This window comes from Haloarchaeobius lipolyticus (assembly GCF_051208015.1).
GTDB lineage: Archaea > Halobacteriota > Halobacteria > Halobacteriales > Natrialbaceae > Haloarchaeobius.
The window spans coordinates 490673-575029 of sequence record NZ_JBPKGF010000004.1; the positions used below are offsets into that span (position 1 = coordinate 490673).

General features: G+C 65.1%; 83 protein-coding genes, 1 tRNA gene, 2 rRNA genes and 1 other RNA gene (1 of these 87 running past the window's edge). 50 read left to right on the top strand and 37 right to left on the bottom strand.

From position 1 onward, the window contains the following. A protein-coding gene (locus tag ACSC1Y_RS14830; protein WP_435335697.1) for a ring-cleaving dioxygenase crosses the window boundary here: on the bottom strand, window positions 1-350 show its beginning. Its footprint begins 598 nt before the window's first position; 350 of the gene's 948 nt are visible here — the first part of the coding sequence; it begins with the start codon at window positions 348-350; its stop codon lies off the left edge, out of view. 171 nt (window positions 351-521) lie between these two features. Here ACSC1Y_RS14830 and ACSC1Y_RS14835 point away from each other — a divergent pair, with 171 nt between their 5' ends. From ACSC1Y_RS14835 to ACSC1Y_RS14850, 4 genes are all read left to right on the top strand, one after another. Then, window positions 522-893: a winged helix-turn-helix transcriptional regulator gene (locus tag ACSC1Y_RS14835; RefSeq protein WP_435335698.1), complete on the top strand. Its 372-nt coding sequence runs from the start codon at window positions 522-524 to the stop codon at window positions 891-893. A 191-nt stretch (window positions 894-1084) separates the two neighbouring features. Beyond that, window positions 1085-1918, top strand: coding sequence for a M99 family carboxypeptidase catalytic domain-containing protein (locus ACSC1Y_RS14840; protein WP_435335699.1), 834 nt, complete (start codon window positions 1085-1087; stop codon window positions 1916-1918). Continuing rightward, window positions 1915-2190 carry a hypothetical protein gene (locus ACSC1Y_RS14845; protein ID WP_435335700.1) on the top strand — a complete coding sequence of 92 codons (276 nt, stop codon included), beginning with the start codon at window positions 1915-1917 and terminating at the stop codon, window positions 2188-2190. Before ACSC1Y_RS14840 ends, ACSC1Y_RS14845 begins: the two co-directional genes overlap by 4 nt. A gap of 184 nt (window positions 2191-2374) precedes the next feature. Next, window positions 2375-2755: a hypothetical protein gene (locus ACSC1Y_RS14850; RefSeq protein ID WP_435335701.1), complete on the top strand. Its 381-nt coding sequence runs from the start codon at window positions 2375-2377 to the stop codon at window positions 2753-2755. Window positions 2756-3303: 548 nt separating this feature from the next. Here ACSC1Y_RS14850 and ACSC1Y_RS14855 read toward each other — a convergent pair. Further along, window positions 3304-4467: an NAD(P)/FAD-dependent oxidoreductase gene (locus ACSC1Y_RS14855; protein WP_435335702.1), complete on the bottom strand. Its 1164-nt coding sequence runs from the start codon at window positions 4465-4467 to the stop codon at window positions 3304-3306. 136 nt (window positions 4468-4603) lie between these two features. Between ACSC1Y_RS14855 and ribH the strand changes: the two genes are divergently transcribed. Then, window positions 4604-5005: a 6,7-dimethyl-8-ribityllumazine synthase gene (gene ribH / locus ACSC1Y_RS14860; RefSeq protein ID WP_435335703.1), complete on the top strand. Its 402-nt coding sequence runs from the start codon at window positions 4604-4606 to the stop codon at window positions 5003-5005. Beyond that, window positions 5002-6153, top strand: coding sequence for a pyridoxal phosphate-dependent aminotransferase (locus ACSC1Y_RS14865; protein ID WP_435335704.1), 1152 nt, complete (start codon window positions 5002-5004; stop codon window positions 6151-6153). Before ribH ends, ACSC1Y_RS14865 begins: the two co-directional genes overlap by 4 nt. A 142-nt stretch (window positions 6154-6295) precedes the next feature. Here ACSC1Y_RS14865 and ACSC1Y_RS14870 read toward each other — a convergent pair whose 3' ends face one another. From ACSC1Y_RS14870 to ACSC1Y_RS14880, 3 genes are all read right to left on the bottom strand, one after another. Further along, entirely contained in the window at window positions 6296-7681 is a 1386-nt protein-coding gene (locus tag ACSC1Y_RS14870) for a two-component system sensor histidine kinase NtrB (RefSeq protein ID WP_435335705.1), read from the bottom strand. Between the two features lie 84 nt (window positions 7682-7765). Then, window positions 7766-8212 carry an FAD synthase family protein gene (locus ACSC1Y_RS14875; RefSeq protein ID WP_435335706.1) on the bottom strand — a complete coding sequence of 149 codons (447 nt, stop codon included), beginning with the start codon at window positions 8210-8212 and terminating at the stop codon, window positions 7766-7768. A gap of 1 nt (window position 8213) precedes the next feature. After that, window positions 8214-8711 (bottom strand): Mov34/MPN/PAD-1 family protein, encoded by a 498-nt coding sequence (locus tag ACSC1Y_RS14880; RefSeq protein WP_435335707.1) that lies wholly within the window; start codon window positions 8709-8711, stop codon window positions 8214-8216. Window positions 8712-8806: 95 nt separating this feature from the next. Here ACSC1Y_RS14880 and han point away from each other — a divergent pair, with 95 nt between their 5' ends. Continuing rightward, window positions 8807-10711, top strand: a complete 1905-nt coding sequence (han, locus tag ACSC1Y_RS14885; protein ID WP_435335708.1) for a Hef-associated nuclease — start codon at window positions 8807-8809, stop codon at window positions 10709-10711. 128 nt (window positions 10712-10839) lie between these two features. Here the strand turns inward: han and ACSC1Y_RS14890 are convergent, their stop codons facing one another. The 5 genes from ACSC1Y_RS14890 to ACSC1Y_RS14910 all read right to left on the bottom strand — a co-directional run bounded on the left by ACSC1Y_RS14890 (window position 10840) and on the right by ACSC1Y_RS14910 (window position 17026). Then, window positions 10840-11580 (bottom strand): GAF domain-containing protein, encoded by a 741-nt coding sequence (locus tag ACSC1Y_RS14890; RefSeq protein ID WP_435335709.1) that lies wholly within the window; start codon window positions 11578-11580, stop codon window positions 10840-10842. A gap of 95 nt (window positions 11581-11675) precedes the next feature. Beyond that, on the bottom strand, window positions 11676-13226 hold the full coding sequence (locus ACSC1Y_RS14895; RefSeq protein ID WP_435335710.1) for a sensor histidine kinase: 1551 nt from the start codon (window positions 13224-13226) through the stop codon (window positions 11676-11678). Between the two features lie 6 nt (window positions 13227-13232). Then, complete coding sequence (locus ACSC1Y_RS14900) at window positions 13233-14897, bottom strand: phospholipase D-like domain-containing protein (RefSeq protein WP_435335711.1); 1665 nt, start codon at window positions 14895-14897, stop codon at window positions 13233-13235. 93 nt (window positions 14898-14990) lie between these two features. Further along, window positions 14991-16253 (bottom strand): HEAT repeat domain-containing protein, encoded by a 1263-nt coding sequence (locus tag ACSC1Y_RS14905; protein ID WP_435335712.1) that lies wholly within the window; start codon window positions 16251-16253, stop codon window positions 14991-14993. A 53-nt stretch (window positions 16254-16306) separates the two neighbouring features. Further along, window positions 16307-17026 (bottom strand): protein sorting system archaetidylserine synthase, encoded by a 720-nt coding sequence (locus tag ACSC1Y_RS14910; RefSeq protein ID WP_435335713.1) that lies wholly within the window; start codon window positions 17024-17026, stop codon window positions 16307-16309. Window positions 17027-17247: 221 nt separating this feature from the next. Here ACSC1Y_RS14910 and ACSC1Y_RS14915 point away from each other — a divergent pair, with 221 nt between their 5' ends. Continuing rightward, window positions 17248-17682, top strand: coding sequence for a cupredoxin domain-containing protein (locus ACSC1Y_RS14915; protein WP_435335714.1), 435 nt, complete (start codon window positions 17248-17250; stop codon window positions 17680-17682). A gap of 33 nt (window positions 17683-17715) precedes the next feature. On the opposite strand, the gene ACSC1Y_RS14920 is transcribed toward ACSC1Y_RS14915, so the two are convergent. The 4 genes from ACSC1Y_RS14920 to ACSC1Y_RS14935 are packed head-to-tail and all read right to left on the bottom strand — an operon-like array spanning window position 17716 to window position 20271. Continuing rightward, window positions 17716-18402, bottom strand: a complete 687-nt coding sequence (locus tag ACSC1Y_RS14920) for a 30S ribosomal protein S3ae (protein ID WP_435335715.1) — start codon at window positions 18400-18402, stop codon at window positions 17716-17718. Next, window positions 18395-18637 carry a KEOPS complex subunit Pcc1 gene (locus tag ACSC1Y_RS14925; protein ID WP_435335716.1) on the bottom strand — a complete coding sequence of 81 codons (243 nt, stop codon included), beginning with the start codon at window positions 18635-18637 and terminating at the stop codon, window positions 18395-18397. The genes ACSC1Y_RS14920 and ACSC1Y_RS14925 overlap by 8 nt, the downstream gene beginning before the upstream one ends. Then, a complete protein-coding gene (locus tag ACSC1Y_RS14930) occupies window positions 18634-19794 on the bottom strand; it encodes an exonuclease RecJ (protein ID WP_435335717.1) in 1161 nt (386 codons plus the stop codon). The genes ACSC1Y_RS14925 and ACSC1Y_RS14930 overlap by 4 nt, the downstream gene beginning before the upstream one ends. A gap of 9 nt (window positions 19795-19803) precedes the next feature. Then, window positions 19804-20271: a 30S ribosomal protein S15 gene (locus tag ACSC1Y_RS14935; RefSeq protein WP_435335718.1), complete on the bottom strand. Its 468-nt coding sequence runs from the start codon at window positions 20269-20271 to the stop codon at window positions 19804-19806. 314 nt (window positions 20272-20585) lie between these two features. On the opposite strand from ACSC1Y_RS14935, the gene ACSC1Y_RS14940 reads away from it, so the two are divergent. Together ACSC1Y_RS14940 and ACSC1Y_RS14945 are read left to right on the top strand one after the other, a co-directional pair. Further along, window positions 20586-20657: transfer RNA gene (locus tag ACSC1Y_RS14940), tRNA-Ala, on the top strand. A gap of 204 nt (window positions 20658-20861) precedes the next feature. Further along, window positions 20862-21482 carry a hypothetical protein gene (locus ACSC1Y_RS14945; RefSeq protein WP_435335719.1) on the top strand — a complete coding sequence of 207 codons (621 nt, stop codon included), beginning with the start codon at window positions 20862-20864 and terminating at the stop codon, window positions 21480-21482. Window positions 21483-21541: 59 nt separating this feature from the next. On the opposite strand, the gene ACSC1Y_RS14950 is transcribed toward ACSC1Y_RS14945, so the two are convergent. After that, on the bottom strand, window positions 21542-22981 hold the full coding sequence (locus ACSC1Y_RS14950) for an RtcB family protein (protein ID WP_435335720.1): 1440 nt from the start codon (window positions 22979-22981) through the stop codon (window positions 21542-21544). Window positions 22982-23134: 153 nt separating this feature from the next. Between ACSC1Y_RS14950 and ACSC1Y_RS14955 the strand changes: the two genes are divergently transcribed. From ACSC1Y_RS14955 to ACSC1Y_RS14990, 8 genes are all read left to right on the top strand, one after another. Next, the gene (locus tag ACSC1Y_RS14955; protein WP_435335721.1) at window positions 23135-24892 is read left to right on the top strand and encodes an adenosylcobalamin-dependent ribonucleoside-diphosphate reductase; all 1758 of its coding nucleotides are present in this window, start codon (window positions 23135-23137) and stop codon (window positions 24890-24892) included. An 86-nt stretch (window positions 24893-24978) separates the two neighbouring features. After that, on the top strand, window positions 24979-25476 hold the full coding sequence (locus ACSC1Y_RS14960; protein WP_435335722.1) for an amphi-Trp domain-containing protein: 498 nt from the start codon (window positions 24979-24981) through the stop codon (window positions 25474-25476). A gap of 90 nt (window positions 25477-25566) precedes the next feature. Next, the gene (locus ACSC1Y_RS14965; protein WP_435335723.1) at window positions 25567-25800 is read left to right on the top strand and encodes a DUF7385 family protein; all 234 of its coding nucleotides are present in this window, start codon (window positions 25567-25569) and stop codon (window positions 25798-25800) included. 101 nt (window positions 25801-25901) lie between these two features. After that, entirely contained in the window at window positions 25902-27080 is a 1179-nt protein-coding gene (locus ACSC1Y_RS14970) for a M24 family metallopeptidase (RefSeq protein WP_435335724.1), read from the top strand. A 275-nt stretch (window positions 27081-27355) separates the two neighbouring features. Next, window positions 27356-28114, top strand: coding sequence for a prephenate dehydrogenase (locus tag ACSC1Y_RS14975; RefSeq protein WP_435335725.1), 759 nt, complete (start codon window positions 27356-27358; stop codon window positions 28112-28114). Beyond that, the gene (locus ACSC1Y_RS14980; protein ID WP_435335726.1) at window positions 28111-29532 is read left to right on the top strand and encodes a small ribosomal subunit Rsm22 family protein; all 1422 of its coding nucleotides are present in this window, start codon (window positions 28111-28113) and stop codon (window positions 29530-29532) included. The genes ACSC1Y_RS14975 and ACSC1Y_RS14980 overlap by 4 nt, the downstream gene beginning before the upstream one ends. Before the next feature lie 72 nt (window positions 29533-29604). Continuing rightward, window positions 29605-30402: a 5'/3'-nucleotidase SurE gene (gene surE, locus ACSC1Y_RS14985; RefSeq protein WP_435335727.1), complete on the top strand. Its 798-nt coding sequence runs from the start codon at window positions 29605-29607 to the stop codon at window positions 30400-30402. 43 nt (window positions 30403-30445) lie between these two features. Beyond that, window positions 30446-30676: a SelT/SelW/SelH family protein gene (locus tag ACSC1Y_RS14990; RefSeq protein WP_435335728.1), complete on the top strand. Its 231-nt coding sequence runs from the start codon at window positions 30446-30448 to the stop codon at window positions 30674-30676. 1 nt (window position 30677) lies between these two features. On the opposite strand, the gene ACSC1Y_RS14995 is transcribed toward ACSC1Y_RS14990, so the two are convergent. From ACSC1Y_RS14995 to ACSC1Y_RS15005, 3 genes are all read right to left on the bottom strand, one after another. Then, a complete protein-coding gene (locus ACSC1Y_RS14995) occupies window positions 30678-31589 on the bottom strand; it encodes a hypothetical protein (protein ID WP_435335729.1) in 912 nt (303 codons plus the stop codon). A gap of 47 nt (window positions 31590-31636) precedes the next feature. Then, entirely contained in the window at window positions 31637-34996 is a 3360-nt protein-coding gene (locus ACSC1Y_RS15000; protein ID WP_435335730.1) for a PKD domain-containing protein, read from the bottom strand. A gap of 203 nt (window positions 34997-35199) precedes the next feature. After that, window positions 35200-35964: a CehA/McbA family metallohydrolase gene (locus ACSC1Y_RS15005; protein ID WP_435335731.1), complete on the bottom strand. Its 765-nt coding sequence runs from the start codon at window positions 35962-35964 to the stop codon at window positions 35200-35202. Between the two features lie 132 nt (window positions 35965-36096). Here ACSC1Y_RS15005 and ACSC1Y_RS15010 point away from each other — a divergent pair, with 132 nt between their 5' ends. The 4 genes from ACSC1Y_RS15010 to aroC all read left to right on the top strand — a co-directional run bounded on the left by ACSC1Y_RS15010 (window position 36097) and on the right by aroC (window position 40342). Further along, window positions 36097-36288: a YegP family protein gene (locus tag ACSC1Y_RS15010; protein ID WP_435335732.1), complete on the top strand. Its 192-nt coding sequence runs from the start codon at window positions 36097-36099 to the stop codon at window positions 36286-36288. A gap of 83 nt (window positions 36289-36371) precedes the next feature. Next, window positions 36372-37652, top strand: a complete 1281-nt coding sequence (aroA, locus tag ACSC1Y_RS15015; RefSeq protein WP_435335733.1) for a 3-phosphoshikimate 1-carboxyvinyltransferase — start codon at window positions 36372-36374, stop codon at window positions 37650-37652. A gap of 56 nt (window positions 37653-37708) precedes the next feature. After that, window positions 37709-38941 carry an alkaline phosphatase family protein gene (locus ACSC1Y_RS15020; RefSeq protein ID WP_435335734.1) on the top strand — a complete coding sequence of 411 codons (1233 nt, stop codon included), beginning with the start codon at window positions 37709-37711 and terminating at the stop codon, window positions 38939-38941. Between the two features lie 255 nt (window positions 38942-39196). After that, complete coding sequence (gene aroC, locus ACSC1Y_RS15025) at window positions 39197-40342, top strand: chorismate synthase (RefSeq protein WP_435335735.1); 1146 nt, start codon at window positions 39197-39199, stop codon at window positions 40340-40342. Window positions 40343-40377: 35 nt separating this feature from the next. Here aroC and ACSC1Y_RS15030 read toward each other — a convergent pair whose 3' ends face one another. The 3 genes from ACSC1Y_RS15030 to ACSC1Y_RS15040 are packed head-to-tail and all read right to left on the bottom strand — an operon-like array spanning window position 40378 to window position 42186. Next, window positions 40378-40887, bottom strand: a complete 510-nt coding sequence (locus ACSC1Y_RS15030) for a PNPOx family protein (protein WP_435335736.1) — start codon at window positions 40885-40887, stop codon at window positions 40378-40380. Between the two features lie 33 nt (window positions 40888-40920). Beyond that, window positions 40921-41613 carry a hypothetical protein gene (locus ACSC1Y_RS15035; RefSeq protein WP_435335737.1) on the bottom strand — a complete coding sequence of 231 codons (693 nt, stop codon included), beginning with the start codon at window positions 41611-41613 and terminating at the stop codon, window positions 40921-40923. A gap of 30 nt (window positions 41614-41643) precedes the next feature. Next, complete coding sequence (locus ACSC1Y_RS15040) at window positions 41644-42186, bottom strand: hypothetical protein (RefSeq protein WP_435335738.1); 543 nt, start codon at window positions 42184-42186, stop codon at window positions 41644-41646. 300 nt (window positions 42187-42486) lie between these two features. On the opposite strand from ACSC1Y_RS15040, the gene ACSC1Y_RS15045 reads away from it, so the two are divergent. The 5 genes from ACSC1Y_RS15045 to ACSC1Y_RS15065 all read left to right on the top strand — a co-directional run bounded on the left by ACSC1Y_RS15045 (window position 42487) and on the right by ACSC1Y_RS15065 (window position 47108). Then, window positions 42487-44394: a 2-oxoacid:acceptor oxidoreductase subunit alpha gene (locus tag ACSC1Y_RS15045; RefSeq protein WP_435335739.1), complete on the top strand. Its 1908-nt coding sequence runs from the start codon at window positions 42487-42489 to the stop codon at window positions 44392-44394. A gap of 3 nt (window positions 44395-44397) precedes the next feature. Then, window positions 44398-45333 carry a thiamine pyrophosphate-dependent enzyme gene (locus ACSC1Y_RS15050; RefSeq protein WP_435335740.1) on the top strand — a complete coding sequence of 312 codons (936 nt, stop codon included), beginning with the start codon at window positions 44398-44400 and terminating at the stop codon, window positions 45331-45333. A gap of 128 nt (window positions 45334-45461) precedes the next feature. Next, window positions 45462-45890: an HTH-type transcriptional regulator LrpA1 gene (lrpA1, locus tag ACSC1Y_RS15055; RefSeq protein WP_435335741.1), complete on the top strand. Its 429-nt coding sequence runs from the start codon at window positions 45462-45464 to the stop codon at window positions 45888-45890. Between the two features lie 90 nt (window positions 45891-45980). Then, entirely contained in the window at window positions 45981-46463 is a 483-nt protein-coding gene (locus ACSC1Y_RS15060) for an SRPBCC family protein (protein WP_435335742.1), read from the top strand. Window positions 46464-46547: 84 nt separating this feature from the next. Next, on the top strand, window positions 46548-47108 hold the full coding sequence (locus ACSC1Y_RS15065; RefSeq protein WP_435335743.1) for an NAD(P)/FAD-dependent oxidoreductase: 561 nt from the start codon (window positions 46548-46550) through the stop codon (window positions 47106-47108). Between the two features lie 41 nt (window positions 47109-47149). Here the strand turns inward: ACSC1Y_RS15065 and ACSC1Y_RS15070 are convergent, their stop codons facing one another. Continuing rightward, window positions 47150-48007, bottom strand: a complete 858-nt coding sequence (locus ACSC1Y_RS15070; protein ID WP_435335744.1) for a DMT family transporter — start codon at window positions 48005-48007, stop codon at window positions 47150-47152. A 126-nt stretch (window positions 48008-48133) separates the two neighbouring features. On the opposite strand from ACSC1Y_RS15070, the gene ACSC1Y_RS15075 reads away from it, so the two are divergent. Continuing rightward, complete coding sequence (locus ACSC1Y_RS15075) at window positions 48134-49117, top strand: DMT family transporter (RefSeq protein ID WP_435335745.1); 984 nt, start codon at window positions 48134-48136, stop codon at window positions 49115-49117. On the opposite strand, the gene queC is transcribed toward ACSC1Y_RS15075, so the two are convergent. The 4 genes from queC to ACSC1Y_RS15095 form a co-directional block, all read right to left on the bottom strand. Next, a complete protein-coding gene (gene queC, locus ACSC1Y_RS15080) occupies window positions 49096-49854 on the bottom strand; it encodes a 7-cyano-7-deazaguanine synthase QueC (RefSeq protein WP_435335746.1) in 759 nt (252 codons plus the stop codon). The two genes, ACSC1Y_RS15075 and queC, sit on opposite strands and share 22 nt — an antisense overlap. Before the next feature lie 57 nt (window positions 49855-49911). Continuing rightward, the gene (locus ACSC1Y_RS15085; RefSeq protein WP_435335747.1) at window positions 49912-50697 is read right to left on the bottom strand and encodes a 7-carboxy-7-deazaguanine synthase QueE; all 786 of its coding nucleotides are present in this window, start codon (window positions 50695-50697) and stop codon (window positions 49912-49914) included. 1 nt (window position 50698) lies between these two features. Next, window positions 50699-51166 carry a 6-pyruvoyl trahydropterin synthase family protein gene (locus tag ACSC1Y_RS15090; RefSeq protein ID WP_435335748.1) on the bottom strand — a complete coding sequence of 156 codons (468 nt, stop codon included), beginning with the start codon at window positions 51164-51166 and terminating at the stop codon, window positions 50699-50701. A gap of 116 nt (window positions 51167-51282) precedes the next feature. After that, window positions 51283-51642, bottom strand: a complete 360-nt coding sequence (locus tag ACSC1Y_RS15095) for an ArsR/SmtB family transcription factor (RefSeq protein WP_435335749.1) — start codon at window positions 51640-51642, stop codon at window positions 51283-51285. Between the two features lie 108 nt (window positions 51643-51750). Here ACSC1Y_RS15095 and ACSC1Y_RS15100 point away from each other — a divergent pair, with 108 nt between their 5' ends. From ACSC1Y_RS15100 to ACSC1Y_RS15140, 9 genes are all read left to right on the top strand, one after another. Then, window positions 51751-52668: a prenyltransferase gene (locus ACSC1Y_RS15100; protein WP_435335750.1), complete on the top strand. Its 918-nt coding sequence runs from the start codon at window positions 51751-51753 to the stop codon at window positions 52666-52668. 125 nt (window positions 52669-52793) lie between these two features. After that, on the top strand, window positions 52794-53366 hold the full coding sequence (locus ACSC1Y_RS15105) for a chemotaxis protein CheW (RefSeq protein ID WP_435335751.1): 573 nt from the start codon (window positions 52794-52796) through the stop codon (window positions 53364-53366). Between the two features lie 127 nt (window positions 53367-53493). Continuing rightward, window positions 53494-53856: a chemotaxis protein CheY gene (cheY, locus tag ACSC1Y_RS15110; protein ID WP_435335752.1), complete on the top strand. Its 363-nt coding sequence runs from the start codon at window positions 53494-53496 to the stop codon at window positions 53854-53856. Further along, window positions 53853-54935, top strand: coding sequence for a chemotaxis-specific protein-glutamate methyltransferase CheB (gene cheB, locus ACSC1Y_RS15115; RefSeq protein WP_435335753.1), 1083 nt, complete (start codon window positions 53853-53855; stop codon window positions 54933-54935). Before cheY ends, cheB begins: the two co-directional genes overlap by 4 nt. Continuing rightward, a complete protein-coding gene (locus tag ACSC1Y_RS15120; protein ID WP_435335754.1) occupies window positions 54928-58668 on the top strand; it encodes an ATP-binding protein in 3741 nt (1246 codons plus the stop codon). The genes cheB and ACSC1Y_RS15120 overlap by 8 nt, the downstream gene beginning before the upstream one ends. A 25-nt stretch (window positions 58669-58693) precedes the next feature. Further along, on the top strand, window positions 58694-59299 hold the full coding sequence (locus tag ACSC1Y_RS15125) for a chemotaxis protein CheC (protein WP_435335755.1): 606 nt from the start codon (window positions 58694-58696) through the stop codon (window positions 59297-59299). Further along, window positions 59296-60540 (top strand): chemotaxis protein CheC, encoded by a 1245-nt coding sequence (locus ACSC1Y_RS15130; protein WP_435335756.1) that lies wholly within the window; start codon window positions 59296-59298, stop codon window positions 60538-60540. The genes ACSC1Y_RS15125 and ACSC1Y_RS15130 overlap by 4 nt, the downstream gene beginning before the upstream one ends. Beyond that, on the top strand, window positions 60537-61058 hold the full coding sequence (locus ACSC1Y_RS15135) for a chemotaxis protein CheD (protein WP_435335757.1): 522 nt from the start codon (window positions 60537-60539) through the stop codon (window positions 61056-61058). Before ACSC1Y_RS15130 ends, ACSC1Y_RS15135 begins: the two co-directional genes overlap by 4 nt. After that, window positions 61055-61873 (top strand): CheR family methyltransferase, encoded by an 819-nt coding sequence (locus ACSC1Y_RS15140; RefSeq protein ID WP_435335758.1) that lies wholly within the window; start codon window positions 61055-61057, stop codon window positions 61871-61873. Before ACSC1Y_RS15135 ends, ACSC1Y_RS15140 begins: the two co-directional genes overlap by 4 nt. A gap of 255 nt (window positions 61874-62128) precedes the next feature. Here ACSC1Y_RS15140 and ACSC1Y_RS15145 read toward each other — a convergent pair whose 3' ends face one another. Continuing rightward, complete coding sequence (locus ACSC1Y_RS15145) at window positions 62129-65743, bottom strand: methyl-accepting chemotaxis protein (RefSeq protein WP_435335759.1); 3615 nt, start codon at window positions 65741-65743, stop codon at window positions 62129-62131. Between the two features lie 261 nt (window positions 65744-66004). Between ACSC1Y_RS15145 and ACSC1Y_RS15150 the strand changes: the two genes are divergently transcribed. From ACSC1Y_RS15150 to ACSC1Y_RS15170, 5 genes are all read left to right on the top strand, one after another. Then, entirely contained in the window at window positions 66005-67192 is a 1188-nt protein-coding gene (locus tag ACSC1Y_RS15150; RefSeq protein ID WP_435335760.1) for a hypothetical protein, read from the top strand. Window positions 67193-67326: 134 nt separating this feature from the next. Then, entirely contained in the window at window positions 67327-68319 is a 993-nt protein-coding gene (locus ACSC1Y_RS15155; RefSeq protein WP_435335761.1) for a glutathione S-transferase family protein, read from the top strand. A 70-nt stretch (window positions 68320-68389) separates the two neighbouring features. Further along, window positions 68390-69268: a geranylgeranylglycerol-phosphate geranylgeranyltransferase gene (locus ACSC1Y_RS15160; RefSeq protein ID WP_435335762.1), complete on the top strand. Its 879-nt coding sequence runs from the start codon at window positions 68390-68392 to the stop codon at window positions 69266-69268. Between the two features lie 146 nt (window positions 69269-69414). Next, entirely contained in the window at window positions 69415-70038 is a 624-nt protein-coding gene (locus tag ACSC1Y_RS15165; RefSeq protein ID WP_435335763.1) for an RAD55 family ATPase, read from the top strand. A gap of 65 nt (window positions 70039-70103) precedes the next feature. Continuing rightward, window positions 70104-70511: a CoA-binding protein gene (locus tag ACSC1Y_RS15170; RefSeq protein WP_435335764.1), complete on the top strand. Its 408-nt coding sequence runs from the start codon at window positions 70104-70106 to the stop codon at window positions 70509-70511. 26 nt (window positions 70512-70537) lie between these two features. Here ACSC1Y_RS15170 and ACSC1Y_RS15175 read toward each other — a convergent pair whose 3' ends face one another. Both ACSC1Y_RS15175 and ACSC1Y_RS15180 read right to left on the bottom strand, forming a co-directional pair. Continuing rightward, window positions 70538-71518, bottom strand: a complete 981-nt coding sequence (locus ACSC1Y_RS15175) for a PLP-dependent cysteine synthase family protein (RefSeq protein WP_435335765.1) — start codon at window positions 71516-71518, stop codon at window positions 70538-70540. Window positions 71519-71554: 36 nt separating this feature from the next. Then, window positions 71555-71920 (bottom strand): DUF5798 family protein, encoded by a 366-nt coding sequence (locus tag ACSC1Y_RS15180; protein ID WP_435335766.1) that lies wholly within the window; start codon window positions 71918-71920, stop codon window positions 71555-71557. Between the two features lie 104 nt (window positions 71921-72024). Here ACSC1Y_RS15180 and ACSC1Y_RS15185 point away from each other — a divergent pair, with 104 nt between their 5' ends. The 3 genes from ACSC1Y_RS15185 to ACSC1Y_RS15195 all read left to right on the top strand — a co-directional run bounded on the left by ACSC1Y_RS15185 (window position 72025) and on the right by ACSC1Y_RS15195 (window position 74215). Beyond that, a complete protein-coding gene (locus ACSC1Y_RS15185) occupies window positions 72025-72450 on the top strand; it encodes a DUF7548 family protein (protein ID WP_435335767.1) in 426 nt (141 codons plus the stop codon). A gap of 103 nt (window positions 72451-72553) precedes the next feature. Next, window positions 72554-72865, top strand: an RNA gene (ffs, locus tag ACSC1Y_RS15190) — signal recognition particle sRNA. Between the two features lie 165 nt (window positions 72866-73030). After that, window positions 73031-74215, top strand: coding sequence for a DUF8058 family membrane protein (locus ACSC1Y_RS15195; RefSeq protein WP_435335768.1), 1185 nt, complete (start codon window positions 73031-73033; stop codon window positions 74213-74215). 27 nt (window positions 74216-74242) lie between these two features. On the opposite strand, the gene ACSC1Y_RS15200 is transcribed toward ACSC1Y_RS15195, so the two are convergent. The 3 genes from ACSC1Y_RS15200 to ACSC1Y_RS15210 all read right to left on the bottom strand — a co-directional run bounded on the left by ACSC1Y_RS15200 (window position 74243) and on the right by ACSC1Y_RS15210 (window position 75834). Further along, window positions 74243-75142, bottom strand: a complete 900-nt coding sequence (locus tag ACSC1Y_RS15200) for a mechanosensitive ion channel family protein (protein ID WP_435335769.1) — start codon at window positions 75140-75142, stop codon at window positions 74243-74245. Further along, window positions 75142-75387, bottom strand: coding sequence for a YhbY family RNA-binding protein (locus ACSC1Y_RS15205; protein WP_435335770.1), 246 nt, complete (start codon window positions 75385-75387; stop codon window positions 75142-75144). Before ACSC1Y_RS15205 ends, ACSC1Y_RS15200 begins: the two co-directional genes overlap by 1 nt. Before the next feature lie 171 nt (window positions 75388-75558). Further along, a complete protein-coding gene (locus ACSC1Y_RS15210; protein ID WP_435335771.1) occupies window positions 75559-75834 on the bottom strand; it encodes a ribonuclease P protein component 4 in 276 nt (91 codons plus the stop codon). A 118-nt stretch (window positions 75835-75952) separates the two neighbouring features. On the opposite strand from ACSC1Y_RS15210, the gene ACSC1Y_RS15215 reads away from it, so the two are divergent. Together ACSC1Y_RS15215 and ACSC1Y_RS15220 are read left to right on the top strand one after the other, a co-directional pair. Then, complete coding sequence (locus tag ACSC1Y_RS15215; protein WP_435335772.1) at window positions 75953-77017, top strand: glycosyltransferase family 4 protein; 1065 nt, start codon at window positions 75953-75955, stop codon at window positions 77015-77017. 87 nt (window positions 77018-77104) lie between these two features. Beyond that, a complete protein-coding gene (locus tag ACSC1Y_RS15220) occupies window positions 77105-78211 on the top strand; it encodes a glycosyltransferase (protein WP_435335773.1) in 1107 nt (368 codons plus the stop codon). 122 nt (window positions 78212-78333) lie between these two features. Here ACSC1Y_RS15220 and ACSC1Y_RS15225 read toward each other — a convergent pair whose 3' ends face one another. Next, window positions 78334-78714, bottom strand: a complete 381-nt coding sequence (locus tag ACSC1Y_RS15225) for a hypothetical protein (protein WP_435335774.1) — start codon at window positions 78712-78714, stop codon at window positions 78334-78336. 122 nt (window positions 78715-78836) lie between these two features. Here ACSC1Y_RS15225 and ACSC1Y_RS15230 point away from each other — a divergent pair, with 122 nt between their 5' ends. After that, entirely contained in the window at window positions 78837-79349 is a 513-nt protein-coding gene (locus ACSC1Y_RS15230; RefSeq protein WP_435335775.1) for a hypothetical protein, read from the top strand. On the opposite strand, the gene ACSC1Y_RS15235 is transcribed toward ACSC1Y_RS15230, so the two are convergent. Further along, window positions 79333-80100, bottom strand: a complete 768-nt coding sequence (locus ACSC1Y_RS15235) for a DUF2797 domain-containing protein (RefSeq protein WP_435335776.1) — start codon at window positions 80098-80100, stop codon at window positions 79333-79335. The genes ACSC1Y_RS15230 and ACSC1Y_RS15235 overlap by 17 nt on opposite strands. A gap of 161 nt (window positions 80101-80261) precedes the next feature. Here ACSC1Y_RS15235 and ACSC1Y_RS15240 point away from each other — a divergent pair, with 161 nt between their 5' ends. Continuing rightward, on the top strand, window positions 80262-82817 hold the full coding sequence (locus tag ACSC1Y_RS15240) for an efflux RND transporter permease subunit (RefSeq protein ID WP_435335777.1): 2556 nt from the start codon (window positions 80262-80264) through the stop codon (window positions 82815-82817). On the opposite strand, the gene ACSC1Y_RS15245 is transcribed toward ACSC1Y_RS15240, so the two are convergent. Beyond that, on the bottom strand, window positions 82807-83451 hold the full coding sequence (locus ACSC1Y_RS15245; RefSeq protein ID WP_435335778.1) for a DUF8102 family protein: 645 nt from the start codon (window positions 83449-83451) through the stop codon (window positions 82807-82809). The genes ACSC1Y_RS15240 and ACSC1Y_RS15245 overlap by 11 nt on opposite strands. Window positions 83452-83566: 115 nt before the next feature. On the opposite strand from ACSC1Y_RS15245, the gene ACSC1Y_RS15250 reads away from it, so the two are divergent. Then, on the top strand, window positions 83567-83902 hold the full coding sequence (locus ACSC1Y_RS15250; protein WP_435335779.1) for a BsuPI-related putative proteinase inhibitor: 336 nt from the start codon (window positions 83567-83569) through the stop codon (window positions 83900-83902). Window positions 83903-83987: 85 nt separating this feature from the next. Here ACSC1Y_RS15250 and rrf (ACSC1Y_RS15255) read toward each other — a convergent pair. Both rrf (ACSC1Y_RS15255) and rrf (ACSC1Y_RS15260) read right to left on the bottom strand, forming a co-directional pair. Next, a 5S ribosomal RNA gene (rrf, locus tag ACSC1Y_RS15255) occupies window positions 83988-84109 on the bottom strand. Between the two features lie 112 nt (window positions 84110-84221). Then, window positions 84222-84344, bottom strand: a 5S ribosomal RNA gene (rrf, locus tag ACSC1Y_RS15260). Window positions 84345-84357 lie beyond the last annotated feature (13 nt).

The window sequence follows — 84357 nt, forward strand, 5'->3', positions numbered from 1 at the left end:
AGCGGGAGGACGGTCTCGCCGAAGCGGTCCTCCGTGACGTTCGCGTCGACCCCGTACGAGTCGAGCCGGTCGACCCAGTAGTCGACTGACCCCGGCGGGATGGCGAAGGCGGTCGCCGTCGGCTGCCCCTTCCCCGGTCGCCCCCTGCGGGCGTTCTCGAAGGGGAAGAACGTCATCGCGGTCCCCGGCGTGCCCGTCTCGTCGCCGAAGTAGAGGTGGTACGTCGACGTGTCGTCGAAGTTCACGGTCCGCTTGACGAGCCGGAGTCCGAGGACCTCGGTGTAGAAGTCGACGGTCTCCTGTGGGTCGTCGGCCACGGCCGTGACGTGGTGGAGTCCGTTCGTCTGCATGGGTCTCTGGGTGATACTCCGGCCGCGACGGGGATACGTCTTCGCGGACGGGCACGTCACCAGGGGACGTGCGTGTCAGGTGGGTCGAGCTTCGAGCCCGAGAGGCAGATGCGGACCGGAACCAGGTTCGGATACGAACTGCTAAGAGACTGGCCAGTATAGACACTCGTCATGGCCGAACCCGACGAGAAGTACAGCGAATCCGCCTGCCACGTCATCGACTCCCTGGAACAGATCGGCTCCCAGTGGCGACTCATCGTCCTCCACGACCTGCAGGAGGGCGAGAAGCGGTTCAACGAGCTCAAGCGCTCGACCGATGCGAGTTCCCGGACCCTCTCGCGCGTCCTCGACGACCTGCAGGAGACCGGATTCGTCGACCGCCGGCTCGAGGAGGACGCACCGGTCGCGACCTATTACTCCCTTACGGAGAAGGGCTGTTCGCTGGCACCCGTCTTCGATGCGATCGACGAGTGGGCAGCGGAGTGGATCTCTGGAGAGGCTGACGAAGCGACCGACGAGGCCGTCGCCCGGGCGAGCGAGTGAGGCGACTGGGTACTCTCGACGGTCCTGGGTACTCTCGACGGTCTACCGAACCGGCACCGGCGTAGAAGCGATAGTACAGCACCCGGCGGTTGCACCACAGTTGCGGACCCTCTCAACGGCGCACTCGTACTACCCAGTCCCGGTCGTTACCCGGCACATAATCATGGCCGTCTGGCCCGTAGGGTCGGTCGATGAACAGACGGCGGTTTCTGCGACGGTCTGTAGCCGGTGTCGCCACAGCAGCCGTCGGCACCGGTCTACTCACGAGTCGTGATCGAACCGCGTCGGCCGCGGGACAGGACTCCGGACAGGACGACGGTTCGAACGACCGTTCCCGGGAGACGTTGCTCCCGGGGACGAAGTACGAGACGGAGGTGGTTACCATCGAGACCGGGGAGCCGGGGCCGACCGCGGTCGTCGTGGGCGGGTTACACGGGGACGAGCGGAGTGGCTTCCACGCCGCCGAGGCGGTTGCGACGTGGTCGTTCCGGTCGGGGACGGTAATCGTCTTGCCCCGGGCGAACGTCCCTGCCATCGAGGCCAACACGCGTGAGAACGACAGCGGCGACCTCAACCGTCAGTTCCCGCCCGGAAGCGAGCCCGAGACGAGGCTGGCACGAGCGATCTGGAAGCTCGTCGCGGACGCCGACCCCGACGTCGTGCTCGACCTGCACCGGTCCCTCGGAATCTACGGCGTCCACCGGGAGAACGTCGGGCAGGCGGTCTTCCCGACCGCCACTGGTGACGCGGTCGCGAACGCCGAGAAGACCACGGCGTACCTCAACGAGGAACACGTCCCGTGGTCGATGCCCCTCCACGACTTCTCCGCAGGCGGCGGGATGGGTGGAACCGCCCCGCTCCTCGCCCACAAAGTCGGAGCGGACCTCGATACTCCGGCCTACATCGTCGAGACGACCATCTTCCTCACGACGCTCCCGACGCGGGTCGACTGGACCACGGCGGCCGCGGAACACCTGCTCGCCCAGCACGGTGTCGAGCGACGCACGGGAGGTGGTGGAAGATGACCGGCGACCTCGACGTCCGCGGACTGTTCGCCGGACCAGTCGTCGTCGCGACCTTCGTCCTGCTCGTCGGACCGGTCGTCCTGCTCAACTACGGTTATCCGACCCCGCTGGCCCTCCCCGGCTACCTGATCTTGACCATCGGGAGCGCCATCGGCAACGCCATCGCACCCCAGTACGAACTCTGGGTGTACTGGATCCCGTTCGCGCTCGCCGCGTACGGTATCGCGGTGGTCGTCGGCGCGGCGATTCGGGGTGTGCGACGAGCGGTTTGAGGGACTCGACGGTGGGAGGTGCTCGACGGTGTGAGATTCGGAGGATTCGCGTGAGACACTCCGGGTCGCCCGAACGGAACGGAACACCGGACGCTCACGGTTTCGAAACTGTCGATATCGGCCCTTTCTACCTAGGTTGGGAAGTTACTGAAACCGGGGACGAACTCCCGGTGGGGAGATCACAATGCCCCGTGACCAACGCGGAGACACCCACGATGCTGGTGGACAGCCGGCTCGTGGCAACGACAGTCAGCCGCAGAACGGACAGCAACAGAACACCCAGCAGGCCTCCCAGAGCCAGCAGCCGAACCAGACCCAGCAGGGGCAGGGACGGCAGCGCCAGGGCAAGCGCCTGCGTGACTACATGGCGACGACGGCGGTCCGCTTCGGCGTCGCGATGATCGGCCTGGTACTGTTGCTGTTCGCGCTCGGCCAGGCCTTCGGAGCCGACTTGCTCGGAGCGTTCGCAGACGCGCTCTCGACGCAGACCGGCCAGTGGCTAGTAGTCGCGTTCTTCGCTCTGCTGCTCATCGGAGCGGCCGAGCGGGGCCTCGCGTACAGCTAGCGAAACAGTCCAGTCTTCGCTGTCACTTTTTAGCAGGCGTCGCCGCCAGAACGGTCGTCGTCCAGCACCGCGTTCGTCAGTCCTCGATCTGGACGGGACTATCGGTCGCCAGCCACGCATCGGTGCTGCCGACCTCCTTTATCTCCACCCACCCGTTGGTACAGTACACCAGCTTACATCTGGACGGTTTCTGCATTGTTCTCCCCCTCGCACGGCGAGCCGGTCCCCGGTGGCCGACCCCTGACGTGCTATAGCAACACATAGTTCGGGGAGTGTCCTAACTATGCCGCACCTACCGGTAATCGAACGTGTCTGTGAGGAAACTTTAGGGGTGGCTTCAGTCACGTCGAACGTCTCATCAGGACACTCGTCCACGGACCGAAGACGGCAGGTTCGCCTCCGCAACCCATCGGCCGGCGGTACCGCTCCCGGGTACACTCTAACGGGACCGGGGAGGCCCCTCTCGGGCGCGGGTGCGAGCTACGGGATAGTTACCCGGACCGATGGGCCGGTTCGCGTCGGGGACAGCGAGCGCGTCGTCCCTCCGCTCACTGGGGGTCCAGTCCGAGCTCGTCGTTCACGAGGTCGACCGCTTCGCGAACCGCCCCGACCGAGGACAGGTAGCCCGCCCCGACGGTCGCCTTCAACGCGAGCGCGGTCCTTCCTCTGAGGACACCCGGACCGACCTGCGCGACGGCGTCGTCGCCGACTGTCACGAGCCAGCCCGGGGAGTCGAACCCGAACCGGTCGAATCGCGGGTCGAAGCCGCCGTAATCTCCATCTCGGAGGTGGTCGACCAGTCGGGCGACGTTCGTCGCAACCACGCGCGCCTCGCGGATGGCCGCCTGCGCGCTCGCCGGAACTGCCTCGCCCGAATCGTCGACCACCTTCGCGGCGTCCCCGAGCACGAACGTCGTGTCCTCCAGCCGGAGGTCGCTCCGGACGCTCGGTCGCTCACCACGGAGCGCGTCCGGGCCGCGGATGCCACCAGTCCAGACGAGCTGGTCGTACGGAATCGGGTCGGCCTCTGCCAGTCTGACCTCGTCGTCCGTCGCCTCTGTCACTGTCGCACCGGTCCGGACCTCGACGCCTTTCTCCGTGAGTGCACCATGGACGGCTCTCTGGAAGTTCGCAGGGAAGTTCGGGGCGACCGTCTCGAACTGCTCAAGCAGCGTTATCTGGACCGAGCCGTCCCGCTCCGCTGCCAGTTCCGCGAGTTCGCCGGCGACCTGGATACCGGAGAGCCCGGCGCCACCGACAACGACCCTGCCCTCTGTTGCTCCCTCTCCGCCATCGTCGAGTGCGTCGAGGAACCCGGCACGAATCTCCGTGGCGTCGTCGAGCCGCTTCAGGGGTGTCGCGTGCGATTCGACACCAGGGAGGTCGTAGAAGGCGGTCTCCGCGCCGAGACAGACGGCTGCGACGTCGAATCCGAGTGTGTCTTCGTCGGCGAAGGTGACGCGCCTGCCTGCCGCATCGACGTTGGTCACACGACCTTCGCGGACGGTCGCCCTGTCCACCACGTCGTCCAGCGGGACGGAGATGTACTCCGCGACGGCGGGGCGGCGGACGACGCGGTGCAACTCGTGCTGGACGAGGTGTGTGCCCGTATCGTCGACGAGGACCAGCTCCACGTCGGGCGGGAGAGACTTCTCAAGTCTCTTCGTGAGGGTGACGCCGGCGTAGCCGGCACCGAGGACGGCGACCTTCATGTCCGGCAGTTGGGGGTGAAGCCGCTTAGACGGTCGGGTCGCGGAAGGCGCGACCCCGGCTGCACCCGAACCGGTCGCCTCCCCGACCGTTGCATCGAACGGTAGAACTTTCTGGCCGCCTCGCCACGCCTCGACTATGACCTCGCTCGGACTGGTGGTCGCGGAGTTCAACGCTCCCGTCACCGAGCAGATGGAGGAGGCGGCCGTCGAGGCCGCCGAGTCGGCTGGTGCAGAGGTAGTCGAGACCGTCCACGTTCCGGGGGCGTACGACTCCCCGCTCGCCGCCGACCGGCTCGTCCGCCGTGACGACGTCGACGCGGTGGCCGTCGTCGGTGCCATCGTCACCGGCGACACGAAACACGACGAAGTCATCGGGCACGCGACCGCGCAGAAACTGACCGACGTGAGTCTCGAGCGGGACAAGCCCGTCACGCTCGGCGTCACCGGCCCGGGGATGAGCTCGGCCGAGGCGTACGAGCGTATCGAGAACGCCGCGTCGGCGGCCGAGGGAGCAGTCAAACTCGTCGAGGAACTATGACCATGGAATTCGCAGACCGCGTTACGAGAGTCGAACCGTCCGCGACGCTTGCCATCTCGAACAAGGCGTCCGCACTGGAAGCAGAAGGCGTCGACGTCGTCGACCTGAGCGTCGGCGCACCGGACTTCCCGACGCCCGAGAACATCGTCCAGGCCGCCGAGGACGCGATGGAGGCCGGCCACACCGGCTACACCTCCTCGAACGGCATTCCGAAGCTGAAAGACGCCATCGTCGAGAAGCTCCACGGTGACGGTCTCGACCAGTACGAATCGAAGGACGTCATCGTCACCCCGGGTGCGAAGCAGGCGCTGTACGAGGTCATCCAGGCCCTCATCGATGAGGGGGACGAGGTCGTCCTGCTCGACCCGGCGTGGGTCTCCTACGAGGCGATGGTGAAGATGGCCGGCGGCTCGCTGAACCGCGTCGACCTCTCCGGTTCCGACTTCCAGCTCGAACCCGCACTCGACGACCTCGCCGAGGCCGTCAGCGACGAGACCGAACTGCTCGTCGTCAACTCGCCGTCGAACCCGACCGGGGCGGTCTACTCCGACGCCGCGCTCGAGGGCGTTCGCGACCTCGCGGTCGAACACGACTTCGCCGTCATCTCCGACGAGATCTACAAGGAGATAACCTACGGCGTCGAGATGACGAGTCTGGGTACCCTGGACGGGATGGAGGACCGGACCATCACGGTCAACGGGTTCTCCAAGGCCTACTCGATGACCGGGTGGCGGCTCGGCTACTTCGCCGCGCCCCAGGAGCTCGTCAGCGAGGCAGGCAAGCTCCACAGCCACTCCGTCTCCTGTGCGACCAACTTCGTCCAGCACGCGGGCGTCGAAGCGCTTCAGAACACCGACGAGGCAGTCGCCGAGATGCGCGACGCCTTCGAAGAGCGCCGCGACCTGCTCGTCGACCTGTTCGCCGAGCACGGCGTCGACGTGGCCGTCCCGGACGGCGCGTTCTACATGATGCTCCCCGTCGAGGAGGACGACACCGCCTGGTGTGAGGGTGCCATCGAGGACGCCCACGTCGCGACCGTCCCGGGCAGTGCCTTCGGCACGCCGGGCTACGCGCGGCTCTCCTATGCAGCCAGCGAAGAACGACTTCGCGAGGGCGTCGAGCGGCTCGCCGACGCGGGCTACCTGTAACGGCACCGCTCATCGAGCTGTTTTTCTTTCCACGGAACTGGCAGGTCGCACCGGCACCGCCGAGTCGTGGGGCTGGTAGCGGTCGTTCCGGTGTCGCTCGGTCGACGAAGGGCCACGCCACTCGCCGGAAGCGGGTCCGCTCTCAGACGAACGTCAGCCCGGTAACCTCGATGCACGCGCCGGCCATGGATTCCGGCGGGTCGCACAGTTCCAGTTCCCAGCCGTGGGCTTCCACGATGTCCGCGACGATGGCCAGTCCGAAGCCGGTACCCTCGTCGTTGGTCGAATAACCCTGGGTGAAGACGTGGTCCCTGTCGTCGGGTGAGATTCCGGGACCGTCGTCGACGACGTAGAACCCGTCGGGCTTGCTCACGACACGGATCGAGACGTCGTCGCCAGCGTGTTCGACCGCGTTCCTGAAGAGGTTCTCGAACAGCTGACGGAGCCGGCTATCGTCGGCGAGGGCGATTCCGAGGTCGTCGTCGACGAGCAGACTCGCCCGCGTCGCATCGACCATCCCCCACGACTGCCTGGCGACGTCCGCGAGATTCGTCGGTCTGGGGTCGTCCACGTCCCGGCCGTGCCGTGCGAGCGCGAGCATGTCCTCGACGAGTTCCGTCATCCGGTCCAGCGACTCCTCGACCGGTTCCAGACGGTCGATCTCCCCGGTCAGTTTCGCCAGTTCGAGGTTCCCGCGCGCGACCGTGAGCGGGTTCCGAAGGTCGTGACCGATGACGTCCGCGAAGGCTTCGAGCCGTTCGTTCTTGCGTTCGAGCTCGCGCTCGTACGCCTTGCGCTCGCTGATCTCCCGGGCGACGAACACGACGTACTCCTCGTCGACGCCGGAGACCGGTTGGGTACGGGCTTCGAGGGAGAACGTCTCGCCGCGGAACTCCAGTTCGTACTCGAGCTGCTGGCCCGTGCCGGTGCGGAGCGTCTCCGTGATGACGGACCGGATGTCTCTGGCAGCCTGCTCGGGGAGGACGTCGTCGACGTAGCGGCCGATAACGTCCTCGGGGATGTCGAAGTCGAGCACCTGCTGGTTCGTCTTTATCTCCACGTACCGCCCCTCGGCGTCGTAGACGATGATGAGGTCGGGGACGGCCTCGGTGACGGCGAGCAGACCGGAGTGGTCGGTCACGAGCGGTGAATCGTCGGCCTCCTCGGTCAGTGCCGCGTCGAGACGGTCGGTCGCCATGCCGCGTCGACGGGCCACGACAACCTCGACGGCCCTGACCAGCGCATCGGCCTCGTCGGCACCAGTCGCGACGGCGAGCGTCGCCCCGGCGTCGACTGCCGCCTGGCGTTCGTCGTCGGGAACGATGGCGACCACGGGCGTGCCGGGTGCCGTCTCTTCGAGCGCAAGGACGACGGTGGAGGGACTGGTGACGACGGCGCAGTCGACTCCTTCTTTCGCCAGCGAGTGTCCACACTCGCGGACTGTGAACGTCGCTGCGAGTTCCTCGGGGACGGCTCGTGCACCGTCTTCCATCACGAGCACCAGGACGTCGTCGTGTTCGCCTCTCATCTGACGGGACCGTTCTGATGCAATCCTCTCGCGACGATTGTTATGACTCTAACGGCGGATACAGCGGCCGACGCGAGAAACCGGTCAGTCCTCGCTTCGCTGTGCGAGAACCTGGTCGATGATACGGCCGGTCGAGAGCAGTTCGCCGTCGTACGCCGGGTCCCTGGCCGACGCCCGACGAACCGCGCAGTCGATGCCACGAGCAGCGAGCGCCTCGGCGATGGCGTCCTCGTCGTGATGCTGGTCGTGGCCGAGGACGATGTAGTCCGGGTCGATGCGCTCGATGGGGACGAAGATGTCCTCGGTGTGGCCGAGGTGCGCTTCGGTCACCATCTCCAGTGCGTCGACCATGTCGCGGCGCTGACGGTCGGGGAGGATCGGTTTCTTCTTGTGCGTCACGTTCTCCCGGCGGGCGATGATGACGTGTAGTTCGTCGCCCAGCGCGGCCGCCTCGGAGAGGTAGTGGAGATGGCCGGGATGGAGGAGATCGAACGTGCCCTGTGCGATGACCGTTGTGGGTGTCCCTGTCATATCAATCTCGCAGCTCCGCGTCGATGTCCGCCTGTGTGAAATCGAAGAACGTCTCGGGGTCGTCGAGGTCGACGTCGAGCACGGGCAGGTCGCGGGGGTCGCCGTGCTGGTCGAACGTCCGCCAGTCCTCGGGGCCGTACGGGTAGCCCATGATGATGTGGGCCAGTCCGCTGCCGAACGTGGCGAGGTCGGCGTCGCTCGGCCGAAGCACCCCGTTCGGGTGCGAGTGGATGCTCCCGAGCGCACGGCTATCGTTCGGAATCATGTTCGAGTCGACCGTCGCACTGACCGGGTTCGACCGGGTTCCGGGGATGACGAGGACGTCGGTGACGACCTGGCCGTCGAGGTCGAGACCGAGCTGCCGGGCGTCCCGCCCTCGGAGCAGTCCCATGTACTCGTTGGGATGGGTGTCCTCGGCCGCCTCCAGCGCGAACTCGATGGTGTCGCGGGCGATTCCCACGACCGGCTCTCGCCGGAACAACCGGTCGAACAGTCCCATGCCCGTCCCTCACGCCTCGGCGGTGCTAAACGTTCCGAATCGCCCGCTCGTCTTGACAAGCGTTATACGCGGCCGTTTCGAATGAACCCGTAACAATGACATCCGACTCCGTCGGCGACGCCGACGACGGGACAGGTACCGTCGTTTACGATCTGGCGCCCGACTGTACCGTCGACGACGTGGAGGAGGACACTCCCTACCTCGCCGTCGTAAACGGTATCGTCGAATACGGCATCTTCGTCGACCTCTCCGACTCCGTCTCCGGTCTCGTTCACGAATCCAACTTGAGCGGCACGTACGCCGTCGGCGACGAGGTCGTCGTCGAACTCGACAACGTCCGCGACAACGGCGACATCTCCCTCGCACCCGTCGACGTCGACGACTACGTGGTCGAGCCGGTCGCCCACGACTACCGGACGACCGCGACGACCGCGCTCGGCACGCACCTCGGTGAACAGGTCCACGTCGAAGGAACCATCACACAGATAAAGCAGACCGGTGGGCCGACCATCTTCCAGATTCGCGACGAACACGGCGTCGTCCCGGCCGCCGCCTTCGAATCGGCCGGCGTCCGCGCCTTCCCCGAGGCCGACGTGGACGACGCGGTCCGCGTGACCGGCATCGTCGAATCCCGCGACGACGCGCTCCAGCTCGAGATCGGCTCGCTGACCGTTCTCGAGGACGACGACGCCGAATCGGTCCGTGAGCGCCTCCAGAACGCACTCGAGGACCGGGCCGAGCCTCACGAGGTCGAACCGCTCGTCCAGTGGGACGCATTCGAGAAGCTCCGCGACGACCTTCGAGAGGTCGCCCGTCTGCTTCGTCAGACCGTCATCGAGGGGCGACCCATCCGCGTCCGTCACCACGCAGACGGCGACGGCATGTGTGCCTCCGTCCCCGTCCAGAAGGCCATCGAGTCGTTCATCGCCGAGGTCCACGAGGACCCCGAGGCCCCGCGCCACCTGTTCAAGCGCCTCCCGTCGAAGGCGCCGTTCTACGAGATGGAAGACGCGACGCGCGACCTCAACTACGCCCTCGAGGACCGCGCGAAGCACGGCCAGAAGCTCCCGCTCGTCCTCATGCTCGACAACGGGTCGACCGAGGAAGACGTTCCAGCCTACGAGACGTTGGCCCACTACGACATCCCCATCGTCGCCGTCGACCACCACCACCCCGACCCCGAGGCGGTCGACGACCTGCTCGCGGCGCACGTCAACCCGTACCTCTACGACGAGGATTACCGCATCACGACCGGCATGATGTGCGTCGAACTGGCCCGGATGATCTATCCGGACATGACCGACGAGTTGCGGCACGTTCCGGCCGTCGCCGGTCTCTCCGACCGTTCGAAGGCCGAGGTCATGGACGAGTACCTCGCACTCGCTGCCGAGGAAGGCTACGAGGAGGACGACCTGCGCGACATCAGCGAGGCGCTCGACTACGGCGCCCACTGGCTCCGCTACAACTCGGGTCGCCACCTCATCGAGGACGTGCTCAACGTCGGCTGTGACGACCGCGACCGACACGAGCAGCTCGTCGACTTCCTCGCAGAACGCGCCCGCGAAGAGGTCGCAGACCAGCTCGACGCGACCGAGCCGCACCTCGAACACGAGACGCTGGACAACGGTGCCCACCTCTACCGCATCGACGTCGAGAACTACGCCCACCGGTTCACCTACCCCGCACCGGGGAAGACGACCGGTGAGATCCACGACGAGAAGGTCCAGGAGACGGGCGACCCCGTCATCACCATCGGATACGGTCCGGACTTCGCTGTTCTCCGGTCCGACGGCGTCCGACTGGACATCCCGAACTACGTCTCCGAACTCCAGGAGGAGATAGTCGGCGGCGGCGTCTCCGGCGGTGGCCACCTCGTCGTCGGGTCCATCAAGTTCGTGAAGGGTCGTCGAGCCGAAGTCATCGACGCCCTCGTCGAAAAGATGGCCGACGCGAACATCGACGAAGAGCTCAGCTCGACCTCGGCGCTCTCGGACGACTGAGCCCCGTCGGTCCGGTTGTCCCTTCCTTCTCGCAGCTCACCGGTCGTGCGTTCTCTCAGTGACGAAGGTGGGCGCGCCGCTCACCGTCCGGTCCCCTGAGCCAGCGCCCCGGGACCGGCCCGTCTGGACTACGTCGACCGCCGACGGGACACGGCGGACGTCATACCCGTCGCGTGATTCGTATCCCCGTCACCGTCCGACGCGTCCACTGCTTCTTCACCATCGTTCGGGGTCATCGGTGACGCTGGCTCTACGGACCACTCGTCGACGTCCACCTCTTCGGAATCGCAACCGACGGAATCTCCCGCATCCTCGGCTGCGCCCCGGAACCGCTCCGCTCGCGCCACCAGGCTGGCGATCTTCGCGAGAGTTCCGACCAGTTCGACCGACTCGCGGTCCCGACCGAACCGGTCGTGGCGGAAGAACGTCACGACGGCGACGAGGTCCTCTCCGTCGGTTATGGGAGCGGCGATGCCGGCGTGTAGGTCAGCATCACGCGCCGCGCTCGCACGGCGGAAGTAGCTCGGGTCGGACCAGGCCGCATCGCGAATCCACTGGACGTCACCGGTCTGCCAGGCGCGCCCCGGTAGTCCTTCTCCCCTCTGGAACGTGAAGTGGGTGGAGACCGAGCGGTACTCGTAGTGCCGTCCGACGTCGCCGTACCAGACGGAGCCCGCACGAAGTAGCTGCTCCCCGCTTTCGGACTCGCTCGGCACCCACGTTTCGGCGTACTGCCAGATGGTTCGTGTACAGACGAGTTCGACCATCTCGGCCAGCGCTTCCTCGAGCGATTCGGCTGACTCCATCGCCGTGACCGCGTCGGAGACGAGGTCGAGCCGCAACGATGGTTCCGTCCTCTGCCACTTCATGCCGAGAGAGAGGCGTTTGGTCGGCTTTACTCGCTCGCACGCTGGTGGCTCCCGTACCGATTCATACCGTGGTGGTTCTCGCCGCCCGAACCGAGTCACACGTCGCGCGTCCGTATCTCGAACCGGGCGCCGCCACTCTCGCTCTCGGTCACGTTGACCTCCCAGTCGTGTGCGTCTGCGATTTCTCTGACGATTGCGAGGCCGAAGCCGGTCCCCGACTCACCGGTGGTGTAGCCGGTCTGGAACACCTTCTCGCGTTCAGCCTCGGGGATACCCGGGCCGTCGTCCTCGACGAAGAAGCCCTCGCCGTCGATGGTGCCGACGCGGACGGTCACGTCGTTCCGTCCGTGTTCGAGTGAGTTCCTGAACAGGTTGTCGAGCAGTCGCTGGAGCCGCTCCTCGTCCGCCATCACGGTCGCCCCGCCGAGGACCTGCAACGTCGCGTTCGGTGGGCTCACGTCCTCCCAGGCTTTCCCGGCGACGGTGGCCAGCGACACGTGTTCGGGTGAGATGACCCGTTTCCCCTCCTGTGCCAGTGTGAGTACGTCGGTGACGATGACGTCCATCCGCTGGAGACACTTCCCGACCGTCTCGAGGTGCTCGTTATCGGTGTCCCGTTTGGCGAGTTCGAGCGCCGCGGCGGCCGTCGAAAGGGGCGTCCGGAGGTCGTGCGAGACGGCACTCGCAAATCGAGAGAGCCGCTCGTTCTGCCGCTCTATCTCCTGCTCCCAGCTGTACCTGCTGGTGAGATCTTCGAGGACGACGATGACCTGCTCGACCGTCTCACCGTCACCCTTCACCGGTGCCGCGTTGACGAGTAACCACCGGTCACCACTCGGGGTATGGACGCCGAGCTGGCGTCCGCGAAGCGTCTTCTGCGTCATCACGACCTCGTGAACCACCATCTCGTTCTCCGGAATCGCACGGCCTTCCTGGTCGAACAGCTCGAACGAAGACTCGACGTATTGCTCGTTGAGCAGCTCGTCCAGTTCGACGCCGAGTACTTTCGCCGCCTGTGGATTCGCGTCGACGACCGTCCCGTCGGGGTCGAAGACCATGACCCCGACAGGATTCGCCTCGAACTGTTTCGTCAGGTGTCGGTGTTCGTCGGCGAGCTCCTTCACTCGCCGCTTTCGAGAGTACAGCCCGCCGAGTATCGCGATGGTCGAGACGAGTGCCACGAGACGTGGGTCGGTCTCCTTCGGTTCGCCGAGGAAGAAGATGATGACCGCGACGAAGCGCTCGCCATCGAGAATCGGCACCCCGAGTGCGGCCCTGAACCCCGCCTTCTCCGCAGCAGATGCGCGGAGAAAGTACTGGAGGTCCGCCCGTGAGACGTCCGAGATCCACTCCATCTCGTGCGTCTCCCAGACTCGACCGGGGAGGCCGACACCTTCGGTGAAGCGAAGTCGTTCTGTCGCGTCCCTGAACGCTTCGAAACCCTCGCCTTCCCCGTACCAGACGTCACTCGCGACGAGTACGTCACCGTCCGGTGTCCAGACCTCGCCGTACAGCCATTCCGAACGCTTGCAGACGAGTTCGACGGTCTCGTTGAGGGCCTCTTCCAGCGTCTCTGCGTCCGCGACCGCCTGCGCCACATCGTGGACGAGTCTGAAATCCTTCGCTGTGTCACCCACCGATACCATGGATGGTCAGAGGCGCCCACGAGTATTCACGGGTTCGTTACCTGTCTCAAAGGATACCTGTCTTCGGAACAGCACCCCGACGCCGGCAGCCGAGACGACAGCGGCGCCGAGTAGAACCCCCGGAACTGGTGCGTCGGGTTCCTCCGCCTGCCAGTCGGCATCGAAGGCGGCATCGTAGTAGGTCCCCACCGCTTCACCCGTGAGGACGACCGCGACTTCGCGGTTCTCGCGCAACGAGTGTCGGTTCCAGTTCACGCTGCCGACGACCACGTGCCGGCCGTCGACGACCACCCCTTTCGCGTGTAGCTTCTCGAACCGGTCGCCCGGTGTCACGAGTTTCGCTCGCAGGTCGAGCCCTTCGCGTTCCGCGAGTGCGTTCAACCGGCGGACGACCCGGCCGTTCTCCGATTCGACGTACCACGCCCTGCTCAGGAGGACACGGACCCTGCTTCCGTTCCGCGCCGCCGAGATGGCGGCCCGCATCAGTGGTGTCTCGACACTCCCGACGGCCATCTGTTCGATGCTGACGGACGTTTCCGCCCCCGCCACGAGCGTCCGCAGCGAACGCTCGGCGTTGTCCGGCGCGACGAGGACGGTGACGTCATCGACGGGGACCGTCTCCGGTGGAATAGTCTGGCGATACGAGCCGGTGGCCACGTCCCCAGAGACGGGGTCGATACTGGAGCGATGGTCCTCCCACGAAGACGCGTCTCGAGCCTGCCAGTCGGCGTCGAACACCGCCTCGAGCGCGGCGACGGTGTCACCTCGAACCGCGACTCCCCAGCCACGGTTCGCGTGCCCACCGCTCCCGGAGGGTTTCCAGTTCTCGGTGAGGACGAGGGCTCGTTCGTCGGCCACCGCGTACTTCGCGTGGTGGAAGTCGTAGCGTGCTTCCTCGCCGCCGAGAACCCGGACCTCGATTCCCGCGTCGGCGAGTCGGTCGAGGACCGCGACCTGCCGAGCGGTCGTCCCCCCGACCGGGTCGGCATCGACGAGGACACGGACCGACACCCCTCGCTCGTGCGCCGCGAGCAGTGCGTCCGCGGCCCGGTGCGAGGCGAACGTGTAACCGGCAAGCCAGATACGGTCGTTCGCTCGGTCGAGTGCGTCGAGCGGTACTGCCGAGTCCGGCGTGACGAAGGCCCGAACCGTCGTCGGCCCCGAACGGGCAGGGGCGAAGTCGGTCTCGCCGGGCGCTATCCAGCGAGTCCCGTCCCACCTGGCTCCGGACGGCGCGTTCCTGTAGGTCTCGGCGTCGATACGGACGCCGTTCCGGCGGAGGACGACGGTCTCACCACCGTTCGCGAGGGCGGGGAAGCCGGTGACTGCGACGGTCTGGTCCGCCACGCCGGCGGGGACCGCCCCGGGGTGGGCGGTGAACGCGACCGTCCCAGAGACGGTCCGGTCGGGGAGGGCAGCGCTTCCCTCGTCGTCCGCGAGTGACCAGCCCGCGAGGTTGGTTCTGCCGTCGAACCGGACGACGACGTACTCGCCACGGTCTCCCGGTGCGGTCGGGTTCGGGAGTATCGCGACGAGACTCGCCGCTGGTGTTTCCTCCTCGGGGTGGGGAGCCGACCAGTCCACCCCTCCGTCGGACGGCGAGGCGAGAGCCGCCGCTGGAGCGCCGAGGAGCGTGGCGACGAGGGCGACGGCCACGAGCTGCTGGAACACGCCGCTACTGGCCGCGGCTTCGGATAAAAAGGGTCGGACGATGCCAGGGACGAAGCCGGCTGCACCAGCGTTCGTCCGGGTGGCGCGTGCGACTTACGCCGTCGGTTCGGCTTCCGGAGACGAGACGGCGTCGGTCGCCTTCTGCGCTTCGTCCTGCACGATGAACGACCGGTCGTCAGCGTAAGCGGCCGCGGTCTCCAGTGCGGATTCGGTTCCGATCTGGTTCAGCGCCCAGGCGGCGCTCGCGCGGACGGTATCGTCCTCGTCCTCGTCGAGCACGTTACCGAGCGGTTCGACGACGCGGGTGTCGCCGATGAGGCCCAGCGCGCGGGCGGCACGGGACCGGATGATCGGGTTCTCGGCCTCGAGCTTGTTGGCGAGCGGCTGGACGGCATCCTCGCTGCCGATCTCGCCGAGCGCCTTGAACGTCACCTTCTGGAGCGCCGGGTCGGAATCCGCGTCCACGTACTCCAGCAGCTTCTCGACCGGCTCTTCGTCCGCGATCTTGCCGAGTACCTTGATGGCCTGCTTGTCGCGGCGGTTCGCGAGGTTCATCATCGGCTCGATGGCCTCGACCGGCCCGAGCCGTTCGAGCGCCTCCATACAGTGCTCCTGCATGAAGTCGGACTCGAAGGTGTCCAGCCCGATGAGTATCTTCTCGGGCTGCATGTCGCGTTCGAACACCTTGATGGCGTGCCACTCCGGCGGGAAGTCCTTGCGGTGGTCCAGCACGTCGTAGAAACCGTGGTAGTCGAGCTGCTCGCGGACGGTGAGGTCGTCCCACTCCTCCGCCGCCTCGAGTTCGGCCTGCAGCTCCTCGACGGCGTCCATCAGCGACTGGATGGTCTCTGTGTCCTCGTCCGGGTCGAGCTCCATCGCGGCGATGACACGGTCTGCCTCGCCGAGCATCTCGGCGGCCTCGTCGACGTCGTCGACGTCCGTGCTCATGCCGAGCTCCTCGTGCGCGATGAACGACTCGACGGCCTCTACGACCTGCGCCTCGCCGTCTTCGGTCCAGCGCGTGTCGGCCACGGTGCTCTGGGCCTCGTCGATCTTCTCGCAGACGTCCTCCGCGTACGGCCCGCGCTGGGACTCGAGTTCGTCGCGCAGGTCCGAGAGCTCGGATTCGAGTTCGTCTGCCGGGTCCTCCTCGTCTTCGTCTTCGGCCGCGGGCAGGTCCGCCGCTTCGAGGTCGGCCTCGATGTCGTCGAGTTCGGACTCGACCTCGTCGAGGTCCGCTTCCGTCTCGGCGGCTTCGAGGTCGTCGGCCGCGGCGTCCAGTCGCTCCTGCAGCGACTCGACGCTCACGTCGTCGGCCCCGGACTGCTCGTCGGCATCGGAATCGTTCTCACTCATATATGTCCCCCGTTGCCGGTTGGTTCATGCGCGCATCTCGGTCCAGCGTGTTCCTAAGCGTTTCCATACCATTCCGTCACGACCCGCCCCCCGCGCCAGTAGAACCAGGGGCCACCCAGCAGGTACGCCAGCGCGAGGGTCAGGATAGCCCACGGGAACGTTCGCCCCCACGAGTAGGGGAACAGAACCGCCAGCGCGTGGACGACGCCCATGAGCAGGGCGTCGCGCGCGAGCAGGTCGGGGTAACGGACCGTCGACACCATCAGGTAGACGAAGACGGCCGTTCCCGTCAGCAAGAGTGCGGGATCGGTCACGTCGCAGAGGACCGCGGCCGCGAGGATGGTCGCGGCGAGCGTCGTCGGCACACCCTCGGTGAACGTGTCCGCGGTATCGTAGGCCGTGTACATCCCGAGCCGGATGACGCCCATCGCGACGAACAGCGCCGGAAGCGCGAGCACCACGGCCGTCCGTAGCGTCGGCTCGGAGAGGACGGTCTCCCAGTTCGACGTCACGGTCGCGTAGACCAGCACCGCGGGCGCGACCGAGAACGAGGCGACGTCCGCGAGCGAGTCGAGATACGGACCGACCTTCGACCCGCCCGAGTACCGGGCGACGACGCCATCGAGCCCGTCGGCGATGCCCGCGAGCAGGATCAGTCGAGCCGCCAGCTCGACGTCCTGCATCGCGACGACGACCGCGACGAACCCCAGCGAGGCGTTCGAGGCGGTCACCACGTCCGCGAGACTCAATCGACCGACGAACCGTGGCAGCATATCAGCGGGGTTGGCTGCCGCCCTTTTACGCTCTTTCGGTCTCCCGGTGGCGTGGACACGCCACAGTCTCGGACTCGAGACACCTGACACCATCGGGCGTTGCCCCACGGCTCGCGACTCGGCGATTCCGCCAGGACACCGCCTGCGACGGTCAGTAGTCCGATTCTCGAATGGTGAGACAGACCGCGTCGCTTACGTCGGAGAGTTACCAACGCCCGCGTATGAAACGCCGTACGTTCCTCGCCGCGATGGGGGCCACGACCACGGTCTCCGGGCTCTCGGGCTGTCTCGCGCTCTCGTCCGGCTCGCGGACCGACTGCACCGACGGTTGCGACGTCAGCATGGGGGCGAGTTCGTTCCGGCCGGCGGAGCTAACCGTCGCCGTCGGCGACACCGTCAGCTGGAAGAACACGTCGAGCAAGGCGCACACGGTGACAGCGTACGGGAACGCGATTCCCGAGGATTCCGAGTTCTTCGCCTCCGGCGGTTACGAGTCCGAACAGGCGGCCCGCGATGCCTGGTTCGGCAAACGAGGGGGCGCCATCTCCACCGGCGAGACATTCGAGCACACGTTCGAGGTTCCCGGAACCTACAACTACGTCTGCATCCCGCACGAACGCGGCGGTATGACTGGCCGGATTGTCGTCGAAAAATAACGGATTCAGCTCGAGTCGAGCCGGGCGGCCGGCTTACTCTTCGTCTTCGTCGGCGTCGCCTTCCGTCTTGTCGACGTCGACGGCCTCGGTGTCGACGTCCTCTTCGTCGACCTCGACGGATGCCTCTTCCTCGGCGGCGACCTCCTCGGGACGCGCTTCGAGGGTTGCCTTCTGGATCTCCACCCGGCGGAGCGGGTAGATGGTCTTCGCCTCGCTGTAGATCGCGGACGAGAGACGGCCCTCGACGACGGAGTCGACGAGGTCCTCGAAGGTGCGCTCGCGAGCGGCCTCGCGGACGATCTTCGTCATCGTCTTGCGGATGGCGCGCTCCTGGCTGTGGTCGGCCTTCTTCGTCGTGAACGCCACGGGCTGAATCTGGACGCGGTAGTCGTCCGTCGTCATCACCGTTACGTGCGCGTCGACCTTCGACGCGCCGCGGCGCACGAGGCTGCGCAGGTAGTCACGGGTCAGTTCGTGTTGGACGAACTCCGTGTACGCTGCGTCGCTGCCCACGTCGGTCACCTTGAACTTCAGCTTGGTGTTGTTCTCGCTGGCGTTGTTGGTGAGCTCGCCGAGGGTTGTTTCGATGGTGCGGTCGAGCACCTTCTCCGGTTCGTCTGCGGGCGTGGTACCCAGCTCCTCCCGGTCGAACAGCTCCGGGGCGTGGAGGGTGTACCAGCGCTTCTTCTCTTTCTTGCGTGAAACGGATCGTTCACTCATGGTTTGGTGGTGTCTGTTGTTCTGCGTGTCGTACCACTCGTGACGCGACGTCGAGGTTCACGACGTAGTCGTCGACGGTCGAGTGCAGGCCGCCGGTCGTCTCGCGCTCGATGCGCGTGACGATGGTGCCATCGTCGACCGTGGTACGCATTTCGTCTGTGTTGTCCGGGGTGAGCGCGGCTGCCACCACGTGGGGGCGGTCGTGCTCGGTCCGGATGGTCGCTCGTCGCGTCATAGTGCCTCCCTGAAAGCGGATATGAACTCCCTGCTCTCGCACTCGAAGGTCGCATAGCCCGTCCGCGGGGTCCCGTCGTGGGCCCCGCCGGTCTGGGTGACCGCCCGCGCCATGACGCCCGCGAGGTCGCGGCCGTCGACGGCAGCGGCGGCCGCCTCGTCGTCCGAGACGACCAGTGCCACCGGTTCGGGCGACCGGAAGTCGCGAACCAGTCTGGCGGCGACCGAGACCGGACCCTCGTCCACGCGCGCGACGAACACGCCGTCGTAGCGACCAGTCGTCGCGTCGCGCACGGTGTCGTGGGCCGCAGTCGCGGTCTCGCGCCAGACCGATAGCGCACTCTCGCGGACGTCGTGACCGAGCGCCAGCGCCACGCCCGTTCCGGGCGCAGCAGCCGCCGTACAGTCGAGGACGTCCGCCAGGCCGCCGACGGTGGCGAAGCTGCCTTCGGGCGTCTCGTACGGGCGAAGCGCGCGGTCGAGCACCTCGCCCGACCGCGGCGTCGCCTCGTCCGCACCGACCGTCTCGACCGCGACCAGCGACGCGAGTGTGCGTCGCGCATCGTCGTCCAGCTCGTCTGCGAGGTCGAGGTCGGCCAGTGCGGCCTGCGTCTCGTCGTGGTCGCCGGAGAACGACGCGTGTACGAGCGTCGAACCGGCGAGTCCGTCTCGGTCGTCTTCGGTGGGGGTCGCGACTCCTGGGCGCCGCCTGAGGCGCCCGCTCGTCTCTGCTGCGTCTACCAGTCGTTCGGTCGCGCCAGCTCCGGGTGTGACGCCCGCTGCGACGGCACCGGCGAGCGCCAGTACCGAGTCGGGTGCGCCACCCAGCTCTCCCGCGAGTCGCCACGCCGCCACGCTCGCCGGCTCGTCGGCCGGGTCGAGGTGGTAGGCGTCGGACTGCGAGGACCCGACGACCAGCGCGATTGCGCCGTCGTCGCGGTCGATGGTCGCACGCTCGGTGCGCTCGGCCTCGGTTCGGCCGACGCTCACCTGGAACGGCGTGCCGACGTCGGCCAGCGCTCTCGCGAGCAGACCGGCCGCGGCGACGGCGTCGCCGTCCGCACGGGCGACCAGATGGACGAACGGGGCGCTCCGCATGGCGGGCGCGATGCGCTCGCCGGAAGCGTCCCCGTCAGCTGTGCGACCCGAGTGCGACATGTGGAGTTCTTAGCCTTCGAGGAGTTCTTTCGCTTCGTCGTAGTTGTACTCGAAGTCGGCGTCCAGCTCGTCGCCCCGGTAGTACGAGACGAGACGGCGGACCTTCGACTCCGTGTTCTGGAGTGCGCGCTTGTTCTGGAAGTCCTGCTGGTTCTCCTCCATGTGGTCGCGGAGGCGAACAGCTCGCTCCATCAGGTTGCGCAGGTCTTCGGGCAGGTCAGCAGAGGCGTCGTTCTCCTCGAGGATCTCGGTGACCTTCTTCCCCGTCGCCAGCTTGACGTTGGGGACGGGAGTGCCGGTCACGCCCTCGTCGCGCAGCTTCATACCGATCTGCGACGGGTCGTAGCCCTGCTCTGCCAGTTCGACGACGCGCTCTTCGATCTTGTCGGCGTCGACGTCACTCCACTCCGGGTTCTCATCCACCGCGGGTCGGTCCGAACCGGACTTGCCGCGACGGCGGGTGTGCATTCTGGCCATTGTCGATGATAGGAACAACAGACCGAAAGATATGCGAATCCGACACGCCACAGGCGTCTCTCGACGCCCGCGGCTGTCGGGAGCACCTCCGTAATCCCAAGCCGGCGGAAGCCCGCCGACGAGTCAGATTTACGGCCGTGCTGTTCCCGTGGGATGCTTCCCGAAGCGCGGACTAAAGGGTTTCTACTCGCTCTCGCGTGCGTGGGAGAGACACCACCGTTTCGTGTGAAGCGTCGCCACGGGAGGCCGTCCCGTCACGCAATCGATTCGAGAGGTTTATCAATACCCCCCGACCAACGTATGAATGCAATCGAGGGCTCGTAGATCAGAGGTAGATCACTCCCTTGGCATGGGAGAGGCCCCGGGTTCAAATCCCGGCGAGTCCATTTCCTTCGTTCACTACGTTCACTCAGTCAATGGACTCGCCGTAGTCCCACTTGCTCGCTTCGCTCGCTCGCGGGACTCCCGGCGAGTTTTATTTAATATCGAACCGATAATCCAGCATTTAACCGCCTAAAAGAGACGGTTTAGAGAATTTTTAGAAACTAGCACATAGTATTTAACTAACTATAGAGCAGAGAATTTCAGACATGAAACCTCTAAGAAAAGCAATCGTTCAGATAAGGTCATATTTCGACATATACAACCAGATTTTTGTAGCTATTTCATTACTTATAATTGGTGCGACAGCCATTTTTGATGCCTCATTATCAGTCGCTGTGGCTTTATTCACTGCAGTTTACTCATTCATCGCATTCAATCAGATGAGGAGTTCTGACAGCGTATGGGCACGTTCCCCAACCGTCCGTCGAGAATATAAAAAAGATAGTGAGTCAGACACATTTGATTTCGGTCTAAGAAACTTTGGTCCAGGTCCGGCTCTCTATCTTCGAGCCCATGCAACTGTTGTGCCAGAAGGCCCAGAATACACGCTTGCAAAATCCGAAACACCTCTTCATCTTTCGGAAGGAGAATTTGTTTCAGTATTGCAGGGGGAACTAACAGAGCTACGAGATCGGGAGTCAGATTTGTATAATAATGATGATTCAAAACGAATTGAACTCTATTATACGTTCGATTCGCTGTCGGGAAGGCAAACACCGCCTGACTTAAAGGAACCGTGCAGCCGATCCATTGAGGAAGTCATTAAAATGTCTGAAAATCCAAGAGAAGAGAGGCTAGAGAACATTAAATACAATTGTTCTAAATAATTGGGATTCTATATTTCATTTGGCTCCTCAATGAACATTTCTTCAGGTGGTTTCACCACTCACCCCTTGATGTTCGCCATCGGCTTCAACCGCGCAACCTTCGTCCCGATGCCGAGCGCGTCACTCACCCGGATGACCTCGTCGACGTCCTTGTACGCACCCGGCGCTTCCTCGGCCAGCGTCGCCTTCGACCTGGCTTTCACGTAGATTCCCTTCGCCCGGAGCGACTCCTGCAGTTCGCCGGACGGGAAGTCCTTCTTCGCCTGGGTGCGCGAGAGTGCCCGGCCGGCGCCGTGGGCCGTCGACCCGAAGGTCAGCTCCAGCGAGCGGGGACCGCCACAGAGGACGTACGAACTCGTGCCCATGCTGCCGGGGATGAGGACCGGCTGGCCGACGTCGCGGTAGGCGTCGGGGACCTCGGGTCTGCCGGCGGGGAAGGCCCGGGTGGCGCCCTTGCGGTGGACGAGCAGGGTCTGCTCGACGCCGTCGACCTCGTGGCGTTCCTCCTTCGCGATGTTGTGACAGACGTCGTAGACCAGCTCGACGGACTCGTCGCCGAACAGGACCTCGAAGGCCTCGCGGACCGCCTGGGTCATCGCCTGGCGGTTGGCCCACGCGAAGTTGGCCGCAGCGTACATCGCGGCGCGGTAGTCCTGGGCGGCCTGGTCGGCCAGCGGCGCGTAGATGAGCTGGCGGTCGGGGAGCCTGCCGACGAGGCCGGGATAGGTCTTCTCGAACCGGCGGATGTAGTCGGTGCAGGTCTGGTGGCCGAGGCCGCGCGAGCCGGAGTGGATGGTCACGACGACCTGGCCCTCCTCGATGCCGAATGCCCGCGCGGTGGGTTCGTCGAACACCTCCTCGACGCGCTGGACCTCGAGGAAGTGGTTGCCCGACCCGAGCGAACCGACCTGTTTCAGCCCGCGCTGGAACGCCTGGTCGGAGACCTTGTTCGAGTCGCCCGGCAGCTTGCCGTTCTCCTCACAGTGTTCGAGGTCGGCGTCGGTCGCGTGGCCGTGGTCGCGCATCCACTCCATCCCGCCGGCGAGGATGCCCGCCAGGTCCGCCCCGTCGGTCGAGATGTAGCTCCCCTTGCCGACACCGACGGGGACCAGCCGGTAGAGGTAGTCCGCGAGCTCGCGTTCTTGGCCCCTGAGTTCGTCGGCGGTCAGGCCAGTGCGGAGCAGGCGGACGCCGCAGTTGATGTCGAACCCGATACCGCCGGGGCTGATGACGCCCGACTTTCGGTCGACTGCGGCGACGCCGCCGATGGGGAAGCCGTAGCCTTGGTGGCCGTCCGGCAGGAGGACCGAGTACCGCTGGATGCCGGGCAGGGTCGCGACGTTCCGTGCTTGCGTGAGCGTCAGGTCGTCGGTCGACCGCATCTCGGCGAGCAGGCTCGCCGAGGCGTACACCCGCACGGGGACGAGCATGTCATCCGCGCGGGGAATCTCGTAGACGTTCTCTTCGACCTCGTTCAGTGGAAGTTCTGCGATCGCCATGGAGGGTCACTAGGCGTGAGTACGCCGTGAGACAGCGAGAGGGTTCGCCTTGGTGTCTGACGACGGAGAGAACGGACACCGAGGCGGTGACGAGTGCGAACCCCTCAGCAGGGGTCGGGTATCGTTACGCCCGTTCGCGACGGATGTTCACCCGTGGAACGACCAGTCCCCACGGAGAACCGTCCGACGTTGAGCGACCCGAGCCCGGTCGCGAGGACCGTCCTCGAACAGCGGTGCCTCCGCCGAGACGAACACGGGACCGTCGTGGAGACGCCTGCGGAGCTCGTCGAGCGGGTCGCGACCGCGGTCGCCAGCGTCGAGGACCAGTACGGCAACGACCCGAACATCGTCGCGAGCGAGTTCGCGGCGATGCTCGACGCGCTCTACTTCCTCCCGAACTCACCGACGTTGAGCAACGCAGGGACGGGGACCCAGCAGCTAGCGGCCTGTTTCGTCCTCCCGGTCGAAGACTCGCTCGAGTCCATCTTCGGCGCGCTCGGGAACGCGGCGCTCGTGCACCAGACCGGTGGTGGGACGGGATTCTCGTTCTCGAGACTCCGCCCCAGTGGAGACGTGGTCGGCGGGAGCGGCGGCGTCGCCAGCGGCCCCGTGAGCTTCATGAAGATATTCGACTGCGCCACCGAGCAGGTCAAACAGGGTGGTCGTCGACGCGGGGCGAACATGGGCGTGCTCGCAATCTGGCATCCGGACGTCGAGACGTTCGTCACCGCGAAACGGACCGAGGGAGTGCTTCGGAACTTCAACCTCTCGGTCGCGACGGACGCCCGCTTCTGGGCGGCCGTTTCAGAAGGGTCCACCTACGACCTCGTGAATCCCCGGACGGGGACGGTGACGGAGACGGTCGACGCCGGTGCACTCCTCGACGAGATCGCGGCCGCGGCGTGGGAGAGCGGCGACCCGGGCATCGTCTTCCTCGACGCGATAGCCGCAGCCAATCCGACTCCTGCGCTCGGTTCTATCGAGGCGACCAACCCGTGCGGGGAGACCCCGTTGCTCCCGTACGAGGCCTGCGTGCTCGGCTCGGTCAACCTCGCGCGGATGACGACGGACGGAGGAATCGACTGGGACCGGCTGGGCCACACCGTCAGGTTGGCCATCCGATTCCTCGACGACGCTATCGACGCCTGCACCTACCCCCTGCCGGAGATAGAGGCGGCCGTGACCCGGACGCGGAAGCTCGGCTTCGGAGTGATGGGGTTTCACGACCTGCTCGTCGACCTCGGAATCTCGTACGATTCGGACGAGGCCGTCGCGGTCGCGGAGGAGATGATGGCGTTCGTCTCCGAGGAAGCGTGGGAGGCCTCCGCCGATCTCGCCGCAGAGCGCGGCACCTTCCCAGCGTTCGGCCAGTCGGAACTCGACGGGCCGGTCAGGAACGCCACCACGACGGCTATCGCCCCGACTGGGACGCTCTCGCTCGTCGCTGGCTGTACATCGGGAATCGAACCGATGTACGGCGTCGCCTACGAGAAGCACGTCCTCGGCGGCCTGGAGCTGGTGAACGAGCGGTTCGTCGACATCGCACGCACTCGTGGCTTCGATACCCCCGCTCTCCTCGCGACAGTTCGTGACCGGACCTCGATACAGGACGTCGACACGGTTCCCGCCGATGTCCGGCGACTGTTCCAGACCGCTCACGACGTCTCCCCGGTTCGTCACCTGGAGATACAGGCCGCCTTCCAGCAGCACACGGACAACGGCGTGAGCAAGACCGTGAATCTGCCCGAGTCGGCCACCGTCGAAGACGTTCGCGACGTGTACGAACTCGCCCGGGAGCTCGACGTGAAAGGCATCACAGTGTTCCGGAGTGGCTGTCGGCGCGAGCAGGTGCTCGGGTCGAACCCACTGGAAGATGCCTGTCTCAGAGTGTGTGACGGGCGACGTCAGTAGGCGAGCCGCCCGGGTAACTTGCTGGTTGAAAAACGGCCTTCTTTCGCAAGCCAGCTATGGATTCCTTCCGGCACCCTTCTTTCAGTATGTCCGAAATCGAAACCAGACAGGAGCTCACGAGAACCGAGGTCGCCGCTTACCTGCGCGAGTTCGCCGCCCAGCTCGACCAGACAGAGACGACGAGCCAGAGCGGTGGGATGCAGGGGTCCATCCCGACGGACTCGCCTGACATCACGTCGGGAGATACAGACTCTGGGGCCACGCCAGCAGACGGGACGGTCGAAGGGAGCGAGCCAGCGCCCCACGAGCAGACCGAGCCGGCGGCCAGCGGACAGAACGATACGGCCACCAATGAGCAGGCCGAACCGGCCGCCGAAGGGCAGACGACGAAGCAGGACGGCAGGGTCACCTTCCTCGTCGGCAACGACAGTGCGACCATCAACCCGCCCGAGAACGTCGCGTTCGACGTCGCCGTGGGCTCCGACTCCTCGCTCATGGAGATGTCCGAACAGCGGGAGGTCGGCTTCACAATCTCCTGGGACGCTGCAGACGAGCCCGAAGACGACGATCTCAGTATCGAGTGACCGCCGGGGACCACAGAAGAACCGGTTGGACCGACACAACCACTGTGTGACCACCAAGAGCTATGCCACTTCGTCTCACTATCTGCATCCATGGACGACGAGGCATACGACGAACTCGTTCGCTCGGTGACTCCACGGGAGAGCGTCGGCGGCGTCAAGACCTACCAGAACACGGTCGCGATGGCCTGTCCGGCGTGCGAGGAACCCTTCGACGACCTCGTGGTGTGCGAGGACGAGTACAGTAGTCTGGAGCTGAGCAAGATGCTCGACCTGTGCGTGACGACACACGAGGGTGACGTGCTGCTGTTCACGCACAAGCCCTGAAACGAACTGCCCATTCGGCTGAGAGGCACAGAATCGAGCGGACTGGACGGAAACGACCGGAACCCGCCCCGTTTTTACCGATGCCTGTGCACGTGTGAGACATGGAACCGGACTTCTCTCACCTCGACGAGTTCCTCGCCGACGAAGGACTCGACGGCTACGCCTTCCTCGACGACGAGTCGAACTCCAACCTCTACTACACGACAGGCTTCGGCGCACCCGACCCGTTCTTCGCGGTCTACACGCCCGACGCCGTCGGCATCCTCGCGTCGTCTCTGGAGTACGGCCGAGCGAAGAAGGAGAGTCGAGCCGACGTCGTCAAGCGACACAGCGACTACGACATGCGAGCCAAGCGAGCTGAACACGGCGACGACGCTTTCTTCGAGGTCATCGCGGAGTTCCTCGCGGACATGGACGTCGAGTCGCTGGCCGTCGAATCGAGTTTCGGCGTCGGGGCCGCCGACAAACTCCGCGAGCGGGATCTTACCGTGACGGCGGAGTACGACGGGGTCGTCGGCGACATCAGGGCGGTGAAGACCGAAGAGGAGATCGACCACGTCCGCGAAGCCCAGCGTGCCAACGAGCAGGCGATGGCCCGGGCCGAGGAGCTCATCCGAGAGGCGGACGTCCGCGACGGCGTCCTCTACCGTCCCGAGGCCGACGAACCGCTGACCAGCGAGTTCGTCAAACAGGAGATCGAGATAACCCTGCTTCGGCACGACTGCTCGCTCGATACGACCATCGTCGCGAGCGGCGAGAACGCGGCCGACCCCCACGACCGCGGCTCCGGCCCCATTCGCGAGGGTGAGTTCGTCATCGTGGACATCTTCCCACGTAACAAGGCTTCGCGCTACCACTCGGACATGACCCGGACGTTCCTCAAAGGCGAGCCGAGCGAGACCCAGCAGGAGTGGTTCGACGTGACCGACGAGGCACGGAAGGCCGCCCTCGACGCTGTCGAACCGGGAGCGACGGGCGAGGAGGTCAATCAGGCGGTCGTGGACGTCTACGACGAGGCGGGCTACCCGACCGTGTTCACCGACCCGACGACCGAGACCGGTTTCATCCACTCGACCGGCCACGGCGTCGGACTCGACGTCCACGAGGGGCCGTCCATCAGCTCGAACGGCGACGAACTCGAAGCGGGCAACGTCATCACCATCGAACCGGGACTGTACGACCCCAAAATCGGTGGGGTCCGCATCGAGGACATCGTCGTCGTCACCGAAGACGGCTACGAGAACCTGACCGACTACCCGATATCGCTCGTCGTCGAGTGAACGGGCCGGCGGCCGCTACGGGTCCCTGAACCGACCCTCGAAGGCCCCGCAGCCGCGCCCCGTGCCACGACCGGCGAACATCAACAGTTAAAAAGTCGCTGGCGGTAGTTGGAATCAATGATGAACCTGCGCCTGTTCACCCCCGAGGGAGCGTTCAACTGGCTGATGATCTCGATAATGGTCCTGGTCGTCGTGACGGCTGGGCTGTTCGCCTACGCCGGCTGGTTCTGAGGCCGACCGAACCCCTTTTCCGAACGGACCGGGTACCCGAATTGATGACTACGCTCGTCGTCGGCGCCGGTGCGATGGGGCGGTGGGTCGGGTCGCTCGTCCCGGGTGACGTCGCCTACACCGATACCGACCCCGACGCAGCGGCTGCTGCCGCGTCGGCGACAGGTGGCCGAGTAGTTCAACTCGACCACGACGAGACGTTCGAGGCGGTCTGTCTCGCGGTTCCGATGGCGGTCGTACGGGAAGCTATCGCAACCCATGCACCTGCGGCGGAGCGAGCGATATTCGACGTCACCGGCGAGATGACCGGTCCGGTAGAGGCGATGCGGAAATACGCCCCAGACCGCGAGCGCGTGAGTTTTCATCCATTGTTCGCACCCGAGAACGCGCCTGGAAACGTTCCCGTCGTTGCAGACGTCCCCGGGCCGGTCACGGACCGGATACGAGAACGCATGTCCGATGCCGGGAACACGGTCTTCGAGACGACCGTCCGAGAACACGATGAGGCGATGTCGACGGTCCAGGCGAAAGCCCACGCAGCCATTCTCGCATACGCCCTCACTGCCGACGAGGTCGACGAGCGATTCCACACCCCTGTCTCCACCGAACTGACCGACCTGATCGACCAGGTCGTCGGTGGCGAGCCCCACGTCTACGCGAACATCCAACAGGTGTTCGATGGGGCAGACGACGTCGCCGATGCGGCCCGATTGATCGCGGACGCAGACGCCGAGACGTTCGTCGAACTCTATGAAGATGCTACAACCAGACGAACAGAGCGGTCGACACGAGAGGATACATGACAGAGAGAGACGCAATCGTCGCGAACGCGAAGTACTTGCGAAACGTCCGGCCGATCGATCCAGCGGAGATATCTGAGTACGTCGAAGGGCAGCCCCATCCGGCCGTGGTGCGTCAGACGCTCCGGGAGGAGGCGCTCGACCTCGGACTCGTCGAGCGGCCCGATGGGACGTTCTCGCCGGTCGACGACACCCCCATCAGCACGTCTGTCGACCGGGTCGAGGCGTTCCCCGCCGTCTACGGCGAGGAGCTGATAGAGCTTCTCGTCGAGCGCTACGGACTCGACTGGAGCGAGGGAGACGCGGGCGAGGAACTACGGACGGCTATCCGCCGGCTCAAGGACGACTACTACCGGCGCCGGGACGTCGAGTACGACGAGGTCGCGTCTCTCGCCTACGCCATTTATCACCTCCCAGACTTTTATGCGGCGATACAGTACGTGCTCAACGACCTCACTGCGAAACGCTTGCTTCCGCGAGAGCTCCGGGTCCTCGACGTCGGAGCCGGTACGGGCGGCCCGGCCCTCGGCCTCCACGATTTCCTCCCCGACGACGTGCTGGTCGACTACCACGCCGTCGAGCCGTCCTCGGCGACGACAGTGCTGGAACGGCTTCTCCAGTGCACTGCGCCGAGCTTCCACACCAGCATCACCGAAGCTACTGCCGAGGCCTTCGAGCCGGAGGGTGAGTACGACCTCATCCTGTTCGGTAACGTGCTCAACGAACTGGACGACCCCGAAGCGGTCGTCCGCCGTTATCTCGACCACCTCGCAGACGACGGCTCTCTCGTCGCGCTCGCTCCGGCGGACAAGAACACGAGCATCGGTCTCCGTACAGTCGAACGGGCTGTTACCGACCGGGCCTCCGTCTACTCCCCGACGGTACGGCTCTGGCCGGGCGTCGAACCCACGGACCGCGGCTGGTCGTTCGACGTCCGACCGGATCTCGCGACCCCCGATTTCCAGCGACGCCTCGACGAGGCGACCCCAGAGCACGACGAGGCACACGCGCCGGGTGAGTTCGTCAACGTCGACGTGCAGTTCTCCTACAGTATCCTCCGGACCGACGGGCAGCGCATCCTCGACGTCACACCCAGTGCCGACCGGTTCGCGCGGATGGCCGACTCCGAGAAACACGTCTCGAACCGCGTGGACATGCTCGCTGTCAAGCTCTCGCACGACCTGAGCGACCCGGACGCTGAGACGAATCCGCTGTTCAAAGTCGGCGACGGCTCCGAGCAGACCGACCACTACGCCGTGTGCGTGAAAGATACCAGCCTCAACCACGACCTCCACGAAGCCGCGTACGGCGACCTGCTCTCGTTCGAGTCCGTCCTCGTGCTCTGGAACGATGACGAAGAGTCCTACAACCTCGTCGTCGACGAAGAGACCGTCGTCGACCGTATCCCGAAACCGGTCTAGGGCGGTCGCCGTAAGCCGGACTCTGCTTCTCCGAACGGTGGCCTTTTGCCCACCCCATCCGTCGCCTCCCCCATGAACGGGGATCTCGAAATCTTGCTGACCAACGACGACGGTATCGAAAGCCCGGGATTCCGGGCCATCTACGACGCCCTCTCGGACGTCGGGAACGTTACGGCAGTGGCACCGGCGACGGACCAGAGCGCCGTCGGCCGCGCCATCTCGAACGACGTCGAGGTCGAAGAACACGAACTCGGGTTCGCCGTCCACGGGACCCCCGCAGACTGTGTCGTCGCCGGACTTCAGGCGCTCGGCCCAGAGCCGGACATCGTCGTCTCCGGCTGCAACCGCGGCGCGAACCTCGGGCACTACGTCCTCGGCCGCTCGGGGACGGTCAGCGCAGCTGTCGAGGCCGCATTCTTCGGTATCCCCGCCATCGCCGTCTCACTGTACGTCCCGTTCGACCCGGAGGACGACCGGCCCTGGTCCGAGATCGACATCCCGGCCAGCGACTACGCCGAAGCCGCTCGCGTGACCGCCTTCCTGACCGAACACGCGCTGGGAGCCGGTGTCTTCGCGGAGGCGGACTATCTCAACGTCAACGCGCCACTCCCCGACGACGGACCCGCACCACTCGAGATAACCCACCCGTCTCACGTGTACGATATGGATGCGACCGTCGAAGAGGGGACCGTGTCGCTGCACGACCGCGTCTGGGAACGGATGGCGACGGGTAACATCCCCGACGAGGAGGGGACCGACCGCCGCGCCGTCGTCGAGGGTCGAGTCTCCATATCGCCACTCACTGCACCGCACACCACCCGACATCACGAGTCGCTCGATGCCCTCGTCGAACGATATCCCGGCGAGTGACCGGAACGACGCGTTTTCGGTCCGTCGGCACGAATCGACGCGTATGACGACCGTCGAGATAGAATACTGCGTTCCCTGTGGCTTCCTCAATCGCGCCGAAGACCTCCAGCACGTCCTGCTACAGACGTTCGGTCAGGAGCTCGACGCGGTGACGCTTCGAACGGGCGACCACGGCGTCTTCACCGTCAGCGTCGACGACCGACGCGTGTTCGACCTCGCCGACGACGAGTTCGACGTCGACGCGATCGTTCGCTCCGTGAAACAGCACCTCTGAGCTAGTAGCCTCGCTTCCTGTTGACCAGCGCCCCGACCAGCAGTATCAGGAGTAGTAGTCCCGCAGCGGCGACTCCGACGGGCTTTAGCCGTTCTCGCAAGATGGCCTCGTTCTGCTGTTCAGCCGACTCGTTGTGGTACTGGTACACCTCGTCTGGTTCCGTGCTCCAGTTCCTGACCGCGATCGGTTCGAACGGACGGTGCCAGAAATCCGTCTCACCGTCGACGGTCCCCGAGAACTCGACCTGGTCCGCGATATCCGAGTCATTGTGGATTCGACCGGTATAGAGACGAACTTCACCGGCGACCTGCTTCCCAGGGCGCTCGTTCAGTGGCACGACGACCGTCTTCCGACTACCGTCGAGCGGCACCCGGGAGTCGTACGGATCTGACTGTGTCTCGAGCGTGTGGACGCGGACTCTCGTGAGGTACTGGACGTTCGCCCCGTTCGTGACGGTGACCCTCGCAATCGCTGTCTCTTCACCGTCGATCTCGATCGTGTCTATCTCGACGTTCTCTATCTCGGGAAGCTCGATGCCGTTGGGGTTCTTCGAGCTGATGTCGTAGTCGAAGTGTACCTGCCCGTAATCTCCGAACGTCGAGACCGTGAGGGTGTGGTTGTCGACGTCGCCGGCAATCGAATCGTGGAGCGGAACTTTCGTCTGGATGGTTTCGCCAGGCCCCAGTTGAAGGGAAGACTTTCTCACAACGGATCTATCGATATGGACATTAAATCCTGTATCTGCTCTATCATTCGTAGGGTTCCAGGACTGGATAACTACAGTTAAGTTCTTTTTGTGTAATTCTGCTTGATAGAATACGCCTCTAATCGACTCTATTTCAATCAGATTGGACTTCTCACCCTCAGAAGGATGTACCTCTTCTACGCCCGGAGAGGCATTTGCTACCTCCATACCGGGCGTTGTTAGAACAACACACAATAGAAACAGCGAGAACCCTTTCATCGTGCTACACATCCTATTTGGGTGGCACATTTAGCATCTATTTCCATTAACATATTCACGAGGTCCTGAGCAGACATCGCGAATTCGCTCCTAATCTCCTTCCGTATCTTGCCCTTCTCGACAATCTCTGTCTCTCCAGTTGCAGGGTTCACAGTTTTGAGCTTCTCATCCCAAGATGCAACAGCTATCGTTTCAAGCACATTTTCTACGTCTTCGTACTCTGCCACGACCTCCGTGGTGGGTGCTTGCTTCGAAAGTGTCCACCTGACTTCTGACTGAATCTCGTCAACACGAATGTCGGACTCTCGCGCTAGTTTATACGCTTCCGCGGGGTCCAAGACCAGTTCGTAATCACGCCACTGTTCTTCGGTGTCGAGGACAATTCGTTCGGCGATGTACTCGTTTTCTATGACCTCTTCAGTCTCTGTAATCTCGTATTGATACTGGATCTTCTCACTCGCCGGTTGAACCACGACAGCCTTCGTCTCCCCAGTGAACGTGTGCGATGGCTCTTGAGCGACTTGGTCCCAGTAGGTCTCGGTGGCCCAGTAGTAGACGGTTCGTTCCTTCGTGATGGTCTGGTACACGGTGACAGTACGTGTGAACGTCCTCAGTTCGGTGTGAGTGTAACAACCGACCAGCGCGTTGCAGTACGTGACTTCTACCTCCTTCGTATACGTCTCTGTAACCTGAACAGGTCGAGTGACGGTATACTCCTCGACCTTCGAGCGACGCACTTCGAAGGAATATTCATTCAACACCCGTGTCTCCGCAGGAACGGTCACCGTGCGGATGTTTCCAGTGAACGTCCCAGTTCCATTATGTAAGTCTCGCCACTCGGTTCGTTGCACCGTCTCGTTCCGTCGTCTGGTCTCCTTCCCTGCGGAACTCCATTCTGGGTAGAGTCCGACGAATTGCTGTCGAGCTGCCGCACTCTCGAACGATCTTCGCTCGGTTTCGCGAACGACGACGTCCTCGAGGCGTTCGAGCTGAACGCCAGTTATCACGTCTCTCTCGTCAGTCAACTCATATCCGTTCTTCAGGTGAACCTGAACCTCGTCCCAGTCGGCTGTAGTTACGTTACGTGTCCCATTCTCGTTGTAGATACGATATGCAAGACTCTCTACGGTCACGTTCTCCCTGATAGTGGTGTTCGATTTATTCACAATGACGGCCGTCGTCGGAAACGCTGCCGTGGAGCGAATTCGCTCAGGGTCGTACTCGTTGTACAGGGAGATCGTCGGAGGATCTCCATCTTCGTGCAAAGCACTCGCTTGAACGTCGACGACGGCCACGTACTGACGCATCCTGTCCGACGTCGCGTTGTGTCCACCCGGGGGTTCGAAAGGAGAACCCTCACGCCGTTCTTGACTAACGATGTCGACGTGGGGTGAAGTCGATGTGAAGCTGAGCGGCACTTGATACTCCTCCCTCGTCTTGGTGAATGCGTACCAGTCCGAGGTCACTTCGAATCGAACCGTCTCGGTCGAATTGAACGGACCTTCGTTGAGCTGTTCGAAAGAATCGATGCGAGGAACGAAGAAGTTCAAGAAGCAACAATCCCGTAAACTGCTCCCCCCGTTTTGATCAGAGACAAGCAGGTCTCCATCTGTCCGGGCGGGTATGATACCAAACCCAGGTCCTTCAGGAGCAGCATACGCACTTTTTCTCCAATCGAACTCTAACTCGGTATGGTCTGGGTCGAAACTACGACTCGCGTCAACATATATCCTCCAATTGATAGGATCCGGTTCTGTCCCGTGCATTCTAGTTGTAATCAGGAGGACAGGGTCGCTCGGATTTACTGTAAATACACTCTCCCTCATTACCGTCGAGTCAGAACTATCGATAGCTAAATCGATAGAATAGTTACCAGGTTCTATAGCGCCCCATTGGGTTTCAATAATAAGGCGATTTTCGGTCTGCGTCCTTTGGTTTTCGAGGTCCTGAACGCGCGAGACTTTGAATGACTTAGGACCATACTCAACCGAAACCTCATCCGCATCGTGCCCGTTGAGGTCTATCTCTATCACGTGATGCGCCGTGTACCGTTCGGGGTCCAGCCGTTCGTGGTACGAGTCGACCGGTCCGTTGACGAACTCTGCCCGTATGACTTCGATATCTCCGACTGCCCTGACCTCACGTGATGTCGTGACCCGCTGTCCTCGCCCATCTGTGGCGACGAGTTCGACCGTGTACGACTCACCCGGTTCGATGTCGTCGTAGGTGAAACTCGAGGAGATACTCTCTCCGAGGAATGGTGACCGCCCGCTTCTGGTCGCTTCGCGATGGAAGACACGACGACCGTCGACGTGGACCGCCACCTCGAGTAGATTCCCGTAGCCGTCGGTCACGCTGAAGTCTCCGGAGATACGGTTCGTCCCGTTGAGGTCGATAAGGCCGAGAGATGGCTCGGGGTCGGCGACGACGTCGGTCGTCCCGTCGGGAAACCGCGCGATGTCGGATGAGCCGTCGACGTAATCGACTATCGCGAACACTGAGTGGTCGCCCGGGGTCCAGGTTCGATGTGTGATGGCACCGTTCCCTGCTGTTCCACCGGTGGCGTACCAGGTGATACCTTCCCGATGTCGCTCCGGTGGAACGGCATCGAGGGAGTACGTTCCCTGAAGCGGAGTAGGCCCGGTGACCACGCTCGGCCCCGAAACGATCGGGTCGTATCTCTCCGCAAGACCTCCTCCTCCACCACCCCCACCGCCTCCACCGCCCCCTCCACCGCGACGTCGCACCGTCACGTCGATCGAGTCTTCCACAGAGCGACCGAGAGCATCGACAACCACCACTCGGATGTTGTGGCTTCCGTTCGTCGAGAACGTCGGCTCGAACGTGTCGGAACCTGGCTCGTCGATAGATTGGTTCGAGGACTTGGCGCCGTCGACGAACCACTCGATTCTGGTAAGCTCGACGGACCCGGCCGACGGATTCGCTCGATACGTCGGCGTGCTCCCGACCGTCGTACTCGACGGTCCCGAGAGAACAACTCGCGCAGAACGGCCATCATCGACGCTCACGTACAGATTGTCGCTCGAACTCGTCCCGTCGTCGTCGGTCACTACAACAGTCACCACGTACCGGCCGGGGTCGGACGGCGTGAACACTGTCGCAGGACACGTGCCACAGTCAGGTACGGTCGTCGCACCATCGGGCGTGACCACCGACCATTCGTACTTGTGTATCGAGCCGTCCGGGTCCCGAGACCCACGTGCGTCGAGAAGAACCGTCTGCCCCACGGTCGCGTTCTGGTCTAAGCCTGCGTCGGCAAGTGGTGGTTCGTTATCGCTGGGGAGCGCCGATTCTGGTACGCCCTGCGTACCGCCTGTTTCCACCGGGACCATCATCTGTGTCACAATCAACAGCGACACAACAACATAAATTTTCATCAAATTCAGTTGAAATTTGATTCGTCATACGTTATAAAGACCACCATATGGAGCAGATTTTTCTAGAATGGAATTCGGCGAAATTATATTGGTCAGGGAGAGCCGGTTAGCCTGGTTCGAAGGCTCGAGGACCCAGTGAAGAGTAGATTCGCGACCGTGCGCTACGACTCGGACATGAACTCCGCGACAGCGCGAGGACGCGCAGTCATCCGGGGGATGCGCGAGGTCACCTCGTACAGTCCCTTGCGCGCTGCACCGATGGCGTACTGTCGCGTGCTCTGCCGAATCGGCGTCCGGATGCCGTGGACGCGGGTCTGGCCGGACTGGAGCGCGTCGACCACCTGGTCGACCGAGACGTCTTCCGGACCGAGGATTGGTTCGTCGAGTTCGATGACGGTGTAGGCACGACCGACGTTCATCAGGAAGTGCGCGTCGCTGCCGCCGACTTCGCCGTACCCCCGCTTCCGGGCGAACCGCCGGGCCCGACGGTTCTGGTAGCCGGTGAAGAGCATCGAGTTGTACACTTCGATGGCGTCGCAGTCGGTGAGCTTCGACTTCCGGACGCCGTGACGAGTCCGCTGAAAGGGGTGCGGGACGACGGCGGCGCCACCGAGTTCTCGCACGGTCGCTACGGTCTTGCTCATCGACTCGCCCCGCGGTGGTCGTTCCTCGACTCCGATAGCGAGCAGATGGCCATCAGCCGTCGAGACTTCGACACCGGGCACGCCGACGAGGCCGAACTCGTTCGCGATCTCGGCCGCGCGCCGCGAGGCATCGATACGGTCGTGGTCGGTGATGACCACGCCGTCGAGACCGATGTCCGCGGCGTGCTCGAGGATGAGCTCTATCGGTTCGTGGCCGTCGTACGAGGCGTCGCTGTGTACGTGGAGGTCTAGCGTGAGGAGAGCGTCGCCCGTGCCCGACATGCATCTACCTCTGTAGTGGGGGATAGAATAACTTGTGCCGAGAGACGTCGGTAGGAGATAGGATATCACGTGATGTCCAGGCTTTCAATCGACGAGAGGTTTCTTTATCGCCGTTTCGCCCGTACAGTCCTCATGGCCTCGAAGTTCGAGCTGTACACTGACAAGAGGGGGGAGTTCCGCTGGCGTCTCCGCGCGTCGAACGGTCAGATCATCGCCACAGCTGGCGAGGGCTTCAAATCGAAGGCGAACGCGAAGCGGAACATCGAGACGGTCAAGAAGGCGGCGCGCCGCGCCGACGTGACCGAGATTGCACCGATGAAGTGAGACCTCCTTCTCGTCCGGCCTACTTCTCTCGTAATGTCACCGCAACCGGGAGGCATTTGCCACGACCCCTCGTCCCGTGAGATATGGACGTCTCCATCTCTCGGTCCCGGCTTCGGGGCTCTGCCCAGGCACCGCCCTCGAAGAGCTACACGCACCGGGCCGTCCTCGCGGCGGGATACGCCGACGACGCGGTCGTGACGGACCCCTTGCTCAGTGCCGACACGAAGGCGACGATCCGGGCCGTCGAAGCGTTCGGCGGTTCGGTGACCGTCGACGACGGCGACCTGCGCGTCGCCGGGTTCGACGGCACTCCAGCGGTCCCCGACGACGTCATCGACTGCGAGAACAGCGGTACGACGATGCGGCTGGTGACGGCTGCCTCTGGGCTCGTCGACGGAATCACGGTCCTGACCGGAGACGGCTCCCTGCGCTCGCGGCCACAGGGTCCACTTCTCGATGCGCTCGAGCAGCTCGGCGGACGGGCAGAAAGCACGCGAGGAAACGGGCAGGCACCACTCGTCGTCAGCGGCCCCATCGATGGTGACCGCGTCTCCATCCCGGGCGACGTCTCATCGCAGTACATCACGGCCCTGCTGATGGCCGGCGCGGTCACCAAGGACGGGGTCGATGTCGACCTCGAGACCGAGCTGAAGTCGGCGCCGTACGTCGATATCACGCTCGACGTTCTGGATTCGTTCGGTGTCACCGCGACGAAGACCGACGACGGATTCTCCGTGCCTGGCGGGCAACAGTACGACCCGGACGGTGAGTACGCGGTTCCTGGTGACTTCTCGTCGATATCGTACCTCCTCGGTGCAGGCGCGGTCGCCGCAGAGGAGGAACTGACCATCCACGGTGCACAGCCGAGTTCGCAGGGAGACACGGCCATCGTGGAAATCGTCGACCGGATGGGTGCCACGGTCGAGTGGGACGAGGATGACGGAACCATCACTGTCGCGCGGAGTGACCTCACCGGCATCACAGTGGACGTCGGTGATACGCCGGACTTGCTCCCGACCATCGCCGCGCTCGGAGCCATCGCCGACGGCGAGACTCGCATCGTCAACGCCGAACACGTCCGGTACAAGGAGACCGACCGCGTGGCGGCGATGGCCGAGGAACTGACGAAACTCGGTGCGAGCGTGACCGAACGCGAGGACGAACTCGTCGTCCACGGCGACGAGTCCGACCTCGTCGGCGCCGATGTCGACGGGCGGGGCGACCACCGTATCGTCATGGCGCTCTCGCTCGTCGGACTCGTCGCGGACGGCGAGACGACCATCGACGGTGCTGAACACGTCGACGTCTCGTTCCCCGGCTTCTTCGACGTGCTCTACGACCTGGGCGCGGACGTGCGTCAGTAGACCGGTACTGTCGAACCACCGGCACGTTCATCCTGCCGGTTCGAGAAGTCCGACGTATGCTCCGTACCGACGTCGCGTCCGGCCTCCGCGAGCAGTTCCTCGAAGATGGCTATCTCTTCCCCGACTACGACCGGTACTGCTTCGCGAACTTGCCACACTCTGTGGCATCGCTCCTCGGTGTGGATACGGGACGTACGCTTCCAGCGGACGTGTTCGACGGGGTCGGTGATGAAGACGAGTTCGAGCACGTGCTCGTCGTCCTCGTCGACGGTCTCGGCTGGAACCAGTGGAAGCGCGACCGAGAAGCGAACGCCTGGTTCGACGAACTGACTCGCGAAGCGCGCGTCACCCCACTCACGTCGGTCTACCCGAGCGAGACGGCCGCCGCTATCACGACGTTCCACACGGGGACGCTCCCTGCCGAACACGGCGTCATCGGCTGGGACGTCTGGGACCCGGTCTCCGACGAGCCCTTCACCGCGCTCCCGTTCACTGCCAAATCGGGTGGACTCCCGAAGGGACTCTCCCCCGAAGACCTGTTCGAGGCTGCTCCCCTGTACCCGGAACTCGGCGAGGCGGGTATCGACTCGCACCACGTCGTCCCGTTCGAGTCGACCTACGAGGGGACGACGGCGCACACGTACGAGTCGCTGGAGACGCTTCCGGAGAAGGTACTGGCGGCTATCGATGCAGCCGAGAACCCTGCGTACACGTACGTCTACATCCCACACGTCGACCACGAGGCGCACTACTCGGGGACCCGGTCCGCGGCGTACCGCGACACCGTGGAGGAGGTGTTCGACACGGTAGAGCAGGCGCTCTCCGACGTGGAAGATGCCGTCGCCGAGGAGACTCTGTTGCTCCTCACGGCAGACCACGGGCACGTAGATACCGACCCCGGGCGCAACATCTTCCTTGACGAGGTGGTGGACGTGGTCGACGACCTGCAGTGCGACGCCCACGGAGAGCCAGTCCTTCACGCCGGGAGTCCACGGAACCTGCATCTCCATCTCCGCGAGGACCGTATCGCGCCGGTGAAGGAGGCGATAGAGTCCCAGCTCGACGCCCGGGTGTTCAGCCACGAGGACGTGCGAGCGCAGCAGCTATTCGGGGACGTCGAGCCGTCGGAGACCTTCCAGCGTCGGCTTGGAGATCTGGTGGTCACACACCGCGAACTCGGCGTCTGGTGGAGCGACGAGGGGTTGACCGAGGTCGGGATGCACGGGGGACTGCACCCCGACGAGATGCTCACGCAGGTCGCAGCCGTGCGGCTCTCGGACGTCGTCTGATTGCGAACAGGCGACCGCTCCTCGACCCCTCGCGGCTGGTCGCACACCCGCGAACCGCGAGAGGGCAGTTCTCACGTCATAGCGGGGACTGGCTGCGTCATCGTATTTCAACGCGAGCATCCGCGGGCGGCCGGATTTCGACGTTTCAGCCGTCAGGATTCGACGGTTCGGCGGTCAGGATTCGACGGCTTCTCGGGATGGGTGCTTCTTGCACCTTGTACAAACCCTATATCCCCGGGTGACCGAGACGGGTGTATGAACGGGAACCGATTCGGTCGTCTCTTCCAGGTGACGACCTTCGGCGAGAGCCACGGCGAGGCGATGGGCGTGACGGTCTCCGGCTGTCCCGCCGGCCTCGAACTCGACGAGGAGGACGTCCAGAAGGAACTCGACCGACGAAAGCCGGGCCAGTCGATGATCACGACCAGCCGCGGCGAACCCGACGCCGTCTCCATCAAATCCGGGCTGCAGGACGGCTACACCACCGGGACACCCATCGGGATGGTCATCGAGAACAAGGACGCCCGCTCGGGCAAGTACGAGCCGTTCATCACGGCACCGCGACCGAGCCACGGCGACTACACCTACTCCGCGAAGTTCGGGACGCGCAACTGGGGCGGCGGCGGTCGCTCGTCAGCCCGTGAGACGGTCAACTGGGTCGCGGCGGGTGCCATCGCCCAGAAGATACTGAACAGCCAGGGCATCGAGGTGAAAGCACACGTCAACCAGATCGGCGACATCGAAGCGCCCGAGGTGACGTGGGAGGAACTGCTCGAACACACCGAGGAGAACGAGGTCCGGTGTGCACATCCCGAGACGGCCGAGAAGATGAAGGAGCGGATTACCGAGTACCAGCAGGACGGCGACTCCATCGGCGGGAGCATCTACTTCGAGGCTCGCGGTGTGCCGGCGGGTCTCGGTGCGCCGCGGTTCGACTCGCTCTCAGCCCGCCTCGGCCAGGCGATGATGGCGGTCCCCGCGGCCAGCGCCTTCGAGTTCGGTCTCGGTCGCGAGGCGCGCACCTACACGGGAAGCGAGCGAAACGACGACTGGGAGTTCGGCCCCGACGGTCGGCCGAAGCCGGTCGAGAACGACCACGGCGGCATCCAGGGCGGCATCAGCTCGGGTGAGCCCATCTACGGCGAGGTGACTCTCCACGCACCGACCTCGATTCCGAAGAAACAACAGACGGTCGACTGGAAGACGGGCGAGGAGAAGGAGGTGCAGGTCATCGGCCGACACGACCCCGTCCTTCCCCCGCGAGGCGTCCCCGTCGTCGAGGCGATGCTGTCGCTCACGCTCGTCGACTTCATGCTCCTGAGCGGCCGCATCAACCCGGACAGACTGGACGGGAAGCCGGGCGAGTACGATACGGACTACCACCCCACCGGTCCCGAGTGATCGAGAGGGGACTGTCGATTTTCAGAACGGCGGTTTCAGAACACGGCCTCTTCGAGGTCGCAACGTATCAGCACCCTACCAGCCAACGCTGGTTCTAGCTCTTCCGGGGCCGGTACGCCCTTGCCCCGGATACGGAGTCCCAGTTTTCTGGCTGCGTTGGGGCCGTTCTCCCTGATGAACTGGTAGACGAATCCTGCAACTTCCGCCGGGTCGGTCACGGCGGTGCCAGTTCCCTCGTGCCAGTCACCGTCCACGAGTATCTCCAGCGGTCGCCCCCCGTCGAAGTTCCGCCACCAGCCGCTCTCGGTGAGCAGGAACAGTCGGTCGGACTTCGTGTCCTTGAGGCGATGACTGCCGACCGGTGTCGTGAAGACCCGTCCGGAGCGCCGCCCCGTGAAGCGGATGAGGACGAGGTTGCCGCCCACGAACCGGTGTAACGGAGACCGGAGGAGGAGGCTCACGAGTGGGTTGATGAGTTCGAACGCCACGCGTGGGAGCGGCGGTCCGGTCGCTTCTACACGACTCTTCTTGGTTCGTGTCGCCATACCCTCTAGAGGAGTTGGAGAGGTATAACGGCGTCAGACCGCGTCTTCGGGACGTTCGGTGTCAGCGAGTTCGTCGGTGTTATCCGGTTCGCCGGTGTCAGCGAGTTCGTCGGTGTTATCCGGTTCGTCTGCGTCCGTACCCTCGACGGTTGTGGAACGGTCATCGACGTCGGAGAGGCCGCGGGTTTCGATAGGGAGTGGAGTCAGCCGGACCAGTACCATGTCCAGCAGTACCGGTTGGAGCTCGTCGACGGTCGGGATGCCGTAGCCCTCGAACTGGATTCCGAGCAGTCGAGCGTTCGATGGGTCCTCGACCAGACGTTCGTGGACGAAGGTGGCCACCGTGCTGGAATCCGTCTCGACCGTCGCGACGGCTTCCACCCAGTCGCCTCGGAGTCGTACAGCGGCGGAGGCACCACCGCGGAAGTTCTTCCACCAGTTCGAACACGTGACGACGCAGAGCTCGCGGCCCTGGGCGGTCGATTGCGCATACAGTCGGGGATTTCCCAACCGACGGCCGGATGGCCAGTACGTGACCGGAACCGAATACGTGCGGCCACTCACCCGGCCCTCGAACGAGAGGAGACAGAAGGTGTGACTGATGAGCGGGTGGAGTGGTGACCGTAACAGGGCAGAGACGACCGGGTTGAGGAGCCTGACGGCCCACGCTGGTGCAGGCTCGACCCGCTCGACGCGGCACGGGCGGCGGGGAACGGCAGGACTCATACACCCAGTAGGGTGGCGACGGGAGTGAACTCAGCGTTCCGAACCGAGGGGGACGTAGGGCAGCTCTTCGGCCGATTCGTCCTCACCGCTTCCACGTCCCTCGCCGCCCTCTTCGTTCTCGATGGTGAGGAGGACGGCACCTTCGAGCGCTCTGAGATAGTGGGCGCGGACGGGTTCGCCGTCGCCTTCGACGAGCACGCCCACCCTCGCTCCAGCCTCCCGACCGTACGCGTTCACGTAGTCCCGGGTGAACTCGGCGACGCGGCGGCGGCGTTCGGTCACCGTTACCGTCATCGGCGTCCACTCGCCCTCTATCATGAGTTCGAGCGTGCCAGCTTCGGTCAGCGGTCGCCACCAGTTCCCGCGGGCGACGATGTAGAACTTGTCGCCGTGCGGGAGACGGTGTACACTCACGCGAGCTATCTGTCGCGTCTTCGTCAGGTGGTCGGTGACCCTGGCCAGAGTCAACGACTCGTCGAGGAGGGTGCGAAACGGGGATCTGAGTATAACGTCCGTCAGCGGGCCCAGTAGCTGGTACCGGAATCGTCGCTCGAGGGGCCGTGCCTTCGTCACTCGAAGCGGAAGTCCAATACTCTCAACCGAGTGACTCGTCTCGCTGCTCATGGGACCAGTACGGCGCCAATGAACATGAGTGGCCCCTAACGTACAGGTCAGTGAGTGGGACTCACGCGACAAGAGAGTCACGACGGTAGAGGACCTGAACGGGGCGTGAACTGATGACACGAAACTAGAAATTCAGAACTTGTTTTCAAGTTTATCACAATTAATCTGTGCTAATGTATAGCAAAGGCTTTAGTCCGACTCGGACGAACCTTTCGATACTCAGGCCTCATCGGGGGCCGTGACTATCGAATGACTGACGATGAACTCATCTGGCGAATCGCTGGCGGTTCCGGGGACGGGATCGACTCGACGAGTCAGAACTTCGCGAAGGCCCTGATGCGATCCGGGCTCGACATCTTCACACACCGCCACTACCCATCGCGCATCCGTGGCGGCCACACCTACGTCGAGATCCGGGCCGCGGGGCACGAGGTACAGTCACGGGGAGACGGGTACAACTGCCTGCTCGCACTGGGCGACTCGTTCGCTCGGAACCCGAAAGAAGAAGCCGTCTACGGCGACGAGGAGATCAAGCCGCTGTCTGAGAACCTGGACGAGCTCCGCGAAGGCGGGGTCATCGTCTACGATTCCGGCCTCTTCGACGAGGAGGACATCGAAGAGCTCGACCTCGAAGCGCGCGCCGAGGAGAACGGCTGGCACCTCTACCCGGTCGACCTCCGAGGCCTCGCCAAGGAACACGGCCGTGAGGTCATGCGCAACACCGCGGGTGTCGGTGTGACCGCCGCACTCCTCGACATGAAACTCGACCACGTCGAGGACCTCATGAACGACGCGATGTCGGGCGACGTCCTCCAGGCGAACCTCGACATCCTGCGCGAGGCGTACGAGATGGCCCAGGAGTGGGACTTCGAGCACGACCTCCGCGTTCCGGAGGGTGAACACGACGAGGACCAGGTCCTCGTTTCCGGCTCGAACGCCATCGCCTACGGTGCCATCGACGCGGGCTGCCGCTTCATCGCTGGCTACCCCATGACGCCGTGGACCGACGTGTTCACCATCATGTCCCAGAACCTGCCCGAGATGGGCGGCATCTCCGAGCAGGTCGAAGACGAGATCGCCGCGGCCGCACTCGCGCTCGGTGCGAGCCACGCCGGCGTCAAGGCCATGTCCGGCTCGTCCGGCGGTGGCTTCGCGCTCATGTCCGAGCCGCTCGGTCTCGCAGAGATGACCGAGACGCCGCTGGTCCTCATCGAGTCGATGCGTGCCGGTCCCTCGACCGGGATGCCGACCAAGCCCGAGCAGGGTGACCTCGAGCACGTCCTGTACACGAGTCAGGGCGACTCCCAACGCGTCGTCTTCGCGCCGGGTAACGTCGAGGAGGCGTACGAACAGACCCGTATGGCGTTCCACATCGCCTACGAGTACCAGATTCCGACCATCCTCATCTACGACCAGAAGCTCTCCGGCGAGAACGTCAGCGTCGACGAGAGCTTCTTCGACCGGCAGCCCGACCCGAGTCTCGGGTCGACGCTCACGGAGGAGGAACTCGAGGAGGCTGCACACGAGGAGTCTGGCAAGTTCATGCGCTTCCAGAGCGACCCCGACGCCACCGAGAACGGCGTCAGCCCGCGCTCGCTGCCGGGCCAGAAGGGCGGTCGCTACCTCGCCTCGGGTAACGAGCACTGGCCGTCCGGCCACATCGCCGAGGATCCGACCAACCGCGTCAAGCAGATGGACCGCCGTACGCGCAAGCTGGAGTCCATCCGGAAGGAACTGGACGAGGAACACGAGACCCAGCAGACCTACTACGGACCCGAGGATGCCGACTACGGCATCATCACGTGGGGCTCGTCGCAGGGCAGCGTCAAGGAGGCGATCGACCGCCTCAACGACGCCGGGCAGTCCGTCAAGGGACTCAGCGTCTCCGACATGATGCCTTTCCCCAAGACCGAGGTCAGCGAGTTCATCGAGAGCGTGGACGAGGCGATGGTCGTCGAGATGAACGCGACCGCGCAGTTCCGTGGGCTCCTCCAGAAGGAGCTCGGCCAGTACGGCCCCAAGCTCTCCTCGCTCCTCAAGTACAACGGGAACCCGTTCGAGCCCGCAGAGGTCGTCGAAGGCTTCGAGCTGAACCTCGAAGGGAACACCGACGAACCGTCCGCACAGGTTCGAATCGAACCCGCAGCAGGTGACTAGACAATGAGCGCATTCAACGCAATCGGAGAGGATCGGGAGATCGACCGCGACGAGTTCACGCCGTCGAACGAGCCGCAGCCGACGTGGTGTCCGGGCTGTGGTGACTTCGGTGTCCTCAAGGCGCTGAAACAGGCGCTTCCCGAGGTCGGCCTGAACCCGGAGGAAGTCCTGACCGTCACCGGTATCGGCTGTTCCGGCAAGCTGAACAGCTACCTCGACGGCTACGGCTTCCACACCATCCACGGCCGCTCGCTGCCGGTCGCCCGCGCGGCGAAGCTGGCGAACGACGGCCTCGAGGTCATCGCCGCCGGCGGTGACGGTGACGGCTACGGTATCGGCGGGAACCACTTCATGCACACCGCCCGGGAGAACCACGACATGACCTACATCGTGTTCAACAACGAGGTCTTCGGCCTGACGAAGGGCCAGACCTCGCCCACCTCCCCCAAGGGCCACAAGTCGAAGACGACGCCGCACGGGAACACGAAGACGCCCATCCGGCCGCTCTCGCTCGCCCTGACGTCCGGCGCGACCTACATCGCCCGCACCGCTGCGGTCAACCCGAACCAGGCCAAGGAGATCATCAAGGAAGCCATCGAGCACGACGGCTTCGCACACGTCGACTTCCTGACCCAGTGCCCGACCTGGAACAAGGACGCAAAGCAGTACGTCCCGTACATCGACATCCAGGACTCCGACGACTACGAGCACGACCTCAACGACCGTCAGGAGGCCGCCGAGATGATGTACGAGACCGAGACGCAGCTCTACGAGGGTAAGGTTCTCACGGGTCGCTACTACGTCGACGACGAGAGCCAGTCCTACCAGCGTCAGAAGATGGACATCGGCGAGATGCCCGAAGAGCCGCTTGCGGAGCGCTACTTCGACGACGACTACGAGTGGGAGCGCAGCTACGACCTGCTCGAGCGTCACAAGTAAGCGACCGCACGGACTCGGCGGCCCCGGACGCGGCCGCTATCGGCAGGCGAACCGAACCGGTCGCCAGACCGAGGTGATTCGGTTTTCGAATTCAAAACTTATTTTTCTCCGGGCGCAAACTAATCCACATGAGCACGCAGTCGACGGCCGACCGTATCCTATCGGTTCTCGAGGAGGACGCCCAGGCCTCCTACGCGGAGATCGCCGACCGCGCAGAGGTGTCGAAACCGACCGTTCGGAAGTACATCCGACAGCTGGAGGAAGAGGGCGTCATCGTCGGCTACTCCGCGGACGTCGACCCGAAGAAGCTGTCCAGCCAGTCCATCGCGCTGGTCGGCATCGACGTCGACAGCGGGATGTACGTCGAGACGACCCGCACTCTGAAGGAGCTCGACGCGGTCGAGTCGCTCTACACCTCCAGCGGCGACCACATGCTGATGGCGGAGGTCCGCGCGGCAGACGGGGACGAGCTGGGCGACGTCATCCACGACGAGATACTCTCGCTCGCGGGCGTCACCGCGGCCCATCCGTCGTTCCTGCAGGAGCGGCTGAAGTAAACGCCGACGAACCGCGACACCCAGCACTCGTCGACTGCTCACGGTGCCGGCTTCCGCCCCTTTTTGCCACTCTGTGCCCTACACTCGCCCATGCCCGTCTACCAGCGCGAGACGTTCGTCCGCGCACCGTTCGAGACCGTCTGGGACTTCCACTCGCACGTCTCCGGTCTCACCGCCCTCACCCCCGACTGGATGAACCTCCGTATCGAGAAGGTGGTCGGCCCCGACGGGGAGGAGGAGCCCGACGAGCTCGAGGCGGGGGCCGAGATTCACATGACGATGCGTCCGTTCGACGTCGGTCCCCGACAGGAGTGGACCTCCGTCATCACGGACCGTCGGGAGGACGAGCACGCCGGCTACTTCCGCGACGAGATGCGTGGAGGCCCGTTCCGAGAGTGGGTCCACACGCACAGCTTCTACGAGGACGACGGCGGCACCCGCATCGAGGACCGCGTGGAGTACCGGCTGCCAGGAGACGGCGTCGGTGACCTCGTCGGCCCGCTGGCGTGGGTCGGCTTCGAACCGATGTTCCGCGGCCGACACCGCGCGACGAAGCGACTACTGGAGAACTGATGACACCCGTCGCCGCCGCGATGGAACCGGCACACGGCGCGGGGTAGCTACACGTTTTTCACCGGCGCAGTGCTACTTATTCGCATGGCAACAGTCGCAGTCGTCGGCGGCGGCCCCGCCGGCCTGAGCGCCGCACTGTTCACCGCGAAGAACGGCCTCGACACGACCGTCTTCGACACCGACGGGACGTGGATGCACAAGGCCCACCTCTGGAACTACCTCGGTATCGAGTCCGAGGACGGCAGCGCCTTCATGGAGAATTCGCGAGAACAGGTCGACGACTTCGGCGTCGACCGCCACCAGGGCGAGGAGGTGACGGAGGTGACGAAGAAGGTCGACGGGAGCTTCAACCTCGTGACCGCCGGTGGCGAGTACGAGGCGAACTACGTCGTCCTCGCCACGGGTGCGAACCGTGATCTCGCGGAGGCGCTCGGCTGTGAGTTCACGGACGAGGACGTCGTCGACGTTGGCGTCTCGATGGAGACGAGCGTCGAGGACGCCTACGCGACCGGCGCGATGGTCCGTGCCGAGGAGTGGCGGGCCATCATCTCGGCGGGAGACGGCGCCTCAGCGGCGCTCAACATCCTCTCGAAGGAGAAGGGCGACCACTTCCACGACTTCGACACGCCGGCGGACGCGGAGTGAACGACTGCTCCTTCGCGGGCGACCAGCTGCCGGCCGAACGGCTACTTCTGAGCCAAGACCACGCCAGCGAGCACCAGCGTCCCACCGACCACGGTCGTCGGCGTCACCGGTTCCGAAAGGAGCAGGGCACCCAGCCCGACCGTCACGCCTGGTTCGATGGTGCTGAGGACGCTCGCCCTGCTCGCGCCGATGCGTTCGATACCCGCGAAGAACGCGAATATCGGGACGACGGTCGCGACCACGGCGATGCCGACCACGATGGCCCACGACTCGGGCTGGCTGGGTATCGACAGCGACCCCGTCGCGGTGCCGACGGCGAGGAAGGTTCCCGCCGCGGCCGGCATGACGTGCGCCGTGAGCGTCCGCGGCTGGACCTCGTCGAGCGTCCTGCCGCTCACGGTGATGTAGCTGGCGTAGACGATGGCCGCGAGGAGGACGATACCGACGCCGACCGGGTCCGCACCGGCCGCGTCCGCCCCGACAACGAGTGCGACGCCCGCGAGCGACAGCGCGAGTGCGCCGACTAGCCGCGGAGTCACCTTCTCTCGGCCGGTCACCAGCGCGATGGCGACGACCCACGCCGGATAGGTGAAGAGGACGATACCGACGAGCCCGGCGGTCATGTACTCCAGTCCGAGGAAGTAGAACCAGCTGACGAGCCCGTAACCGAGCGCGCCGAGCGCCAGCGCGACGCCGAGTGCCCGTCCACGGAGGAGCCGGAGACGTCCCGTGACGCTGAGCATCGCCCAGACGACCACCGTCGCGATGGCGAACCGGAAGACGAGTACGGTCGGGACCGAGAGCCCGGCCGCGTCGGCGTACTTGCCGAAGATGCCGAGCGTCCCGAAGCCGACCGCCGACGTGAGAATCCACCCGGCACCGACGGTCTCGTCGTCCATGCACGGGTCCATGGCTGCCGCGAAGTAAATCCTCCCGGTACGCCAGGCCGCGAGTTCCCGGTCTGGGAGGACGCAGTTCCGCGGTGTCGGCGTGGCGCGACCGCAACCAGTTTACTGGGCGGCCCCATGCGAGAGAACGTGTCTTCCAGTCGCCTCACCCGGGTCCCGCCGACGCTGGCTCTCGCGGTCGCGGTCGTCGCGGTCAGCACGAGCGCGCCGCTCATCGAGCTGTCGCAGGCGCCCAGTTCGGTGAAGGCGCTCTACCGGGTCCTGTTCATGACGGCGCTGGTCACGCCGGTCGCCCTCCGGCGGAACGCCGACGATTTCGCTCGTATCACCACGCGCGACCTCGGAATCGCCCTCGTCACCGGTATCGCGCTCGCGGCGCACTTCGCCCTCTGGTTCGTCAGCTTCGAGTTCACGACCATCGCCGCGAGTGCGACCCTCGTCCAGACTCAGCCGCTGTTCGTCGCTTTCGGCGCGTGGGCCCTGCTCTCGGAGCGAGTTACACGCCAGACGGTGGTCGGTATCCTCGTTGCAGTCGCAGGTGCGGCGACCATCGGCCTCGGCGCGCCGACGAGTTCTGCGGCCCCGCAGCCGCTTCTCGGGAACGGGCTGGCGGTCGGCGCCGCCGCGATGGCATCCATCTACGTGCTCGCCGGCCGGTCGCTCCGCCAGCGGGTGAACCTGTTCCCGTACGTCTCCATCGTCTACGGCGCCTGTACGGTCGGCCTGTTCGGCCTCGTGCTGTACGAGGGGCACGACCTGACTGGCTACCCTGCGACCGAGTACCTCCTGTTCCTCGGGATGGCCGTCGGGCCGGGCATCTTCGGTCACACGGTCATCAACTGGTTGCTCGAGCGCGTCGAGTCGTCGGTCGTGAGCGTCTCCCTGCTCGGTGAACCGGTCGGAAGCGCCATCCTCGCGCTGGCTATCTTCGGGGAGGTACCGGGCCTGGCGACGGTAGTCGGCGGAGCCATCGCACTCGTCGGTATCGGCGTCGTGGTCTGGTCTCGCCAGTCCGGAGACGCGAGCGACGAACCCGTCGACGGCCGGAGAGAAGCAGGCGGCGAGGTCGCAGACGAGCCTCAGTCCTCCGACTCGGCGTAGTCGGGGCGCTCGGCGTACTCGATAGGGTCTCGGACGCCGACGTTCTGGAAGGCTTCGAGTCTGAACGCACAGGAGTCACACGTCCCACAGGCGGGCTCGTTCTCGCGGTAACAGCTCCACGTGTACTCGTACGGGACGTCGAGTTCGGTCCCGCGCGCGGCGATGTCGGTCTTCGACCACTCGACGAACGGCGCCTCGATGCCGATGTCGGTCTCGGGTTTCGTTCCCACGTCGACGACCCGCTCGAACGCCTCGAAGAACTCGGGACGGCAGTCTGGGTAGCCGGCGAAGTCCTCCGAGTGCGCGCCGATGAAGACCGCGTCGCACTCGTTCGCCTCGGCGTAGGAGACCGCCATCGAGAGGAGGTTGGCGTTGCGGAAGGGGACGTACGAGGTCGGAATCTCGTCGCTGTCGGGGTCGGCGTCCTCGACCTCGATGTCGTCGTCGGTGAGCGAGGAGGCGCCAATCTTCGCGAGGTGGCTCGTCTCGATGTGGAGGAAGTCGTTCGCGTCGACCTCGTCGGCGAGCTGGCGGGCGCACTCGTACTCCTTCGCTTCCGTGTTCTGGCCGTAGGAGGTGTGGAGCAGGTAGAGCTCGTAGCCGCGTGACTCCGCCTCGTAGGCTGCGGTCGCGGAGTCCATCCCGCCGGAGGCGAGGACGACTGCGCGTTTCGTGGGCTGGTCGTCGGTCGTTGCTTCGCCGGTCGGGTCGTCGTCTGAAGTGTCGTCGGTCGTCATGGTATCTGAATCTGTGTCAACTGGTCGTCGGGCGGTTCACGTCTCGGGTGCGTTTCATCAGGTCTCCGGCGCGTCGTTCCAGAGGTCGACGTGCAGTCGCGGGGTGTAGCGGTAGCCGTACTCCATCGCGAGTTCGGCGACGGTTTCGCGGGTCTGTTCGAGCCGCTCGCGCGTCGCCCCCTCGGGCATCAGGAGTACGTCCTCGTCGCGGACCGGGACGCTCGCGGCGTCACGGATGTGGTCGACGAGGTCCTCGATCTCCTCCATGTCCTCGGAGCAGGTCACCACGAACTTCAGCTGGTGGTCATACGTCTCGACGAGGGTCGCCAGGGCGTCGAGGTCGATGCGGTTCGCCTCGTGGCGCTCCTCCCAGCCGTCCGCCGGGACCGACTGCCCGTCGTCGCGGGTCGTCTCCGGCGTCGGCGTGCTGTTCGCGAGCTTCGGAGAGATGGAGGCGAGGTCGATGGGGGCATCGGGGACGATGGTTCCGTTCGTCTCGACGGTCGTGTGGTAGCCGCGCTCGTCGAGTTCCCGCAGGAGGTCCGCCGTCGCGTCGTGGATGAGCGGTTCCCCGCCCGTGATGACGACGTGGTCGGCCTGCTCGTACGACTCGACTTCGGCGACGACCTCCTCGACGTCCATCCAGGCGTGGGTCGGCTCCCACGAGGTGTGATAGGAGTCGCAGAACCAGCACCGGAGGTTGCAGCCGCTGGTGCGGACGAAGACGCTCGGAACGCCCGCGAGCGTTCCCTCGCCCTGGAGCGAGTAGAACAGCTCGTTGATGGGCAGGTCGCCGTCCGCGTCGGTGTCGTCCCCGGGCCGGGCCTCGCTCGTGACGGGCATCTCAGAACTCGCTTCCGCCGCAGAGCTCGCTCGTCTCGGAGACCTGTACGGCGACGTCGGTGACGTTGTCGGGCAGCCGGCGTGCCAGCTTCTCCTCGAGGAGGACGCTCATCACCTCTGCCGTCGGCGGGTGGTCGAGCACGACCAGCCCATCCGCGTCGCCCGCTTCCTCGAAGGCCGAGACGAGCGGGTCGCCCGCTTGCAGGAGGAACCGGTGGTCCCACTCGGATATTACGTCGGTAATATCTCCCTTGTCGACGACCCAGCCCTCTTCGGTGAGGTGACCGGTGACGGCGACGGTTATCTCGTAGTTGTGTCCGTGCGGACGCGCACACTTCCCGTCGTGGTGGAGGATACGGTGTCCGGAACTGATACGGATGGGTCGGTCACGACCCACGTACAGCGTCCGTTCGTGGTCGGAGAGTGTGCGGACGCCGGGCTCGGTCGTGCTCTGCGCTCCCTGAGTCATACCTGGAGATTATCCAGGCCGCACTTGAAGATGCTGGTGTCGCCGAGTGCGACCAATGGTCGTCACTCGGGACGGCTGTCTGACGGTGAAGAAGCTGTGCGCAGGGCCGAGATTCGTCACTCCATCTTGTCCTGCAGCCGGTTCTTCGCCTCGGACCGCTCCTTGCGCGTGAACGCCGGGTCCGGCTCCGAGAAGTTCACAGCCAGCTCGTCGAGCGTCCGGCGGTAGACGTTCGTCCGCCGACCCTCGTTCGAGAGCTGTCGGCCCTCGCACTGGAGCAGCCCCGCGTCGACCAGCTCCTCGATGCGCCGATAGCACGTCGCGATCGGAATGCCCACCTGGTCCGACAGCTCCTGTGCAGACGTCGGCGTCTGTGCAGCGCACAGTATCTCGGCGCTGTACTTGTTGCCGAGCGTACAGAGTATGTCCGTCGCCTGTTCGTCGCGCCCTGGGTTCCGCCAGCTAGTTGAGCCCATCCGATACTCCGATTCTCGATTATCAGAATTGAATCTTGTGGTTACATAGTCCTGTCTTTATACTAACACACCGGAGATGGTTTCAACAGTTGCCTCGTATAGACGGCCGTGTCGACTCTCGAGGAGGGTGTACTGGAACGCTGGCCGGTCGGCTACGCGGTCTGGAAGATGGCCCGTCCGGCACAGTTGTTACTTATCTGTCTCGTCTACTCCTTCGGTGTCGCGATGGCCTGGGCCAGCGTCGGGGACGTATCGATGGCCGCTGTGGTCGCAGGCCTCACCGCCCTCCTGCCTACCGCCGCGAGCGTTCACTACGTGAACGAGTACGCAGACCACGGGACCGATGCACTGACGAGACGGACACCGTTCTCCGGGGGAAGTGGGGCACTCTCGCGGACGGGACTCGACCCCACGTTCGGGTTCGTAGCGGCCACCGTCGCGCTCGGTCTGGGTCTCCTCGCCACCGCGATAGTTGTCGCGAGCGGACTGCTGGGGTTCCTCCCCGTGGTCCTGCTGTCGACCATCGCCACCCTCGGGTGGGCGTACTCGGTCGGGCCAACGCTCGCGTGGCGAGGCTGGGGCGAGGTGACGAACTCGCTGCTCGGGGGAATAGCCCTCCCGCTGTACGGAGTCGCCGTCGGCGGCGGCTCGGTCACTCCACGGACGGTACTCGCTGTGCTCCCGTTCGGCCTGTTCGTCTTCGCCAATCTGCTCGCGACGCAGTGGCCTGACCGGGCCGCGGATGCACGCGTGGGGAAACGGACGCTGGCGACGCGGTGGTCGCGCCGCCGTCTCAGAGTCGCATACATCGTCGCAGTCGTGGGGTCGCTCTCGCTGTTCGTGGCCTTCCCTCTGTTCTCCGTCATGCCCGCGATGGTCGGCTGGTCCTGTCTCCTCGTCGCTCCCGCCGCAGTCGTCGGAATCCAGCAGTTCACTCGCCGCGAGTCGCCGTTCGTGACAGTCGTCGCGATGGTCGCACTCGCCGTCGTACAGTTCGTAGGGTGGGTACTCGTCGCCGTACGGTGAGTCACGGGTACGTAACGGACGAGTGTGAACGGACGCGGACGGGCGTCGAACGGGATGGCTCCGGAACTGAGCGACCGAATCGGGGGTCAACGTTTTTACCTGCCGGGAATCATACGGATACAGGAATGTCAGCGGACCTGCCCGACGAGCTACTGGACGTGGAGGTCGAGGAACCGACAGGTGACGGTCGACGAGGGACCCAGCCTGGACAGAGAGAGGGCGGTGAGCCGGAGGAGACCGAACGATTCGTCGTCTTCCGCGTGGGCGAGCAGTCGCTCGCTGTCAGCGTCGACGCCGTCAAGGGTATCGTCAAGATGAAAGAACAGACGCGTGTCCCACGCGCATCCCCCGCCGTCGATGGCATCATGGACCTGCGCGGGGAGATAACGGCCGTCATCGACGCACGGGCACACTTCTACACCACCGCCGATGAGACGCCCGTGGAGCGGCAACGCGTCGTCGTCTTCGACCGGGCGACGGACAAACAGCCCGTGGGCGTCCGCGTCGACCACGTGATCGGTGTCGAACTGTTCCCGCTCCGGACCATCGTGCCGAGCGAGCACACCGAAGCTGACGCGGCCGACCATCCGCTCGTCACGGCCATCATCCACCGCGAAGACGACGGCGAAGTGACAGAGCAGATTGGACTGCTCGATATCAAGGGCTTTCTCGCGGCCTCCGGGCAGGGCCCCGAGTGACTCTGTCTCCCCGAATCCAGCACTCTCAGGTGCCCTAACCCCACGAACACTCGATTATCGCTACTGATAACGGGGCAACAGCATTTATGCTCCCGCTCGGATTACCCGTGTTTGGTGTATTAACTGAATGTCGACAGGGGTGCTCATCGTGGACGACTCTCATTTTATGCGGAACCTCCTCAGGCAGATTCTGGAGGACGAATACGACATCGTAGGAGAGGCGTCCAACGGGGCCGAAGCGGTCAAACTGTACAAAGAAGAGAATCCAGACATCGTGATGATGGACATCGTGATGCCGAAGTGTAACGGCATCAAGGCGACAGCCGCCATCAAGAAGCTCGACCCGGGCTCGCGTGTCATCATGTGCACGTCGGTCGGTCAGCGCGAGAAGATGAAGCTCGCGGTGAAGGCCGGTGCGGATGGCTACGTCACGAAACCGTTCGAGGAACCCAGCGTACGAAAGGCGCTGAAAGACGTCGTCCCTGCATGACGAGCGTGCTGGTTGTCGACGACTCACAGTTCATGCGGACGGTCATCGGCAACATCCTCGCCGACAACGGGTACGAGGTGTTCAGCGCGAGCGACGGCAGAGCGGCAGTGAAAGCGGTGGCGGAACGCGACCCCGACATCGTCACGATGGACGTCGAGATGCCCGGCATGGGCGGCATCGAGGCCGTAGCAGAGATAATGTCGACGCATCCGACTCCCATCCTGATGATCAGCGCACACACGGAGGCCGGCGCGGACGCCACCTTCGAGGCGCTGGACGAGGGCGCGGTCGACTTCCTCGCCAAACCGAGCGGCGAAGTCTCCCCCAACATCGCCAGTCTGGCCGACAGACTGATCGAGAAGGTCGCCACGGTCGGGCGTGCGGACGTCTCGTCCATCGACCTGGAACAGGACGATAGCGCTCGAGACGTAACTGCGACGACCGGAACGCAGACGCCGGCCGACCACCCAGGTCGGTCGTTCGTCGAGCACCCCACGGTCGTCGTCGGCGCGTCGACCGGTGGTCCGAAGATCGTCGAGCGGCTGCTCCGGGAGCTTCCGGTCAGCCTCGACGCGAAGGTCATCGTCGTCCAGCACATGCCCGAATCGTTCACCGACCGACTCGCGGCCCGACTGGACCGCGTCACGAACTACGACGTCACCGAGGCCGCTGACGGTCTCCGGATCGGGCCCGGCGAGGTCGTCATCGCGCGCGGCAACTACCACCTTGAGGTCGTCGCGAACGTCGCCGGTCGCATCCGCATGCGGCTGAGCCAGGACGAGCGCCGCCACGGCGTGCGCCCTGCGATCGACGTCACGATGGAGACGGCCGCGAAGCGCGTCAGAGACCCGCTCTGTGCGGTCACCCTGACCGGCATGGGCCGGGACGGTGCGGCCGGCACCTGCGCCGTCAAGGAAGCAGGTGGAACGACCATCGCACAGGACGAAGCGACCAGTCCCGTCTTTGGGATGCCGAAGCAGGCGATTCAGACCGGCTGCGTAGACCACGTCCTTCCGGACGAGGCCATCCCGAACGCCCTCTGCTCAGTGTTCACTCAGGAGGCGCAGACCCATGGATGAGTACCTGCGAGACTTCGTTCAGGAGTCGGACGAGAACATCACGGAGTTGAACAACGCGCTGCTCGAACTCGAGCGCGACCCCGACCACGACGGCGCGATGGACCGCATCTTCCGCATGGCCCACACGCTGAAGGGCAACGCGGGTGCGATGGGGTTCCACCGCGCGTCGAACCTCGCACACGCCATCGAGGACCTCCTCGAGGCGGTGCGGTCGGGGAAGATAGCCGTCAGTCCAGAACTGATGGACGAGATATTCGACGGCGTCGACGAACTGGAGACGATGCTCGAGGAGATTCGTACGCACGGTGAAATCCGGACGGATCCGTCCGAGACCATCGAGCGACTCAGGGCAGTCCGCGCCGAGGCGACCGGGCTCCCCACCGTCGACCGGCCCGACGAGGCAGCCATCGACGCGGCCATCGCGGCCGCGGGCGACCTCTCCGACCCGGAACACGACGTGTTCCACGTCCGCCTCGCCATCAACGAGGCCGAGGACGGACAGAACGGTACTCTCGTCGTCACCGCGCTCGCGGACGCGTTCGACCTGCTCGGGACCGTCCCGGACGAACGGGCGATCGCGGCTGGAGAGTACGACGGAAGCTTCGACGCGCTCTTCGGGAGTGCCGTGGGTGAGGCCGCGATCACGGCCGCACTCGCCCCGGTCGAAGCGGTCGCGGACTCTCGCGTGACGGAGGTCACCGATGCCTACGAGACGGCTACCGAATCGGTCGACGAACCCGACGACGAGTTCGACGACCTGTTCGACGACGAGCCCGGTGCCGACATCGACTCCGATGCCGCACAGGAGATGTCGGTCGACGACCTCCTGTCCGCGTTCGACGACTACGACGACCTCGACGCGATGATAGAGGAGATGGACGACGTCTCCGGCTTCGACGACCTCGGCGATGCCGGCTCGTTCGACGACATCGACTTCGGTGAGGACTCCCCCGCGGAAGACGAGCTCGCGACCGGTTCCGACGACGGGATAGCGGTCGACGAGCCGGGTGAATCCGACACCGAAGCCGAAGCCGAACCGCCCGCGGTGCCGGACGAGGAGCCGAACGAACAGGTCGACGACGCGGCCGCGACCTTCGCGGAACTGAAAGAGGAGGTCGACCCGGTCGGTTTCGACGAACTTCAGGCGGAGCTCGACGAACTCGAGTTTGACGAGTACGCCGACGAAGAGGAGGTCGGCTTCGACGAACTCCTCGGAGAGGACTTCGAGGAGTCCGACGACGACTTCTTCGCGACCGGCGGTAGCAGCCTCGACAGCGGGGAAGACGAGGTCTCCCTCGACGAACTCGTCGGGGACGACCTGGACGCCGGAGATGACATTGCGGCCGACGCACAGTCGGACCCGACCGACGTCTCTGGGTCAGACGTCTCCGCGGCTGGAGACAGCGAGGTCGCCGTCGAAGCGGATGCGGACAGCGAGGTCGCCGTCGAAGCGGATGCGGACGGCAAGGTCGCAGCCGAAGCTGACGGAGCCGACGTTGCCGAGGCAGACGCTGCTGTCGTCGACGCCGACGGGGCCGACGATGACACCACCGACGCTGGCGACTCAGACGTCGACGAGCCAGACTCAATCGAAGCCGACGTCGACGCTCCGGTCGTCACCGACGACTCGGACGACGACAGCTTCGGTGGCTCGCTCGAAGAGCGCGTCGAGGAGACCTCCGACTCGGAAATCGAGTCCGAATCGGGCGGTGTCACCGAGCCCGAACTGGTCGACGAATCTGACCAGGTCGACGAGTCCAGTGCAGTCGAACCGGAAGCCGACGACGACTTCGGTGGCGGTTTCACCGACGCATCGGCCGACGAGTTCGGCGGTGGCTTCATCGCCGGGTTCGACGACGGCACGGACGACTTCGAACTCGAATCGGCGGATCCGTCCCAGACCGCGGCCGCCGCCGCGCGACCGGTGAGCGACACCGACTCTGCGACCGGCGCTGCCGACACGGACGACGCCGACGGGTCCACGACGACCGACGAGGCGGACTCGACCGTCGACGTCTCGGAAGTTCTGGACGCCGCAGACGAGTTCGAAACGCCAGACGCCGCAGACGTAGCCGGCGAGTTCGGTTCGTCGGACGACGCCGACGATACCGACCCGCTGGCTGGCGATCCTTCCCCCGACGACGTGGACGGGGACGAGGGCGCGGCCGACACCGGCAGCGAGACGACCCTCGACACGGGGACCGACGAAACCCGGAGGACGAGCTGGTCCCGAGCGGACGACGAAGACCTCGATTCGGTCGAGGTCGGCACGTTCGAACTGGGGGAACCGGACGAATCGGAGACCGTCGACGCGACGGTCGATACGGCAGACTTCGACGAGGTGGCGACGGACAGCGGGTTCGAGGCCGCCGCATCGCAGTCAGATTCCGTCGGTTTCGGCGCTGGAGAGGACGTCGCCGACTTCTCGGAGCTCGCCGGCTTCGACTCCGGCTTCGACGAACCGCCTGAGGAGGCGGCTTCCGAGCAGACGGAAACAGACTCGGAATCCGCCGGGCCCGTCGTCGATGGATCCGCGTACGACGTCGACATCCAGACGCTCGACGACGAGCGCGGAGACGACGAGCGAGAAAGCGAGATACAGTCCGTCCGCATCGACGTCGAACAGATCGACCGGCTGCTCAACCTCGTCGAGGGGCTGGTCACCAGCCGTGTCCGGCTCCGACGGACCGTCGAGGAGGGTGCAGACCCCGTCGAACTCGACAACGAGCTGGACGAACTGGAGGACATCACCGGCGAACTGCAGGATACCGTCATGGACGTCCGTCTGGTGCCGGTCAAGATGGCGACCAACAAGCTGCCGCGGGTGGTGCGCGACATCGCTCGCGAGCAGGACAAACAGGTCGCGTTCGACATCGAGGGCGAGTCGGTCGAGGTCGACCGGTCCATCCTGGACCAGATCGCCGACCCCCTCGTCCACATCGTCCGCAACGCGGTCGACCACGGGGTCGAGGAGCCGGACGAGCGCGAGGCGGCAGGCAAAGAGCCCGTCGGGGAAGTGACCCTCCGGGCAGAGCGCGCCCGCGACCAGGTCGTCATAGAGGTGGAGGACGACGGTCGCGGACTGGACGCCGACCGGCTCCGTCGTGAGGCGGTCGAGCAGGGCGTCCTGACCGAGGATGACGCAGACGAGCTCTCGGAGACGGGCGCTCACGAGCTGATATTCCACCCGGGTCTCTCGACCGCGTCGGAGGTGACCGACGTCTCCGGTCGTGGTGTCGGGATGGACGTGGTGAAGAGCACGGTCTCGGACCTCGACGGATCGGTGGAGGTCGAGTCCGAGCCCGGCGTCGGAACCACCATCCGGCTGTTGCTCCCCGTCACCGTCGCGATTGCGGACGTGCTGTTCGTCCAGTCGGGCGACGAGGAGTTCGGCGTCCCGGTCAAGGTCCTGCGCGACATCGGGCCGGTTCCCGAGGTTGACGAGGTGGACGGACAGGAGGTCATCGTCGACGGTGACGACTCGACCCCGCTCGTCCGCCTCGACGACGCGCTCGACACGCCGGGCGAGTCGTCGACCGGCGGCGACGGAATGGTACTGCGAATCAGAGACGAAGTGCGAACCATCGCGCTGCACTGCGACGAGGTCCGCGGGCAACAGGAGGTCGTCGTCAAGCCCTTCGAGGGCGTACTCGGCGGCATCCCGGGCCTGAGCGGTGCAACCGTGCTGGGGGAAGGGGAGGTCGTGAACATCCTGGACGTGAAGACACTATGAACGGACGAAACTACTGGAGGCAACTATGAGCTTGATGGTCGATATTCGGAAACTGAGTTTCATCAACGAGATGGCGAAGGTCGGGACCAACGGGGTCGCCGATAACATGAGTAAACTGACAGGCGAGGACGCGAAGATGGAGGTGACGAAGACGAACTTCGTCGACATTCAGGACATCAAGAAGCAGCTGGACGCTGGCAAGCGCGTCGGCGTCCGCGTCCGATTGATGGAGCCCCCACACGGGCACATCCTCATCCTGTTCCCCGAGTCGAGCGCGAAGAAGATCACCGCGCTCATGCTCTCGGACATGGTCGACGATATGTCGCAGGTGTCAGGCGAGATGGCTCGTTCCGCCGTCGAGGAACTCGGCAACATGATGGCGTCGGGGTTCATCGACGGCTGGGCCGACGTCCTCGGCCGGACCATCGATATCGCGACACCCCAGCTGGTCTACGCACCGGCGGGCGAGATCGTCGAACGGACCGCAGGCCTCGGCGGCGAGGAACTCGCGCTGTTCTTCGACTCCAACCTGACGGTCCCGAGTTACGACATCGACGCGGAGATCTACGCCTTCCCGAACCTCGAAGAGTTCGTGGAGATGGTCAACAGCATCGAAGCAAGGCCGTCATGAAGCTGGACATCACCGCACTCGGGACCTTCTACGAGATGGCTCGAGAGGGTGCAGGACTCGCGGCGGGTCGGCTCACGCGCATGACCGACGTGGAGACCCGCGTCGGCGTCACGAAGCTGAACTTCATGCGCGGGTCGGAGATACGCACGGAGTTCGCCGACGGCACTCCGAAGGTCGGTATCCGCGTCGAGCTCGACGGCGGGCTCGAAGGCCACTCGCTCATCATCTTCGAGCGAGACGCCGCGCTGCGCATCGTCCAGACGCTCGTCGCAGAATCCGGTGACACGGAGTTCGACGACATGAACCAGTCCGCGATGAGCGAGCTCGGTCAGATAATGAACGCCGGATTCATCGACGGCTGGGCCGACGTCCTCGGCACCGCCATCGACGTGTCGACGCCGTCGTTCATCGAGGGGACCACGGCAGAGCCGTTCATCGGCGACCTTGACGCCGCACCCGACGACAACGACCTCGCGCTGCTCTTCCAGAGCCAGATCGAGGCCGTCGATACCGAAATCGGCTTCAAACACTACCTGTTCCCCGAGCGAGACTCTATGGCGGAGATACTGGAACAGCACGGTGACCCGAAGAGCCGTGGCATCGAGTACGACAAGCTCGCGGGCTTCGACGAGATGGCCCAGCAGGGTGCGAAGGAGGTCGCGTCCAACATCACCACCCTCACGGGGATGGACACGAGCGTCAAGATCCGGCGGCTGAAGTTCGCCTCGCTCGAGGCGATTCCGCAGGAGATAGACGACGAGATGCTCGTCGGGGTCGCCCACGAGCTCGACGGGACGCCCTCGGGCTACCTGCTCTTCCTGTTCGACGAGCAATCGGCTCGCGAGGTGGTCAAGGCGACGCTTCCCAACCCGCCCGAGGAGGGCTTCGGTGAACTGGGAAAGAGCGCCATCAAGGAGCTCGGCAACATCATGGCGTCGGGGTTCATCGACGGCTGGGCGAACGTGCTCGGGACGACCATCGACCACTCGCCGCCCCAGTACATCCACGACTTCGGGGCTGCGGTCATCGACCCGGTCATCATCCAGCTCGGCCAGAACCAGGACTTCGCCTTCGTCTTCGACACGGTCATCATGGCGAACGACCGTGAGTTCGACTGCTCGATCTACGCTATTCCGGACGAGCAGGACCTCGAACGGGCGCTCAACGACCTGAACGTCGACAAGATAGAAGACGCAGAGACGAAAGCAGACTTCAGGATGGACGAACTCGAGAACGCATGAAGACCTACGGAAGCGAACCGGGCGCGCCAGAACCGGTACAGGTCGGAATCTCCGAGTTCGTCGTGAAGGGCAGGAAGTCCGCGGATACGCTGAAGTCCTACGGCCTCGGTTCCTGTCTGGCCGTCGCCCTGTACGACCCCGACTCGGGCGTCGGCGGGCTGGCACACGTGATGCTCCCCGACGGCGACGCTGCGGACGGTGCGGACACTCAGCCCGGGAAGTACGCGGACACGGCGATTCGGGCTATGCTCCGGCGGATGGTCGAGAAGGGGGCCGCCTACACCTCCGTCGAGGCCAAGATCGCAGGCGGCAGCGACATGTTCCAGTTCGAGTCGTTCGGCGAGGGCGTCGGCAAGCGCAACGTCATCGCCGCGAAGGAGGAACTGGAGAAACTCGGTGTCCCCATCATCGCGGAGGACGTCGGCGGGCAACGCGGCAGAACCGTCGAGTTCGACGTGACCACCGGTATCCTCCACGTGCGGACGGCGGACGGCGACCGCGGAGAGAAAGAACTGTGAAGGAGGAGTCGTCCGACGACGAGGCCGCCTTCCAGCGCGTCGCGTCGCACATCGAAGACGAGATCGGCTTCGCGACGAGCCACTACAACGATAGCTACCTGAAGCGGCGGCTCACCTCGCGTATCCGCCGGACCGGCGTCGACGGGTACGACGCGTACCACGACCTGCTGGCGTCCGACGAGGACGAGGTGGCGGCGCTGCTCGATGCGCTCTCCATCAACGTGACCAGCTTCTTCCGCAACCCGGAGGTCTGGGACGGCATCCGGTCGGTACTGCGGGAGCTCTCGGCGGAGAAGGAGAGCGTCCACGTCTGGTCTGCGGCCTGTGCCGACGGCCGCGAACCCTACTCGCTCGCGATGCTCGCCCTCGACGACCCTCGTGTCGACGCGGAGAAGTTCCACATCTACGGGACGGACATCAACGACGAGTCGTTGCGAACGGCCCAGAACGGGGTCTACCACAGCACGAGGACGGTCGACATCGACGACCAGCTCTCGTTCCTCACCAACTTTCACGCGTACGTCAACAGGAAAGACGGTCGCTTCGAGGTAAGTGACAGGGTGAAGCGGCTGGTCACCTTCGCCCACCACGACCTCATCAACGACGACGCGAAGTCCGGGTTCGACCTCGTCGTCTGTCGGAACCTGTTCATCTACATCGACAACGAGCACAAAGAGCCCATCCTCGCGACCATCTCGGACGCACTGCGCCACGGCGGCTATCTCGTCATCGGGAAAGCGGAGACCATCCCACCCAACCTCAAGCCGGAGTTCACCGTCCTCGACGGGCGGAAGCGTCTCTACAGGCGCGAGTGAGCCTCCTCCTCCACGTTCTCGAAGTCGGTCAGTGACGACACTACCCTGCCTGGTTGACGCGCTGTTCGGCGTAACCGACGACCACACCCTCGACCGATTGTGGTTGTACTCTATCGTCGACTGGAGGGTCATACTCTATCGTCGATCGGCTGCGCTCCTGCTGGATCGATTCCACGGGCGGTATCGACACCGCGAAAGCACGGAGTGTCCTGTAGAAACCGTGAGAAAGGTCGGAGAAGTCGCCGGTCGCTCGGCTTACTCGTCGTCGTCCGGGCGACTCTGTGCGAACGAGAACATGTCGTCCTCGGCCGACTCCTGTTCGTCGAGTTCGTCTTCGTCGGTCTCCTCACCGAACTCGATGTCGTCCATACCCGGTATCTCCTTCGTGGGCTGGTCGTCCACTTCGGACTCCGTTAGCGGCTCCTCGTCGAAGTCGAGTGCGTCGTCGAGTGCTGCATCGATGTCCTGGGTCTCGCGATCCGTCTCGACGGCCGCGTCCGCGTCGAGTCCGAAGTCGAGGCCCGTCGTGGAGCCGGTCTCCCCGGCGTCCTCCGACTGGTCGTCGTCGGTGGTGTCGCTCGACAGCTCTTCTTCGACGATGTCGGCCGGCCCCTCTTCGACGGTGTCGACCGGCTCCTCCTCGACGATGTCGGCTGGCTCCTCCTCGAATGTGACGTCCGGGGACTCAGCCTCGTGGGCATCGTCCGACGGTTCGTCTGCTGGAGACGCGGTATCCCAGCTGACCTCCGAACCGAGGGTGTCGGTGTCCCAGGAGACATCCTCCTGCGTCTCGCTCGAGAGGTCGATGTCGGCCTCGTAGGCGTCGTCCTCGACGGTCTCGAAGTCGACGTCGACTGCCTCCTCCTGCGTCACGTCGGCCGGGGACGCAACTGCATCGGGCTCGACACCCTCGTCCGCCTCGACCTCCTCATCCGATTCGACTGCGGCGTCGAGGTCGTACTCGTCTGGGTCGACGTCCTCGTCGACGGGACCGAGTTCCTCGACCTCCGGTTCCGCCGGTGCCTCGTCGAGCGGCGTGAATCCGCCCTCACCCATCGGGTCGAAGTCGTCCTCGATGTCTGCAGCGCGGTCGTCTACAGCGTCGGTGTCCTCGGTACCGACTGCCGGTTCAGCTGCCGGCTCCTCGGTCGGGACTTGTTCGTCGACGGCTCCGCTGGCGTCGTGCGTCTCCATTCCGTCCATCGCCGGGCTCTCAAACTGCTCGTCGACACCCGGGCTCTCAAACTGCTCGTCGACACCCGGGCTCTCAAACTGCTCGTCGGCCGGGTCTGAGCCGTCGTCGACTGCGAGACCGACATCGGCCGACGGCGTCGTATCGTCGTCGAACGACGCTGGCGAGGACAGCTCGCCGCTGAAGGCAGCTGAAGTGTCGAAGTCGGCATCTTCGGTCACCTCTTCCGCGACAGGCTCCTCGTGGAACTCCGCACCGGGCTCGTCGGTCCCAGTCCCTTCGGGAGCAGTCTCGTCTTCGACAACCTCGGCCGGCACGTCGGCGGACGACTCCTGGGGAGCAGCATCGTCGGCCGCCCGTTCGGGCTCGTCTTCGCCCATCAGTTCCCCCACGGCTGCCGTCGCGGCTGCGGCGTCGGACTGGTCTACGGCCGCGGCGTCCACGTCGTCGAGGACGCCTTCACCCGTGCTGAACTCGTAGTCCGCTTCGACGTCGGTCTCGAAGCGGTCGAGCGCTTCGCTCAGGCGAGATGCCTGGTTCGCGAGGTCGCTTGCGGAACGGCTGACCTCGGTGAGTGCGGTGGTCTGTTCCTCGGCGGCGGCAGCCACGTTCTCGGACTCGGCGGACGTCTCCTCGGAGATGGTCGCCGCGTCGTCGACCATGGCGACGACCTCCTCGGTGGAGGCGGCCTGCTCTTCGGTCGCCGCGGATATCTCCTGGACACCCGTGTTCGTCTCCTGGGCGTAGCCGGCGATCTCGTCGAGCGCCACGACGGTCTCCTCGACCGCGTTCGTGGTCGCGGAGATCTGCTGGCTCGCTCCTTCGACGGATTTGACCGACCGCTGGGTCTTCTCCTGGATGTTCTCGAGGCGTGCCTCGATGTCCTCTGCGGCGTCCTTGGTCTCCTCTGCGAGGTCCTTGACCTCCTGTGCGACGACCGAGAAGCCCTCGCCGGAACTGCCGGAGCGCGCCGCCTCGATGTTGGCGTTGAGCGCGAGCATGTTCGTCTGCTCTGCGATCTCGGAGATGAAGTCGATCAGCTCGTCAATCTGCTCCATCTCGTCTTCGAGGTCGTTCATCTGGTCCGTGACGATCTCGCGGTTGTCCTCCAGCTCCTGCATCCGGTCGATCGCCTCCTGTGCGGCGTCGCGGCCGTCGCGGCCGGTCTCGGCCGTCCGTTCCGCGAGGTCTGCGACCTCGTTCGAGGAGGACGCGATCTCTTCGATGGTCGTCGACAGCCCGGACATCTCCTGGCTCACGCGCTGGAGGCTGTCGTTCTGGCGGTCCGCACCGTCGGAAATCTCCTGGATGGACTCCGTGACCTGCTCGGACGCCGACCGGACCTCCTCGGAACTGGCCGTGACCTCCTCGGAGGAGGTAGCGACCTCGTTCGCGAAGTCCTTCAGCTGAGCCGTGGTCTCCTCTATCTCGCCGATCATCTGATTGAACTCCGTTGCGATGTCGGCCATCGCCTCGGAGTCGGATTCGGCGTTCATCCGTTGGGTCATGTCCCCGGCGGAGACCTCCTGCATGACGCCGCTGTACTCGTCCGCCTTCTGCTCGAGGTGACGGTTCATCTGTTCCGCCTCTGCTCGGGCGAGTTCCGCCTCCTCGCGGGCGTCGCGAGCTTCTTGAATCTGCTCGCGGAGTGCGTCACGCATCGAGCCGAATCCGGCGTAGAGCCGACCGATGTTGTCCACGCGGTGGGTATCGAAGTCCACGTTGAGGTTCCCCTCCTCCATCTGTGAGGTCTTCGACGTGAGTCGGTCGATGGACGTTGCGGTGTTCCGTCCGATGATGGTCCCGACGAGGACGATCATCAGCATCCCACCGAGCGTGGCGATGAGACCCCACTCGCCGACCGTCTGGACGAACCCGTACACGTTGCTCTGCGGGACGCTGACGGTGACGACGAGGTTCCGGTCGGGAACCTGTGCGTAACTGACGAGGTACTGCTCGTCCGCGTAGTCGTCGCCGACGGAGGACGTGAGCAGGCCCGGAGCGGTACCGATCTCTGCCACGCCAGCACCGGCCTGCGACCGGCCGAAGAAGTTGGTCTGGGTGTACGTTTTTCTGATGGCGGACGACTGGTTCGCGAAGACGACCGAGTTGTCGGCGGCGAGAATCATCGTCGTCTCGCCGTTGTCCGCCTCGATGGTCTGGCCGTAGTTCTTCACGTCGACGGTGACGACGATGACCTCGCTGCCACTGCTCGCCTTCACCGGGTAGGCGTAGGCGACGACGGGCGTCCCCTCGTGGTCGGTGTAGGCGTCGAAGACGACGCCGCTCTCGCTTCCGAGCGTCGTCTCGTCGCCGAGTTCCGCGGCCCAGGGTGCCTGCAGCTGGCTGAGCTTCCCGTCCTCGAACTTGTTCGCCGAGGTCGCGGCGATGGTGTTCGTCGGGAGCTTGACGTAGTGCATGTCCCTGACCCCCCGCTCGAACTGCAACACCTGCGTTCGGCTTTCGAGCGTCGCGTCTATCTCCGCTTCCTCACCGTTCGCCACCTCCTCACGCAGGGCGACGTTCTGCGTGATGACGATGTTCCGTTCGTCCCACTGCCTCAGGTTCCGCGCCTCTTGATCGGCTCTGTCCGCCAGCCGGTCGTTGACGCTGTTCTCTACCTCATCTGTGATCTGACCAGTCGCGACGAACCCCACCGCCCCAACTGCCAGCCCCATCACGAGAAGTGCGATGCCGAATTTCAGCGCATAGCTTCTCCGAATAAAGTTTGGTATCAGTCCACGAAGCGGGCCCAGCATATGCTCAATACGCTAGAATCCAGAATATAAAACAACACCGGAGATTATCATTGATGAAAACCCGATGAGACGTTCGGAGACGCGTTCTCGGCGGTGGGTCGTCGTGGACGCTCCCCCGTTCGAAGAGGGGTTCTTCCCAGGCGAAAAGGTACAAGCCTCTGACCGTCCTATCCGGCGCCAATGGAGACCACAGCAGTCCAGGAGTACGTCGACCACGCTCGCGCCGTGGTGACGTCGTCGGACAGCCTCGGGGTGCGGAACACGCAGCTCAGGCTGGTCGAACCGCTGCTGGACGCGCTCGGCTGGAACGTCCGTTCGAGCGACGTCGAAGCCGACCACCAGGTCACCGCGGGAGAGACGGTCGACTACGCGCTCAACGTCGGAGGGACACCGGCCGTGTTCGTCGAGTCGCGGCCGCTCGAGGACGACCTGACGGCGGCCGACGCCGAAACGGTAGCCGAGCGGATGCGCCTCGGCGGCGTCTCCTGGGCGATGCTCACCAACGGCCGACAGTTCGCCTTCTTCGCCATCCGGGCGGGTCGCGTCGACCGTCACAGCTGCCGCCTCGAGGACCTTCCGCGCGAGACAGCCGCCCTCGAGCGGTTCTCTCACGAGGCCGCCCGCGGTCGGTTCGCGGGACGGGCCCGGGCCGTCAACCGGATAGACGCCGCACGCGACGGTCTCCACCGCTCGATCCTCGACGAACTGCTCGACGTCACGGACGGCGAGGCGGAATCGGTGCTCGACGCTGCGACCAGCCAGTTGCTCGACGACCTCGTCACGACGCTGTCGACGGCCGAACGGGCGACGACGGAATCGGAAATCGACGAGGCGAGTGCGGAGAGGATGAAGGTCGACGAACCGGCCGTCGAAAGACCGGAGACCGACGAAACGGAGGCGACTGAGCCGACCCGGAATCGAACGTCCCGGAATCGAACGTCCCGGAATCGAACCGGGCCCGAACACGCTGGAGCAGCCGGGGTACAGACCGTCGCCGAAGCCGCAGCGACGGAGGCGGACGAGGACGGCGAGTACGTGGTCCGGTTCTTCGACGACCGAGCGTCCGTCGGGGCGGTCGGAAGCTCGACGCCAGCGGGGGCGATGGGGCAGGTGGTCGACTACCTCGTCGACCAGTACGCGCTCGCCGCCGGGTTGTCGCTCCCGTACTGTCCGGGCGACGACAGCTACGCCGTCCTCAATCGACGGCCAGTGCATCCGAACGGCGAGCCGATGCGGCCGGCCGTCGAACTGGACGCGGGGCCGTTCCTCTGGACGGGCGGCTCGATGGCGGAACGACGGGACCGGCTCGAACACCTCGCGTCGCGTGCGGGGCTACGGTGTATGTTCCAGGGCGACTGGGCGCCGTGATTCTTCAAGCGCGACTGGGCGCCGTGATTCTTCAAGCGCGACTGGCAGCCACGAGTCCAGTTCACGTCACGGAGAGAACCGGCAGTTCCGTGGGACGCCCGAGCCGTTAACCCTGCTCCTCGGCTAGTCCGGGTATGAACATGCTCGTCGACGGCGAGTGGCGGACCGACGCGTACCAGACGACCAACGAGGACGGCGAGTTCGACCGGCAGGAGACGAGCTTTCGCGACTGGATCCGTGCGGACGACGACGCCCGGTTCCAGCCGGAGTCCGGCCGGTATCACCTGTACGTCTCACGTGCCTGCCCGTGGGCACATCGCGCCATGGCGGTTCGACGCCTGCTCGGGCTAGAGGACGGCGTCTCGATGGACATCGTCGACCCGTACCGGGCCGAAGACGGCTGGCAGTTCACGCCCGAGAAGGACGATTGCACGGAGGACACCGTCAACGGAGCCGACTACCTCCGGGAGGTCTACACCGCCGCTGACGACTCGTTCACTGGCCGGGTGACCGTCCCGGTCCTCTGGGACCGGCAGGAGGAGACCATCGTCAACAACGAGTCCGAGGAGATCATCGAGATGTTCGCCGAGGCGATGGCACCGCTCGGAACGACAGGCATCGACCTCTACCCGGCCGACCTGCGTGACGAGATAGACCGCATCATCGACGAGGTCTATGACCCCATCAACAACGGCGTCTACCGGGCCGGGTTCGCCGACGCTCAGGAGGCCCACGAGAACGCGGTCTCGGAGCTGTTCGAGGCGCTCGACCACTGGGACGACGTCCTGGCGAAACGGCGGTTTCTCGCCGGTGACCGGCTGACCCTGGCCGACGTCTGTCTCTTCACGACGCTCGTCCGGTTCGACGAGGTCTACCACACGCATTTCAAGTGCAACGTCCGTCACATCACCGACTATCCGAACCTCTGGGGCCACACTCGCGAGTTCTACCAGCTTCCGGGCATCGCGGAGACGACGAACATGGCCCACATCAAAGAGCACTACTACACGACCCACGGTGACGTCAACCCGAAGCGACTGATTCCGGTCGGGCCCGACCCGGATTTCGAGGCACCTCACGACCGCGACGAACTCGGCGGTGAACTCCCGTCGTCGCTGGAGCGCTGAGACTCGGCCGAACGGGACGGCTGTGACGACCAATCACGTCTTTTTTGCTGTGGCACCTGCGACTGGGGGTATGGAGTTGCGAACACGGCTCCGGGGACTCGTGGAACTGACGCGTCCCGGGAACGCCCTCATGGCGGGAGTGTTGACGTTCATCGGGGCGTTCGTCGCCATCGGCGTCGAGGCCGTCGAAGTGGGCGGCGCCTGGGACGCCCCTGCGATACAGGCGACGGCAGCGGTCGCGGCGACGGTGTTCGCCACCGGTGCGGGGATGGTCATCAACGACTACTTCGACGCCGACATCGACCGCATCAACGCCCCGGACAGGCCGATTCCACGCGGCGCGGTCTCCGAACGCGGTGCGCTCGTCTTCAGCATCCTGCTGTTCGCTGGCGCCGCCGCCTCTGCGGCACTCCTGCCACCGCTCGCGATCGGTATCGCGGTCGTGAACCTCGTCGCGCTCGCCGTCTACACGCAGTGGTTCAAGGGAACGCCCGGGTTCGGCAACCTCGTCGTCGGCTACCTCACCGGGAGCACCTTCCTCTTCGGCGGTGCGGCGGTCGGTTCGCCCGCGCCGGCGTCCGTGCTGTTCGGCCTCGCCGCCCTCTCGACGGTGAGCCGGGAGATAATCAAGGACATCGAGGACCTCGCGGGCGACCGCGAAGAGGGGCTCACGACGCTCCCCATCGCCGTCGGCGAACGGACGGCGATGCTCATCGCGGTCGGGGCGCTCGTCGTCGCCGTCGTCGCCAGCCCGGTCCCGTATCTCCGAGGGACGTTCGGCGAGGCGTACCTCATCGCGGTCCTCCCCGCGGACCTCGTGATGCTGTACGCGGCGTACGAGGGGTACGACGACCCCTCCGCGAGTCAGAACCACCTCAAGTACGGCATGTACCTCGCTGTCGTCGCGTTCGTCGTCGGTCGACTCGTCGTCCTACCAGGTGGCGTCTGAGGACCGCTCGCGCCCGAAAATCACCGTTCTCTGATACAAGTAATCAAAAGTACTATAAACTGGATACTGCATCTTCCTACCATACGACGGAATGGACAGCGATACCAATCGACGTCGACGTTGTCATTCGGAGACGAGGGTACGCCATGTATGACCTGGCCGACGTTCTCCCGGACGCTGAGCTGCCGCCTGGGTCCAACCTGCTGATTTCGGGGGCACCGCTGACCGGGAAACGGCGCATCGCACTCGACATCCTCGCGAACGGCTCCCGGCAGGGCGAGGGAGCCATCGTAGTGACGACCAAAGACAGCGCCGAGAAGCTTCTCCGCGAGTACTCGGAACGGGTCGACGACCTCGACGACGTCGATCTGGGAATCGTCGACTGCGTCACCAAACAGCGTGGCGTGAACAACGTCCGGGACGATTCTCGCATCCGGTACGCGTCGTCGCCGGTCGACATGACCGGCATCGGTATCAAGCTCTCAGAGTTCCTCGAGGAGTTCTACGAGGTGCGCGGCCACCGGAAGAACCGCATCCTGCTCCACTCGATATCGACGCTCCTCATGTACTCGGACCTGCAGACCGTCTTCCGCTTCCTGCACGTGTTCACCGGTCGCATCCAGTCCGCCGACGCACTCGGCGTCTACATCATCGACTCGACGGCCCACGACGACCAGACGATGAACACGCTCAAACAGCTGTTCGACGCGGTCATCGAGGTCCAGCAGGGGGACGACGGTGAGCAGTCGCTCCATACCGCTGGCCTCTGAGCAGACTCCGCTCGATTTCTCACATCGGCGGCACGTTTTTCGGCGCTGCTCGCCTCTGCTCAGATATGCCAGTCGAGAGCGACGCGGAACTCACGGAGATACTCACCCACGACACCATCGCGGTGGTCGGCTGTTCGAACACACCGGGGAAGGCGGCACACGACATCCCCCGGTACCTGCAACAGCATGGCTATCGCATCGTCCCGGTCAACCCCTTCGCCGACGAGATCCTGGGCGAACCTGCCTACGACTCGCTCACCGAGGTCGACGAGCAGATAGACATCGTCGACGTGTTCCGACCGTCGGAGGAGGTCGCGGGCATCGTCGACGAGGCGGTCGAACGAGACGACGTGAAGGTCGTCTGGATGCAGCTGGGTATCCGCGACGACGACGCGGCGAAGAAAGCAGAGGAAGCGGGCCTGCAGGTCGTCCAGGACCGCTGTCTGAAGGTCGAGCACTCGCGGCTCAGCTGAGGACCGCTGTCTGCGCGCCTTCCGGACTACCCTTCCCACTCCTCGAACGAACGGTAGATACCCTTCGAGAGGTACCGCTCGGACGAGTCGGGGAACACCGTGACGACGGAGTCGTAGGGCGCGTCTATCTCGCCGGACGAGATGCGCTCGGCGACGGCGCAGGCGGCGACGCTCGCGGCACCCGCCGAGGAGGCGACCAGATGTCCTTCCTCGCTGGCGAGCCGTCGCAGCTCGTCGTGAGCGGCCCGGTCGGCCACCTGGACGACATCGTCGACGAGCTCGGGTTCGAACAGCTCGTTCGTGCTCACGTCGTGGGTGCCGATTCCCTCTATCTTGTACGGCGCTTCTTCCGGGTCTTCGCCCTTCAGCTCGCTGTATAGCGACCCCTCGGGTTCGACGGCGGCGACGTAGGTGTCGTCGTTCTGTTCCCGGAGGTAGCGTGCGATGCCCATCAGCGTCCCGGCCGTTCCACAGCCGGCGACCACGGCGCCGACTTCGCCGTCGAGCGCCTCGTGTATCTCGGGCCCGGTGGTCGCGTAGTGCGCCTCGGTGTTGAGCGGGTTCTCGAACTGCTGGGGGACGATGGCGTCGTCGAGCTCCTCGGCGAGTTCGTGGGCTCGCTGGATGGCGCCGCCCATGTCGTCCTCGGTCGGCGTGTTGATGACTTCGGCGCCGAGCGCGCGCATCAGCTGTTGCTTCTCGACGGAGAAGCGCTCTGGAACGACGAATATGGCGTCGACACCGAGCTGGCCGGCCGCGACGGCGAGGCCGATACCGGTATTGCCGGCCGTCGGCTCGATGACGGTCCCGCCCGGCGAGAGGTCGCCGCGCTCGAGCAACTGTTCGAGCATGTACTTCCCGATGCGGTCCTTGACGCTCGCACCCGGGTTGAACGACTCGAGCTTCGCGTAGACTGGCACGTCGTCGGGCGACTCTTGCACCCTGACGAGCGGGGTCTCACCGATCGTGTCCAGAACGGACGAGAGCGGTTCCGCGTGGGTGGTCATATGGGGGCAATAGTTGCCACCCCCCGATAGGTGTTGTTACTCGTCGGTCGACGCAGAGCCAGCGGCGTCGCCTTCTGCGGTGCCCGGCTGGTTCGTCGACTCGCCCTCGGCAGTGCTGGACGGCTCCGCCGACTCGCCTTCGGTCGGTGCTGCCTCCGCCTCGGTGATGACCTCAGTCGCGAGCAGCCCGTCGACGTCGATGCCCTGCTCCTCCGCGAGCGCCTCGAGGACGACCCGCTGCTCTTCGAGCTGGGTCTCGAGAGACCGGACGCGGCCGGCCGTGTCGTCGACGTCCTCTTCGATCTTCACCAGCCGCTCGCGGATGTCCTTCATCTGCGCGTACAGCTGTTCCGCTCGTTCGGCGACCGTCTGCAGCTTCTTGGCGGTGGAACCGAGTCCCATACCACTACGTGCGACCCCCTCCCTGTTGTGCGTTCCGCCTCGTCCTGCTCTCTCCGCCCGTCACCTTCGCCGTGTTTATGCCCTCTCCCGGTGGAACCTGGCACATGGTCGACGTACGCACGCCGCCAACCGCCGGTATCGTCGCCGCCCTCGCACTCGTCGCGGCCGTCTTCGCGCCGTACGTGGCCCTCTCGGCCTCGGGCGTGAGCGCGCTCGGGACCTACTACGGCTACGGGCTCGTCGGACCGCCGTACATCGCACTGTTCGCGCTCGTCGCCGCTATCGTCTTCGCGGCGGGGCGAGAGGGCCGGACCGAACCCGACCTCGCGGCCGGCGTCACGCTGGTCCTCGGCTTCGCCGTCGTCGCACTCGTCTTCGTCTGGGCAGTGAGCGTCTCGAGCGAGTTCGTCTCGAGCATCGGGACCGAGACGTGGATGGCGTACCACCGCTGGGCCGTCCTCCTGGTCGGCGTCGTCCTCGCGGCCTGTGGCGTCTGGTACGCTCGGGTCCTCGGCCTGTTGACGGCCTGAACGTGGACCGGCGTCTCGGGCGGACCTGGACAGCGGGACGCGAATTCGAGTGACGGTGGCTGGTTCGAGTCGAAAGGACCTTAAGAGGCAAGCGGATACGTTCTGATGGACTAGGTCGGGCAGTTAGGCCCTGCTCACAACCCGCGATATGGTCTTCAGCGGGGACCGAATCCTGGGCACGTCCGGTCAGACCCGGTCGGGCCCCGGGAGCCGACGTAGAAACCTCGTCCGTCGGGGACGGCGGTCGTCGGGTTCCATCCGCAGGGATGGTTTCCCGACGTTAGTCGGCGGCACTGGGTCAGGCACGGAAGTGAGCAGCCCACCGTCGGACACCCGTCGCTCGATGGGTCGCGGGGTGGAGGAGGCGACCGGGATTCCCCGACCGGGAACGCCGGGCAACCCCAGGCGTCCGCCCATTCATACCGCATTCTCACCCGCCGAGCCCCGGGTCCGTCCATCGACGCATCCGCTCCGATTCTCACGCCGACCGACGTCCCCCCACAGGCGAGTCTCTGGCCCCCTGAGGGGTGATTCCCTATTTCACTCGATATCTCGTTACTAGAGATGGAGGGGATATGTCTTGGACAGTGACACAGTGGCGTCGGAGCGAAGCCGAGAGACCGACAGGGACGCGGGAGTACTCGTTCCAGCACCGGCGTCGGGGCGGGAGACGGCGGACGGGACGCTGTCCGGCGAGACGGCGAGAGCCGGAGAGATTCCGGGAAGCCGCCGGTACCGAACTCGCGGGAACGGGAGCCGTCGGTATGACCTGTTCGTGCCCGTCCCAGGCTGGCTAGAGGCTGGCCTCTGGCTCTCGTTCTGCTACTTCGTTGCAGGGCCGCTAACGGAACCAGCGGTCACCGCCGTACTCCGCTGGGAGCCGGGGCTGTCCCCCGATTCGGTGCGAACAGCCCTCGCCGTCTTCCTGTGGCTCCTCACCGGCGCCGTCGTACTCACCCACGTCGGCCGGCAGCTCTCCGGGAATCCCCGGACCTTCGAGACCGCAGACGAACGGCTCTCGTGGGTCGACTCTCGGCGGCCGACGCTGGCCGGTCACCTGTTCTACGCTACGGCGGTCCTGGCCGGGACGCTCGTCGTCGCTGCACTCTGGCCGTCGGCCGGCAGACTGCTCGACGACGTCTTCACTGGCGTCCTCGCGCGGCAGCCTGACGTCGCCGTCTCCCCCGTCGCCGTCTCTCCCACGTCGGTCGTCCTGCTCGGCTGTGCCCTCGTCGGGTTCGCGGTCTCCGCTCGCTCGCTGGACCGGCTCGTCACCGGGCTCGTCTACGAGTCGCTCGCGCGGTCGCTCCGGGCCGTCGACGGACTGGCCCAGGTCGACCCCACGAGCGCCGCAGCCCGTGAGGCGGACCGCGTCGTCGGCTGGTTCGCCATCGGCGCAGCCGTCGCACTCGTCGGCTACTGGGTGGTCGCACTCGCCGTGACCCCGGGCAGCACCGCGCTGAATCCGGGTGGCCCCTCGACGACCGTGCTCGGTGCCGTCGTCACGGCCACGCTCTTGCTCGTCGCCGGAACCGCCCTCGTCGCGGACCGGCCGTACGGGGAGCGCACCTTCCTGGTCGCGGCCGGGCTGCTGACTTACGCCGCAGTCGACACCGCGACGCTCCTCGCCGAGCGGGGAGACGCCGCCGGCGTCGCCGTCTTCGTCGCACTCGCGGCGCTGTCGCTCGCTGTCGTGACGCTCGTGCTTACGAACGGGAGTCGGCATCGGGCGAGCAAGCGGCTGGGAGAGATAGACTTGCAGTGAGAACGGGGTCGGAACCGCACCAGCGGTTCAGTCGCTGGTCTCTGTGACCGCCGAGAGCTGTTCGACGTCGAGCGAGCCACCGATGGTGCGGTTCGGGTACGGGATGTCGATTCCCTCCGCATCGAACCGCTCTTTGACCGCCTGGACGTACTCGCCGCGAGTCTTGACGAAGTCGGCGCGCGACGGGTTCGCAATCCAGATGCGGGACTTGAGGCCGACCGACGAGTCACCGAGTTCCGTGAGCCGGACCGACGGTGCGGGGTCGTCGAGGATGTCCGGGTGGGCCTCGGCCTCCTCGATGATTATCTCGGTCGCCTGGTCGATGTCGTCGTCGTAGCCGATGCCGAACAGGAACTGCAGTCGGAGCTGGTCCTTCGCGACGGGGTTCTTGATGACGCCGTCGGTCAGCTGGGAGTTCGGGACCGTCAGCAGCTCGTTGTCGAACGTCCGGACGCGGGTGACGCGGAGGCTGATGTCCTCGACGATGCCCGAGTAGTCATCCCACTCGATCCAGTCGCCGATGCGGAACGGCTTGTCCGTGAAGATGAACACGCCAGCGACGAAGTTCGCGATGACGTCCTGCATCGCGAAACCGATGGCGAGGGTGGCGGCCGCACCGATGGTCGCCAGCGCCGTCAGGATGTTACCGAAGCCACCGGCGGCGAACGCGACGCCGAGTGCCGCGAACAGGATGACGAACTTCGTGAGTCGCTTCAGCGGGTTCTTCGCGTGTTCGTCGAGGCCGCGCCGATCCATCAGCTTGCTCACGAGGGGCATGACGATGGCGTTGCCCAGCGTGTAGACGACGACGAGTGCGACGACGAACAGGATGGCACTCGCGACGTCGCCCGCGTACGCCTTCGGGACGCCTATCTGGTTGAGGGTCTTCGCGATGCCCTCCAGTTCGGTCTGAAGCAGGACCTCCATCAGTGGAACACCGCTGTGTTGCCCCGCGTCTCGATGAGTTCTGCGTTCACCTCCTCGGCCAGTTCCTCGGCGAGTTCCTCGGTGGAGGTGCCGCCACGGGCCGCACGCAGGAACTTCACCTTCACGAGTTCGTTGCTCTGGAGTTGATCGGAGAGTTCGTCGACTACCGAGCCGATACCACTTTTGCCGACCCAGACGGTCACGTCCAGGTCGTGCGCCTGCTTTCGCAGGTTCTCGTTGCTCATCTGGCGCTAGCTTACTTTGGGAGGGGTTTTAATCTTGCACCAAACGTGAACGAGCGGGAGAGGATGTCACGCTCGATGGGACAGGCCGCGTGACAGCGGTGTGAGTAGCGCCAGCGGAGGTGGCGTCGATGGGAGGTGCGTCACCGACGGCGGCGACGACGGTTCGTCGACTCAGCGGTACGGGTATCTCGCGATGTGGCCACAGTCGCAGGTGACGACCACGCGGCCGTCCCCCAGTCGGACCCTGGCGTTCGTCCCGGGGAGGAGATAGGCGTCGCATCGGTCGCAGGTGAAACGCTTGAACCGCGTCGGGAGCCGGAGCCGGTTGCGCTCGGCGATGCGTCTCGCGAGCCGAACGTACTCCCGGGCGCGGTCGAACTCGCCCTCGCGGGTCGCCGCCCGCGCCAGCGAGTCGAGCCGGTCGATGCGCTCCTCTGCGAGTGTCATCTATCCGTGCGTAACGCTGGCGGTGTGAAATGGCTACCGTTCGAGAGTGAGGAATTGTCTCGACCACGTCCCCAAGGAGTCGCAAGCTTTTTTCCGTCGTCGCGGCTCCGACAGGACAGTGCGAGTCCTGAACCACCTCGAACTGGAATCCCAGCTGGACCGGAGCGGGATGGGTACCGCTGTCGACCAGCAACGCGAAGCCCTCTCCCGGGCGGCCCCCGAGATCGACGTCGTCACCTCGCCCTGGACCGACGGCTCCCTCCCCGACGCGCTGTTCGCCTCGCGAGTGTTCGACGACGACCTGTTCACCGACTACGACGTGGCCCACTGTAACATGGTCGGGCCGGAGTCGCTGGCCATCGCTCGGCACGCGAAGCGCAACGACATCCCTCTCGTGCTCCACACCCACGTCACGAAGGAGGACTTCCGCGACTCGTTCCGCTTCTCGAACGCCGTCGCTCCCGCACTCGGCGTCTACCTGAAGTACTTCTACTCGCAGGCCGACGTCGTCCTCTGCCCCTCCGAGTACACGAAGGGCGTCCTCGAATCCTATCCCGTCGACGCCCCTATCAAGCCGATGTCGAACGGACTCGACCTTGACTCGGTCGCCGGTGCAGCGCAGTTCCGCGACGAGACCCGCGCCGAGTACGGCCTCGACGGGATGGTCGTCTTCGCCGTCGGCAACGTCTTCGAGCGAAAGGGGCTCACCACGTTCTGCGAGCTCGCCCAGCGGACCGACTACGAGTTCGCCTGGTTCGGCCCCTACGACGACGGTCCCCACGGCTCGAAGGTGGTCAAGCGCTGGACGAGCGACCCACCCGAGAACGTCACATTCACCGGCTGGGTCGACGACAAGCGCATGGCCTTCGGTGCGGGCGACGTCTTCCTGTTCCCCGCGAAGGTCGAGAACCAGGGGCTCGTCGTCCTCGAGGCGATGGCCTGTGGGAAGGCCTGCGTCCTGCGCGACATCCCCGTCTTCCGCGAGTACTTCGAAGACGGCCACGACTGCCTCATCTGCGAGACCGAAGACGAGTTCCGGGACGCCCTGGACCGCCTGGCCGACGACCCCGAGCTCCGGGAGCGACTCGGCGAGAACGGCAGAAAGACCGCAGAGAGCCACAGTCTCGAGGCCGTCGGTGAGGAACTCGCCTCGACGTACCGGTCGCTACTCGAGGACCGATGAACGGCCGCCTGACACAGGACCGCAGCCCCGCTTGAAGGGCAGCGAAAGTCAGGCCTTTTAAGTGTTCGTCGCATCATTCTGTCCACAATGAGCCAGCAGGTCGCTGCCTTCACCGACACCTATCTGCCCACGGTGAACGGTGTGACGTACACCATCAAGTCCTGGCGCGACCGCTGGAACCGTGACGGCGGCTGGATGGACGTCGTCTACCCGCAGTCGGACGAGCACACGCCGACCGCCGGCGAACACCCCGTCCGCTCCGTGGCGTTCCCGTTCTACGAGGGCTACCGAGTCGGCGCACCGCAGATTCCCGATGCCGTCGAGAACGCCGACCTCATCCACGCCCACACAGCGTTCGCGCTGGGACTCGCGAGCCTCCGACTCGCCCGGTCGGCCGACAAACCGCTGGTCGCCTCCTACCACACGCCGACCGCCGAGTACGCCGACTACATCCTTCCCTCCGAGAAGCTCGTCGGCGGCATCCAGCGACTCAGCGAGCGGTACGAGCAGTGGTTCTACGACCGCGCCGACCTCGTCATCGTCCCTTCCGTGCCGACCAAACGCCACCTCGAGCAGACCGTCGGCGTCGAGAGCGAGATACAGGTCGTCTCCAACGGCATCGACATCGAGCAGTTTCGACCGGTCGACGACACGGCGTTCCGCGAGCGGAACGGCCTCGAGGGGACCCTCATCGGCTACACCGGTCGCCACGGCTACGAGAAACAGCTCGGCCAGATCATCGACGCCGCCGCCGGACTGGACTCCGAGGTAACGGTCGTCTTCGGCGGCGACGGCCCGGCCAGGGACGACCTCGAACGCATGGCCGCCACCAGCGACGCGGACGTCCGGTTCCTCGGCTTCCTCGACCGCGAGGAGATGCCCGCGTTCTACTCCGCGCTCGACGTGTTCACGTTCCCGTCGCCCGTCGAGACGCAGGGCCTCGTCGCACTGGAGGCCAACGCCTGCGGGACGCCCGTCGTCGGCGTCGACGCGGGCGCACTGGCCGAGACGGTCGACGACGGCGTCAACGGCTACCACTTCTCCCGGGGAGACGTCGCCGACTTCCGTCGCGGCATCGAGCGCGCACTGGAGAATCGCGAACAGCTCTCCCGGAACTGCCTCGACCGTCGCGACGCCGTGAGCATCGACCACGCCGTCTCACGGCTCGCGGAGATATACGCCGACCTGTCCTGACGGGGTCACCGGTCATCGACCCGGCGGAGCTACGCTCCTCGGAGCCGTCGCTCGCCACGTGTCCCACGTTCCTCGGAGCCGCCGCTTCGCACGTGTCGGTCGTCGAAAGAAAGGACGCAGTCTTACTCGTCTTCGAGCGCGTCGGCGATGCGCTTGAGAGCGCGGGTCTGGTCGCGCATCTCGTCCCGGAGCTGGCGGACCTCGCGGACGAGCTCCTCGTTGTCGGAGCCACCCTCGTCGCGACCCATGCCGCCGGGGCCGCCCGGACCGCCGCCCATCATGCCGCCCATCATCTGCGCGAACGGGTTACCGCCGCCCATGCCGCCGGGGCCGCCCGGACCGCCCGGGCCGCCACCGCCGCCCATCATCTCTTCCATGCGCTCGCGTCGGTCCTCGTCGGACTCCTCCTCTCGTCGCTCGCGAATCTCCTCGACGCGCTCGCGGAAGGACTTCTTCTCGTCGTCGGTTCCGGCTGCTTCGCCGTTATCTGCGTCGTCTGCCATACCCGGACGTTCACTCTCCGGCCCGAAAAGGGTTTTTCTCGCGAGGAGAGACTCTCCGCGAACGTTGGCTGAACCGACCAGGTCTCGAACCCTTTTTCCCCAGCGGACCGAAGCCTTCGACAGTGGTCGCGTTCTACCTCCTCGCCCGGCTCGTCATCGTCCTCGTGTTCTACGTCCTCCGACTGATACCCGTGGTCGGCCGCTGGATATCCAGCCTGTACGACGAACAGATGTTCGATACGTTGCTCGACGACGTCGCGATAGACGACGCGACCGTCGAACGAGACGACGACGGCCCGCGCGTCGTGGTCCTGACGTTCTCGAACGACAACTGGCTCGACCTCACCGTCACCGGAATCAGTCTCCGGGTCGCCGACGACGCGGACGTGACCCAGGAGCACGTCGTCTGGCCGCCCGAGTTCGAGCATCCGCCGGGACACGTCTCCTCGGAGACCATCACCGGCGAGGGTGACGGAAGGCTCACGCTTCGGCTTCCCGCGGCCGACACCGACGCTGCTGCCGAACTCGTCGACGGGAGCATCCTGTTCAAGCCGTCACTCGCCTGGCGGGGTCGCCGTTTCTCGGTCGGACGACGCGAGTTCACCGTCGAGACGGAGCTCAACGACCGCAGCTGAACGCACCGAGACTCGACTGTAGCGACCGTTGCGGGGCCGTCTCCGTGACTTCGTAGCCGACGAGGTTGCGCATGTCGACCGCGTACGTGGTCCCGCCGCGTTCGAGTACGAGGACGCGACCTTTCACGCCGACGACCGTCCCCGAGAAGAGCGTCTCCGCGACCGGCCTGGTCGCGAGCGAGAGGTCGTAGTCGAAGGTGAACGTCTCGATGGGGTCGAACTCGTCGAGGACCGCCTCCCACGCCAGTTCGTCGACCGTCTCCGCGAGCCCGGCTATCTTCGTCGGGACGCGAACCCGGTCGACGAGGTCCGTCGCGTAGTCGGCCTCGAGCTCACGGGCGATGCGACCGTTGGAGACGGTGTGGATGTGCGCCGCCCGGTCGGCACCCTGTTCTCTGAGGCGGGTCTCCAGCCGCCACGACCGGGTGACGCCGACCTTGAACACGTCCGGCGCGAACGCGGCGAGGTAGACCGCGTGCTCCTCGTAACAATCCATCTCCGGCTTCAGACACGTCCCGGTACACCGCGCACAGATCCAGGTGCTGGTGTGCTGGTCGCAGTAGGGCGTCCCCGGCCGTGAACACGACCGGTGACCGTCCTCGGTCACGACGCCCGCACATCGCCGGTCGCTCAGCGTGTACGTGAGGTCGTCGCCGGCCGACAGGGTCCGTCGGGTGACCGCGCCATCCTCGGCTAACAGCACCGCCGGTAGACGCGCCTCCCGTTCCGTCTCGTAGCCGACGATCTGCACGGTTCACGGTTGTGTCGGTCGGCGTAAATCGATGTCGTTCACCACTCCATAATCCAAAACTGATTATGGGGTAGCTCGTTACCGTATGCACTTTTACCGGCACGGGAAGAACCGCCGTCCATGTCACATGCGACCGTCCACTCACCGCAGGTGGTCACCTCGTGAACGCCGACCGGGTCGCCGAGTTCGTCGTCGACCACAGCAAGCTGGTCATCGTGGCGTTGCTCGTCGCGACGCTCGTCGTCGGCAGCGGCGCCGCACGGGTCGACACCACGACCTCGACCGATAGCTTCCAGACCGACACCGAGGCGGCCGAGAAACTCGACTACGTGGAGCGAAACTTCCGTACCGACGGGCAGAACCGGACCACTGTACAGGTCGTCGTCCGGGGTGACGACGTCCTCTCGAAGGACTCGCTGTTGCAGAGTCTCCGCTTCCAGCAGACGCTCCGTGAGAACGGGACCGTCTCCCGGACCCTCGTCGACGACACGCCGACCATCGGCGTCTCGAACGCCGTCGCAATCGCGGCCATCCAGCGCGAGCGTGCCCGGAAGAGCCGGCCGGGTGGCCCGCCGCCGACGCTCGCCGAACAGCGCGACGCGCTCGAATCCCTCGACGAGGCGACGGTCGACGACCTCGTCTCCGAGGTCCTCTCCGCGGACGCCGACACCCCCGGCGGCGACCCGCTCGAACTCATGCCCACGGACTACGAGCCGGGGACCACGGAGGCCGACGCCCGGATCATGGTCGTCTTCCAGTCGGTTCCGCCGAACACCGGTACCGAACTCCCTCCTGCCGTCGCAGAGGGGCAGCTGGCCGTCCAGGACCTCGCCCGCGACGAGCTGGGCGAGGACTCGTTCGTCTTCGGCGTCGGAATCGTCAACGACGAGACCGGTCGCTCTATCGGCGACAGCTTCACCATCATCGGTCCGCTCGCGCTCGTCCTCGTCCTCGTGACGCTCGTCATCGCCTACCGGGACCTCGTCGACATCGTGCTCAGCACGCTCGGTATCGGCCTCGTCCTCGTCTGGATGCAGGGCTTCATGGGCTGGGCGGGCATCGACTTCTCCACCACGCTCATCGCGGTCCCCATCCTGCTCATCGGCCTCGCCATCGACTACGCGATCCACGTGTTCATGCGCCACCGCGAGGCCCGACAGCGCGACCCCACTGCAGACACCGGTCCTGCAATGCGCCGAGCCCTCGCCGCTGTCGGTGTCGCCCTCCTCTGGGTCACGGTGACGACCGCCCTCGGCTTCCTCTCGAATCTCTCCAGTCCGCTCCCCCCGCTCCAGAACTTCGGTCTCGTCAGCGCCGCCGGCATCGTCAGCGCCCTCGTCGTCTTCGGGGCGCTGATACCCGCGCTCAAGGTCGAAGTCGACTCGCTCCTCGAACGGTTCGGCGTCGACCGCCGGAACGAACCCTTCGGCGGCGACAGCCGCGGCGTCGGCCGACTACTCGCACTCGGTACCGCGAGCGCGAAACGAGCACCCGTCGCCGTCGTCCTCGTCGCACTGCTGGTCAGTGCGGGCGGTGCCTACGGCGCGACCCAGGTCGATACCAGCTTCGACCGGAGCGACTTCCTCACCGAGGAACCGCCGACCTGGATGACGAAGCTCCCCGAACCCTTCGCGCCCGGGAACTACTCCATCCGCAAGCACGCCGACTACCTGAACGACCGCTTCCTCCAGCAGAGCCAGTCCACCCGCGCGGAACTCCTCGTACAGGGTGACGTGACCGCCCCGGACACGCTCGACCGCATCCAGCGCGTCCACGACCGGGCCGCCGCCAGCGAGAGCGTCGTCACCCTCGCCGATGGCTCCGCCTCAATCGTCGGCCCCGTCTCGACCATCGACGCGGTCGCCGCGGAGAACGAGAGCTTCCGCAAGGTCGTCAGCGAGGCAGATACCGACGGGGACGGCGTCCCCGACCGGAACCTCGCAGCTGTCTACGACGCCCTCTACCGGACCGCCCCGGACCGCGCCAGTCGCGTCGTCTACCGGACCGATGCCGGGAGCTACGAGGCACTCCGTCTGCAGGTCGCGGTCGCGGGCGGCGCGCCAGTCGAGCAGGTCCGCGACGAGATGCAAGCGGCCGTCGAACCCGCCCAGGGTGTAGGTCTCACGGCGACCGCGACCGGCTCACCCGTACTCACCGCCATCGTCCAGGACGGCCTACTCGAGACGGTCGTCGTCACGCTGGTCGTCACCGTCCTCAGCGTGCTCGCCATCCTCGTCGTCGGCTACCGGGTGCTCTCCGGCTACGCGAGCCTCGGCGCGGTCACCATCGTCCCCGTCGTCCTCTCGCTCGCCTGGGTCCTCGGAGCGATGTGGCTCCTCGAGATTCCGTTCAACGCCCAGACCGCGCTCATCACCAGTCTCGGCATCGGCCTGGGCGTCGACTACAGCATCCACATGACCGAACGGTTCACCGACGAACTGGAGCGGGCTATCGATGGTGGTTCACCCGCAACGCAGTCCTCCGCAGTCGACGACGCCCTCTCCGCCACTGTCGGCGGAACGGGTGGTGCGCTCCTCGGCAGCGCCGTTACCACCGCCTCGGGCTTCTCCGTGCTCGCGCTCGCCATCGTCCCGTCGCTCCAGCGCTTCGGCATCGTCATCGGAATCGCCATCGTCTTCGCGTTCGTCGCCGCCGTCTACGTGCTGCCGAGCCTGCTCGTGCTCTGGAGCCGGGCAGTGCCCGCTACTAGCTCCTGACCGGGATCCGAACCTGCTCGTCGTCGAGCCAGTCCGGCTCGCTCCCCAGGAACGCTCCGACCCGGTCGACGAACTCCCCTTCTTCCATCCCGAGTTCCCCCTGCGAGAGGTCGAGTACCACCTCGTCGATGTCCTCGAGGACCTCGTCGTCGCCCGCCATCACCGACATGAACTCGTCGGGGGCGACCGCCTCTCCCGCACGGAGCCGGTCCGCGACCGTCGTTAGCCGTTCCCGGGGGGACACCGTCACGTCGAACGTCACTTCCACGTCGACGGTCGTCCCGAACCCTTCGGCCGCGTACGCCTCTTCCGCTCTGGTGATGGCGGGCGCGAGGACGTGTTCGAATTCCATCCCCGCCTCCTTCAGCCCCATGTACGCGAACGCCGTCATCCCCGTCAGCCCGTACTGGAACTGGGCGTCGTCCAACCCCTTCTCGAATATCTGCCGCCGGTCCTTCCGCTCCAGCTGGCGAATCAGCAGGTAGAAGTCGAGGATACCGTGCGTGACGCGCTCGCGGATCCGTGCCTCCGCGTTCCGCTTCGACTGCTCGTGCGTCATCTCGGACAGTCCGAGCAGGTACTCCCGGTCCGCCTTCGATAGCAGTCCCCGCGGCCTGTCCGGTTCGAACTCCATAATCCGTTCCCGATTATGCGAACACGTCGTATATGGGTACCGTCTCGCGGGAACGACGCACGTGTGACCTGTCTCGCGAGAAAGACCTATATCGCCGCCGGCGGTACGCCGGCGTATGTCACTGACCGGGACACTCGACGCGACGAAGTCCGGCGACGCCGTTACATTCAGCTTCACCGTGACCAACGACGGGGACGCCCTCGTCGAACTCCAGTTCTCCGACAGCCAGACTCACGACGTCGCCGTCGTCGAAGACGACGATACAGAGGTCTGGCGCTGGAGCGACGGGCGGATGTTCATGCAGATGCTCCAGCAGGAGAGCATCGACGCCGGCGACAGCGTCACCTTCGAGTGCAGCTGGGACGACCCCCAGCCTGGTTCCTACGTGGCCGAAGCCTTCCTCTCGGCGTCGAACGCGGACTGCGACGCCAGCTGTAGCTTCTCCGTCTGAATCGGCCAGCGTCGCCACTCTCGGCCCGTAAATACGAAATGCCACAGAGAGCGATGACTCTCTGCGGCACGATGAAAGTATGAATGGTGGGCGGCGAACGAATTTTCCCAGAGGCTCGCGCACTCCAGTACTCGCTCGAACGCTGGCGAGCTTACCTTCCGTGTTCGGAATGGGTACGGGGGTCGCCTCGCCGCTATGGCCGCCGAAACACCGACTCGCGGAATCGAACCGCGACGGACGCGACCAGCGTCGGTCGGTTCCGCGTCGACGGAACCAGTGCGACCGCCCACAGCGGTCGCTACTCGCTGAAAGTATGAATGGTGGGCGGCGAACGAGTTTTCCCAGAGGCTCGCGCACTCCAGTACTCGCTCGAACGCTGGCGAGCTTAACTTCCGTGTTCGGAATGGGTACGGGTGGCAACCTCGCCGCTATGGCCGCCCTAACGCCGACTCGCG

Coding starts and splice junctions, on each gene's coding strand:
- ACSC1Y_RS14835 (WP_435335698.1), top strand. CDS start 522: ATGGCCGAACCCGACGAGAAGTACAGCGAATCCGCCTGCCACGTCATC.
- ACSC1Y_RS14840 (WP_435335699.1), top strand. CDS start 1,085: ATGAACAGACGGCGGTTTCTGCGACGGTCTGTAGCCGGTGTCGCCACA.
- ACSC1Y_RS14845 (WP_435335700.1), top strand. CDS start 1,915: ATGACCGGCGACCTCGACGTCCGCGGACTGTTCGCCGGACCAGTCGTC.
- ACSC1Y_RS14850 (WP_435335701.1), top strand. CDS start 2,375: ATGCCCCGTGACCAACGCGGAGACACCCACGATGCTGGTGGACAGCCG.
- ACSC1Y_RS14855 (WP_435335702.1), bottom strand. CDS start 4,467: ATGAAGGTCGCCGTCCTCGGTGCCGGCTACGCCGGCGTCACCCTCACG.
- ribH (WP_435335703.1), top strand. CDS start 4,604: ATGACCTCGCTCGGACTGGTGGTCGCGGAGTTCAACGCTCCCGTCACC.
- ACSC1Y_RS14865 (WP_435335704.1), top strand. CDS start 5,002: ATGACCATGGAATTCGCAGACCGCGTTACGAGAGTCGAACCGTCCGCG.
- ACSC1Y_RS14870 (WP_435335705.1), bottom strand. CDS start 7,681: ATGAGAGGCGAACACGACGACGTCCTGGTGCTCGTGATGGAAGACGGT.
- ACSC1Y_RS14875 (WP_435335706.1), bottom strand. CDS start 8,212: ATGACAGGGACACCCACAACGGTCATCGCACAGGGCACGTTCGATCTC.
- ACSC1Y_RS14880 (WP_435335707.1), bottom strand. CDS start 8,711: ATGGGACTGTTCGACCGGTTGTTCCGGCGAGAGCCGGTCGTGGGAATC.
- han (WP_435335708.1), top strand. CDS start 8,807: ATGACATCCGACTCCGTCGGCGACGCCGACGACGGGACAGGTACCGTC.
- ACSC1Y_RS14890 (WP_435335709.1), bottom strand. CDS start 11,580: ATGAAGTGGCAGAGGACGGAACCATCGTTGCGGCTCGACCTCGTCTCC.
- ACSC1Y_RS14895 (WP_435335710.1), bottom strand. CDS start 13,226: ATGGTATCGGTGGGTGACACAGCGAAGGATTTCAGACTCGTCCACGAT.
- ACSC1Y_RS14905 (WP_435335712.1), bottom strand. CDS start 16,253: ATGAGTGAGAACGATTCCGATGCCGACGAGCAGTCCGGGGCCGACGAC.
- ACSC1Y_RS14910 (WP_435335713.1), bottom strand. CDS start 17,026: ATGCTGCCACGGTTCGTCGGTCGATTGAGTCTCGCGGACGTGGTGACC.
- ACSC1Y_RS14915 (WP_435335714.1), top strand. CDS start 17,248: ATGAAACGCCGTACGTTCCTCGCCGCGATGGGGGCCACGACCACGGTC.
- ACSC1Y_RS14920 (WP_435335715.1), bottom strand. CDS start 18,402: ATGAGTGAACGATCCGTTTCACGCAAGAAAGAGAAGAAGCGCTGGTAC.
- ACSC1Y_RS14925 (WP_435335716.1), bottom strand. CDS start 18,637: ATGACGCGACGAGCGACCATCCGGACCGAGCACGACCGCCCCCACGTG.
- ACSC1Y_RS14930 (WP_435335717.1), bottom strand. CDS start 19,794: ATGTCGCACTCGGGTCGCACAGCTGACGGGGACGCTTCCGGCGAGCGC.
- ACSC1Y_RS14935 (WP_435335718.1), bottom strand. CDS start 20,271: ATGGCCAGAATGCACACCCGCCGTCGCGGCAAGTCCGGTTCGGACCGA.
- ACSC1Y_RS14945 (WP_435335719.1), top strand. CDS start 20,862: ATGAAACCTCTAAGAAAAGCAATCGTTCAGATAAGGTCATATTTCGAC.
- ACSC1Y_RS14950 (WP_435335720.1), bottom strand. CDS start 22,981: ATGGCGATCGCAGAACTTCCACTGAACGAGGTCGAAGAGAACGTCTAC.
- ACSC1Y_RS14960 (WP_435335722.1), top strand. CDS start 24,979: ATGTCCGAAATCGAAACCAGACAGGAGCTCACGAGAACCGAGGTCGCC.
- ACSC1Y_RS14965 (WP_435335723.1), top strand. CDS start 25,567: ATGGACGACGAGGCATACGACGAACTCGTTCGCTCGGTGACTCCACGG.
- ACSC1Y_RS14970 (WP_435335724.1), top strand. CDS start 25,902: ATGGAACCGGACTTCTCTCACCTCGACGAGTTCCTCGCCGACGAAGGA.
- ACSC1Y_RS14975 (WP_435335725.1), top strand. CDS start 27,356: ATGACTACGCTCGTCGTCGGCGCCGGTGCGATGGGGCGGTGGGTCGGG.
- ACSC1Y_RS14980 (WP_435335726.1), top strand. CDS start 28,111: ATGACAGAGAGAGACGCAATCGTCGCGAACGCGAAGTACTTGCGAAAC.
- surE (WP_435335727.1), top strand. CDS start 29,605: ATGAACGGGGATCTCGAAATCTTGCTGACCAACGACGACGGTATCGAA.
- ACSC1Y_RS14990 (WP_435335728.1), top strand. CDS start 30,446: ATGACGACCGTCGAGATAGAATACTGCGTTCCCTGTGGCTTCCTCAAT.
- ACSC1Y_RS14995 (WP_435335729.1), bottom strand. CDS start 31,589: ATGGAGGTAGCAAATGCCTCTCCGGGCGTAGAAGAGGTACATCCTTCT.
- ACSC1Y_RS15000 (WP_435335730.1), bottom strand. CDS start 34,996: ATGATGGTCCCGGTGGAAACAGGCGGTACGCAGGGCGTACCAGAATCG.
- ACSC1Y_RS15005 (WP_435335731.1), bottom strand. CDS start 35,964: ATGTCGGGCACGGGCGACGCTCTCCTCACGCTAGACCTCCACGTACAC.
- ACSC1Y_RS15010 (WP_435335732.1), top strand. CDS start 36,097: ATGGCCTCGAAGTTCGAGCTGTACACTGACAAGAGGGGGGAGTTCCGC.
- aroA (WP_435335733.1), top strand. CDS start 36,372: ATGGACGTCTCCATCTCTCGGTCCCGGCTTCGGGGCTCTGCCCAGGCA.
- ACSC1Y_RS15020 (WP_435335734.1), top strand. CDS start 37,709: ATGCTCCGTACCGACGTCGCGTCCGGCCTCCGCGAGCAGTTCCTCGAA.
- aroC (WP_435335735.1), top strand. CDS start 39,197: ATGAACGGGAACCGATTCGGTCGTCTCTTCCAGGTGACGACCTTCGGC.
- ACSC1Y_RS15030 (WP_435335736.1), bottom strand. CDS start 40,887: ATGGCGACACGAACCAAGAAGAGTCGTGTAGAAGCGACCGGACCGCCG.
- ACSC1Y_RS15035 (WP_435335737.1), bottom strand. CDS start 41,613: ATGAGTCCTGCCGTTCCCCGCCGCCCGTGCCGCGTCGAGCGGGTCGAG.
- ACSC1Y_RS15045 (WP_435335739.1), top strand. CDS start 42,487: ATGACTGACGATGAACTCATCTGGCGAATCGCTGGCGGTTCCGGGGAC.
- ACSC1Y_RS15050 (WP_435335740.1), top strand. CDS start 44,398: ATGAGCGCATTCAACGCAATCGGAGAGGATCGGGAGATCGACCGCGAC.
- lrpA1 (WP_435335741.1), top strand. CDS start 45,462: ATGAGCACGCAGTCGACGGCCGACCGTATCCTATCGGTTCTCGAGGAG.
- ACSC1Y_RS15060 (WP_435335742.1), top strand. CDS start 45,981: ATGCCCGTCTACCAGCGCGAGACGTTCGTCCGCGCACCGTTCGAGACC.
- ACSC1Y_RS15065 (WP_435335743.1), top strand. CDS start 46,548: ATGGCAACAGTCGCAGTCGTCGGCGGCGGCCCCGCCGGCCTGAGCGCC.
- ACSC1Y_RS15070 (WP_435335744.1), bottom strand. CDS start 48,007: ATGGACGACGAGACCGTCGGTGCCGGGTGGATTCTCACGTCGGCGGTC.
- ACSC1Y_RS15075 (WP_435335745.1), top strand. CDS start 48,134: ATGCGAGAGAACGTGTCTTCCAGTCGCCTCACCCGGGTCCCGCCGACG.
- queC (WP_435335746.1), bottom strand. CDS start 49,854: ATGACGACCGACGACACTTCAGACGACGACCCGACCGGCGAAGCAACG.
- ACSC1Y_RS15085 (WP_435335747.1), bottom strand. CDS start 50,697: ATGCCCGTCACGAGCGAGGCCCGGCCCGGGGACGACACCGACGCGGAC.
- ACSC1Y_RS15090 (WP_435335748.1), bottom strand. CDS start 51,166: ATGACTCAGGGAGCGCAGAGCACGACCGAGCCCGGCGTCCGCACACTC.
- ACSC1Y_RS15095 (WP_435335749.1), bottom strand. CDS start 51,642: ATGGGCTCAACTAGCTGGCGGAACCCAGGGCGCGACGAACAGGCGACG.
- ACSC1Y_RS15105 (WP_435335751.1), top strand. CDS start 52,794: ATGTCAGCGGACCTGCCCGACGAGCTACTGGACGTGGAGGTCGAGGAA.
- cheY (WP_435335752.1), top strand. CDS start 53,494: ATGTCGACAGGGGTGCTCATCGTGGACGACTCTCATTTTATGCGGAAC.
- cheB (WP_435335753.1), top strand. CDS start 53,853: ATGACGAGCGTGCTGGTTGTCGACGACTCACAGTTCATGCGGACGGTC.
- ACSC1Y_RS15120 (WP_435335754.1), top strand. CDS start 54,928: ATGGATGAGTACCTGCGAGACTTCGTTCAGGAGTCGGACGAGAACATC.
- ACSC1Y_RS15125 (WP_435335755.1), top strand. CDS start 58,694: ATGAGCTTGATGGTCGATATTCGGAAACTGAGTTTCATCAACGAGATG.
- ACSC1Y_RS15130 (WP_435335756.1), top strand. CDS start 59,296: ATGAAGCTGGACATCACCGCACTCGGGACCTTCTACGAGATGGCTCGA.
- ACSC1Y_RS15135 (WP_435335757.1), top strand. CDS start 60,537: ATGAAGACCTACGGAAGCGAACCGGGCGCGCCAGAACCGGTACAGGTC.
- ACSC1Y_RS15145 (WP_435335759.1), bottom strand. CDS start 65,743: ATGGGGCTGGCAGTTGGGGCGGTGGGGTTCGTCGCGACTGGTCAGATC.
- ACSC1Y_RS15150 (WP_435335760.1), top strand. CDS start 66,005: ATGGAGACCACAGCAGTCCAGGAGTACGTCGACCACGCTCGCGCCGTG.
- ACSC1Y_RS15155 (WP_435335761.1), top strand. CDS start 67,327: ATGAACATGCTCGTCGACGGCGAGTGGCGGACCGACGCGTACCAGACG.
- ACSC1Y_RS15160 (WP_435335762.1), top strand. CDS start 68,390: ATGGAGTTGCGAACACGGCTCCGGGGACTCGTGGAACTGACGCGTCCC.
- ACSC1Y_RS15165 (WP_435335763.1), top strand. CDS start 69,415: ATGTATGACCTGGCCGACGTTCTCCCGGACGCTGAGCTGCCGCCTGGG.
- ACSC1Y_RS15170 (WP_435335764.1), top strand. CDS start 70,104: ATGCCAGTCGAGAGCGACGCGGAACTCACGGAGATACTCACCCACGAC.
- ACSC1Y_RS15175 (WP_435335765.1), bottom strand. CDS start 71,518: ATGACCACCCACGCGGAACCGCTCTCGTCCGTTCTGGACACGATCGGT.
- ACSC1Y_RS15180 (WP_435335766.1), bottom strand. CDS start 71,920: ATGGGACTCGGTTCCACCGCCAAGAAGCTGCAGACGGTCGCCGAACGA.
- ACSC1Y_RS15185 (WP_435335767.1), top strand. CDS start 72,025: ATGGTCGACGTACGCACGCCGCCAACCGCCGGTATCGTCGCCGCCCTC.
- ACSC1Y_RS15200 (WP_435335769.1), bottom strand. CDS start 75,142: ATGGAGGTCCTGCTTCAGACCGAACTGGAGGGCATCGCGAAGACCCTC.
- ACSC1Y_RS15205 (WP_435335770.1), bottom strand. CDS start 75,387: ATGAGCAACGAGAACCTGCGAAAGCAGGCGCACGACCTGGACGTGACC.
- ACSC1Y_RS15210 (WP_435335771.1), bottom strand. CDS start 75,834: ATGACACTCGCAGAGGAGCGCATCGACCGGCTCGACTCGCTGGCGCGG.
- ACSC1Y_RS15220 (WP_435335773.1), top strand. CDS start 77,105: ATGAGCCAGCAGGTCGCTGCCTTCACCGACACCTATCTGCCCACGGTG.
- ACSC1Y_RS15225 (WP_435335774.1), bottom strand. CDS start 78,714: ATGGCAGACGACGCAGATAACGGCGAAGCAGCCGGAACCGACGACGAG.
- ACSC1Y_RS15245 (WP_435335778.1), bottom strand. CDS start 83,451: ATGGAGTTCGAACCGGACAGGCCGCGGGGACTGCTATCGAAGGCGGAC.
- ACSC1Y_RS15250 (WP_435335779.1), top strand. CDS start 83,567: ATGTCACTGACCGGGACACTCGACGCGACGAAGTCCGGCGACGCCGTT.